The following is an 88,893-nucleotide window of genomic DNA, read 5'->3' on the forward strand; positions in this document are numbered from 1 at the left end:
TTCATCCTGAGCCAGGATCAAACTCTCCAATAAAGTTAGTTTGTCTAGCATCTAAAAATAAAAATTGACGTTTCACGTTGTTTGTTTCGTTTAGTTTTCAAAGTTCAACATCGCGTTTCAGCGACTTTTATAATATATCATAGTATATTATTTTCGTCAACAAGTTTTTTTCGATAACTTGTATCTCTCATTTGCTGACTCTGCCTATTATATAAGCTTTCTCTCCACTATGCAAGTATTATTATAAAAAAATAAAGAGGGGAGAAATTCCCCTCTTATTCTTCTGAAGAAACTTCTTCTGAAGACATCTCTTCACTAGTTTCTTCTTCATCATCTTTTTGTGCTTTTGCTACAGTCGCAACCTCTTGCTCATCCTCTAAGCGGATTAAACGAACACCTTGTGTATTACGTCCCATTTGAGAGATTTGATCAACTGGCATACGAATAATAACACCCGCTGCTGTAATTAACATAATATCTTCTTCACCTGTTACAGATTTAACTGCTACTAATTTACCGTTCTTATCTGTAATGTTACAAGTTTTTAGACCTTTACCACCGCGGCTTTGCAGACGGTACTCATCAATCGGTGTACGCTTTCCGTAACCATTTTTCGTTACAATTAAAACATTTACATTCTCTTCGACGATTTCCATGCCTACGACTTGGTCTTCCTCACCTAATGTAATAGCTTTAACGCCTGCTGCATTACGTCCCATAGAACGCACATCTTGCTCATTGAAACGAATTAGCATACCGTTACTTGTTCCGACAATAATATCCTTATCACCAGATGTTAAACGTACAGAGATTACTTCATCCTCTTCACGAAGAGAAATTGCAATTAAACCATTTGTACGGATATTCGCGAACGATGAAAGTGGTGTTCTCTTAGAGACACCTTGTTTCGTCGTAAAGAATAAGAACTGATCGTCACCAAATTCACGAATAGGAATAATGGCATTAATCCATTCGCCCTTATCTACGCCTAATAGGTTAATAATCGGTATACCTTTTGCTGTACGGCTATACTCTGGGATTTCATATCCCTTCGTACGGTATACTTTACCCTTATTAGTGAAGAATAAAATATGATCATGTGTAGAAGTAGTCAATAAATGCTCTACAAAATCATCATCATTTGTTCCCATCCCTTGCACGCCACGTCCACCACGGTTCTGTGTTTTGTACGTAGAAGCTGGTAACCTCTTAATATAACCATTATGAGTTAACGTAATAGCGATGTTTTGTTCTGGAATTAAATCTTCATCTTCAATAGCTTCCATACCACCGATTGTAATTTCCGTTCGTCTCTTATCATTAAAGCGCTCTTTTACTTCCGTTAATTCTTCACGAATAATCTCAAGAACTTTTTCTTCATCTGCTAAGATTGCTTTTAATTCAGCAATTAACTTCATTAAATCTTGATATTCTTGTTCGATTTTTTCACGTTCCAATCCTGTTAAACGTTGCAGACGCATATCTAAAATTGCTTGCGCTTGTTTCTCGCTTAAACCGAAACGTTCCATTAGGCCTTGCTTTGCAATATCCGCCGTTTTCGAACTACGAATTAACGTAATAACTTCATCCAAATGGTCTAAAGCAATTCGTAATCCTTCTAAAATATGAGCGCGTGCCTCTGCTTTTTCTAATTCATAAGCAGTACGTCGACGGATTACTACCTTTTGATGCTCTAAGTAATGATATAAATTTTGTTTTAAATTCAGTACTTGCGGCTCTCCATTTACAAGAGACAACATATTAATACCAAAACTTGTTTGAAGCGCTGTATGTTTATATAGATTATTTAATAGTACATTGGCATTAGCATCACGGCGTACTTCCATAACAATACGCATACCATTTCGATCTGATTCATCACGTAAATCTGTAATACCTTCAATTTTCTTATCACGAACTAATTCTGCAATTTTTTCAATTAATCGTGCCTTATTAACTTGATACGGTAGTTCAGTTACGATAATAGTTTGTTTACCATTTGGTTTTTCTTCAATTTCAACTTTAGCACGAAGTATAATAGAACCTCTTCCTGTTTCATAAGCTCTACGAATACCACTTCGTCCCAAAATTAAACCTGCTGTTGGGAAGTCCGGCCCTGGAATACACTCCATTAATTCAGCGATAGTAATGTCAGGATTATGACTTAATGCCAATACGCCATCAATTACTTCACCAAGTTGATGTGGTGGAATATTTGTTGCCATACCAACCGCAATACCTGTCGTACCATTTACTAATAAATTAGGGAAACGCGCTGGTAATACAATTGGCTCTCTTTCAGAACCATCATAGTTATCTTGGTAATCAATTGTATTTTTTGAAATATCGCGTATTAATTCCATAGAAATCTTAGACATTCTTGCTTCTGTATAACGCATTGCTGCCGCTGAATCTCCGTCAACAGAACCAAAGTTACCATGCCCATCAACAAGCATATAACGTTGACTGAAATCTTGCGCCATACGTACCATCGTTTCATAAACGGCTGAATCACCGTGAGGGTGATACTTACCGATTACTTCACCGACAATACGTGCTGATTTCTTATACGCTTTATCAGCTGTAATCCCTAAATCATTCATCGCATATAAGACCCTACGATGCACAGGCTTTAATCCATCACGAACATCTGGTAATGCACGAGATACGATAACACTCATTGCGTAATCTAAAAATGAGGTACGCATTTCATGACTAATATTAATTTCTCGAATTCGTGCTTGTTGTTGATTGTCTGACATTAACGAGCACCTCCTCTTACATTTCCGTTACACATACATTGATTTATATGTAGAAGACAGGAATACTTAGATTCCTGTCATTACTCATTTAAATATCAAGGTTTTTCACGTATTTTGCATTTTCTTGGATAAAGTTACGACGTGGCTCTACTTTATCTCCCATTAAGATTTCAAATGTTTCATCTGCTTCAATCGCATCTTGAAGAGAAACTTGAAGTAAAGAACGTACTTCTGGGTCCATCGTTGTCTCCCACAGCTGGGTTGGATTCATTTCCCCTAGACCTTTATAACGCTGAATTCCAGGCTTAGGTTGCGCTGGTAATTCAGCTAATATTGTTTCAAGTTCTTTATTATTGTAAGCATATTGAATTTTTTTACCTTGTTGTACTTTAAACAATGGTGGTTGCGCAATATATATATAGCCACATTCAATTATTTGACGCATATAACGATAGAAGAACGTTAATAATAGGGTACGAATATGTGCACCATCCACGTCGGCATCTGTCATAATAATAATTTTATGATAACGAGCCTTCTCGATATCGAAATCCCCACCAATATTTGTACCAATTGCTGTAATAATTGTACGCACTTCATCATTAGATAAAATTTTATCTAATCGTGCCTTTTCAACGTTAATGATTTTACCTTTAAGTGGTAAAATCGCTTGGAAGTGACGGTCACGCCCTTGTTTCGCCGATCCACCAGCAGAGTCACCCTCTACGATATAAATTTCACTAATTGCTGGATCCTTCGAAGAACAATCTGCTAATTTACCTGGTAAACTAGAAACTTCTAACGCACTCTTTCTACGTGTCAATTCACGGGCTTTTTTAGCAGCTACACGCGCGCGCGCTGCCATCGTCCCTTTATCTATAATTTTACGTGCAACGTTTGGGTCTTCTAGTAAGAACTTTTCAAAGGCTTCTGAGAATACAGATTCTGTAATCGTTCTCGCTTCACTATTCCCCAATTTTGTCTTCGTTTGTCCTTCAAATTGTGGATTCGGATGTTTAATTGATACGATTGCTGTTAAGCCTTCACGAACATCTTCGCCAGTTAAATTACTATCCGCATCTTTTAAAATATTATTTTTACGGCCATAATCGTTGATTACACGTGTTAGGGCGGTTTTAAATCCTACCTCATGTGTACCACCTTCATACGTATGAATATTATTTGTAAATGAGTAAATATGATTTGTATATCCTTCGTTATATTGAAGCGCAACTTCAACCTGAATTCCATCTTTTGAACCTTCAACATATACAGGTTCTTCATGGATTGGTTGCTTCGAGCGATTTAAATGCTCTACATATGATTTAATTCCACCTTCATAATGGAATTCTTTCTTTTGTTTATGTTCACGTTTATCTTCAATTACTAATTTAATATTACGATTTAAAAATGCTAATTCACGCATACGAGTTGCTAGTGTGTCAAAATCGTATACTGTTGTTTCTGTAAAAATTTCTGGATCTGGCTTAAATCGAGTTATTGTTCCTGTTTGGTCTGTGTCACCAATGACTTTCAAATCCGCAACCGGAATACCTCTTTCGTATTTTTGATAATGGATTTTACCTTCACGATGTACAAATACCTCTAGTTCTGTTGATAGAGCATTTACAACAGATGCCCCAACACCATGCAAACCACCAGAAACTTTATAACCGCCGCCGCCAAATTTACCACCGGCATGAAGAACGGTCATAATAACTTCTACAGCGGGACGTCCCATTTTTTCTTGTATACCAACTGGAATACCACGTCCATTATCCGTTACACGAATACTATTATCTTCTTCGATACTAACGTTAATTTCATCGCAATACCCTGCAAGTGCTTCATCAATACTATTATCGACAATTTCCCACACAAGATGGTGAAGTCCTTTTCCGCTTGTAGATCCAATATACATCCCAGGGCGTTTTCGAACTGCCTCTAGTCCTTCAAGTACCTGTATCTGACTTTCATCATATGAATTTTCTTGCATCTGCTTTTGTTCCATTGACACAAAGATCACCTACTTTTCCATTTAAACAGGGGATTATGCCCTATCTATTTCACAATCTACCGTGCCGTTCGTTACATGAATTGTTTTCGCTTCTTTTAATGTTTCGTGTTCAATTCCGTCGACACTCGTCGTTGTCACAAATGTTTGCACTTTTCCTTGAATTGTATTTAACAGGTGTGATTGACGATAATCATCTAATTCTGATAATACATCATCTAATAAAAGAATCGGATATTCCTTAACTTCCGAGTAAATCAATTCAATTTCAGCTAATTTTAGGGACAGTGCGGTCGTTCGTTGTTGTCCTTGCGAACCAAAGACTTGAACATTTTTACTATTAACGAAGAATTGTAAATCATCACGATGAGGACCAATTAAAGTCGTACCACGGAAAATTTCACGTTGTTTCACAGATTGAAAACTTTCATAGTATACTTCTTTTATTTTCGACAAATCCATTGATTCTGATACATCTACACTTGGTTTATAGATAATTTCTAATTCTTCTAATCCACGGCTTATGCCGCGATGGATTGGAGCTGCCCATTCTTGTAGTAAATGCAAAAATTCAAACCGTTTTTGCAATATTTTTGTACCATGCTCAATAAGTTGAAGTGTAAATACATCCAACATCGTTTCCTCATTCTTACTATTCCCTTGCATCTTTTTCAGCAAGTGGTTTCGTTGCGTGAGCACCTTTTGATATTGACTCAATTCATACAAATAGACAGGAGCTATTTGTCCTAATTCCATATCTAAAAAGCGTCTTCTTACTTGAGGGCTTCCTTTTACAAGATTTAAATCTTCTGGGGCAAACATGACAACGTTCATCATGCCAATATATTGACTTAATTTTTGTTGTTCAAGTTGATTTAATTTTGCCTTTTTACCTTTTTTCGAAATATTTAATTCCAAAGACAAAGAACTGTTTCTCTTTTGTAATTTCCCTTTAATTTGACCGAAATCTTCATCCCAACGGATAAGCTCACGATCATTAGCGGTTCTATGAGATTTCGCCATCGCTAAAACATAAATAGCTTCCATCAAATTCGTTTTCCCCTGTGCATTTTCGCCGATAATCACATTTACCTTATCTTCAAAGGAAAGCTCTAAATTTTCATAATTGCGATAGTTTTTTAATTGTATTTCTGAAATAAACAAGGGGCTCCCCCTTTATGCCTGAACTTGGAAACTTCCGCTTCCTGGAATTTCAATAATATCGTTCGCATATAATTTGCGACCTCTTCTATTTTCAAGTTCTTGATTCACGTACACTTCATATTCTTGTAAAAACCATTTTACAGCGCCACCTGTATCAATTACATCAGCTAACTTTAAAAATTGTCCTAGTGTAATATACTCTGTTGAAATTTTAATACGTTTCATAAAATCGCTCACTTTCTGAAAGTGTTCATTCTTTCATTGTACTAAATAAACTAACATTAGGAAAGTAATACCCCAAAATCAAATAAGGGCTACTAGCATCTTTAAACTAGCAACCCTTATTTCTTACTTAGTAAGTACGAACTGGTAAAATCAATTGGATAATGGACTCATCATTTACTGTACGAATTAAGAATGGTCTCATTGCCCCAGTAAAGCTAATCTTGATTTCTGTACTATCTAAGGCTTTTAGTGCATCCATCATATATTTTGCACTAAAAGATATTTTTAACTCTTCCCCATCTACTTTTTCACATTGAACTTCTTCTACTACTTTTCCGATTTCCGGTGAATTCGAAGAAATTTCTAGCATTTCTTGTTCTAAAGTTGATAATTTCACAACATTATTACGGCCGTCTCTTGCTAATAGAGAGGCACGATCAATTGCTTGTAAGAATTCTTTTGTATTTACAAAAATATCTGTTTTACTCTCTGCTGGAATTAAACGAGTTGTATCAGGGTAATTTCCTTCTAACAATCTTGAGAAGAATAATAAATGTTTTGTACGGAATAATACTTGATACTCCGTAATAACGATATCTACCATTTCTTCAGATTCATCTAGAATTTTACTTAATTCATTTAAGCTTTTACCCGGAATAACAACATTTGCTTGAAACTCATCTGCAATATTATGTCCTTCAACTTTTGCTTTTCGAAGTGCCAGCCTATGACTATCTGTTGCAATACAAGTTAATTCACTGTTATATATCTTCCAGTTTACACCTGTCAAGATCGGTCTTGTTTCAGAAGTCGAAACTGCAAAAACAGTTTGCCTGATCATATGTTTAAGTAAATCCGTTGGAATCTTAAAAACATGATGTTCTTCAATTTGTGGTAATAATGGATATTCCGCAGAATCTAAACCATTTAAATTAAACTCCGATTTTCCAGATTTTATTTTTGTCATAAAATGATTTTCTACAGAAATTTCGACAGTGTCTTTCGGTAACTTTTTTACAATCTCACTAAAATATTTTGCTTGTAAAACAATACTTCCTGATTGTGCTACTTCTACAATTTCTTTTCCATCTTCTTCAACGGGGATAAAAGATTCGATAGAAATATCAGCATCGCTTCCTGTTAATGTAACTCCTTCTTCAGTAGCGACAACTTTAATTCCTGTTAGGATCGGAATTGTTGTACGAGAAGAAACTGCCTTCATTACATCTTGTACACTTCTTACAAGATAGTCTTTTTGTATTGTAAAACGCATAACGAAAACCCTCCGGTAAGTATAAGATTTTATTTAATTAATAAAGATAAAAAAATAGTAGTAATAGTAGTAGGGCTTGTGGATATGTGGATAACCCCGTTGAAAGATGTAAAAACAGTCTATCTACATGTGGATAGACTGTGCGTAAAGCAAAGGAAGTTATTCACATTATTCAGCTACTACTTTAAAATATCGTTAATTTCTTCAACTTGCTTTTGTAATTGTGTATCCGTTTTTAGTAGCTTAGAAATTTTTTCATGGGCATGGATAACTGTTGTATGATCACGTCCACCGAATTCTTCACCTATTTTAGGTAAGGAGGAGTCTGTAAGTTCGCGTGATAAATACATTGCAATTTGGCGAGGGAACGCAACTGATTTTGTACGTTTTTTCGCTTTAAAATCTTCTAATTTTACTTGATAAACGCCCCCGACGGCCTTTTGAATATCATAAATAGAAATAATTTTTGGCTTAGAATTTGGAATAATATCTTTAAGTGCTTCAGCTGCTAAATCAGCATTAATATCTTTATTAATTAAAGATGAATAGGCTACAACACGGATTAGTGCACCTTCTAGTTCACGAATATTTGAATCAATTTGATTTGCGATATAAAGCATAACCTCATTTGGTATATCGAGTCCTTCAGCTTTTGCTTTTTTACGTAAAATTGCAATTCGCGTTTCTAAATCTGGTGGCGTAATATCCGTAATGAGTCCCCATTCAAAACGAGAACGAAGACGATCTTCTAAAGTTGGAATTTCTTTTGGCGGCCGATCACTTGAAATTACAATTTGTTTACTTTCTTCGTGTAATGCATTGAATGTATGGAAAAACTCTTCTTGAGTTTGTTCTTTTCCAGCTAGAAATTGAATATCATCTATTAATAAAACATCTACATTGCGGTATTTATTACGAAAATCGACCGCTTTATTATCACGAATAGAGTTAATGAATTCATTTGTAAATTTTTCTGATGATAAATATACAACTTTTGCGTTCGGGTTATGTTCAATTACATAATGACCAATTGCATGCATTAAATGGGTCTTTCCAAGCCCAACTCCTCCGTAAATAAAGAGAGGATTATACGCTTTAGCTGGTGCTTCGGCTACAGCTAACGAAGCAGCGTGAGCAAAACGGTTACCAGAGCCAATGACAAATGTATCAAACGTATATTTTGGATTTAGCATACTCTGTGGTAAATGATTAGAATCATCTTGTGATGCATTTGGTTTAGAAGGAGGAAGATCGATTTCCTCTTCAGCTTGACTTTGGGGAATGATAAAGCGAATAGCTAATTTTGCCCCTGTTAAATCATAAAGTGTTTCCGAAATTAGCTCTGAATAATGAGATTCTAACCAATCACGAGCAAATTCATTTGGAGCCGTAATTGTTAATACGTCCTTCTTTAAATTATGTGCGGTTGTTGATTTTAACCATGTTTCATAACTAGGTTTACTGACCTTTTTTTCTAGTTCCTTTAAGGCACTATTCCATAAATCAGAAATGTTTTCCAAAGGTGTCCCTCCTTTACTAAGATGGTAAAAGAATAAGGTTGCGCAATAAATGTACAACCTAATAAATATAAAATGTATATTTATACGAAACGTATTTTAAAACCTAAAAACGTCGTTTGTATATGAGATAGGGTTTTCGACAAAAAAAGCGAATGTGGATAATCATTTACCCACATGTGATTAAAACTGTCCACATGTTATGCACAATTTGTGGATAAGATAAAGATGCGGAAAACTTATTCAAAGTGAAAACACAACTATAATATCAAAAAAAAGTGGCTATAGCAATGAAATTAAGAAAGTTATCCACAAAATCAATACCTTGTGGAATAAACTTGTCCACAACACGATATACTGTGTAAAAGTTCAAAAAGAGTTTGTGGATATAAAAAACAAGAAAAAACATTTATCCACAAGAAAATATAGAGGTTGTGAAAAAGTATGTGAATAGGTTCAAAATGAATATTTGATGAAAATTTCGAGAACCATTGACATTTTCCTATTTGATTTACTATAATTTATTAGACTGTCTTTAACAGATATTCCTCAGGGAGGTGTCATATAATGAAAAGAACTTACCAACCAAATAAACGTAAGCGCAGCAAAGTACATGGTTTCCGCAGCCGTATGAGCACAGCGAACGGACGTAAAGTGCTAGCAGCTCGTCGTCGTAAAGGAAGAAAAGTATTATCTGCGTAGACCACTGATCGTTCAGTGGTCTTTTTTTCTAATAATAATGAGTTTCCGCTGATGAAATACAGGAGTGTCAATTGATATGAAGAAAAAAAATCGTATAAAAAAGAATGATGAATTCCAGACGGTTTTTCAAAAAGGAAAATCGAATGCTAATCGTCAGTTTGTTGTATATCAACTAGATAAAGAAGAACAACAAAACTTTCGCATTGGCCTTTCTGTGAGCAAGAAAATAGGAAATGCAGTAGTTCGTAATCGAATTAAGCGTATGATCCGCCAATCGATTATAGAATTAAAAGATGAGATAGATTCTGGAAAAGATTTTGTTATAATAGCAAGGAAGCCTTGTGCAGAGATGACATATGAAGAGTTAAAGAAAAGCTTAATTCATGTCTTTAAACGCTCTGGTATGAAAAGAATAAAAAAGTAGCGTAAGGAAATGAATTACACTATATACATACCGAAACAAGGAGGAGCAGGCTTTGAAAAAGAAAATAGGTTTACTAGTCATGGTTATTGCGTTAATGGCAATTGCTACTGGCTGTAGTGAAACGAATCAACCGATTACGCCGAAAAGCACTGGGATTTGGAATGAATATTTCGTATATCCGCTTTCACAGTTAATCACGTATTTTGCCAAATTATTTGGTAATAATTACGGTTTAGCAATCGTTGTTACGACTCTTATCATTCGTTTTGCATTATTACCATTAATGATCAAACAAACGAAGAGTACGAAAGCAATGCAGGCATTACAACCAGAAATGGTGAGATTAAAAGAGAAATATAGCTCGAAAGATCAAGCAACACAGCAAAAATTACAACAAGAAATGATGCAGTTATATCAAAAAAATGGTGTAAATCCATTAGCAGGATGTTTACCAATATTTGTTCAGATGCCTATTTTATTCGCATTTTATCATGCGATTATGAGAACATCAGAAATTAGTAAGCATACATTTTTATGGTTTGATTTAGGACAGGCAGATCCGTACTATATCTTACCGGTTGTTGCGGCAATTACGACATTTATTCAGCAAAAACTTGCAATGGCAGGAACAGCTGGACAAAATCCACAAATGGCAATGATGATTTGGCTTATGCCAATCATGATTTTAGTCTTTGCAATTAACTTCCCAGCTGCATTATCACTTTACTGGGTTGTTGGTAATATCTTTGGTATTGCTCAAATGTACTTTATCAAAGGGCCGGACATTAAGGCTAGTAAGGCTGGAGGATCAGGCAAGTGAGTGTAATTACTGCTAAAGGACAAACAGTCGAGCTGGCAGTAGAAGATGCTTTAAGACAATTAAACACTTCAAAAGATCGAGTTGATATAAATATTATCGATGAGGGTAAAAGAGGATTCTTAGGTTTGTTTGGGAATCGTCCTGCAGTAGTAGAAGTTGTATTGAGGAAAGATCCAATTCAAGAATGCGAAGAGTATTTAAAAAATGTTATTCGCGATATGGGTGTGGAAGTTGAGATTAGTAAAATTGTAAAAGGACGCGAAGTTGAATTTACAATTTTTGGTGATAATGTGGGTGTTTTAATTGGAAAAAGAGGAAATACATTAAACTCTTTACAGTATTTGACAAAACTTGTCGCAAATCGCAATACAAAGCAGTATATTGGTATTACATTGGATGCTGGAAATTATCGTGGCAAAAGAAAAAGTACGTTAGAATCACTTGCTTACCGATTAGCTAAACAAGTGTCTAATACGAAAAAAAGGGTTGTTTTAGAGCCAATGCTATCTTTTGAACGAAAAATTATTCATCAAGCATTATCTAATCATCAAGATATCAATACAACTTCTGAAGGAAACGAACCATATCGGCATGTTGTAATATCTTCCAGATGACCGGTTACTCAAATGAGTGCCGGTTTTTTTTGAGGGGAAAACAGATGTGGATAACTAAAAAACACTAAACTTATCCACTGTGAATAAGTTTAGTGTTTTTTACATGAGGACATAATAAAATGAGTTATTATTCTTTTGTAGATAGGTTCGTTATGGTATTCTAATAATTTAGTGAAGAAAATAATCATGTTGAAATAGAGATAAATAAGCAAGTGAGGTGAAGGACATGGAATTTGATACAATTGCCGCGATTTCCACAGCACTTGGAGAAGGTGCAATTGCTATTGTTCGAGTAAGTGGCGATGATGCGGTTGAGAAAGTGAATCGTATTTTTAAAGGGAAGGATTTAACAGAGGTTCCTTCTCATACGATTCATTATGGTCATATTGTTGATTTAGATACAAATCAGGTTATTGAAGAAGTTATGGTGTCAATTATGCGTGCGCCAAGGACTTTTACACGTGAAAATATAGTAGAAATTAACTGTCACGGTGGACTTGTTTCGGTAAATAAAGTATTACAACTTATTTTAGCACAAGGAGTACGATTAGCAGAGCCGGGTGAATTTACAAAACGCGCTTTTTTAAATGGACGTATCGATTTATCACAAGCAGAAGCTGTTATGGATTTAATACGTGCAAAAACAGATCGTGCGATGAATGTAGCAATTAATCAAATGGAAGGGCGATTATCTAAATTAATTGGTCGCCTGCGTCAAGAAATATTAGAAACTTTAGCTCATGTTGAAGTAAATATAGATTACCCAGAATACGACGATGTAGAAGAAATGACACATAATATTTTAGTTGAGAAATCGACACATGTTCGTTCTGAAATTGCAAAAATATTAGAAACATCGAAGCAAGGGAAGATTTTACGTGAAGGTATTGCTACCGCGATTATTGGTAGGCCTAACGTTGGGAAGTCATCACTATTAAATAGTCTCGTTCAGGAGAAGAAAGCAATTGTAACTGATATTGCAGGAACAACTCGTGATGTTATTGAAGAGTACGTTAATGTGCGTGGTGTACCACTTAAACTTATAGATACAGCCGGGATTCGTGAAACAGAAGATGTCGTTGAACGAATTGGTGTAGAGCGTTCAAAAGAAATGATGAGCCAAGCTGATTTAGTACTAGTTGTAGTCAATTATAGCGAAGCTTTAACGAATGAAGATGAAGATCTATTCCGTGCCGTGCAAGGAAAAGATTTCATCGTTATTGTAAATAAGACAGATTTACCACAAGCAATTGATATGGAACGTGTTACAGAGCTGGCTCTAGGGAATCGTGTTATTACAACGTCTTTAATTGAGGAGCAAGGAATAGATGAGCTTGAAAAGGCAATAGCTGACCTGTTCTTTGAAGGAACAATTGATTCTGCAGATATGACATATGTTTCTAACGCGAGACATATTGGATTATTAACACAAGCAGAAAAGACAATTGGAGATGCAATCGAGGCGATAGAAAATGGTGTTCCAATTGACATGGTACAAATTGATTTAACAAGAACGTGGGAAATACTTGGTGAAATTACTGGTGATACCGTCCATGAAAGCTTAATTGACCAGTTGTTCTCTCAATTTTGTTTAGGAAAATAATATAAAGATGTTTTAGAAAGATAGCGATTATTAGGAGGAATAAGTAATGGGATACAATGCCGGTTCATACGATGTCATAGTAATCGGTGCAGGTCATGCAGGATGTGAAGCTGGTCTTGCGGCAGCACGAATGGGCTCCAAAACATTAATGTTAACAATTAACTTAGATATGGTAGCGTTTATGCCATGTAACCCTTCTGTTGGTGGACCAGCAAAAGGGATTGTTGTTCGTGAAATTGATGCATTAGGCGGAGAAATGGGACGTAACATCGATAAAACGTATATTCAAATGCGTATGTTAAATACAGGTAAAGGACCAGCTGTACGTGCACTTCGAGCGCAAGCAGATAAATTCTCTTACCAGCATGAATTAAAGAAAACGATCGAAGAAACACCAAACTTAACGTTGTTCCAAGGAATGGTAGAGCGTTTAATCGTTGAAGATGGTGTATGTAAAGGTGTAATTACGCAAGCTGGTGCTGAATATACAGCAAAAACAGTTGTAATTACAACTGGAACATTTTTACGCGGTGAGATTATTATGGGGGATTTAAAATATTCCAGTGGTCCAAATAATCAGCAACCATCAATTACATTATCTAAACATTTAGAGGAACTTGGATTTGATTTAGTTAGATTTAAAACAGGTACACCTCCGCGTGTAAATAGTAATACAATTGACTACAGCAAAACAGAAATTCAACCAGGTGATGATAAACCACGTGCATTTTCTTTTGAAACGACAAAATTTATTATGGATCAAATTCCATGTTGGTTGACATATACAAGTACAGAAACACATCGTTTAATAGATGAAAATTTACATCGTTCAGCTATGTATTCTGGTATGATTAAAGGAACGGGGCCTAGATATTGTCCTTCTATTGAAGACAAAGTAGTAAGATTTAATGATAAACCACGTCATCAAATTTTCTTAGAGCCAGAGGGACGCAACACACAAGAAGTATATGTACAAGGGTTATCCACAAGCTTACCAGAAGATGTACAGCGTGACATGCTTAGAACAATTCCGGGTCTAGAAAATGTTGAAATGATGCGTACAGGTTATGCAATTGAATACGATGCGATGGTACCAACACAACTATGGCCAACACTTGAAACGAAAAAAATTAAAAATTTATATACGGCAGGACAAATTAACGGAACTTCTGGTTATGAAGAAGCGGCAGGACAAGGGCTTATGGCTGGGATTAATGCAGCATGTCGATCTTTAGGTAAAAAAGAAGTTATTTTAGGTCGTGGGGATGCGTATATTGGTGTCTTAATTGATGACCTTGTAACGAAAGGTACAAATGAACCATATCGTTTATTAACATCTCGTGCAGAATATCGTCTATTATTACGTCACGACAATGCAGACCTTCGCTTAACTGAAGTTGGTCGTGAAATTGGTTTAATTAAAGAAGATCGTTATGAGCGATTTACAAATAAAAAGTTACAAATTGAACAGGAAAAGGAACGTTTAGGGAGCATTATTATTAAACCACGTCCTGAAGTTCAAGAATTAATTCGCAGTATTGGCGGAAGTGAATTGAAAGATGGAATACGTGCAAGTGATTTATTACGCCGTCCAGAAATGACGTATGAGCATATTCATCTTTTAGTACCAAGTGAATTAGAATTAAGTGATGAAATTACAGAACAAGTTGAAATTCAGATTAAGTACGAAGGGTATATCGAAAAGTCTTTACAGCAAGTAGAGCGTATGAAGAAAATGGAAAATAAAAAAATCCCTGTGGATATTGATTATGATGCGATTTCTAGTCTTGCCTCAGAAGCTAGACAGAAATTGAAAGATGTTCGTCCACTTTCAATGGGGCAGGCTTCACGTATTTCTGGCGTAAATCCAGCTGATGTTTCCATTTTGCTTGTGTATATTGAACAAGGGAAAATCGCGCGAGTATCGAACCAATAAATAGTAAGGAGATATTGCTAGATGAACATAGAACAATTTCAATCTATGCTGGAAGAGAAGGGGATCACCCTCTCTTCTAGACAGTTAGAGCAGTTCAAAATCTACTTTGAAACATTAGTAGAGTGGAATGAAAAAATGAATTTAACGGCTATTACAGAGAAAGAAGAAGTATATTTAAAACACTTCTTTGATTCCATTACAGCTGCTTTTTATTATGATTTTTCAAAACCATTCTCAATTTGCGATGTTGGCGCAGGGGCTGGATTCCCAAGTATTCCTTTAAAAATCTGTTTCCCGCACTTAAAAGTAACAATTGTAGATTCATTACAAAAACGTATTAATTTCTTAAATCACTTAGCGCAAAAATTAGAATTAAGTGATGTTGCATTTTGTCATGATCGTGCTGAAACATTTGGTAAAAAAGAAGGTGTACGTGAGTCATACGATATTGTAATGGCACGTGCAGTTGCGCGTCTTTCTGTATTAAGTGAGCTATGTTTACCACTTGTAAAAGTTGGAGGAACATTTATTGCAATGAAAGGTGCAGCGGCGAACGAAGAAATTGAAAATGGTAAGTATGCTTTAGAGGTGCTTGGCGGGGAGTTAAAAGAAATGTCTACGTTCCAATTGCCATTCGAAGAAAGTGAACGTAATATTTTATTAATCGAGAAAAATCGCAAGACACCAAAGAAATATCCACGCAAACCGGGAACACCCAATAAATTACCTATTGAAAAATAAATCTTATTAGACGTAAGATTGAATTATATAAATGAAAACGTAAATGTTTCATAGGAAACATTTTATGGAGAACAGTCAATAGGCCTAAAAGGTGGTGGAATATGTATGAAAAATACGTTTTCTCGTTTATTTGGCTTTGGAGATAAAGAGAGCGAATTCGAATTACAAGACGAAAGCCATGAAGAAATAGATAAAAAGGTATATGAGGAAATACAAGAAATTCCGATAGTGAATATTACCCCTAACCGTTATCAACCACGAACAGTTTTTGATGATGCACGTATTGAGGAGCTAGCGTTAACGATTCGTACACACGGGCTTATTCAGCCAATTGTTGTGAGACAATATGAGGATGATAAGTACGAGATTATTGCTGGGGAAAGACGTTTCCGTGCGGCAACAAAGTTAGGTTGGGAAAAGGTTCCTGCAATTATAAAGAACTTAAATGATACAGAGACTGCTTCTGTAGCTTTAATCGAAAATTTGCAACGTGAGGAATTAACGGCAATCGAGGAAGCTGTGGCATATCAAAAGCTAATTGAGTTACATAATTTAACACAAGAAGCATTGGCGCAAAGACTTGGAAAAGGACAATCTACAATCGCAAATAAGTTGCGATTGTTAAAGTTGCCTGAAGAAATAAAAAGTGCATTATTAGAAAAAAATATTACAGAACGTCATGCTCGCGCTCTCATTCCTTTAAAAAATGAGGAATTACAACTGAAAGTTTTACAGGAAATTGTGGAGAAACAATTGAATGTAAAGCAAACAGAAGAACGAATTGCAAAATTGCTAGAGGAAGCAAAACCGAAGCGTAAGGCAAAACAAAAAGCAGTAAGTCGAGATACGAGAATCGCCATGAATACAATTAGGCAGTCATTACAAATGGTTGCTGACAGTGGTTTAAATGTTAATTCTGAGGAAGAAGAATTTGATGAGTACTATCAAATTACAATTAAAATTCCGAAGAAAAAATAATAATGGCTTGTTAGAGACCTTATCCTATCGGAAGGGTCTCTTTTACTATATTTTCTTGTTAAATGAAGAAGGAGTTTAGAAATAAATTTTGAAGTTTAATAAGGACGTAAAAGAAAAACTTTTATTTCATGTTACAATAAACGTAATTGTTACTAGAATAAGATAGAAAGGTTGAAAGTAGGTGACATCATGGGAAAAATCATTGCTATTGCTAATCAAAAAGGTGGTGTTGGCAAAACAACAACATCTGTTAATTTAGGGGCTGGATTGGCACAAGTAGGTAAAAAAGTCCTTCTCGTAGATATTGATGCTCAAGGAAATGCAACGACTGGTGTGGGAATTGAAAAATCCGAATTAGATCAATGTATTTACAACGTTCTTGTGGAAGATGCAGATGTTCAAGGAGTTATACGGAAAACCGCAACTGAAAACTTAGATGTTCTACCCGCTACAATTCAATTAGCAGGTGCTGAAATTGAATTGGTACCGACTATTTCCCGGGAAGTACGTTTGCAAAGGGCATTACAACCAGTTCGTGATGAATATGATTATATTATTATCGACTGTCCCCCTTCCTTAGGGTTATTAACGATTAATGCATTAACAGCAGCAGATTCTGTTATTATTCCTGTTCAGTGCGAATATTATGCACTAGAAGGATTAAGTCAGCTATTAAATACAGTTCGACTTGTGCAAAAGCACTTAAATAAAAATTTAGCAATTCAAGGTGTATTGTTAACGATGTTGGATGCCCGTACAAATTTAGGTATTCAAGTCATAGATGAAGTGAAAAAATACTTTAGGGATAAAGTATACCGTTCGATTATTCCTCGTAATGTTCGTTTAAGTGAAGCGCCAAGTCATGGAAAACCGATTATGCAGTATGACGCTAAATCAAGAGGGGCAGAAGTATATATAGATTTAGCAGAGGAAGTGATTGCAGGTGGCTAAGGGATTAGGAAGAGGAATCAATGTGTTTTTTCCCGATTTAGATGTAAAAGAAGAAGAAACAATTCAGGAGATTATAGTAACTGAGTTAAGGCCGAACCCATATCAACCACGTAAACACTTTAATAAAGAGGCAATTCAGGAATTAGCGACTTCTATTAAAGAACACGGCATATTACAACCGTTAATTGCTAGAAAGAGTATTAAAGGATATGAAATTGTTGCAGGTGAAAGAAGATATCGTGCGGCTAAAGAGGCTGGACTTGAAAAGGTACCCGCTGTTGTAAGGCAATTAAATGAGCAGCAAATGATGGAATTCGCGTTGCTTGAAAACTTGCAACGCGAAGATTTAAATCCTGTGGAAGAGGCAATGGCATATCAGATGTTAATGAATGAGCTAAATGTAACACAAGAACAATTAGCAAAACGTCTTGGTAAAAGCAGACCTTACATTGCAAATTATACTCGATTATTAAGCCTCCCTTCATTCGTACAAGATATGATTGCAAATGGTCAACTCTCAATGGCTCATGGGAGAACTTTACTTACGATAAAAGATGAAGAACAGTTGAAATCTTTATTGAAACGCATTGAAAAAGAAGGATTAAATGTTCGTCAATTAGAGAAAATCGTCCAAGAGATTAATCAACGCGTTTCACGTGAAACAAAACAAGTGAAACAAGAACGAAATATATTTTTCGTAGAACGTGAAACGTTCTTAAGAGAAAAGTTTGGCACAGATGTGAAAATTAAGGAAACAAAAAAAGAAAAAGGTAAAATCGAAATTGAATTTTTTAATAAAGAAGATTTAAATCGCATTTTAGAATTATTATCACAGAAAAATTAAAAAGCAAACCATCTTATTATTTATAGATGGTTTGCTTTTTTTAATGCAGATAATTTTTGGTCCGTTTCTTTTATACTTTGTGCGATTACATCGGCCATTTTCATAACTAAACTTAATCTCGTATTTTGAAGAACGAAAAACTCCATAAAACCGTTTAAATTGACGATACCGTGTATATGCAAATCACCAACTGCAGGTAATTTCTTATTCATCGCAGCTCCAGGTTTACTAGGGCCCTTTCCAGTAGTGATGGAACCAATGCTTTGTGATTTGCCTAAACATGCATCAACGGCGATAATAAAAGAAGTTGGGTTTTCTTTCTGTATATTCTGAATTTTTTCTTCTAAATTTAGCGCATGTATGGGTTCATCTAGTGTACCGAACACTTGGAAGTTTTTAATTTCTACTTGCTCCAGTTTAGTGCCAACTAATGGACCGAGTGCGTCACCGGTGGAACGATCTGTTCCGATACAAACAAGAATAAGTGGTACAGTAGTTCTAATAGGGATATGAGAAAGTAGGAAATTACTGATTGTCTCGGAGGCCTCTAAGTCTTGATGCATAACATTTTGAGTTTCTTTTTCAAAAAAAGGTAAGCGAAAACTTCTAATATTCATGAAGCACCCATCCTTTTAATAAATTTTCACAATATGTTATATGGTAAGTGAAATGGAAAATTATAAGTGCATGCTTTTGCAAACTGTGAATGAAAACGGAAATAATAGTACTAGTATATATATATTCGCTCCATTTTATACCTGGATGGAAGTTAACAAATGGAATTAAAGTCATAAATTTTTTTCAGCAATCAGAGAGACTTCTGATACAATAAGAAAGATAACTAAAAAGAAATTTTGGCTGGAGAGGTAGAGGTACATGGATTTAGCGTTGAAATGGTTTGAGTCCATTAATTGGACAAATATAGGTGTGAAATCATTAAAAATAGTCGTTATTTTAATACTTGGTGCAATCGTTGTGCGAGTTGCAAGAGCAATTGTACGAAATGCGTTTCGAATGGGAAGTCGTTCGCCGATTCAAATTTCAGAGCGTCGTACAGTTACAGTAGCGAAATTACTTGAAAATATTGTGGCATATGTTGTTATGTTTATCATGTTAATAGCAATTTTAGGTGTATTTGAAATAAATGCATCAGGCTTATTAGCAGGTGCTGGGGTAATTGGTTTAGCAGTCGGATTTGGTGCTCAAAGTTTAGTAAAAGATGTCATTACAGGACTATTTATCTTGCTAGAAGATCAATTTTCAGTTGGTGACTATGTAAGAATTGGCCAGTTTGAGGGAGTCGTTTTAGAAATTGGACTTCGTACAACGAAAATAAAGAGCTGGACAGGTGAAATTCACACTTTACCAAACGGAAGTATTATTCAAGTTACTAACTTTTCAGTGAGTAACAGTGTTGCATTTGTTGATGTATCTATTTCGTATGAGGCTGATATAGCGAAAGCAGAGCAAGTTATTGAAGATTTATTAGTCGAACTTCCTGAAAAGTATGAGAAAATGGTAGCAACTCCTCAGTTATTAGGTGTTCAAACGTTAGCTGCATCAGAAGTTGTATTACGTGTTATTGCTGAAGTGGAGCCAATGCAACATGCAGTTATTGCAAGAGCCCTTCGTAAAGAAATTAAAAACCGTCTAGATTTACATGGAATTGAAATTCCATACCCGCGTATGGTTTTATATAATCGTGAAGAGTTGGTTAGTGGAAAAGCAATTTAGTATGGAGAGGAGTTTGGAGAATGGAGCAAAAGCAATATAACTTGTACGATGTTGTGGAAATGAAGAAAGCCCACCCATGTGGTGAGAATCGATGGAAAATTATTCGTATGGGAATGGATATCCGCATTAAGTGCGAGGGATGTGACCATTCCGTAATGATTCCTCGAAGAGAGTTTGATCGTAAGGTGAAAAAAATACTTGTGAAGCATGAAGAATAGAGAAAAAGTAGCAGTTGCAGTGGGTAACTGTTACTTTTTTTCGTTTGGAGGAAACTTGTCATTTTTTTCGTTACTATCTATAATGATGAAAGATTGAGACATAGGAGTGAAAAATATGGGATTAACGGCTGGGATTGTTGGATTACCTAACGTAGGGAAGTCCACTTTATTTAATGCAATTACACAAGCAGGAGCAGAATCTGCGAACTATCCATTCTGTACAATTGATCCAAACGTAGGGATCGTAGAAGTACCAGATGAGCGTTTAAATAAATTAACGGAATTAGTAGAACCGAAAAAAACTGTTCCGACTGTATTTGAATTTACTGATATTGCAGGTATCGTAAAGGGTGCAAGCAAGGGTGAAGGATTAGGAAATAAATTCTTATCTCACATTCGCCAAGTAGATGCAATTTGCCAAGTTGTTCGTTGTTTTGAAGACGAAAACATCACACACGTTTCAGGAAAAGTAGATCCAATTGACGATATTGAGACAATCAATTTAGAGCTAATTTTAGCAGATTTAGAGTCGGTTGATAAACGTATCGAGCGTGTTGCGAAATTAGCAAGACAAAAAGATAAAGAAGCAGTATATGAGCATGAAATTTTAGTTCGTTTAAAAGAAGCTTTTGAAGAGGGAAAACCAGCTCGTACTGTTGAATTTACAGAAGAGCAAATGAAGATTGTTAAAGGCCTTCATTTACTTACAACGAAAGAAATGTTATACGTAGCAAACGTAAGTGAAGACGATATTATGGATCCTTCTGAAAATAAATATGTACAAATGGTAAAAGAATTTGCAGCAAATGAAAACTCACAAGTAATTGTTGTATGTGCAAAAATCGAATCAGAAATTGCTGAGCTAGATGAGGAAGAGAAAAAAGTATTCCTTGAAGAGCTAGGTATTGAAGAGTCTGGTTTAGATCAACTAATTCGTGCTGCATATGACTTATTAGGACTTGCTACTTACTTCACAGCTGGTGTGCAAGAAGTACGTGCATGGACGTTTAAACAAGGTATGAAAGCACCTCAATGTGCTGGTGTTATTCATACAGACTTTGAGCGTGGATTTATTCGTGCGGAAACAGTGTCTTACGATGACTTAATGACAAACGGTTCTATGACAGCTGCAAAAGAAGCTGGAAAAGTACGTTTAGAAGGAAAAGAGTACATCGTAAAAGACGGAGATGTTATGCACTTCCGCTTTAACGTTTAATTTAATATTTCCTAGGAAAAATAAAGATATGAACTTGGCAAATATATTATGTGTTTGCCAAGTTTTTTATGTATTGGTGAGTTGATTCATATAACTTACTATGATATAATCTAAACTCGTGAGTAATTACTATAAATTAATTGCTCCTTGCCCATTATGGGCCGTTTAGACCAAAAGGAGGTGAAAGTGTAATGAGAAAGTACGAAATTATGTACATCATTCGTCCTGGCGTTGAAGAAGAAGCTCAAAAAGCTTTAGTTGAACGTTTTGCAGGTGTTTTAACAAACAATGGTGCAGAAATCATTAACACGAAAGAGTGGGGTAAGCGTCGTTTAGCTTACGAAATCAACGACTTACGTGAAGGTTTCTACATGATCTTAAACGTGAACTCTAACGCAGAAGCGATTAACGAATTCGACCGTTTAGCTAAGATCAACGAAGATATCCTTCGTCATATCGTTGTTAAAGAAGAAGAAAAATAATTGATATATAAGGGAGAGTGGTTCGATTGATGAATCGTGTTATCCTCGTTGGTCGTTTAACTAAGGACCCTGACTTACGTTACACGCCCAATGGTGTTGCAGTAGCTACTTTTACGTTAGCTGTGAATCGCGCATTTGCGAATCAACAAGGTGAGCGTGAAGCTGACTTTATTAATTGTGTAATATGGCGTAAACAAGCAGAAAACGTAGCAAATTATTTGAAAAAAGGTAGCTTAGCAGGCGTAGACGGACGTCTTCAAACTCGTAATTACGATGGACAAGATGGTAAACGTGTATATGTAACAGAAGTTCTTGCGGAGAGCGTACAATTTTTAGAGCCGCGTAATGGCGGTGGGGAGCAACGTGGTTCATTCAATCAGCAACCATCAGGAGCTGGTTTCGGTAACCAAAGCTCTAACCCATTTGGTCAATCTAGTAATTCAGGTAACCAAGGTAACTCTGGATTTACGAAGAATGACGATCCATTTTCAAATGTAGGTCAACCGATCGACATTTCCGACGACGATTTACCGTTCTAATACAGTAAATTTGTTAGTTTTAACAAAGAATGGAGGGAATAGACATGGCAGGACGCAAAGGTGGACGTGCGAAACGTCGTAAGGTGTGTTTCTTCACAGCTAACGGCATCACTCGCATCGATTATAAAGATGTTGATTTATTAAAACGTTTCGTTTCTGAGCGTGGTAAAATTTTACCTCGTCGTGTAACAGGAACAAGCGCAAAATACCAACGCAAACTTACAGTTGCAATTAAACGTGCTCGTCAAATGGCACTTTTACCATATGTTGGTGAATAATAGCGTATGAAATGCACAGTAGAGTCGGACTCTACTGTGCATTTTGCTATGCTTTTCTTTTTTGAAAGAGAGGTTAAACAATGAAACAAACAAAGTTTATTACTGAAGGTGCAGCATTATTAGCTATATATGCAATTTTGTTGCTTATATCTATGTATGTTCCAATTTTAGGTACAGTTGTAACGTTTGCATTGCCGTTACCATTTATATTATTAACGCTAAGACATAGACTATCCAATGTACTCGTAATTTTTGTGGCGGCACTTTTAATTACAGTTATCGTGAGTCAGCCGCTTAGTCTTATAAAGACGGTCATGTTCGGATTAATAGGTGTTGTATTAGGATACATGTATAAAAAAGGGAAAAAACCAGTGGAGATATTGATAGCTGGAACACTTGCGTATTTAATTGGTATTTTGCTCATTTACGTTGCGAGTATAAAGTTTTTTAACATAGATTTAATGAAGCAAATGCAAAATATGTTTAGTGAAAGTATGGCGCAAAGTGAAAAGATAGTAAATGCTGCTGGTATGCCAGTTAGCAAGGAACAAAAAGAGTTATTTGCACAAATGAGTGATATATTACAAACGCTATTTCCAAGTATACTTGTTCTAGTTTCTGTATGTTTTTCTTGGATCACCTTGATACTATCAGGTAGTGTTTTGAGAAAATTAAAGTATGACGTTACACCTTGGCCTAAATTTAAGGATATACAATTGCCAAAGAGTATTGTCTGGTATTACGTTATATGTATTTTGTTAGCAACTTTTATAAAAGTAGAACCAACATCATATTTACATATGGTATTTTCTAATCTAAATGTCATATTTGCTCTGCTACTCGTACTGCAAGGTCTGACATTTATCACCTTCTTAGCGCATAGAAAAGGTTTTACTAAAGGGGTTCCTATTATTAGTTTTATTGCCTGTATGTTTATTCCGATGCTGTTTCCTCTTGTGACAATCTTAGGTATAATTGATTTAGGGATTTCATTACGTTCTAAAATAGGGGAATAAAATAATATTCCTTATACTATTTTAATCTGTTTAACTAACTGGAAGGTGAGTTAGTTTTACTTTATAGGAGTTGTATACATGCCTGAATTTTATAAGAAACAGTGGTTTTTATATCCTGTTTATGTATTGGCATTTTTTGTGTTTGTGCTGATTTCGATCCTCTGTTATTTTCATTTAATTATGGGAATATCCGCCTTTTTTATTTTTTGTATTTTGCTTTTTCTTGTTGTACGATTTGAACTTACCTTTCAAAGGAATTTTGAAAAACATACGACAGATATGATTACAAGGGTAAAGAAAGTGAGTAATGAAGCATTTAACCAAATGCCGATTGGTATTTTGTTATACAATAAGGATTATGGGATTGATTGGGCGAATCCTTATTTATCTTCATGTCTGGGGCAACATGCATTAGCTGGATGGCATCTTTATGATGTATCAGAAACATTGCTTCTTTTTATTAAGGGAGAAACTTCCGACGATATAGTCTCTTTAAATAATCGAAAGTTTCGTGTTTTTGTAAGGAAAGAAGAAAAGTTAATTTATTTCTTTGATGTAACGGAACAAACAGAAATCGAAAAGATGTATGAGGATCAGCGCACTGTTTTGGCTGTAATTTATTTAGATAATTATGATGAAGTTACACAAGGGTTAGATGATCAATTACGTACAAATATAACAAGTCTTGTGACATCACGTCTAAATGAATGGGCCGTTAAGTATGGTGCATATTTAAAACGTGCATCTTCAGAAAGATTCTTCGTTGTACTAAATGAAAGTATTTTAGCGCAAATGGAGAAAGGGAAATTTAGCATTTTAGATCAGGTGCGTGAAGAAACATCCAAAAGGAACATACCACTTACATTAAGTGTCGGTGTTGGATCAGGGGATTTACCTTTATCAGAACTTGGGGCAATGGCTCAATCTGGTTTAGACCTTGCGCTTGGCCGTGGTGGAGATCAAGTAGCTATTAAACAAGCGACAGGTAAAGTTAAGTTTTACGGTGGTAAGACGAATCCGGTCGAAAAGCGTACTCGTGTACGTGCTAGAGTTATTTCGCATGCATTAAAGGATTTAGTATTAGAAAGTAGTAATGTCATTATAATGGGACATAGAGCTCCTGATATGGATGCGATTGGCGCTGCGATTGGTATTTTAAAGGTAGCTCAATTAAATGAACGTAAAGGATATATTGTGTTAGATGAAAATGATTCCGATAAGGGAATTAAACGTTTGATGGATAAAGTGAAACAAAATGAAGAATTATGGTCTCACTTTATTACACCAGGGCAAGCGATGGAATTTGCAAATGATGATTCATTACTTGTTGTCGTTGATACACACAAACCTTCAATGGTGATGGAGGAGAAACTGTTACATCAAATTGAAAATGTAGTGGTTATTGACCATCATCGCCGAGGAGAAGACTTTATTGAAGATCCATTGCTTGTTTACATGGAACCGTATGCCTCTTCGACGGCAGAACTTGTTACAGAATTACTTGAGTATCAACCAAAAAATTTAAAGATGACAATGTTAGAAGCAACGGCATTGTTAGCTGGTATTATTGTTGATACGAAAAGTTTTACATTCCGGACGGGGGCTCGTACGTTTGATGCTGCTTCTTATTTACGTTCACATGGTGCAGACACTGTACTTGTACAAGAATTGTTAAAAGAGGATATGAACCAGTATTTACGGGTTGCAAAAGCTATTAAAAATGCGTACATTTATAAAAATGGAATTGCGATTGCGAAAGTTGATAGTGATGATTACTACGATCAAGTGCTTATTGCGCAATCAGCTGACACGTTATTAACAATGACGGGTATTATTGCATCATTTGTTATTGCGAAACGTGGAGAGAATTTCATTGGAATTAGCGGCAGGTCTTTAGGTGAAGTAAACGTGCAGCTAATTATGGAAAATTTAGGAGGTGGCGGGCATTTGACGAATGCAGCCACACAAATGAAAAATGTTACAGTAAATGAAGCTGAGGAGAAGCTTCGATTTGTTATTGATGACTATTTACAGGGAGGCACACAATCATGAAAGTAATTTTTCTAAAAGACGTAAAAGGTAAAGGGAAAAAGGGAGAAATAAAAAACGTACCAGATGGTTATGCAAATAACTTCTTACTAAAACAAGGGTTAGCTGCCGAAGCGACAAACAGCAGTATGAAAACTTTAGAAGCCCAAAAGCGTAAAGAAGAAAAAGATGCAGCAGCAGAGCTTGAGAATGCAAAAGAGCTGAAAGAAACTTTAGAGAAACTAACTGTGGAACTGAAGGCGAAATCTGGAGAAGGTGGCCGTTTATTTGGTTCTATCACAAGCAAACAAATCGTAGATGTAATGCAAAAATCACACAAAATCAAACTTGATAAACGTAAATTTGAAATGGACGATGCAATTCGCGCATTAGGTTATACAAATGTAACTGTGAAATTGCATCCGCAAGTAACGGCAACAGTAAAAGTTCATGTTAGTGAACAATAAAAATAAGTTAAGCGAGGAGGATTGCGTATGAGTGACGTACTTGCTGATCGTACCCCTCCGCATAATATAGAGGCTGAGCAGGCGGTTTTAGGGGCCATATTGATTGATCAAGATGCATTAACGTCAGCATCAGAGTTATTGGTACCTGATTCATTCTATCGAACGAAACATCAAAAGATTTTTGAAGTCATGCTTGGGCTATCTGATAAGGGAGAGCCAATTGATTTAGTAATGATGACATCGGCGATGGCTGATCAAGGGTTACTAGAAGAGGTTGGCGGGGTTTCTTACTTGGCAGAGTTAGCAGAAGTTGTTCCAACCGCTGCTAACGTAGAATATTATGCACGCATTATCGCTGAAAAGGCGCTTTTACGTCGTTTAATTCGAACGGCGACTCATATCGTATCTGATGGATATGAGAGAGAAGATGATGTGGACGGCCTTTTAAATGAGGCTGAGAAAAAAATATTAGAAGTATCTCATCAAACAAATGCGAAAGCATTCCAAAACATTAAAGATGTTCTTGTAGATGCTTATGATAAAATTGAACTTTTGCATAATCAAAAAGGTGAAGTTACAGGGATACCAACTGGTTTTACCGAATTAGACAAGATGACAGCGGGTTTCCAGCGAAATGATTTAATTATCGTGGCAGCGCGTCCATCGGTAGGTAAAACGGCATTTTCATTAAATATCGCACAAAACGTAGCGACGAAAACAGATGAAAATGTAGCGATTTTCAGTCTAGAGATGGGTGCTGATCAGCTTGTTATGCGTATGCTTTGTGCGGAAGGGAATATTGACGCGCAAAGACTTCGTACCGGTTCATTAACTTCTGATGATTGGGCGAAATTAACGATGGCAATGGGAAGTCTCTCTAATGCTGGTATATATATTGATGATACGCCAGGGATTAAAGTAAATGAGATTCGAGCAAAGTGTCGTAGATTAAAGCAAGAACAAGGTCTTGGGATGGTTTTGATTGACTACTTACAGCTTATTCAGGGAAGTGGAAAATCAGGCGAGAACCGTCAGCAGGAAGTATCTGAGATTTCGCGTACACTAAAAGGAATTGCACGTGAATTGCAAGTACCTGTTATTGCCTTATCGCAGTTATCTCGTGGTGTAGAATCTCGTCAAGATAAACGTCCGATGATGTCTGATATTCGTGAATCAGGAAGTATCGAGCAGGATGCTGATATTGTAGCTTTCCTATATCGCGAAGATTACTATGATCGTGAAACGGAAAACAAAAATACAATTGAGATTATCATTGCAAAGCAGCGTAACGGTCCGGTAGGTTCAGTAGAGCTTGCGTTTGTTAAGGAATTTAATAAATTCGTCAATTTAGAACGTCGCTTTGAAGATGGACATGCACCACCAGCATAAAGGCAGTATAAAAAAGAAACACATTTCTTATAATAAGATGTGTTTCTTTTTTTATAGAGTAAAGATAAGGCTTTCATAAGATAAAAATATAATTCTTACGAACGAAAATGAATTTTAATAAAAAAATGTTCGCTTTTTGGTTGACTTCTTTTTCGGTTTTGGTACAATTATATTGTTTGAATAGATCGTTTGAAAATTGCGGAGGTGCTTTAATAATGTCTTCAGTAGTAGTTGTAGGAACACAATGGGGCGACGAAGGAAAAGGTAAAATCACTGATTTTCTTTCTGAGCATGCGGAAGTAGTTGCAAGATATCAAGGTGGAAATAACGCGGGACATACAATTGTTTTCGGCGGAGTTAAATATAAGTTACACCTAATTCCATCTGGTATTTTCTATAAAGAGAAAATTTGTGTAATCGGAAACGGATTAGTAGTAGATCCGAAAGCATTACTTGAAGAGTTAAAATACTTACACGATCGTGGTGTAAGTACTGACAATTTACGTGTAAGTAACCGTGCACACGTTATTTTACCTTATCACTTAAAACAAGATGAGTTAGAAGAAGCAAGTAAAGGTGATAACAAAATCGGTACAACTAAAAAAGGTATCGGCCCTGCATATATGGATAAAGCTGCTCGTATTGGTATCCGTATGGCTGATCTTTTAGACCGTGAAGCATTTAAGGAAAAGCTTGAGCGCAATTTAGTAGAAAAAAATCGTTTATTTGAAAAGATGTACGATACAGAAGGTTTCAGTGTAGAAGAAATTTTCGAAGAGTACTTCGAATACGGTCAACAAATCGCACAATATGTATGTGATACATCTGTTGTATTAAATGATGCACTAGATAACAATCATCGTGTATTATTTGAAGGTGCACAAGGTGTTATGCTTGATATTGACCACGGTACGTACCCATTCGTTACATCTTCTAACCCAATTGCTGGTGGTGTAACAGTTGGAACTGGAGTTGGTCCTGCGAAAGTTACTCGCGTTGTAGGTGTGTGTAAAGCATATACAAGCCGCGTTGGTGATGGTCCGTTCCCTACTGAGCTTCATGATGAAATTGGTCATCAAATTCGTGAAGTTGGTCGTGAGTACGGAACAACAACTGGTCGTCCACGCCGCGTAGGTTGGTTCGATAGTGTTGTTGTAAGACATGCACGTCGTGTTAGTGGTTTAACGGATCTATCGTTAAATTCTATCGATGTTCTGACTGGAATTCCGACTCTTAAAATTTGTGTTGCTTACAAATGTAACGGAGAAGTTATTGATGAAGTTCCAGCAAACTTAAACATTTTAGCGAAATGTGAGCCTGTATACGAAGAGCTTCCAGGTTGGACAGAAGATATTACTGGTGTAAGATCATTAGATGAGCTTCCTGAAAATGCAAGAAAATACGTAGAGCGTGTTTCTGAATTAACAGGAATCCAATTATCTATGTTCTCAGTTGGACCAGATCGTAATCAAACAAATATCGTTCGTAATGTATACGAAGCTTAATTAATATAAGAAATTAATTTTTTTAAGAAAAAACTCATGTTCTCATGAGTTTTTTCTTATCTTTTATAAAAAAAATTAAAAAAGGTATTGCAAAAACAAAAGAAAACATGTTATGATACATCTTGTCGTCACGAAAATATGACGTTGGTGAGTATGAGCCATTAGCTCAGTTGGTAGAGCATCTGACTTTTAATCAGAGGGTCGAAGGTTCGAATCCTTCATGGCTCACCATTTTATTTTTCGTGGCCCGTTGGTCAAGTGGTTAAGACACCGCCCTTTCACGGCGGTAACACGGGTTCGAATCCCGTACGGGTCATGTTTTTTTTATGTTCATTTTTGGTCCCGTGGTGTAGTGGTTAACATGCCTGCCTGTCACGCAGGAGATCGCCGGTTCGACCCCGGTCGGGACCGCCACTTTTGTTTATACCACCATTAGTGGTTTTATATATAGTTTTGGCTCGGTAGCTCAGTCGGTAGAGCAGAGGACTGAAAATCCTCGTGTCGGCGGTTCGATTCCGTCCCGAGCCACTCTCAGGATATTAAGTGGGCCCACTTAATATCCTTTTTATTTTGTGTTGTTTTACAAATGTGGGTAGTTATTTTACAATAGGATGGGGAGCCTCTAGCATTTGAAGCTAGAGGTTTTTCTGTAGATCGTATAGGATTCCGTGTAAAGTTGGATCATACATGAGTCTATGAGAATAGAGGAGAGAACACTTAAATAAAGGTTGCTGTCATATAGGGATATACTATAGAAACATCAATATATTTAAGAATCATTGACCATATTTTTATGAGGAGGAAATAGACGATGATGGGAAAGAAAATTTTAGTAGTTGATGATGAAAAGCCGATTGCGGACATTTTGAAGTTCAACCTAGAAAAAGAGGGTTTTGAAATTGTAATGGCGCATGATGGTGATGAAGCAATTGAGAAAGCTAATGAAGAACAGCCAGATATGGTTTTATTAGATATTATGCTACCAGGTAAAGATGGCTTGGAGGTTTGCCGTGAAATACGTAAAAGCTCAGAAATGCCGATTATTATGCTTACAGCAAAGGACTCTGAAATTGATAAAGTATTAGGGCTTGAGCTTGGGGCAGATGATTATGTAACGAAGCCATTTAGTACGAGGGAATTACTTGCTCGCGTGAAGGCGAATTTACGCCGCCATCAACAAGGTGGTGCGGCAGAAAAAGAAGAAAATACTGAGATGGTTATTGGACCAATTGTTATCAATCCAAATGCCTATAGTGTAACGAAGCGTGAGGAAAATATTGAGCTAACACATCGTGAATTTGAGTTACTACATTATTTAGCAAAACATTTAGGACAAGTTATGACTCGTGAACATTTATTACAAACAGTTTGGGGTTATGACTATTTCGGAGATGTGCGTACAGTAGACGTAACAGTACGTCGTTTACGTGAAAAAATTGAAGATAATCCAAGTCATCCTACTTTAATTGTAACTAGACGTGGTGTAGGGTATTACTTGCGTGACCCAGAGCAGGAATAGTATATGAAGAAAGTTGGTTTTTTTCAGTCTATTCATTTAAAATTTGTACTTATATACATGCTATTAATATTGATAGCTATGCAAGTTATTGGGGTATATTTCGTAAGGGAGTTAGAAAAGAGCCTGGTACAAGGTTTTAGGGATTCTTTAACGCAGCAAACGAACTTATTAGCATATAACTTGAAAGAAGAGTTTAAGAAAAGTTATACAAAAGGAGAAACAGAATCAACAGACGAAACGATTAAAACTTCCATTCGAAAATTTGCCTCTGATCGAAAGAAAGATATTCAAGAGGTAAGTGTATTTGATAGGCATAGAAAGTTAATAGCTATTTCAGATGAGTCGAAGCAAAATAAGGTGAATAGAACATCAACTGATATAGCTGTTCAGCGAGTATTAGTACAAAAAAAGCCGGAAGTGAAAATTGAGAAGGATGGTCGTACAGGCCATCGTGTACAAGTTATGATTACGCCTATCCTAGATGATAACGGCAAGGATGCACTTGGTGTTATTTACGTTGTTGCATCTATGGAAGATGTTTATAAACAAATGAAGGATATTAATCAAATTTTTGCAACTGGAACAGTTATTGCATTACTCGTAACAGCTGTACTTGGAATTTTGTTAGCTCAAACTATTACGAGACCAATTTCAGATATGCGAAGACAAGCAATTGAAATGGCAAAAGGAAACTATTCGAGAAAAGTAAAAGTGCATAGCCATGATGAAATTGGACAATTAGCATTATCTTTCAATAATTTATCAAAAAAATTACAACAAGCTCGTTCTTCAACAGAAAGTGAAAGACGTAAATTATCATCCGTTTTATCACATATGACAGATGGAGTAATTGCTACTGATCGAAAAGGGGATATTATTTTATTAAATGACCCTGCGGAAAAGATGCTAAATGTTTCGCGTGAAACAGCGCTTGATCAATCTGTTTTAGAAGTATTAGGGATACAGGAAGAATTTACGCTTGATCATTTATACGAAGAGCCGGACTCTGTTTTATTAGATTTTAGTACGAGAAATGAACCATATATTTTACGTGCTAGTTTCTCTGTTATTCAAAAAGAGACGGGGAAGGCAAATGGTTTAATTGCTGTATTATATGATGTAACGGAGCAGGAGCGTATAGAACAGGAACGTCGTGAGTTTGTGGCGAACGTCTCTCACGAATTAAGAACGCCATTAACAACGATGCGTAGTTACTTAGAAGCGCTTACGGATGGGGCGTGGCAAGATCCAAATATTGCACCGCAATTTTTAACGGTTACACAAGAAGAAACGGAAAGAATGATCAGACTTGTAAATGCCTTGTTACAGCTATCTAAACTAGATAGTACAGAACATCGCCTAATGAAGGAATGGGTCGACTTTACTGATTTCTTTAATAACGTTATTGATCGCTTTGAAATGTCTAAAGAGCAAAACGTAAGCTTCAAACGATCTTTCTCTAAAAAATCTAGATTTATTGATATGGATGCAGACAAAATTACACAAGTTTTGTATAACATTATTTCTAATGCATTAAAGTATTCACCAGAAGGTGGTACAGTAACATATCGCTTACGTGATCGTGGGGATTTATTAGAGATTAGCGTAAGTGACCAAGGAATGGGTATTCCGAAAGAAAACGTTGATAAAATCTTTGAGCGCTTTTATCGCGTAGATAAAGCACGTTCAAGACAAATGGGTGGTACAGGACTGGGATTAGCAATTGCGAAAGAAATGATTGAGGCGCATGGTGGTTCAATTTGGGCGAAAAGTGAGGAAGGAAAAGGGACAACTATTTATTTCACATTGCCAATGGCAGCGGATGAAGAGGACGATTGGGAATGAGTATGGAAAACTTTAAAACAATAGTTTTAATTAATTTAGTTGTAATTAGCCTATTTCTTACTTTTAATTTATGGACGTATGTGCCAGATTCTACTTCCATGCAAAATGCAAAATTTGTGCAAGGTAATGAAGGAACGAATCAAACTAAAATTTCCGATGTTATCCGACCTACCTCTGTCATCGTGCATAAAGATAAAAATCATTATGGGAGCAGAAGAGAAGAAGATATAGAATCAATCTATAAACCTTTGGAAATAGGGGAGTTACATGATTTTAGAGAGATATCGATTGCGAAGAGTGATTTCCTTTCTTATGTGCATGGTGAAGGGAAAATTGAGCTGATTTTTCCTACCAACATCCCATTTGACGCTGTTAAATCTATGTTTAATATAAAAGAAAAAAGTATAGATAGGCCTAAACATTTTAATCGTATTATTATTGATCCTTCTAGAAGTAGGGATCAAGAAATTAAAATTAACTTTGTTTCTTATGATGATAACTTTAGAATATATGAAGCGAAATTAAGTGGTGTGTATTTAAAAGATATTGTCAATGCACAAAATCAATTTATAGTATCAGCAAAACCTTATTTTGAGTATCAAATTAATGATATGAAAAAGCTATTTTTACCAGATGGAACGACAGAATTAAATAATATAACATATATTTCATCTAATTTAGCAGTTGATACATTTAAGAATGCCCTGTTTAGTGATCCGCGTTATTTAAGTCCTATTATCGAAGAGTCGAAAGAAACATTTACAGATGGTATTAGGTCCATGGAAATCGACAAAAATCATCACATGTTAAAGTATAAAAACTCTTCTGTCTCAAGTGAGAAAACTATAGATAATTTAATGCTTTTACAAAAAAGTTTTGAATTTGTAAGTGGCCACAGTGGGAGTTTGGATTCATATCGTTTGGACTATGTGAATAAAGGACAGACAGTATTTCGTTTACATGAAGATGGATATTCCGTATTCAATACAGAAGGATTAGCTGAATTGAGACAAAGATGGGGATCAGAAGAAGTAATGGAATACGAAAGACCGTTGCTGTCTTTAAATACGAAGGGTATAGAACAAAAGGTCACTCTTCCATCGGGTCATGTCGTGATAGCATCCCTAGAAAATAATGCAGAGATAAATAAACAATTGATTAAGGATATTGGTATTGGATACAAGTTATTGCTAGATGGGCAAGTAGTTCGACTGCAGCCAATTTGGTATGTAAAGCTTGTTGAAGATGAAAATGGTAAACAAAAAATATATGAGTGGAGTGAGGGAGGACTAAATGGATTGGGATCGGATTAAAACCATATTTATTGTGACCTTTTTTGTTTTGGACCTCTTTCTCATTTTTCAATTCATTCAAAAGCAAGATAGTAATCAATTGGAGCTTATTGCAGAAACAAAAATAGATCAAGAATTAAAAGCAAACAAAATTACCATGGGTAATTTCCCTAAAGAACCGAAAAAAGAGTCATTTATTAGGGCAGAAAACAAGGCCTTTAAAGAAGAAGATATACAGTCTTTAAAAAATCAAACGGCGCATATACAAAATATGTACAAAATAGAAAGTAAGTTAAAAGAGCCTTTTTTAAATACAAAATCATTATCAAAAGATAAGTATAATGAATTTTTGAAGAACTATGTATTGGATGGACAAAAGTATGAGTTTGGAGCGATGAAAGACTCTAAAATTTACTTCTTCCAAAAATATAAAGATAAGCCTATTTTTTATAACGATCAGGCGATGATTGTTGGGGAATTAAATGAAAAAAATGAGCTTGTTTCGTATACACAGACGATGCTAACGGATTTAAAAGAAATGGGCGAGAGTGAAAAGACGAAACAGCAAGAAATTATTACTGCCCAAACGGCTTTAGAAAATTTATATTTAAAAAATAAAGTTCATGGGAATACGCATATAAAAGAAGCACAAATTGGTTATGCAACCCTTACCGCATCTACTTCTAATAACCAAGTACTCGCTCCAACATGGAATTTAAAAACGGAGCAGAAGCAGGACTTCTTTGTGAATGCAATTGAAGGACAAGTTATGGAATTAGGGGAAAAGGAAAATCAAGTGGTTGATGAACATACTGGAGTGAGAAAGAATGGGGTTGCATTTTAGCGTACTTGCAAGTGGAAGTACAGGGAATATGCTATATGTAGGAACAGATGAAAAAAAATTACTAGTCGATGCAGGTTTAAGTGGTAAAGCTACAGAGGCTTTATTTAAACAAGCTGAACTGAATATAAATGATATATCAGGCATTCTTGTAACGCATGAGCATAGTGATCATATTAAAGGATTAGGTGTATTGGCGCGTAAATATGATTTACCCGTTTATGCGAATGAGAAAACATGGAATGCAATGGAACATCTAATAGGAAATATCCCAACTGAGCAAAAGTTTATTTTCTCAGTTGGGGATGTGAAAACATTTGGTGATATTGAGGTAGAGTCATTTGGGGTCTCTCATGATGCGGCAGAGCCAATGTTTTATGCTTTTCATAACAATAATAGAAAGTTAGCCCTTATTACAGATACAGGATACGTCAGTGACCGTATGAAAGGTGTTATTAAGGGAGCGAATGCTTTCGTGTTTGAAAGTAATCATGATGTGGAAATGCTTCGTATGGGGCGTTACCCGTGGAGTATTAAACGACGTATTTTGAGCGACGTTGGACACGTTTGTAATGAGGATGCTGCATTGGCGATGGCAGATGTAATTACAGATGAAACCAAACATATTTATTTAGCCCATTTAAGCTTAGATAACAATATGAAAGAATTAGCACGTATGTCTGTATCACAAGTATTAGAGGAAAAGGGATTTGGAGTAGGAGAATCCTTTGAAATACATGATACAGATCCAAAAATGCCTACGAAAATTCAATACGTATAATTCTTCATTTTAGTAAACAATAAAGGTGAATATAGTTGTTTTCAGGAAGATAGGTGAACAAATATGTCCTTTATTGATGAAGAAAAATATCGTATTAAACGTGCAGGGAAAAAGAAACATAAAGGTATTGTTATTTCTAGTATAGCGGGAACAATTGTAGGGGCTTCATTGTTTGCATTTGGAGCTCCTTTATTTTCAAATGATGCAGGTAAGCTCCCGCAGGCTGAAGCAAGTGAAAAAAATATGGCTGAAGCTCAAAATGGAAATGTGCCTGTTAAACAAGTTAGCTTTGTAGACGCTGTTGATCGTGCTTCGGAGGCTGTTGTTGGTGTTATTAATATTCAACGAGACGATTTTTCAGAGGCTGATTCGGAAGCTGGTACAGGATCTGGTGTGATTTATAAGAAAACAGATGGACATGCGTATATTGTAACAAATAACCACGTTGTCGCTGGGGCGAATCGCATTGAAGTGAGCTTAAGTGACGGTAAGAAAGTTCCAGGTAAAGTATTAGGAACTGATGTAGTCACGGACTTAGCGGTACTAGAAATAGATGCGAAGTATGTGAAGAAAGTGATTGAAATTGGTGATTCCAATACCGTTCGTAGAGGAGAACCAGTTATTGCGATTGGAAATCCACTGGGGCTACAATTTTCCGGAACTGTCACACAAGGTATTATTTCGGCTAATGAGCGCATTGTTCCTGTCGATCTAGACCAAGATGGTCATTATGATTGGCAAGTAGAAGTGTTACAAACAGATGCGGCAATTAATCCAGGTAATAGTGGTGGGGCGCTTGTTAATGCAGCGGGTCAATTAATTGGTATTAATTCAATGAAAATTGCTGCAAAAGAAGTAGAAGGAATCGGACTAGCGATTCCGGTTACTAGAGCCGTTCCAATTATGAATGAACTGGAGAAGTACGGCCAAGTAAAAAGACCTTATGTTGGAATTGAACTTAGATCATTAAATGAGATCCCGAATTATTATTGGTCCAAAACATTACATTTACCAGGTAATGTAGCAGAGGGAGTTTGCATTTTAGATGTGAAAAGTCCTTCACCAGGCGCGGATGCTGGTTTACGAGAACATGATGTTATTGTGGCGGTAGATGGAAAACCGGTAAACGATATTATTGGATTCCGTACGGCATTATATAATAAAAAAATTAATGATAAAATGACTCTTACGTTTTATCGTGGTACAAAAAGAGCAACAACAACGATTAAATTAGGCATTCAAAAGTATTGAAAACAGGAGGGCCTACCTCCTGTTTTCTATTGTAGAAAAGTGAGGTGAAGAATATGAATTTACCTTGTTGTTTAGAACATGTTGAATTAGCGTTAGATATTATTGTGGATGAGTGTGAAGTTGCACCGGTTATTAACAATGTGGATAACTCTAAAGAAGAGAAAAAAACATGTGAATTTTGTCAAAATGAGGCGACATATGTTGTATCGAACACAGATTCTCACACAATATGTGGGTAATATCTGTGGATATGTGGATAAGTTTTGTGGATAACATGTTTGTAAGGTGGGGGATACGTGTGAATATCTCGATTATTTCAATTGGGAAATTAAAAGAAAAATATTTGAAACAAGGTATAGCAGAATACTTAAAACGATTATCTGCATACGCAAAAGTAGAAGTAATTGAATTGCCAGATGAAAAGGCACCAGAAAATTTAAGTGAAGCAGAAATGTTAATTGTAAAAGAAAAAGAAGGCATACGTATACTGGATAAAATTTCTGATGATACGCATGTCATTGCGTTAGCTATTGAAGGAAAACAAAAATCATCAGAAGAATTTGCGGTAAGCCTAGATCGTCTTGCTACATATGGAAAGAGTAAAGTTGCATTTGTAATTGGCGGATCACTTGGACTAAGTTCAGAAGTAATGAAGCGTTCAAACGAATCACTTTCTTTTTCGAAGATGACATTACCACATCAATTAATGCGATTAGTATTGCTTGAGCAGGTGTATAGAGCATTTCGGATTAATCGTGGGGAACCGTATCATAAGTAAGTGAGGTATTCTATGTAAAACAAGGGTAAGAAAAGAATACAGGAGAAAATCGAAAATGGCAGGTCGGTCTTGATTTTCACTGATATTATCATGTTTATTTTATTGTGCCTATAATTGGAGGCTATGTAAATGTTAAGTGATCAGACGAGATATTCTAGGCTCGCGAATATAACAAAAATAATAAATACAAAATTAGAACTACGTGAAGTATTGCAGCGTGTAACAATGGCGATATCAGAGGAGATTGTTAGGTACAACGCTGTTGGAATTTATTTACCCCAGGAAGATGGAACATTTAGAGGGTTTGCAGGAAAACCTGAGACTATAAATGGCGTAACGCTTGATACTCAGGTAATTGATCCTGAAATAGACTTACTGGCAAAAGAGGTTATTGAAACCAAAAAAACCATCTATATCCCTGATACTTCAAAGGATCATCGGCCGGATTCGAGACCAGTTGATGCGTTCAAAATTAAGTCCTTATTAGCCCTGCCTATCTCATTTGGGGAAGAGTTATTTGGTCTGGTTTTTTTATTTGATTATGGAGTTCCAATGAACTTAACAGATTCAGAAATTCAAAGTGTTGAAGCTTATGTAAATATGGCTGCGGTCGCAATTCAAAACGCAAATAATTTAACACAAAAGGAAAACCTTATTGCCGAGAAGCAGCTGTTACTAAATGTTACCCGCGATTTATCAATGTGTTCCTCGATACAGGAGAGTTTTGATAAATGTTTTTTTTACTTAGGACAGATTTTAGAGAGTAAAAACATGGCCGCCCACCTTTTAGACCCGCTAGACAAAACAACGATTAAAACAACGAAGTTAAGCAAGGACTGTGATTGGACAGAAGCGGATTGGATGGAGAAAAGCTATGAAGCCAAGATCCAAGAGGTTATTCAAACAAAAAATATAGATAGTAAGGGTTTACTGATGATTCCATTGGTTTCAATGGGAGAAGTATTAGGGGGAATCGTTGTTGGCAAAGAGGGGAAAGCTCTCAATTACGATAATTCCCAAATTCAACTGGCAAAATCTATCGTTGATGCCACAGCTCCTACGTTTTCAAACTTGTTATATATGGATCAACTTGAAAGCATGGTGGAAGAGCGAACGAGAGAACTAGCTGCTGCTAATGAAAAAGTTACAAGTGTGATTGAAAGTATTACGGATGGATTCTTTACTTTGAATAATAAATGGGAATTTACGTACGTAAATAAGCATCAATATTTTCCACAAAGAAAAACAGCAAAAGATGTATTAGGCAAGAATATATGGGAGGTTTTCCCGAGTAGCGTCGACGCAGTTATGTATAAGGAATTTCATCGTGCAATGTCAGAGAGAACTACAGTTCATTTTGAATTTCTTTCTATCTCTGATGAATATTGGCACGAAGTTATTGCATACCCGTATGATGATGGTATTTGTTGTATTTTTAAAAACATAACGGAAAAAAAGCAATATGAGCAGGAATTGAAAAGGTTATCCAACATAGATTTAATAGGGCAAATGGCAGCAGGTATTAGCCATGAGATTAGAAATCCAATGACAACAGTACGAGGATTTTTGCAGTTATTAAAAGAAGAGAACACCTATGAGAAACATAATAAGTACTTTAATTTAATGATTGAAGAACTTGACCGTTCCAATTCAATTATTACTGAATTTCTCTCAATGGGTAATACAAGGAAATCGGATTTGCAGATGTTAGATTTAAATTCAATTATCCACGATAGTATTCCTTTAATAAAGATTGATACGTATAATCAAAATAAATATATTCAAGTTGATACAAATGACATTCCGGAATTACTTTTAAATCGTCATGAGGTACGGCAATTATTAATAAACCTATACCGTAATGGTTTAGAAGCGATGAGCACAGGGAAAGTTCTAACCATTAGCACCTACAAGGAAGGGCAAAATTGTGTGGTGCTTGCAGTGCGGGATCAAGGAAAAGGTATCAGGCCTGAAGTATTAGAGAAACTGGGTACTCCATTTTACACGACCAAAGATAATGGAACTGGGTTGGGGTTAGGCGTATGTTATGCCATTGCTGCCCGTCATAATGCAAAAATAGAAATTCAAACAGGATCGGAAGGCACTACCTTTTTTGTTAAATTTAATTATAAAAATAATGAACAATAACCTCATTTAGATTAGTTGTGGTGAACCGTATCATAAATAGTGGTATAATAGCACATTAAAACGGCTACATATGTGGCCGTTTTTTCTATTTTATATAATAAATACGTATTTCCTAAAATAAGTATGTTTCTATTTCTAAAAAAGTATGCTGTAATATGAAGAGGAAAAAATTATAAGTAGTCAGAGAAGTGAGGAATTAAAGGTGAAGAAGTTTAAGAAGTTTTACTTGGAGATTACGAGCGTATGTAATCTTGCGTGTAGCTTTTGTCCGCCGACGGAAAGGCAGAAGCAATTCATTTCTGTGGAGGATTTTGCTAAAAGATTAGACCAAATTAAACCTCACACAGACTACATTTATTTGCACGTGAAGGGTGAGCCGTTGCTACATCCAAAAATAGATCAACTGTTAGATTTAAGCCATGAAAAAGGGTTTAAAGTTAATATTACGACGAACGGAACGTTAATTAATAAGAGAAGGCATAGATTGTTAAATAAACCTGCGTTAAGACAAATGAATTTTTCACTGCACAGTTTTGATGGACATCCAGGTTCAGAAGATAAAGAAGGCTATGTAAGGAGTATACTTTCCTTCATTAGGGAAGCGACAAGTCAATCAGATTTAATCGTCTCGCTAAGGTTATGGAATTTAACTCAGGATAATAAAACAAACGCTGAAATCCAGAAAAATAGAGAGTTATTATCCATAATTGAAAATGAGTTTGATCTATCTTATCAAATTGAAGAGAAGCTTACACCAGGAAAAGGTATAAAAATTGCGGAACGTGTATTTATTAATCAAGATTATGAATTCCAGTGGCCGGCATTGCATGAAGAAGAGGATGATGGAAAGGGGTTCTGTCACGGTCTTCGAAATCAAGCAGGTATTTTAGCAAATGGAACGGTTATTCCTTGTTGTTTAGATGGTGAAGGGATTATTAATCTTGGTAATATTAATAATGATTCATTTTCTAATATTATAGAAGGTGAAAGAGCGCAAAATATTGTAGAGGGATTTTCGAAAAGAGTTGCAGTTGAAGAACTTTGTAGAAAATGCGGATACCGTAAAAGATTTGGAAAGTAAATATAGGATAAGCCCTCATAAAGTGAGGGCTTATTTTTATTCTTGATAAGAACGTTCTAATTCATCAATTAAGGAACCAACGTAAGAAACAGCTTTACGGATTGCATCCGGTTTTGACATATCGACCCCGGCGTGTTTCATTAGTTCAAGTGGTTTCATTGTACCACCAGCGCGAAGTACATCTAACCAGCGATCAACGGCAGGTTGTCCTTCTTCTTTAATCATTTGGGCTACTGTGGTAGATGCAGTGAGACCCGCAGAATATGTGTAAGAATATAAGCCCATATAATAATGAGGTTGACGCATCCAAGTTAATCCGGCACCTTCATCAATTTCTACAGAATCTCCCCAGAATGTAGAAAGCACTTTTGTTTTGATTTCGGTTAAAGTGGTAGCTGTAAGTGCTTGTCCTTCTTCTGCTAAGGTATATACTCTTCTTTGATATTCACCCTCAAGTAAGTGAGTAACAAAGTTATGATAATATGTGCCGAGTAGTTGTAATATGACCCATCTGCGCATTCTCTTATCGTCAGTAGTCGCCAGTAAATGCTGGGCTAATAGTAATTCATTCATCGTTGATGGCGCTTCAACAAAGTACATAGATGGACGTACATTCATAATACGCTGGTTTTTATTTGCTAAATAAAAATGACCAGCATGTCCAAATTCATGAGCTAATGTGAAACATCCGCGCATTGTATTTTGCCATGTAATTAAAATGTAAGGATGAGAACCGTATGGGCTTGAACAAAATGCACCTGTTGATTTACCTACATTATCTGCAAGATCTACCCATCTTTCTTTGAAACCTTTTTCGATTATGGCACTATATTCATCACCTAATACTTTTAAAGAATCTTGAATGAGTTTGCCTGCTTCTTCGTAAGTAATCGTAGGATTAAATTCGGGATCTAAAGGTGCATGTAAGTCGCAGAAAAGCATTTGATCGAGTCCTAATACCTTCTTTTTTAAATCTGCAAAACGGCGCATATGAGGTGCTAATTCGTTATAAATAATATCTAGTTGGTTGTTATACATTTTAAGTGGCACTTTTTGGGGTTCTAAAAGCATATAGGTAACGGACTCGTACTTGCGTAAACGAGAAAGAGTCACCTGTTTTTTTACTTCAGTAGCATATGTTGTGGCAACTGTATTTTTATATCGTTTCAGTGTGGAAACGAATGATGAATATGCTTTTCTACGTATATATGTGCTTGGAGAAAATTCATATTTACTTTCAAATAATGCGAATGAAACAGGGAGTTCGTTTCCTTGTTCGTCTTGTATAGAAGTGAAATCCATATCGGCCAATTTAGTCATGCCGTAAATTTTGTATGGAGAACTATGAACTTCTCCAAGTGCAGCAAGTACTTCTTCTGTTTCAGGTGAAAGAGTGTGCGGTCTTTTGTCCAGCACTTCTAGTAATGATTTACGGAAAGGCTCGAGTTTTGTTTCCTCATTTAAATATTTTTCAATCAATCCCTCTTCAAATGAAAGAATTTCATTATAAATAAAGGATAGTGCGGTATGTACTTTCGTTCCTAGAGCAGAAATTTTGGAAGAGTTCGCTTGAATAACTGGATCTGTATGGTCAGCGGATTCTTTTAAATTTGCATATGAGCTCAGTTTTGTTAACTTCATTAAAAGCTCTTCCTCTAAAAGTAGGCAATTTAATAAAGCAGTGGAACTAGTATGTAAGCATCCTTTAAATGAATCGAGTTTTTGTATATTATTTTCCAATACGTGTAATGCAGTATGCCACTCATCATCAGACTTGTACAAATCGGAAAGATCCCATGTTAGTTCGGTAGGAATTTCTGTGCGAATAAGGCGTTCTTCGATTACATGTTTCATTTATTATAGCCCCCTTATTTTAACTATCTAAAAATATGATACTAGAAAATTCAGTAAAATAAAAACATTTAACATTTTTATACATAAAAAAGAAGGACAAGCATATAAAATGCTTGTCCTTCGAGTTAAATTTGAAAATTAATATACTTTGTCACCATTGAAAATAGAGTTTTTCACGACAACATAATCTACAGTACGAATAGCGTCTAATTTTGTTCCGCCAGCGTAAGAGATAGAAGATTGAAGATCTTGTTCCATTTCGATTAAAGTGTCTTCTAAAGAACCTTTATGCTCAACGAACATTTTCTTACCTTCAACGTTTTTCTTCTCACCTTTTTGGAATTCAGAAGCAGAGCCGAAGTACTCTTTATAAAGCTTGCCATCTTTTTCGATTGTTTCCCCTGGTGACTCTTCATGACCAGCGAATAGAGAACCGACCATAACCATAGTCGCTCCAAATCGAATTGATTTAGCTACGTCGCCGTGAGTACGAATACCACCGTCAGCGATAATTGGTTTACTTGCAGCTTTTGCACACCAGCGAAGTGCAGCTAGCTGCCAACCACCAGTTCCAAAGCCCGTTTTAATTTTTGTAATACAAACTTTACCAGGTCCAATACCAACTTTTGTTGCGTCAGCACCAGCATTTTCTAATTCTCTTACCGCTTCTGGAGTTCCAACGTTTCCAGCGATCACGAAGCTTTCTGGTAAATGTTTTTTAATATGTTGAATCATGTTGATCACAGCATTAGAATGACCGTGTGCAATATCAATCGTGATGTATTCAGGTGTAAGTTGCTCAGCAGCTAATTGTTGTACGAATTCATACTCGTCCTCTTTCACACCAACGCTGATAGAAGCGATTAATCCACGTGATTGCATATCTCTAATGAATGAGATTCGTTTCTCTGGTTGGAAACGATGCATGATATAGAAGTAATTGTTTTCAGCTAAATAAGTTGCAATTCTTTCATCAATAATCGTTTGCATATTTGCAGGTACGACAGGTAATTTAAATTTATGTTTTCCTAAAGTGACAGTTGTATCACATTCAGAGCGGCTATTTACAATACATTTTGCAGGAATTAATTGAATATCTTCATAGTCGAATACGTTTTCCATCATTTACACCCCTAAAATACGAATATTTCATTAAGTTTGTTCAAAAATGTTCGTCCAAAGGATAATTTACATGATTTTCACGTATAAGTCAAAGGTTTTCATGTTTATATTTAAAAATTAAAGTTTATCCCGCTATTTGCCGGGCAGTAAGACTCCCACCTCAAAAATTGGTGAGAGCAAAGAAGTTAGGTAGGAGCCCTGCTACCCGTAAACGCCCGATTGGTGAGGGCTAATAATCAGTGGGGATGAACCCCCCCACTGATTAAAGTTTCACTTTATATACGTATGTTGTAGGTTCATATGATGAAAATGTGTTTTAACATAGCATCATTTGATGTAAAATTATGTTTGGAAAAGAAAAGTTAAATAGGTAAATTTAGGAGGGTCGTTAATGAAACGTTTAGTATATATGGATTGGTTGCGTGTATTAGCAACAATAGCAGTTGTTACAATTCACGTTTCTGCTGGTTATGTTTCCATGTTAGATACAAATAACGTGTCGCGCTGGATGGCTGGTAACCTTTTTGAATCCATTTCACGTGCCAGTGTTCCAATCTTCGTGATGATTAGTGGAGCTTTATTGTTAAAGGGGACGAAAGATATTCCAATCGGGGAATTTTTACAGAAGCGTGCAAGTAAGGTGATTATACCGTTTATAGCTTGGAGCGCTATATTTTACGCATATGGAGCATATGCAGGATATTTTCCAGCTTCTTTCAAGCAAGGAATAAAGCACTTTTTAACGGATACGATTGGGGGACATTTATGGTTCCTATATATGATTGTAGGGATATACTTAATTACACCTCTACTGAAAATATTTGTGAAAAACGCTAAAAAAAGAGAGATAGAATACTTTTTAATTTTATGGCTATATGCATCTGTTGTAGTCAATTTAGCGAAATATTATTATCCAATTAACTTTAATATTGAATTATTTTATGTTACAAATTATGTAGGGTATTTCCTACTTGGTTATTATTTATCTAATTTTGATATTTCTAAAAAATGGAGAAATATTTCTTACATTGGAGGATTCGTAGGATTTATTAGTACATTCTTTATTACTTATTACTATACAGTAAAAGCAAATGGACAGTTAGAGCAGTTTTGGTATGGATATTTTGCGCCAGGTGTCGTACTGATGGCGATTGGATTATTTATATTTTTCAAATATGCATTCCAAAAGTCAGAACGAGAATTACCATTGTTATTCCGTTTTATAAATCAAGCAAGCCTTGGAATCTATATTCTTCACTTCTTCTTATTAAATAACTTGTTGTACATGGTTTTTCCTAAGGTAAATGAGCGTGTGCATGCAATATTGGCGATACCTATTAATGTAACGATTACAATTGTTCTTAGTATGGTAATCACTTTAGTATTGCAAAGAATACCGGTTGTGAAAAAACTAGTTCCGTAAAAAATGAATATGGTATAGATAGGGCAGACTTATTATTAAGGCTGCCCTTTACTATTTTAAAATTATACTTAGATAAATTTAGATTTAAATGAATTGAAAACAGTGGATTAATATAGTATCTTACTATAGTCTAAAGTGAGGTATGAAGAACATAATAGGTTAAATATAAAATCAAATGAGGTTAACATATGAGTAAAAAAAGTTTTAGTAATTATGCATTAAATAAAGAAATCATACGAGCACTTACTGGTTTAGGCTATGAGTATCCGACAGAAGTGCAAGGAGAGGTTATTCCAGTTGCACTGCAAAAGAAGGATCTTGTTGTAAAATCGCAGACTGGAAGTGGAAAAACAGCTTCGTTTGGTATACCACTTTGTGAAATGGTAGAGTGGGAAGAGAATAAGCCACAGGCATTGGTTTTAACACCAACGAGAGAACTTGCTGTTCAAGTAAAAGAAGATATTACGAATATAGGTCGATTCAAAAGAATTAAGGCTGCCGCAGTTTATGGTAAATCTCCATTTGCACGCCAAAAATTAGAGCTAAAGCAAAAGACACATATTGTAGTGGGGACTCCGGGTCGTGTGTTAGATCATATTGAAAAAGGTACTCTTTCTTTAGAGCGCCTAAAGTACTTAGTTATTGATGAAGCAGATGAAATGCTAAATATGGGGTTTATCGATCAAGTAGAAGCAATTATTGATGAATTACCTACAAAGCGAATGACAATGCTATTTTCAGCAACGCTTCCAGAGGATGTTGAAAAGTTGTCTCGTACATATATGAATTCACCAACTCATATTGAAATTAAAGCAGCTGGGATTACAACAGATAAAATTGAACATACACTTTTTGAAGTGATAGAAGAAGAAAAGCTTTCACTTCTTAAAGATATAACAACAATTGAAAACCCAGATAGCTGCATTATTTTTTGCCGCACACAAGAAAACGTAGATCATGTATATAGACAGTTAAAGCGCGTTAACTATCCTTGTGACAAAATACATGGTGGTATGGTACAAGAAGACCGTTTTGAAGTGATGGATGATTTTAGAAAAGGAAAGTTCCGTTATTTAGTAGCAACAGACGTAGCGGCTAGAGGAATTGATATTGATAATATTACACATGTTATTAATTACGATATTCCACTAGAAAAAGAAAGTTACGTACACCGCACAGGAAGAACAGGACGAGCTGGTAATAGTGGAAAAGCTATTACATTTATAACGCCTTATGAAAATAGGTTTTTAGAAGAGATTGAGGGATACATCGGATTTGAAATTCCAAAGGGACTTGCACCTTCAAAAGAAGAAGTTATAAAAGGGAAAGCAGTATTTGAAGAAAAGATACATGCTAAACCAATGATAAAGAAAGATAAAAATGCAGATCTAAACAAAGGAATTATGAAACTGTACTTTAATGGCGGGAAGAAAAAGAAAATTAGAGCGGTAGATTTCGTCGGTACAATTGCTAAAATTAAAGGTGTTACAGCAGAAGATATAGGCATTATTACAATACAAGACAATGTTTCTTACGTTGAAATATTAAATGGAAAAGGACCGCTTGTTTTAAAAATCATGAAAAACACAACGATTAAAGGGAAACAATTAAAGGTTCATGAAGCAATTAAGTAAACAAAAAACTATCCACCCTCTAACAGGTGGATAGTTTTTTGTTTAAGATTCTTTGAGATCATCAACTAGTTTCTCTGCTAAACGTCTATACATATTACTCATAGTCACGAAGGATGTTAGTAATAAAAACTTTTCTAGCTTGGGATCTTCTAAGGAAGAAACTTCATTTACTTCCGTAACACGTGTATTTACGTCTTGTTTAAAGCTTTCCACATTGGTTTCAGTAAGAGAAAGATAATCTTTATAGAGAGTATTTAATTCGAATGTTTCATCGTTTATTAATGGTGCATTTATATTTTCTAAGGAGCCTTTTATATCATTAATGGAAAGGGCTCCTTTTAATTGATAAATTAAGCTGATTAAAATCATATGCTCTTTTGAATACTTTTTATTTTTGATAGGGATAAATAATTTCCCCTTTGCGTAATTGTTAATCATCGTTTTTGTTAATACTTTTTCATCAGCAGTTCTCGTTGTATCTGCATAAGTATTCTCAAATAGCTGAACAACTTGGTCTACATATAAATCGACATTTGGGATATCCTCAAGTTTAATATTTTTTTCTAAATGTAATGATTCAAGTAATTTGTTTATATTTTCCACGTAGAACCCCTCACTTTTATAACTTAGTGGAGCTTAATGTTTAGTATATCTTTAAATATGGTATTACGAAACAAATGAAATGTAAATGTTGACCTGTACGAATAATGTATATATAATTACATGTAGTTATCAAAACTACATGTAATTATATGAGGGGTGTTTATATGAATGCTTATGTAAGAGAACCGGTTAATGCATTTACTCACTTAGGAGGAGCTGTATTATCATTTATTGCATTATTAGCTATGCTTGTGAAAGTTTCTGTTAAGATGCCATCTTTTGCTGCGATTACAGCTGTTATTTTATTTGGTATCGGTATGATGGTTCTGTATACAGCATCAGCTGTGTATCATAGTGTTGTAGCCAGTGAACGTGTTATTTATTTCTTTAGGAAGCTAGATCATTCTATGATTTTTATATTAATTGCAGGTACATATGCACCCTTTTGCTTAATTACATTAAATTCGGCAAATGGTTTACTATTATTTTGTTTAGTTTATGCAACTGCGATTTGTGGTATTGTTTTTAAAATGTTTTGGTTTAATTGTCCAAGATGGTTATCGACAGCAATTTATCTTCTGATGGGTTGGTTAATTGTTCTATTCTTTGCACCGCTAGCTGAGAATTTAAGTACAGGAGGTATTCTTTTCTTAGTAATTGGAGGCATTTTTTATACAATTGGTGGATTTATTTACGGTGCGAAGCCAAAATGGTTGGAGTTTAAATATATGGGACACCATGAAATTTTTCATGTTTTTGTATTGTTAGGTAGTCTTGCGCATTTTCTAAGTGTATATTGTTACGTAATTTAACAAATGAACCTTTCGAGTGCTTTTTAGTGGAACCGTTATTTTTCTTGATTAATAAGAAATGATATAGACAAATATGTAAGTTGAAGGCTATATAACTTAAAGGTTATGTAGCCTTTTTATATAAATGAAAATAAAAATTTAAATATTTAGAATTTTCACCCTCAAAATATGATAGGATAAATGTGTATTGAGATTTTATAATTGATGATAAGTGGGGGACTATATATATGGCGATACTTATAACGGGTGGAGCAGGGTATATTGGTAGTCATACATGTATAGAATTATTAAATAATAATTATAAAATAATAGTCGTAGATAATCTTTCAAATAGTTCAATAGAATCTTTAAACAGAGTAAAAGAAATAACAGGGAAACAATTTGAATTTTATAAAGAAAATGTTTTAAATCGTGAAAAAATGAATGATATTTTTTTGAGAAATAACATTGAAGCAGTTATTCATTTTGCAGGTTTCAAAGCAGTTGGGGAATCGGTTACAATTCCAATTACATATTATTATAATAATATAATGAGTACAGTCATACTATGTGATGTAATGCAAAAACATAATGTTAAAAAATTTATTTTTAGTTCATCTGCAACCGTATATGGAGTTCCAAAAACATCACCAATTACAGAAGACTTTCCATTAAGCGCGACGAATCCATATGGGCAAACCAAATTAATGATTGAGCAAATTATGCGTGATATAGCAAAAGCTGATAGTGAATGGAGTATTGCGTTACTTCGCTATTTCAATCCGTTTGGGGCGCATCAAAGTGGACGTATTGGAGAAGATCCGAATGGGATTCCGAATAATTTAATGCCATATGTAACACAAGTAGCGGTAGGGAAATTAAAGGAATTAAATATATTCGGAAATGACTATCCGACAATAGACGGGACAGGTGTCCGGGATTATATTCATGTTGTTGATCTTGCAAAGGGACATGTAAAGGCACTCGAGAAAGTACTTGTGACCAAGGGAATTGATGCATATAACCTTGGTACGGGGAAAGGGTATAGTGTATTGGAGATGGTTAAGGTTTTTGAGAAGGTTTCGGGCCAAAAAATACCTTATAAAATTATAGAGCGTCGTCCTGGTGATGTAGCAATATGTTTTGCTGACGTATCTAAAGCAAAGCGAGAATTAGGGTGGGAATCGAAACATGGATTAGAAGAGATGTGCGTAGATTCTTGGAGATGGCAAGTAAATAATAAAAATGGCTATCAAATGATTTAAGGTAGTTAATAAGGTATCCTTTTAATATTTTATAGGATACTTTATTTTTATTTATATAATAAATTCGATTCTTTATTATGTTGGTTGAAGTCAGTAATATGTTCATTTTACAATAGAAAAATCAATGAAATATTACTGACCGTAGCATTTCAATGGGAATTTGTTTTATTGAGGGTTTGTATAAATTGGTAATATAGATGAGAAATCTTCATGAATTTTAACAAGTTGTTTATGATAAACTGTATTGCCCTCTTGGATTGTATAGGGCAGAGCACTTCGCCCAAAACAGTTTGCAATAATATTAGCATGCTTCGGATAGGAAATGCGGATTTCATAAAAATTAACTGTCTCATCTAATTCTGCATAAAAAGAAGTTGAATGATTTCCAGATAAAGGATAAGGGAAACTTGCTTCTGAACTCTCGCCAATTAATACAGGTAATTTTACCGGATTAGAATAGCTAGACCAATCCCAAATTTCTATATTTATATGATGTTCGTATGCATTTAGATTTACAATGTTTACTACAGCTGAAGCAGTTGCAGCTTCTTTTGTTAAAACACCTGTGGAATAAATACCAATTTGATTTGGATAATAAAGAGGCATAAATATCAAACCTTTCCAAATTAATATGATTGTACAATATTCTATGCGGATAATTGATAGAACGAGATAGGGGAAATGCATCATTCTATTAATTTTTTATAGAAATAAAAAATGTAACATTGAAAAGTATTCCAGTACTTGTATCGTTGTTAGAGTACGTTTATAATCAAGTAATCTTAGCTATTTATTAGGCTTATTTATTATTGAAAGCGTTTTTAGTATATATGTATTTGGGGAATACCATCTCTATATAATTGTTATGTAATGGATTTTTCTGTCGTTTTTAAAGGTAGGAAGTCTGACTTATATAAAAAACTGTGTATGTAGTTTGAAGTAAGAAGGAAAATAAGAAATAATATTATCTTTTATATGGTGGGAGGTTGAAGTGTGGGAAGGGAAATTTTTCACACGAATATATATGGGTTATGTAGGATTATTACTTTCAGGTGCAGCTTTATTCTTAAATAGTCTTGTCATATTAGGCAAAGCAGAGATGAAAAGTGCAGGTGTCTTTAATTTATTTGTGGGGGCATTACAAATTATCATTCCGTTCTATTTGATCATGATTTCTGATCAAAGTAATTGGACGGTATATTCATATGCAGCTACTTTTTTATTTGGTTTAACATATTTGTATGTAGGAGTTACCTTTATTACGGGAATGAGTAGCACTGGGTTAGGTTGGTTTTGCCTATGGGTAGTTATTATTGCTTTATTTTATATGGTTGTATCTTTTGTTCAATTTCAAGATGTTCTTAACGCGTTAACATGGTTTATGTGGGCTTTACTTTGGTATTTATTCTTTGTGCTAAATGTGCAAAAGAAAAATATTAATCAATACCTAGGTAGAATAGCATTTGTACAATCATGGGTAACACTTACACTTCCATCTCTCTTTTATTTTATGGGAATATGGGGAGAGCCATTAGTATATGAAATATCAGTTTATGTATCGGTAGTTTCAATTTTATACTTTTGCTATTGTATTTTTAAATATCGGGTACGTTAATGTATCGTATGTAGGAAAGCATGGAATCTTTATTATGATTCCATGCTTTTTATTTATATTCAAGTTTATAATTTAGGTAGTAATTTACATTACCAAATTTACCTTACACGCATGATGAATGGCAGGCATCATCAATATATGGGTCTAGTTAACCATAACCTTATGAAATTACCCACTTTCCACTCAAAAATTTGGTTAAGGTAAAAATAATTTTCTTAAGTCAAAAATACACTTGTTTTTTCGGAAGTCAACAATAATTCTGGAAATCTTTTGACAAATATTACGATAAAAGTAACAATTTTGATTTCGTTTGTGACTCTTATCCTTTTTGCTTATACTGTAAAGTAGTAGCGTTTTGTTGAAATAGAAGGAGATTGTTTATGAGTAAAACGAAACAATTAATAGAGGAAGCAAGTAATTTTATTACGATTTGCTATAAAGAGCTTAATAAAGAGCAATTAATAGAAGAGCGTATGAAAGAAATTTTAATAGAGATAGAAAAGACTGGCACGTATGAGCATACATTTGAAGAGCTTGTTCATGGATCACGGATGGCATGGCGTAATAGTAATAGATGCATTGGGAGATTGTTTTGGAGTAAGATGCACATATTAGATGCACGTGAAGTGAATGATGAAGAGGGTGTATATAATGCATTAATTCATCATATTAAATATGCAACGAACGACGGGAAAGTGAAACCAACCATTACAATTTTTAAGCAATATCAAGGTGAAGAAAATAATATACGGATTTATAACCACCAGTTAATTCGATATGCAGGATATAAAACGGAAATGGGAGTGATTGGTGATTCTCATTCCGCTACATTTACAGATTTTTGTCAGGAGCTTGGTTGGCAAGGAGAAGGTACAAATTTTGATGTATTACCACTTGTATTTTCTGTGGATGGGAAAGCACCTATATATAAAGAAATTCCGAAAGAAGAGGTGAAAGAAGTACCAATTGAGCATCCGGAATACCCTGTATCTTCACTCGGAGTAAAATGGTATGGAGTACCGATGATTTCAGATATGCGTTTAGAGATTGGTGGTATTTCTTATACTGCTGCTCCGTTCAATGGATGGTATATGGGAACGGAGATTGGGGCTCGTAACTTAGCGGATTATGATCGTTATAATTTACTTCCAGCAGTTGCAGAAATGATGAATTTGGATACGTCAAGAAATAGTACGTTATGGAAAGATAAGGCATTAATTGAGTTGAATATCGCTGTGTTACATTCCTTTAAAAAACAAGGCGTGAGTATTGTCGATCATCATACTGCTGCACAACAATTTCAGCAATTTGAGAAGCAAGAGGTCGCTTGTGGCCGTGTTGTAACAGGTAATTGGGTATGGTTAATTCCGCCGTTGTCACCAGCTACCACTCATGTTTATCATAAACCGTATCCAAATGATATTTTGAAGCCGAATTTCTTTCATAAATAGTTTGTAGTATAGAGCGTTTCCTGCAAAATATAAATTTTTTTAATTACTGCTATATAGCAATTGGAAGCCTTTACTCCTAGTTATTTAGGGAAGGGGCTTTTTGAACCATGGAGTTCCGTATGTTATAATCAAATTTCTGTTTCGAAGACCTTATAGAAATATAAGGTCTTTTATTTTGCCCTTTTATGTAAGAGGAATAGATTGTTTCTTTAAAATAAGGGATTTAGCATATTTTTAGGGACAACGTAAGTGTGTGGATAATTGATGGAATATTATACTTATATAACTATTGTGTTTCGAATTTAAATAAGGAAACATAATAAAGTTGTTTTTTTAGATTGCTGAGGAAGGAGGAAGTGTAAATGAGGATGAAGAGTCAAAAAACGGATTGGCCTGTATTTCTTATTAGTGGTGGTTCGCTTTTATTATTTGTACTTGCAGTTTTTGTGAACAAGGAGTATGTAGAGAGAGTAATTAATAACAGTTTTTCCTTTTCAATTAAATATTTCGGTGCCTTTTGGCAAGTTTTATTGTTAGGTACATTTATTGTTGCGATGTGTATGGCATTCTCGAAATATGGGAGGGTCAAACTAGGTAACTTAGAAAAACCTGAGATTAGTACGGCAAAATGGCTTGCTATTATTATGTCTACATTACTTGCCGGAGGTGGCGTTTTTTGGGCAGCAGCAGAGCCAATGTACCATTTGATGACGGTGCCACCAATACATGAAGGTATATCTGCTGGAACGCAAGAAGCAGTCATGCCTGCTTTAGCACAAAGCTATATGCACTGGGGTTTCTTAGCCTGGACGATTTTAGGGACAATTAGTGCAGTAGTTATGATGTACGGTCACTATCATAAAGGAATGCCGTTAAAACCTCGAACGCTTTTATATCCTATTTTTGGGGAGAAATTGCGAAAGAGTTTGTTTGGAACGATGATTGATGCATTTGCAATTATTGCAGTAGCTGCAGGGACAATTGGCCCAATTGGATTTTTAGGTTTACAAGCAAGTTATGGCTTACAAGAATTATTTGGAATTTCTGATGTATTTACTACTCAATTGGCAATTATCGTTTGTGTAGTGGCTGTGTCTACTATATCTGCAGTAACAGGTATTGATAAAGGGATTCAAATTATAAGTAATTTAAATGTTAGATTAGCAATTTTGTTAATGGCATTCATATTACTGTTTGGGCCAGGTGAATTTATTATTGATTCGTTTGTTTCTTCATTTGGATTTTATATACATGAATTTATTCCAATAAGTACATATCGTGGCGATGCAAGTTGGTTAGGATCGTGGACAATTTTCTTCTGGGGATGGTTTATTGGATATGGACCGATGATGGCAATTTTAGTGAGCCGAATTTCAAGAGGAAGAACGATTCGAGAAATAATCGTTGCAATTGGAATTATCGCACCTATTATTACAACGTTTTGGTTTACTATATTGGGGGGATCTGGTGTCTTTTATGAGTTAATGAAACCAGGTTCTATCTCGGTGGCATTAAGTGAATCTGGTATGCCAGCTGCTATGATTGCAATTACAGAGCAATTGCCACTTTCCAATATTGTTGGACCAGCATTTCTTTTATTAACAATTTTATTTGTAGTAACCACAGGAGATTCAATGGCCTATTCCATTTCAATGGCAGTAACTGGAGATGGAAATCCTAGAATTACCTTGCGAGTTTTTTGGTCTCTTATTATGGGCGCTGTTGCCGCCATTCTTTTATATATGGGTGAGGGAAGTATTAATGCACTACAATCCTTCATTGTAGTGACAGCTGTTCCTGTATCATTTCTATTATTCCCAATGTTATGGTTAGCGCCTAAAGTTGCAGGGGAATTAGCATTAGAACAAGGTATTGTAAAAGAAGAAGATACAACGGCCTTCTTATTTCAAAAAGCTAGTAAATCAAAATAGATAATAAAAAGAGAGGAAGGTTCTTATTTTGGGGAGCTTTCTCTCTTTTTTATGTCTGTTAAAAGTTTAATTGTATTGGTGGGATTTTTCAAAATATATCCATTCCCCTTGACGGTTACCTTATTATTTTTCGATAATAAAGTGAAGCTATAATTGGTGAGGATTTTTCTGATCCACCACTGATTATTAGCCTACATCAACTGGGATAAAACTGACTAAACAAAAAGGAATGAACCACAGATGCTAAATTTAGTACTTATGATGATTGAACGTGTTGGACTGATTGTTATTTTAGGTTTTTTACTCTCTCATATTAAGACATTCAGGCGCCTACTTCATAGGCAGGATGGATATATAGATAAGTTTAAGCTTATTTGTATTTTTTCAGTGTTTACAATTGTAAGTAATTACACAGGAATTGAAATTGCAGGGAATATGATTATGAATGAAAATTGGATACAAGGTGTTTCTTCATCGAGTACAATCGCAAATACACGTATTATGGGTGTTGGAATTAGTGGATTTCTCGGTGGTCCTATCGTTGGAATTGGAGTAGGATCGATTGCTGGTATTCACCGTTATATGCTTGGCGGGACAACAGCGGCAAGCTGTGCAATCTCATCAATTTTAGCAGGAGTGATAGCGGGATATATTGGATACTTTTTCCAAAAACATAATCGTACAATTACACCTAAATTTTCAGCGATTTTAAGTGTGTTTATCGTTTCTTTAGAAATGATTATGATTCTATTAATTGTAGAGGATGGAATGAGTATTGTGAAAACAATCGCGATACCGATGATCCTTGTGAATAGTTTCGGGAGCTTTATTTTACTTTCTATGATCCAAGCTATTTTGCGTCAGGAAGAGAATGCGAAAGCATTGCAAACGCATAAAGTATTACGAATTGCTGATAAAACGTTACCTTATTTTCGCCGGGGTTTAACAGAAGAATCTTGCAAGTATGTGGCACAAATTATCCACCGCTTTACGGGAACAGATGCGGTATCCTTAACAGATACAGAGAAAATTTTAGCTCACGTTGGATTAGCATCGGATCATCATATTCCTTCACACAGTTTAATAACAGGTTTATCGAAAGAGGTCCTACATACAGGGAAAATAATGAAAGCGAAATCGCGTGAAATTATTAATTGCCAACATGATGGGTGTCCACTGCAAGCGGCAGTTGTTATTCCATTAACTTCACATGGGAATACGATAGGAACGTTAAAACTTTATTTTAAAAACGCTAGTCAATTAAGTCGTGTTGAGGAAGAGTTAGCGGAAGGATTAGCTAAAATATTTTCCACACAGCTTGAGTTAGGTGAAGCGGAGTTACAAAGTAAGTTATTACAAGATGCTGAAATAAAAGCGTTGCAAGCACAAATCAATCCGCATTTTTTATTTAATGCGATTAATACAGTATCAGCTTTATGCCGAACAGATGTAGAGAAAGCGAGAAAATTATTGCTGCAGCTTAGCGTTTATTTTCGTTGTAATTTGCAAGGTGCACGTCAATTACTTATTCCATTGGAACAAGAGTTGAATCATGTACAAGCATATTTATCGTTAGAGCAAGCCAGATTTCCAAATAAGTATGAAGTAAAGATGTACATTGAAGAAGAATTAAAGACAACTTTAGTTCCACCATTTGTGCTTCAGTTATTAGTTGAAAATGCATTGCGCCATGCTTTTCCGAAAAAGCAGCCATTGTGCCAAGTTGAGGTGCATGTGTTTGAAAAAGAGGGGATGGTTCATTTTGAAGTGAAAGATAATGGACAAGGGATTGAGAGTGAACGTCTAGAGCAATTAGGAAAAATGGTAGTTCCATCAAAGAAAGGGACTGGAACAGCTTTATATAATATTAATGAACGACTTATTGGGTTATTTGGGAAAGAGACAATGCTTCAAATTGAAAGTGAATTAAACAAGGGGACGGAGATTATCTTTGTAATTCCAAAAAAAATAGGGGAGGAAGAACCGAGTGTTAAAAGTATTGGTAGTTGATGATGAAATGTTAGCACGGGATGAATTGAAATATTTGTTAGAGCGAACGAAAGAAGTAGAGATAGTGGGCGAGGCAGATTGTGTAGAGGATGCATTAGAAGAATTAATGAAAAACAAACCAGAGATTGTTTTTCTGGACATCCAACTATCTGATGATAACGGATTTGAAATCGCAAATATATTAAAGAAGATGAAAAATCCACCTTCAATCGTGTTTGCAACTGCATATGATCAATATGCACTGCAAGCCTTTGAAGTAGATGCATTAGATTATATTTTAAAGCCATTTGATGAAGAGCGTATCGTACAGACATTAAAGAAATACAAGAAACAAAAGCAAACAAAAATAGAAACAAAGCAAGATGTAAAGAGTGTAGATGTAACGACCGAGATGCATAAATTAGCACTGCCAATTGAGGAGTCAATTGTACTTGTTAATATTGAAGATATTATTTATGTAGGACTTGAAGATGGGAAAGTAACTGTAAAAACGATGAAAGAAAAATATGTAACACATGATACGCTTGTTATTTTGGAAAAGAAATTACCACAAACAATTTTTATGCGTGTTCATCGTAGTTTTATTGCGAATATTAATCATATTACAGAAATACAGCCATGGTTCAATTCTACTTATAATTTAATCATGAAAGAGGGTTCAAAAGTACCTGTTAGTCGTACATATGCAAAAGAGCTCAAGAAGCTGCTTCGTATTTAAGAAGCAGCTTTTGTATTTCACTGTATAATTTTTGTAATTGGCTGTTTATATTTGACATTCTGTTATGTAAACGCTTTCTTTTGCATTTATATCTTATAAAATAAAGGTACCAAATCAAAAGAGGTGGCCAAAATGAGCACAAAAAAAGTATATGGTTTTCTATCACAAATATTCGTTTTTTCAGCTATTATGTTAGTTTCTAATATTATCTCAACCCATTTACCCATTCCGATGCCTTCATCAGTAATTGGGTTAGTCGTTTTATTTAGTCTATTATGTTTAAAGGTTATTAAATTGGAGCAAGTTGAATCATTTGGAACTGCTTTAACAGGTATTATCGGATTTCTTTTCGTCCCATCAGGTATTTCTGTTATTAATTCTCTTGATGTAATGAGCCAAAATTTTTTACAAATCCTAACTGTAATCGTTGTCGCAACAATTATTTTACTTGCTGTAACAGGTTTATTTGCACAATTAATGTTAGGTAAAGATGACAAAGAAACAAAAGATACAAAAGAATTGAAAGTTGTAAACAAAGGAAGCAAACATGGAAAAGTCGCGTAACTATTTTAGACCATACATGGTTAGGAGGTAATGAACATGACAAGCACAATGACTCCATATTTCGGAATCGTCGTTTCATTAATTGCATACGGAATCGGAACGTTTTTATTCAAACACTCAAAAGGATTCTTCTTATTTACACCACTATTCGTAGCAATGGTATTAGGGATCGTATTTTTAAAGGTAGGTAACTTTACTTTTGAGGAATATAATACTGGTGGGAAGATGATTAGTTTCTTCTTAGAGCCAGCAACAATCGCCTTTGCAATTCCATTATATAAACAAGTTGATAAGTTAAAAAAATATTGGTGGCAAATTTTGTCAGCTATCGTGGTTGGATCTATTTGTTCAGTGGTTGTCGTGTTCATTGTCGCAAAAGCGATTGGTTTAGATACAGCAGTAATGAACTCAATGTTACCGCAGGCAGCAACAACAGCCATCGCATTACCAATTTCTGAAAGCATTGGTGGTATTCCAGCAATTACATCATTTGCAGTTATCTTTAACGCAGTTATTGTATATGCATTAGGAGCATTATTCTTAAAAACATTTAGGGTGAAACATCCAATTGCAAAAGGTTTGGCACTTGGAACAGCGGGTCATGCATTAGGCGTTGCAGTAGGAATCGAAATGGGTGAAGTAGAAGCAGCTATGGCAAGTATCGCTGTGACAGTAGTTGGTGTCGTAACGGTGGTGGTTATCCCAATGTTCATGCCGTTTATTGGATAATAAAGTGAAACTTTAATCAGTGGTGGTTGTCTATCTCCCACTGATTATTAGCCTTCACCAATCGGGCTTTTACGAGCAGTTATCTGCCACCTAACTTCCTCATATTCGCCGAATTTTGAGGTAGGGATCTTACTGCCCGTTAATGCGGGATAAAACTTACTTAAAAAAATATAAAAGCAAGCTATTTGTAGGGCGGATTTCTACTGATAGCTTGCTTTTTATGTTACAGTAGTGGTAAGACCTATGTTTAGTAAAATATAAGTTTCTTTAAATCTTCATTAATACTACGGAGAATACGTTTTGAATTAGGTCATTGTATTGTAAAATGAGAAGTAAGCTACTATATGGTTTGATAAGGGCTTATAAGAATTTTAATATAAATAATTAAAGGTAGAAAAGAGAGAGAAATCTACTTATTAACGTTTTACTTTATAGGACAGGAGAGAGTACTCGTCGATTATGCAAATAAAAAACCTGTTTCAAAGCAAAGGATTTCAGCGGTTAATCGTATTAGTATTACTTGCTCTCATATTGTATGGGATGCAAAGTATGTTAAATTTAATTTTAATTACGTTTATGTTGACGTATTTAATGGATCGATTCCAAAAGTTTATTTCTCGTAAATTAGAACATTTCATGCCAATCAATCGAAAAATTATTATAGCGCTTTTATATGTAATGTTAGTGGCGGGAATTGCCATTACGCTATTTAAATATTTACCGGTATTAACAATACAAATTTCGCAATTGATTTATCAATTCAATGTATTTTTAAGGAATCCACCTGATAGTGAATTAATTAAGTATGCAGTTAATGCTGTCAATCATATGGAACTTTCTAAATATGTAGGACAAGGCGTAGACATTTTGTATAAATCCATTACGAATGTTGGGAAATTCGGTCTGCAAGTTTTACTTTCTGTAATTTTAAGCTTATTTTTCTTACTTGAAAAAGGGCGTATCGTTGCTTTTACTGCGAAGTTTAAAGAAAGCAGACTTGCAATTTTCTATACTGAAATTGAGTATTTTGGAAAGAAATTTGCACGTTCATTCGGAAAGGTAATTGAAGCACAATTTTTAATTGCAATTGTTAACTGTGTTTTATCTGTTATCGCATTATGGATATTAGACTTCCCGCAATTATTAGGTTTAGGGTTAATGATTTTCTTGCTTGGTTTAATTCCAGTGGCAGGTGTTATTATTTCGTTATTCCCGCTTTGTATGATTGCTTACAATATCGGCGGTATTATGTATGTCGTTTATATTGTAGTTATCGTAACAGTAATCCATGCGCTCGAAAGCTATGTGTTAAACCCGAAATTCATGTCACAAAAAACAAATTTACCGATCTTCTACACGTTTATGATACTAATTTTCTCTGAACACTTTTTAGGTGTGTGGGGACTAATTATCGGTATTCCAATCTTCATTTTCTTATTAGATGTTTTAGATGTGACAAGTGATGAAATGGATCAGGATGTTGGAAAACAATAGAGTAAAGAAAAAGCATCGATATTCGATGCTTTTTCTTTTATAACAAAGTGTTTCTTATGCCATACTGTAAGGAGAATATAGAATAGGGGTGAAATAATGACTGTAAATGAAAAGATAGAATTAGCTACATTTGCTGGAGGGTGTTTCTGGTGCATGGTTTCGCCATTTGAAGAGATGGAAGGGATTATACAAGTTGTTTCAGGCTATACAGGTGGCCATATAGAGAATCCAACGTATAAAGAAGTGTGCTCGGAAACAACTGGACATTATGAGGCAGTACAAATTACATTCGATGCAAATAAAATGTCGTATGAAGAGTTATTAAATATATATTGGAGACAAATTGATCCGACTGATATTGGAGGGCAATTCCATGACCGCGGGCAGTCTTACGAAACAGTGATTTTTTATCATAATGAAGAACAACATAAAAAGGCAGAAGCTTCAAAAGAAGAGCTTGAGCAGAGTGGGCGCTTTTCAAAACGAATTGCGACAAAAATATTGCCAGCTACTACATTTTATACAGCTGAAGAATATCATCAAGGATATCATAAGAAAAACACATTCCGCTATGAGTTATATCGTAAAGGTTCAGGGCGTGATGCTTTTATTAAACAACATTGGCCAAAGAATAATGCCCATTTAAAAGAAAAACTAAACGATATGCAGTTTTATGTAACGCAGGAAAATGGTACAGAACCACCATTTCGAAATGAGTATTGGAATCATCAAGAGGAAGGTCTTTATATAGACATCGTTTCAGGTGAACCGTTGTTTACTTCTATAGATAAATTTGATAGTGGATGTGGATGGCCGAGTTTTACGAAACCGGTTATGTCAGCTAGCGTGAAAGAAAAAATGGATGTTAGTCATAATATGACGCGTACAGAAGTGAGAAGTAAAGAAGGAGACTCACATCTTGGGCATGTATTTCCAGACGGTCCAGGACCAAATGGACTTCGTTATTGTATAAATTCAGCAGCTCTTCGATTTATCCCAAAAGAGGAGCTAGAGAAAGAAGGGTATGGTGATTTCCTAATCTTGTTTGGAGATAAAAAATAACCTCGCAGTTAGCGAGGTTATTTTTTTTTATTTTACTTTTTTCTTTTTAAATTTGCTTAGTGCTTCATAAACGATTGGAACAATAAGAAGTGTTAATAACGTTGAACTCGTTAATCCACCAATTACGGTTACACCAAGTCCTTTAGAAATTAAGCCACTACCTTCAAAGCCTAATGCAAGCGGGATAAGAGCCCCAATTGTTGCAATTGCAGTCATTAAAATAGGACGCAGGCGTGTTGCACCAGCTTCTAGTAATGCTTCACGTGTTGATACACCTTCATTTTCTTTATGGATAACACGATCGACAAGTACGATTGCGTTTGTTACAACGATACCGATTAACATAAGCGCACCAATCATTGCAGATACACTTAATGTTTCGCCAGAGATTAATAAGGAAACAAGTGCACCAATAATTGTGAATGGTAGCGAGAATAAAATTGCGAATGGCGCAAGTGCACCACCAAATGTAACGACAAGAACGAAGTATACAATAGCAATCGCAGCTAGCATCGCTAATCCAAGTTGCTTAAATGATTCTTGAATATCTTCTGTAACACCGCCCATAGAAACATCTACACCAGAAGGAAGATCCATTTTATCCACTTCTTTTTGGACTGCAGAAGATGCTTTTGAAACGTCATCAGATGTTAATTTCGCACTCACTTCTGCATAAACTCTGCCATCTCGATGTGTTACTGTGTTAGAAGTTTCACCTTCTTTTACAGTCATAACATCTTTAACCGCAACTTCATTACCAAGTGGTGTTGTAATTTTACGATTTGTTAAATCATCGATTGTTTCATAATTCTGTTTCTCAGTTTCTACATATACATTTACATCTTTACCGTCTTTTTTAATTGTTGTTAGAACAGGGCGATCATGTTGATTAGAAAGTCCCATTCCAATTTGGGCAGCAGTTAGCCCCATTTTACTTAACTTCTCTTGATCTGCGACTAAAGTGTACTCTGCATATGTTTTTGCAATACTAGAGTCTACATCTTTTAAGTCTTTATTTTTCTTCATGATATTTTGAATATCTTTTACGACAGGCTTAATTTCTTCCGAACTATCTCCGTAAACGTATAGTTTAATTTCGTTACTACCGCCACTTGCTCCGAAATCTTGGTTTTTCCATTCGCCTTTTCCAGACATTTTTTGTAAATCTTTAATGACTTGCTCTTTTTCTTTTTCGAAGTTTTTCGTGTCGTTATCATATTGAACGAAGAACATTGCTTGATTTGATTGGCCAGGACTCATTGGATTCTCTCCACCTAATGAGAACTGAATTGTTTTCACATCTTTTTTATCTTGGAAATGCTTTTCAGCTTTTGTTGCAATTTTTTCAACGTCTTCTAACGTTTGACCTGGTTCAGGGTTATATGTTGTGATAATCATTTTTTCTTCTTCAGATGGTAAGAAGCTTACACCGATAATTGGTACAAGTGCAAGACTACCAACTAGTAGAAGGACAGCAATACTTGATGTAATAATTTTATGATTTAAAGCCCATGCAAGTATACGCTTATAACCGTTTGCTAATTTACTTGGTTTTTCTTCATGATGTACTTCTCTTTCCCTCATGCTTTCTTTTCTAAATAAAGAATGAGCTAGCATTGGTACGATTGTAACTGCCACTAGTAAGGATGCTAATAGAGCAAAGACAATAGTTAAGGCGAATGGTAAGAACATTTCACCAATCATACCTTTTACAAGTCCAAGCGGCAAGAATACAGCAATTGTTACAATGGTAGAAGACATAATCGGAATAAACATTTCTTTCGTGGCTTCACGAATTAAATCTTTTCCGCGTAGTTTCTCTTCTGATAGCGACATGCGTCGGTAAATATTTTCAATAACAACAATTGAGTCATCGACAACGCGCCCGATAGCGACTGTCATGGCTCCCAGTGTCATAATGTTCAGCGTAATATCCATTTGCTTTATGACTGAAACTGCAATTAATAAAGAAAGTGGTATAGAAACGACAGAGATTAACGTTGTTCGAATGTTGCGTAGGAACAACATAATAATAACAATCGCAAAGATAGCACCGAAAATTGCTTTGCTAAGCATTGTCTCAACTGACTTCTCAATCGGTGCACCTTGGTCGAATGTTGAAATGATCTCTAAGTCTTTATATTTTTTCTCAAGATCTTTTACTTCATCTTTAACTGCATTTACAACATCAACTGTGTTTGCATCAGCAGCTTTCACAATTTGAATTCCAATTGCTTCTTTTCCATTTGTTCGAGAAATCGATTCTGCTTTCCCAACTTCTTTAATATCAGCAATTTCTTCTAATGTAACTGTTGGAATTCCGTTCATAGCTGCTGGATTCATTTGCGTAGTTTGCGCACTAGCGCCAGCGTTTTGACCACTTTGACCGTTCGGTGATGAAGGTACGGCTGGAATCTTTAATTCTTTTAATGCTTTAATCGTTGTGATATTACCATCTACAACAACTGATTTTTCCGTATCTTTAAATGTATATAAGCCAAGTGGTAAAGAAACATCCGATCCTTTAATCACATTTTTTACAGTATCTTCACTTAACCCTAATTCTTTCATCTTATCTTTCTTGAAGACAAGCTGAACTTCATCTACTTGTTGACCTGTAATTTGAACAGATGCAACACCATCAAGTCCTTTTAATCCTGGAACAATATTTTTCTCTACATTTTCTGTTAAGGTAGCCAAAGATTCATTTTTACTTGCTACGCTTAATGAAATAACAGGGAAGGCATTAAAGTTTACTCGAGAAACTTTCGGATCTTTAACACCGTCTGGCAGTTTCACATTTGTGAGAGCTTCTTTAATTTCTGTTTCGGCCTTTTCCATATTTTTATCAAAATCATATTCTACCTGAATAGAAGATGCGTTTTGAAAAGATGATGAACTAACAACGTTAACACCACTTAAATTTTGTAGTTGCTCTTCCATCGGTTTTGAAACTTTATCAGCTACTTCTTCTGGTGTAGCACCAGGATAAACCGTCGTTACTGTTACAATAGGCGTTGTAATATCAGGGATTGTTTCCAGCTTCATATTGAGTCCAGAATAGATCCCTGCAATAGTAACAATAATGGTTAATAGCCAAACCGCGAACTTATTTTTTAACGAGAAATTGATGATTTTGTTCATGTTTGCGCTCCCTTTTTATTGTATTGACCAATCGGTCAGTCTAATACATAATATAACTGACTGGTTGGTCAGTCGTCAATGAAAAGAGATGGTATAATAAAGTTTTAATAAGTGGGATTTTTACTGCCACAAGTAGCGAGATATATGTAGTATAAGATGCGAGATTAAATTTAGGAGAGAAGATATGAAAGAAAAAGAGCGCTTAATTATAGAGATGGCTATGAAGTTATTTGCGACCAAGGGTGTGAATGCGACATCAGTACAAGAAATCGTCACAGCCTGCGGTATATCAAAAGGGGCTTTTTACTTATATTTTAAATCGAAAGATGAGCTGTTATTAGCAACACTTCGATATTACTATGACAAGATTCAAAATAAAATGATGGATATTGATAAAGAATCATTATTACCACGTGAAAAATTCGCAAAACAATTGTATTGCCAGTTTACTGATATACAGAAGCATAAGGAATTTATTATTATGCATGCGAGAGAAAATGCTATTCCATTTAATAAAGAAGTGGAAGAATTTATGATGCGGATGAAATTAGAGTCTCACGCATTTTATCGGAATAGTTTATTGTCTATTTATGGTGACAAGGTTATGCCATATTTATTGGATTTAGTAATTATAGTGGAAGGGATATGTCGTGGATATTTAGAACTAATTATTTTACAAACACTAGAAATTGATTTGTCCTATGTATCGACGTTTATTTTAAAAAGGGTAGATCATTTAGTAGATGGACTCATAGAATCTTTGGAAGAACCCGTTTTACATGAAGAAAGGCTTGGAGAGTTTTTTTGTAAATCAGAGCTTATTAAGGAACAAGTGAAAGAACATTTTTTAAAAGAAATCATTGTGTTTAAGCGTACATTAGCGGATCAATTAGAAGATGATGAATTGCTTGTTACGCTAGATGTTTTGGAGGCAGAAATGAGATTACCAAATCCAAGGATTCCAGTTATTCAAGGGATGCTGTCTAATTTAGAGGCATATCCAAATTTAAAAGAATTTCGTTTGCGACTTATGGGGTATTACAATATAAAAAGGTAACAATGATAGTTTTCATTGTTACCTTTTTTATTATACATGCACTTTTTCTTTTTTCTGTGCAGTTTCTTCTAGTTCAATATTGATTGTTTCTTTTACGATATAAATCGGACGATTTTTACTTTCGTCATAAATACGAGCGATATACTGACCGACGATTCCAAGACCAAGTAATTGAATACCACTAAAGAATGTAATAGCAACCATAATGGATGCCCAACCAGTTTGAGTACCATCACCGATGATTTTCACAGTAATTGTATATAGTAAGACAATTATCGAAATGAGAACTGATAATAAACCTAAAGACATAACGATACGTAATGGTTTTGTAGAAAATGCAATAATGCCATCTGATGCAAATTTAATCATTTTCTTTAATGGATATTTTGTTTCACCAGCAAAGCGCTCATCACGTTCATATTCAACATACGTTTGGCGGAAGCCAACCCAAGACATCATGCCACGAATGAAGCGATTTCGCTCCGTCATTTGATTGAAAACATCGGCAACCTTGCGATCGATGATTCGGAAATCACCAGTATCTTTTGGGATATCGATATCAGACATATAGTTTAAGAATTTATAGAAATATTTCGCTGTTAAAAGTTTAAACCAAGTTTCACCTTTACGTTGTTTACGTTTTGCATAAACAACTTCATATCCCTCTTCCCATTTTGCAATAAGTTCAGGAATAACCTCTGGTGGATCTTGTAAGTCTGCATCGATAATTACAATAGCGTCGCCTTTTGCAGCGGCAATACCAGCTGTAACAGCTATTTGGTGTCCAAAGTTGCGTGCAAAATTAACAATTTTTGTACGGTAATCATTTGCAGCAATTTCTGATAGGATGTCCATTGTACGATCTGTACTACCGTCGTTTACAAAGACAAACTCGTAATTAATATTATTTTGAAGCATAACGGACTTTAAACGGGTGTAACATTCCTGTGCTACCTCTTCCTCGAAGTACATAGGAACTACAACCGAAATTAATTTTTCCATGTTGTATCCTCCATAGTTTTAAATAAGTTGTGCAAGTTTAATTAGAGGCCTTTTCAGTTTGGTTGAATGTCCAAATTTTATTAAGGACAAAATTTATAACCATTCCGACACCAATCGCGAAGATTTGCGCAATAGATGCATTAAAGGTAAGTTTATCTACTAATATAAATAAACATAATGTATTAAAAGCCAATACAATTAAATTTACAGTTAGAAATTTAAAGAACATTGACGTGCTTTTATTATTAGGTTTAAACACCCAATTTTTATTCCAATAGTAGCTATTGGCAACACCAATTAAATAGGCAATGGTATTCGCAACAAGATAGTTCATCTCGAACCTTAACAATATCCAAAAGCTAATAATTGTAATGAGTGTATTAAAGATTCCTACTAAACCGAACTTTAAGAGTTTCTCCATAATATTATCCTCATTTTTGTAAAATATATAAATACAATAGGCGATGTAGAATTGTTATTTATATTTAACAACTATCAATTATAACATAGTTTGTATTAAAATGTTATATGTTTTAAGTGAGTGTCACTTTCGAGATATAGAATAAGTTTGGCAATAATTATAGCAGTGTTATTTTTAATTTGTATAACGAGTAGTATGAAATCAAATATGGAAATTATGGCAATATTATTGTATAGTAGCTGGTAGTGTAATTCACATGTGTTTTCGAATTTTCGTCACTAATCAAAGGATGTAAGTTGAATATGATTAGAGACTAAGAGGTTATATTTTGTGAAAATATAATGTTTTTTTCGTATAAATATTTTTTAAGGAGTGAGTTTTTTGGAGCAGTTTTCCAAAGGTTTATCAACTTTTTCTACACGTTTTGTATATGGTATGTATAGTTTTTTCGTTGCAATATTAATTTTTGATTATTTTTCAGATACTCAAAAATATAATTATGTAATGATACTAGTTGGATTTTTATTTTTATGTACAATTGGAAACTTTATACTTAGAAGTGGATCGCTATATCTTGAAAGGCTAAATGAAAAAATGTGCTTTGTTGCACTATTAATTATTTGTGTAGCAGTGAAAACAGCATGGATTCTTACATATAAGATTGATCCGATTGGTGATTATGAAGCCTTTTTCAATACTGCAAAAGCATTAGGTGATAACTTTGTTATTCATGATAGATATGTTGCATTATTTCCACATATTTTTGGTTATGCTTCATTCTTAAGTATCTTCCTAAAAATATTTGGGGCAAACTTTATGGTTCCGCCAATTATTAATGTTGTTTTAACTACAATTTCGATGGGATTAATATATTTTATAGCCAGAAGAATTGGTGGAGTGAGAACAGCGATAACAGCAAGTGTTTTATGGATTCTCTTGCCATCACAAACGATGTATAACATGTTTGCACTTTCAGAACCGTTGTATTGTACAATACTGTTATTAGCCTGGGCAATTATGATAATTGTTTATGATAAACTTGAAAATATAACGATTGCAAAGGTTCTAATGTATTCAATTCTATTGGCTGCATTACTTGTATTAATAAATATGGCAAGACCAATTGCAGCAGTGCCAATTATAGCCTTAGCGATATGGATGTTTATTATAGATACAAAGCATATCGGGAATAAAAAGCTACTTATTAACAAGGTGGCATATGTAGGGGTTATAATTATAGGATACTTAATGATGTCTTCGGCGGTAAATCATTATATAACATTACGTTTAGGTGAAGAGATAGCAACAGTGCCGGGGTACAATATTCATGTAGGATTTAATAAGGGATCTTCAGGAACATGGAATCCAGGCGATTCAGCATTACTATATCATTATAGTGGTCAACCAGGATGGAGTGCTCAGGACACTCAAAAGCAAATGCTTGAAGAAGCGAAAAAGAGAATCAAAAACGATGATATAGATTTCGGGAAACTAATGTATGATAAATTTATTATCTTCTTAGGGAATGATGATCAAGCTGTTAAGTACGCAGATCCAGTGATGGATCATAAAGTACGATATACTATAATTTCTAATGTTTTCTATTACTTCTTATTGGCTACTTCACTGTTCGGGGCGTTAGTAGCTATGAAAAATAAAAATAAATCTTCACTTTTAATTATTTGTTTATATACGATTGGGCTAACAATGGCACAAATGATAGTAGAAGTAGCACCGAGATATCATTATTCGGCTACAATACCTATGATCTTTTTAGCTGCTTTTGGTATTAATCATATTTACAATAAAAAAAGTGACGGGGATATAGTAAAAAGATAAGTAAAAAAAGCAGTTGTTTCAAAAGGGTGTATAGGAATCCTTTTAGAGGCAACTGCTTTTTACTTTTAAAATTTGAAGGATATTTATTATCGGATTAAGAGTTTTGCTGAGACCATTCCTCTACATTCCAAACTTTCGTTATCCAATCTTTATAAAATTCTGGTTCGTGACATACAAGAAGAATAGTTCCTTTATATGCCTTCATTGCTTTTTGTAGTTCTTCTTTTGCTGTAACATCAAGGTGATTTGTTGGCTCATCAAAGAGTAACCAGTTACTCTCTTCACCCATTAGTTTACATAAACGAACTTTTGCCTGTTCGCCACCGCTTAATTGGTTCAGTGGACGAGAGATATGTTCGTTTTTTAAACCGCATTTCGCTAACATGGCACGTATTTGATGCTGGTCTAAGCTAGGGAATGTATTCCAAACATCATCAATTGGTGTTATATTATCAGCTTTCACTTCTTGTTCGAAGTATGATGGGTTTAAGAAATCACCAAGACTTGTTTTTCCGCTTAATGGTTTGATTTTACCTAGGATCGTCTTTAATAGTGTTGACTTACCTACGCCATTACATCCAACAATTGCAATTTTTTCACCGCGTTCAATTGTCATTGTTAATTTTGGTAATAGCGGGTGTGTATATCCAATTTCCACATTTTCTCCTTCAAAGACGAATCGACTACTTGCACGACTTTCTTTAAATGAGAACTCAGGTTTAATAGCTGTTTCAGGACGATCAATACGTTCCATACGATCAAGTTGTTTTTGACGACTTTTTGCACGGCCGGTCGTTGAGTAACGAGCCTTATTTTTTGCAATGAAATCTTCTTGTTTTTTAATAAACTCGCGTTGCTTTTCATAAGCGTTTATATGTTGGTTTTTATTGATCTCTGCTAATTCTAGAAATTTTTCATATGTCGCTGTATAACGCGTCATCTTTGTGAATTCTAGATGGAAAATAACATCAACGCATTTATTCATAAATTCCGTATCATGGGAAATTAATAGGAATGCGTGTGGATATTCTTTTAAATAAGTCGTTAACCAATAAATATGTTCAACATCTAAATAGTTGGTAGGCTCATCTAATAGTAATACTTCTGGTTGCTCAAGTAGTAACTTTGCAAGTAATACTTTTGTACGTTGTCCACCACTTAATGCAGCAACATCACGATCTAAACCAATTGCGTCAATTCCAAGACCACGCGCTGCTTCTTCAATTTTCATATCTAATAAATAGAAACCACCTGCTTCAAGAGCATCTTGAATTTCTGCCATTTGTTCAAGAAGTTCCTCTAATTCTTCCGGTGTAGCAGTTCCCATTTTTTCTGTAACTTCATTTAAAGCTTTTTCTTTTTCAAATAAAGGTAAAAATGCATCTGCTAATACGTCACGAATTGTGCGACCAGGTGTTAAAATTGTATGCTGGTCTAAGTAACCGTAATTTGTACCAGGTGTCCATTCAACACGGCCTTCATCATGGATAAGTTGACCAGTAATTATATTCATAAATGTTGATTTACCAACACCGTTTGCTCCAACTAATCCAACATGTTCTCCTGCGAGTAAACGCATGGATACATCTTTAAATAATGTACGATCACCAAATGTATGGCCTAATTTTTCAACAGTTAATAAGCTCATAATGTCCTCCGTTCAATTCTAAATAGTGTCTTGAATCATGATACTAAATTCTTTGATATAATGCTATCATTTCAAAAATGTATATTTTTGAAAATAAGAAGTTGCATTATTTTGGAAAAAATATATAATAATAATTGAACGGTGGTTAATTAAATCGTGAGGTATAAAATATGTCGCCAAGAAGAGCAGTCAAACAAGAGTTAACAAGAGAAATGATTATGAACGTAGCAAGAGATTTATTTGTACAACAAGGTTATCAACACACTTCAATGCGTAAAATTGCGATGGAACTAGGATATAGCCATGGTTCAATTTATTACCATTTTAAAAATAAAGCTGAACTTTTTTATGCGATGGTAGAACAAGACTTTCAATTGCTAAATAAAAAATTAGATGAAATTAGTAAAAGAAATTTATCTCAGGAGGAGCAATTAAAAGCTGTTTTATTTGGTTTTATAGAGTTTGGTTTGAAAAATCAAAGTCATTATGAAATTATGTTTTTAATTAAAGATGATGAGTTAAAGGAATGTTTAGCAGACGGTCCAAATGTTAGTTATGAAAAATTTGCAAAGGTTGTCTCTTCTTTATGTAATAAAAACATAAATGCAATGATAATATGGTCTGTCTTTTTATCATTACATGGGTTTGTAGCGCATTATTGCGGAAGTGGGCAAACATTTGACGAGTTAAAGGGGTTGGCCCAAGTACATGTAGAATTTATTTCAAAATCGCTTCTAGTATAAGTGGTTTTCTTTTTGTTATTAATTGAACGGTGGTTAATTAATTAAAGGGGGGAATTATGATGAGAAAAGCGTTAGTACTGGGAGCATCTGGATCAATGGGATATGCAATTACAAAAGAGCTATGTAATAGAGGAATTGATGTGGTGGCTTTTGCAAGGAACAAGGGGAAATTGGAAGATTTATTTCAAGGAGAAGAAAATATACAAACAGTAGCAGGAGATGTATTTGTAAAAGCAGACATCCTAGATGCAGCGAAAGGTGTAGATGCTATATTCCATGCTGTAAATATTCCATATTCAGATTGGGAAGAGAAACAACCTAAATTATTAAGAAATATATTAGAAGTAACAAAAGAGAACGATATTAAGTTAGGGATCGTTGATAATATTTATGCATATGGAAGGCAAAATCAAAGATTTGTTAAAGAAGATGCTGAAAAGAAGCCTCATACGAAGAAAGGAAAAATTAGATTGCAACTTGAAATGATGGCAGAGCAGAGTGGTGTCCAAATGTTTATCGCTCATTTCCCTGATTTTTACGGTCCAAAAGCAGAAAGCACACTCGTTCATCATACTTTAAATGGCGTGCTTGCAAATAAAATGTCTAGTTTTGTTGGAGATAAGGGAATTGCACGTGAGTATATTTTTACACCAGATGGTGCGAAGGCAATGGTGGAATTATCGTTACATGATGAGGCTTATGGGCAACATTGGAACATACCAGGGTGTGGCGTTATTACCGGAGAAGAGATGATTCAACATATACGTGAATTAACGGGATATACAAAGCGAGTAATGACCGTTAAAAGAGGTATGATAAAGTTAATTGGTTTATTTGATAAGCAGATGAAAGAATATGTAGAAATGCTATATTTGACAGAAAAACCAGTGGTGTTAAATGGAGAAAAATATGAAATGTTTATTGGGCAAGTACCGAAAACACCTTACTATGAAGGATTAAAGGAAACCATTTTATCGATGCAAGGGAAATAAAAAATAGGGTGTGACCATTTAATAAAAGTGGTTACACCCTATTCTTTATTTTAAATATCCACGAACAATCCCGCGTAAGCGATTCGCGTGGAATTTACGCTTATCGTTGGAAATGTTTTGTGTCATGCGGAATGTTGCCGCAGCGACAGCACGTAAGAAATAAGGGAATCCATAATGTAAGCGAATGACCCTGCCAAAACCACCAGCATAAGAAATAGCACGTTTTAATGATTGCTCATTGATAATTTCTTCTTTTACAGGATGGTATACGAACAAATCTTTTCTAAATAAACCAGTGTACTTTTTTTGCATACCGCGCAGTACAAAGTCAGTTTCTTCACCAGCTCCATAAATTGTGCCAGAACCAACGCCTAAATCTTCATCAAATGTACCTACATCTTGCACAAACTGTTTTGTGAAGAATAGCGTGAAAGAAGGTCCCATAAACCCATATTTATTATTTAGAATAATGTCTGTATTTGGTGCGTGTATTAAAGAACCTGTTCCTTCAACATTTGTAGTGTTTGTTGATATAAAATGAACATCTGTATTAGAGTTAAATGTTTCTAATATACTTTCTAAAACATTTGTTTCATAAATACAATCATCATCTGGAAAAGCGATGAAATCGCCATTTGCTACTTTTAAGCCAGCATTTCGAGCTCTCGATAATCCTTTAATAGGCGTATAAATGTAGTTAATAGAAAATTTATCTTTATATGCATCGAATAGATCAGAGATTGGAGTATCGTTTTGATCTACTACGATAAGTTCGAAGTTTTTGTAAGTTTGTTGCTCAAGTGATTTTAGTAAGTCAAGAATATCATCACGTCTGCCACAAGTAGCCATGATTAAAGAAAATTTCAAGTTTAACAGCTCCTTTTAGAGATTGTGTTTAAGCTTTTTTGAACCGTGCTAGTATCTTTTCGAGTAGTGAAAAGAGAATTTCATCCTTTGTTATAAAGAGGATAAGGGCATATGTTAACCCACATGTTATTATTACTAAGACAACTTGTAGTATTTGCCCAGATACAATCATATTAATAACGAATGCTATCGGTACAAATGTTAGTGAATAAAATAGATATTTAAGTTTGTGTATATCAAATAACGTATAGTTCACTTTTAATTTCTTTTTCACATAAATATATTCGAATGTGATTAAGAAACAATTCGCAATTGTTGTTGTGAAAATTGCCGTTGTTGGCGTAAGTATATGGAAGAATATTAGTGCAATATTAGACGCTAAGTTGATAAATCCGCAAATAAATAAAAATCGCACTAAAATACTTTCTTTCTTTTTCACATAGATAATTTGATTCGATAAAATGGACTCGATACCAACTGTAATCATATAAAAAGCAAAAACAATTAATGTATCACCAGCCTTAGCAAATTCTTGTCCACCATAAATAACAACGGCTCCATGAGCAATGAGCATTAGACCAATTGCGGCGGGAAATAGGGTAATGAAATATACTTTTGAAATTTTGTTTAATAACGATTCATACTCCATTTCAGATGCATTTCCTGATAAATAAGACAGTCTTGGAACGGTTACTTGTACAACGCTTAACATAAGTGTATTAATAATGGTCATAATTTGAAAAGCCATTACGTAGTATGCAACTTCTACCTTTCCAACATATACCCCTAGAACAAGACGATCTAATTGAGTATATAAAATATTAGCATTTGAAAAAATCAAGACTAATAGTAACGGTTTTAAATGAGGAATAATAGTTAAGTCCGAAAAATCAAATTTAACTTGGCGTTTCACATATACAAAACTAATGGAGTGATTTAAAAATGTCGATAATACTAATAAACCAGCAAATGTTTTATAATCGTCGACCCCATGAACGAAAGAGAAAAGAAGCACGACATAGATTAATCGAACGATAACTGTTTTTTTAGTGATGAAGTCATAATTTTCATATGCCTCATTGAACCATTCCACATAAAACATGTTAGAAATAAAATTGAAACCGAAAATAAGAAGAACAGGAAATAAACTTTCATGTCCGTATCCAATATAACTAAAAAGTAAAAAAGCTAATAAAGCCAAAATACTAGTTGTAAAATTAATTACATAGAGACTTGTAAATAACTTAGAAACTTTTCTTTTATCATTTTTAATTAAGCTAATTTCACGTAGACCATATTGATATACACCAAATACGGCGAACACGAAAAAGTAATTAAAAAAGGTTTCAGCAACGTTAACGGTTCCTATTGAATTTGCTCCTAACGTTCGATATGCGTAAGGACCAACTAAAATTGGAAGTATAATATTAAACGTGTTGAGCAGTATTTTATAAAAAATATTTGAAGCAATTGATTTCTGCATAATTTCACCTTTCCATTAAAATAATCCAGTTTAATTAAAATACTTGCTATGTCATATGGAGGTTTTTTAACTAGAGTTAATTCTTTCAATATAATGAAGTGTAAGGTGTTTTCTACACGATTTACAAATCGTTAAATTGTTTTGTTGACCACCCGTATAAGTGTACCCTACATAAACTTTGTAAAGCAACTATTGATGGGATAGAACCGTATTATAAATGAGGGGTATTAAATTAGAAAGGGTTAGTGGTGAATAGGTATGTATAAAAATATTACATAATATGTGTGAAAAGTGGTGACGGTTGTATGAAGGGCTAGAATTGTGTATAAAAAATGAGCGAATACATGATAGCTATTCGCTCAGGAGATGTTTTGATAGTGAAAAATTATACACTCCAAGGTTTACTTAAAGTTAGTACTTCGGCCATTTCCTTACTTTTTAACCGCCCTTTTTTCCTATTTTCGGCGCGTTCTGAACCAGTTGTGTGTAGCCAATGTTCCTCTTCAGTTTCAGGAAGTACTTGTGGAACAGATGAAGGTTTTCCATCTTTTAATGCAACGAATGTAATGAAGCATGTTGCAGCTATTCTACGTTCGCCTGTTAATAAGTTCTCTGCAATTACTTTTACGAAAACTTCCATTGAAGATTTCCCTGTATAACATACGAACGCTTCATAACAAACAGAATCTGCTTGGTGAATTGGAGTTAAAAAATCAACCGAATCGATAGATGCTGTTACGCAATGCTTACGGCTATGTCTTGCAGCCGCAATTGAGGCAATACTATCAATTTCTGCTAATAATTTTCCTCCGAAAAGTGTTTGATGATTATTTAAATCATTAGGAAAAACACGTGTTGTTTTAATTGCTTTTGATTCTCGCATGAATTTCTTTTCCATATATTCAGCCCCTATTTTCTGTTTTCAATCAGAATGACATGTATTGTAAGTGGCGTACAAAATTATTAAAAATCAATAGATATTTAATGAAATAAAGAATTCCAGAAGAGGATTATTAAAACTTCTGTATTTGTATGCATGTAACTGAAAGAACATTTATCCCGCTATTTGAGGGCAGTAAGACTCCCACCTCGAAATTCGGCGAATGCGAAGAAGTTAGGTGGGAGTCGGGCTGCCCGTAAAAGCCCGATTGGTTCAACTAATAATCAGTGGGGGGATGGACAAACTCCCCCACTGATTAAAGTTTCACTTTATCATATATAAAATGTAGTGTAAAAGAGGATTCGCTTACATTGCAAGTGAAAAAGTAATGACTATGTATTTGTCATAGAAATTCCCTATCAGCCTTGTACCTATTCATGATAGAATCGTTTTGTTATGAATGGAAATAGAGGTGCAATGGACATATGAATCATATACAAACAAATTTTTCATCTTTCTTCAATAAAACAATAACTGGTGCGATGCTCGTATTTTTTGTTTATAGTTGTTGGTCAGCATTTGAAACAAGTAAGCAATTTTTTGGAGGAAGTGCAACAAGTGTAACAATCGTATTGGCAATTTTCGTCATTCTCATTTTGTTAGTGGCATCAATTTTACAATATCGTTTTACGGATAAACAATTTCTTATTTTTCTTATGAGTATATCTATAGTTGTGAGACTTAGTACGGTTCTATTCGTAGATGTTCCGATAATTGGTGATATGAAAGTGATGTATGAGTCTGCAAAGCAAATTACACTTGGTAATAATATAGAGAATGTAATGCAGCTACCTTTTATTATTTATGAATCAGTTATTATTCGAATATTTGGTGATACGGTATTTGTTTTACAGTTATTTAATATTTTGTTTTGTACAGGAACCGCATTTTTCACTTATCGTATTGCGGCAATGATATTTGGGGAAGAATGTGGTCGTATTGCGTCTATATTTTACGCTTTATATATTCCAAATATATTCATGAGCTCCTTATTAACGCCGGAATCGCTTGCAATATTTTTATTTTATTTTGCTTGTTACATACTTTTATATAAAGGATTAGATCATCCTTATATGTGGGTGTTTTCAGCAGTATTATTTGCATTTAGCAATATGATCTTCCCGATGGGGGTATTTCTTCCTATTTTTATCGTTGTATATGTGTTACTAATTGAATTCTTTCAATCGGCAACGAAACAAAAAGTGCTATTAAAGATGATAGGGATACTTATTCTATTTTATAGCGTTCATTTTGGTGTGAGTTATGGGATTAATAAAATGGGAATGTCACAATATACATTTTCGAATGAGGCGTATGTTCAATCTGTTTTAATTGGAAAGACTCAACATGAAGAAAAAATACCAACAAATCAAAGTGTAACAGAGCACATTGATCAAAAGTTAAAAGAGATTGAAGGAGAAAGATTTAAACTTTTAAACCCAGTAATGAATCAGTTTTCAGAAGAGGGAATAAATTCTATTCTTTTCAAATGTGAAAAACTTATATATATAGCCGTGACGTTATTTATGGCTATAGCTTTATTACACTTCCTTATTAAGAAACAACAAAACGAAGGGTATATGTTGTTCCTATTTTTAATTAGTGGATACGTATTGTTAAGACTCTTCCAAGTAGATAGGGTATATTACAATATAATTATGCCAGCTTTGTTTATTTTGCAAAGCTTTGGTGTTTATATGAGTTATGTGTATTGTCAAAAAATATTTTTCCGAAAATAAAAAGAATCCATTTTGGATTCTTTTTTTGCTGGATGATGAAAATTAGTAGTCAGTGAAGATGAAGAATTGCCACTGATCCAAGTTTCACCTTATCGGTTTAGTTCTATTTGTAAACTATCGGCTGTTAGAGCCATTTTTGAAGAATCGTCTTGAATATCTTTCATTACTTGTGAAATAGTTTCTAACTCAGTTTCAATTTTTTTTATTTTGTTCTTTCGAGTTAGACATGTCGTTTACGATTTCTTGGAAGTATTGATCTGTCGCATACATACTATCCGTTCCTTCAGATACGAGAGAGCTAATTTGCTTTACAGAAGAAGAGACACGAATAATCTGTTCATTTGTTTTTTCAACAAGCTTTGTAACGTTAAATATAGATTCTTTCGTTTGCTCTGATAATTTTCGGATTTCCCCAGCTACAACAGAAAAACCTTTGCCAAATTCTCCGGCACGCGCAGATTCAATAGCAGCATTTAATGCGAATAAATTTGTTTGCTCCGCAATTGATTTTACGATATCTATAATTTCGTTAATTTTGTTAGAAATATCGAGAAGTTCATGAGTATCTGTAATGATAGTTTCCATATTTGTTTGAATGTATTCCATTCGTTTGTTTTACTGATTTAATTGTTCTTTACCTTTATTTGCTTTTCTTCCGATGTTGTAGCTAATGATGTACCTGTTTTGGCAATTTCTACAATAGTTTCAGATTTAACGGTTAATTTTTGAATAGAAGAGCTCGTTTTTTCAGATACAGATGCTAGTTCTGTTGCGATATGCGTAATTGTCATAGCTATTATTTCTTTTTCTTTTTCATGTTCTTTTTGTATTCTTTCATATTCAGATTCATAAGCCGCGAGAACAAGTTCTTGTTCAAGGGTGAATAATTTATTTATTACGTTTTTAGAATAAGAAAAATCATCGATTGTTGTAATTTTTGTTTGCAAGATCTTCATGATAGAGCGGAATAATTCTTGATAAGCAGCAGTATACCACTTTCTATGTAAACCAATTTGTACATGCCTTTTGGCAATTCTCACACGCTGTTCAATAAAATCTTCGTGCATATTTCCACTAAATAATTCTTTTATATGTGTTTTTAAAGTTTGTTTTAGTTTTGGAATAGAGCTGTAACGTTCAATAACGGTAATTAAATTAGGTTGTTTTGTAATATTGACATAGAATTTTTCCGTAATCCAATCTATTTCCGCATAAATAAAAGGCTGTAGTACTTTTACAATTTGTAAATCTTCTTTTGAAATATGTAGCATCTCCATTTGAATTTTTAGTTCAGAATTAGCAGGTACGTTAAAAATTATTTGTTGGTCCTTACTTAATTCAATTATACTGGCGTTTGTTTTATTATTATGTTTTTTAAAAACCCCAAGCATCGTTCTTTCACCTGTTTGTAAAGCGTTTTCATTTTCGGTTCTTGTATAATTATATATTTTTATATACAATTACTCTACGTTAGTGTGTAGAATAGTATATAAATTAAGAGAATCCTATGTAGAATTCTCTTAATGGCCTTTATTAATCTTAGCATGTGTTTTAAAGAAAACTGGAAAATGTACATTATATATTACAGTGACGACACGAATAACGAATGTTACTAATAAACAAACATAGAAAGCTAATACGTGCGCCCCCATTGCATATGTGATTAGGAAACTAATTGCTCCTAAGATAGAAGCGATTGCGTAAATCTCTTTTCGAAATACGTAAGGGATATCTTGAGCGCAAATATCACGCAAAATACCGCCTCCAATACCTGTGATGACTCCCATTGAAACTACTAAAAACGAGGCGTCAACGTGATGTGACATTGCCGCATTTGCACCAATAGCTGTAAAAACACCTAAGCCAACAGCATCGGAAAGCATAATAACGACTTGAAGTTTATTAATACGTTCAAAAAACATACAAGTAAATAATGCTGATAATACGCTTACGAAAAAGTAAATAGGTTTTACAAATGCGACAGGAGGCAGGTTACCGATCATAATATCACGAATAATACCGCCGCCGAGCGCAGTAGCTACAGCTAAACAAAGGACACCGAATAAATCTAAATCTTTTTTTAAACCAACTAATGTACCGGAAATAGCAGCGGCGATAATGCCAAGAAACGTAAATATATCGATTAATAACATAGCTGTAATCCCTTCCTCCTAAAGATGTTCCAGAGAAAAAATATACACTAAAGTTATGTAAATAACAATGCATTTTCGTTACATGTAGAAAAAAAGAAAAAATGAGGAAAGAAAGCGCTTGGAAATACAAATTTTCTTTTTTTTTATAAGGTAAGATTGGGTAGAAATGTGAGACGTTTAATTAAAAAATATATGTTATAATAAATATTTGAGATGAGAAAAAATATTAACTATATAGATTGAAATTAGGTAATAGTTATGGAGGTTCTAGATGTTAAGCGAAAATGGTAAAAGTAATAAATTTGAAAATTTTCTACTAATCTTTATTTTGTTGCAACCAATTTTAGATTTGCTCACAGCATTCTGTATCATGGTTTTAAAAATTGATACGACTATTGGAGTTATTACACGCTTATTCGTTATGGTTCTAGGTGGAATATATATTTTAATTCAAACAAAGAACAAGGGAAATATAAAATATATATCGTATATAATCCTAGTAGGAATAGTTTTCACCATCGGATTGATAAATAATAAATTCACAAAAGATCCTATGGTACTTACAGAAGAAATTAAATTTATAGCAAAAGCTTTATATCCGTTTGTTATGCTTACTTGCTATGTGTTTGTTTTTAAGTCTTTAAAAGAAAAAAGCCATTCAAAAATGCGAGATTATATTACGTATGCATCGCTAATTATAGGGGTAGTAATGGTAGCTTCAATTACTACTGGAACAGATTATAATAGTTACGAATGGGTGAAGCTCGGATCACGCGGTTGGTTTTATGCCGGTAACGAGCTAGGATCTATCTTAGCAATTATGTGTCCAATTGTTATTTTGTACTCAATTGAAAAAACAAAAAGTATAGGTAAAGTGTACTATTGGATTCCTTCAATTTTAGTTGTTTATTCATTATTTGCAATTGGGACAAAGGTTGGCGTAGGAGCAATCTTTGGATCAATGGCTATCGCAGTTGTTATGTGCTTTATTCAGGCATTTACACAACGCAAAGATGGAAAGAAAAATGTCTATTTATTAAATGGTTTTATTGCAATGACTGTATTTGTAGGCATATTGGCATATACACCTTTTTCACCATTTATGAAAAATATGGGATTCCACGTCCAATTAATTGAACAAGAACAGAGTGCGAAAAAGGAAGAGAAAAAGAAAGAGGAGGCTAAAGAGCACAAACCTCCTGTGACAGCGCAAGAAAAAGAAAAAGAGAAGGAAAAAGAAAAAGTAGCGGAGAAAAAAGAAGAAACGCAAGCTATTATTTTCAGTGGGCGTCAATTATTTGAACAGATGTATAAAGATTTTTATAACGAAGCCCCAATGTCTCAAAAATTATTAGGAATGGGTTATGCTGGTAACTATAAAGAACAGCCGAAATTAATTGAACGTGATTTCCACGATTGGTTCTATTCTTTCGGAATCATAGGGTTCATTTTACTTATAGTCCCATTCATATACTTTGGTATTAAATTTATTGTATGTGTATTTACTAAATTTAGACAAATATTCACAGTGAAATATGCAATGGTGATTGCAGCAATACTTCTCGGATTAGGTATTTCATTTATGGCTGGTCATATTTTAATGGCACCTGGAGTGAGTTTCTACTTAGTATTAATCATGGCATATTTAATAGTTGATTTGGAAATTGAATGATAGAAAAATAAAAGCTAGCATATGTTAGCTTTTATTTTGTTATAGTAAATAAAAAGAAAAATGGGGGATGTAAGAAATGAAAGTGTTGCATATGAATGCTGGTGCAGAAGAAGGTGGGGGAAAAACACATATTATTTCACTTTTATCTCAATTTTCAAAGGAAGAAGTGGAATTAATGGTATTTGAAGAAGGTGCGATTGCTAGGGAGGCGAGGGCCCTTGGTATTCAAGTACATGTTTTTACTCAATCATCTCGGTACGACCTATCAATTCTTTCAAAAATAAAGTCATTTATTAATGAGAATCAATTTGACATTGTGCATACACATGGCGCACGAGCAAATTTCTATCTCTCCCTCTTGAAAAAAGGTATAAAAGCGAAATGGATAATGACTGTCCACAGTGATCCAACTTTGGATTTTATGAAGAGGGGATTAAAAGGATGGGTATTTACGAAGTTAAATTTACGCTCTTTCAAAAAGGTAGATTTGTTCTTTGCAATTACGGAAAACTTTAAGGAAAATATAATAAAACTTGGTGTACCAGAAGAGAAGATTTGTACGGTTTATAATGGAATTGAGTATGATAATACTCCAGCAAAACCTTATGATAAGAGTGAATTTGGCATCGACGAAGGAGTATTTACAGCCATTCAAGTGGCGCGTCTTCATCCTGTTAAAGGTCATAACATTTTATTTGAAGCGTTACAAAAAACTAAAATTCCAAATATAAAGGTACTTCTACTTGGTGATGGGCCTATAGAAGCAGAATTAAAAGAGATGGTGAAACAACAAGGCTTAGAGGATAAGGTGATTTTTCTAGGTTTTCGTACAGATTCAAAAGAATTATATGCATCTGCACACATTAATTTGTTAACCTCTTATAGTGAAAGTTTCCCTCTCGTTTTATTAGAAGCGGCGAATCAACGCTTAACATCTATTGCAACAAATGTAGGTGACATGAGCAAGTTAATAGTTGATGATACGTATGGATGGATTGTACCAATTGGTGATGCAGATTCGTTAGCAAGCGTATTAGAAAATGCTTATGAAAAATGGTTGAATAATGAATTAGAAGCGATGGGAAATCGTTTATATAATCACGCATCTACTCATTTTTCGCTAAAGAATTTGTATGAAGATACTCGTAATGCATATAAAAAACTTTTACTGAAATAGAGAGGATAGTTAATTATGGAAGTACAAAAGGTTGATATTCTAGGTGTTCCTTTCTCTACAATGACGATGGATGAAACGGTCCAATATTTAACGAAACAACTAGAAGTGGAGCAAACTCATACTTTTCAGGTAGTAACAGCAAACCCTGAAATTGTTATGTGCGCCAAAAAGGATGAAAAGTTCCATGAAACATTATTAAATACAGATTTAATTACACCTGATGGCATTGGAGTTGTAAAAGCAAGTGGTATGCTTGGTATCCCTTTAAAAGAACGTGTAGCAGGTTTTGATTTAATGTGTAACTTATTTGCGAAGTTATCAGAAGAGAATAAACCAGTATCTGTTTTCTTATTAGGTGCAAAACCGCATGTTGTACAAGCTGCAGCTAATCATTTAACGAAGACGTATTCGGTGGTATCTATTGTGGGTACACAAGATGGGTATTTTAAACAACAAGAAGAAGAGAATATTGTTTCTCGTATTCGAGAAGCAAAACCAGATCTACTACTTGTTGCGCTTGGCTTCCCAAGACAAGAAAACTTTATCCAAACTAATAAGCATCGTTTAGAAACGAAAATGGCTGTTGGAGTAGGCGGTAGTTTAGATGTGTGGGCCGGAGAGGTAAAACGTGCGCCAAAATGGATTCAGGCTATTAACTTAGAATGGTTTTATAGATTATGTAGTAATCCAACACGCTGGCGTCGTCAGTTAGTATTAGCGGAATTTTTAAAAGAAGTAATGCGTTCAAAAAAGTAGCGAAACATCGCTACTTTTTTTATTTGTTCATTTTTAATAAAGTGAAACTTTAATCAGTGGGGGCGTTCATCCCCCGCTGATTATTAGCCCATACCAATCGGGATAAATAACTTACTTTTTGGGAATGATGAAGGAGAATTTTTTACACGAAAGTATTTTACTTATACAATTCACACATGTAAAATGATGTGTAAAGACACCTGTGTGAGGAGGACTTCTTGTGGGAAAGGTAAAAGAAATTTCGAAGCGAAAGCTACTTGGTATAGCGGGGCTTGGATGGTTATTTGATGCAATGGATGTTGGAATGCTTTCATTTGTAATGGTAGCACTGCAAAAAGATTGGGGATTAACAAGCCAAGAAATGGGCTGGATAGGTAGTGTTAATTCGATTGGTATGGCAGTAGGGGCACTTATTTTTGGGATACTATCAGATAAAATAGGGCGAAAATCGGTCTTTATTATTACATTATTATTATTTTCTATCGGTAGTGGTTTAACGGCTTTAACGACAACACTCGCGATGTTCCTCGTGTTACGATTTGTAATTGGTATGGGACTTGGCGGAGAGCTTCCGGTTGCCTCGACACTAGTATCAGAGAGTGTTGAAGCACATGAACGCGGCAAAATAGTTGTGCTATTAGAAAGTTTTTGGGCAGGTGGCTGGCTAATTGCAGCTCTTATTTCGTATTTTGTTATTCCGAAATATGGTTGGGAAGTTGCGATGATATTGAGTGCGGCTCCAGCACTGTACGCTTTATATTTAAGATGGAATTTACCGGATTCCCCGAGATTCCAAAAGGTTGAAAAAAGACCGTCTGTTATCGAAAATATAAAGTTAGTTTGGTCTGGCGAATATAGGAAAGCAACGGTTATGCTATGGATCCTATGGTTTTGTGTTGTCTTTTCTTATTATGGAATGTTCCTTTGGTTACCTAGTGTAATGGTATTAAAAGGGTTTAGTTTAATAAAAAGTTTCCAGTACGTACTTATTATGACATTAGCTCAGCTTCCAGGGTATTTTACAGCTGCTTGGTTTATTGAACGTCTTGGTCGTAAATTTGTTTTAGTTACGTATTTAATCGGTACAGCGTGCAGCGCTTACTTGTTTGGAGTTGCGGATTCATTAACAGTTTTAATCGTGGCGGGGATGTTACTATCATTCTTTAATTTAGGTGCTTGGGGTGCATTATACGCTTATACACCTGAACAGTACCCAACAATTATTCGTGGTACAGGTGCAGGGATGGCAGCCGCATTCGGCCGTATTGGTGGTATTCTTGGGCCATTATTAGTGGGATACTTAGTTGCTTCACAAGCTTCACTATCACTAATATTTACGATTTTTTGTGGATCAATTTTAATTGGAGCATTTGCTGTAATTGTACTTGGACAAGAAACGAAGCAACGGGAGTTAATATAAAAGGACAAAGGAAACCGTGGTGGTTTCCTTTTTTCTGTTTTTTTAGATAAATAATGGTATAGTAAGAAAAAGGGATTATTTCTTAGAAAAGCGAATGTATACAACAGGATATACGGACAAAAGAATTAGGTGGTTGAAGAAATGAAAATTTTACTGATCATGGAAAATGCAGAGGAACGAAGAATTTTAGCTGAAAAATTTACTGAAAATATACGAAATGTAGAATGTTTTGAAGCAAATACAGGAACAGAATCGTTATTTATGATGAAAAAACATACACCAGATTTTGTTTTTTTAAATTCAAAATTACTAGATGGTACTGGTTTTGAATATGCCAGTTTATTACGGGAAGTAAATTGTTATACGAAATTTATTTTTATAGGTGAAGATATAGAAGAATCCATTACAGCTTTTCGTTTCCAAGCATTTTATTATTTACTACGACCGTTTCGTGAAGAAGATCTACAATTTCTCTTATATAGAATGAGTAAAGAGCAAGGTGAGAGAGCAAAGAGTTATTTGCGAAAACTACCGATAGAAGGTCAAGAGGGAATTCGTTATATTTTTCCTGAAGATATTGTATACGTAAGTAAGAATAAGGAAAATAAAACAGTTTCAATTTATACAACAAATAATCAGTATATTTCAACGTACACACTTCAGGAGTTAGAAAATCGACTAAATGCATATGATTTTTTACGTGTGCATAAAAGCTATTTAATTAATATGTCATATGTGCAAGAATTGAAACCGTATTATAATGGCACGTATAATTTGTATTTAGCTAGATATGATGAGCAACCGATTCCAGTCAGCCGTAATTATGTAAAACGCCTTCGAAATAAAATTGAATTATAGCAGGTAGTGAGAGTATTTTGGCATGATAAACTAAAAATCCTTCATGATAAGGAGGATTCAAATTAAATATTCAGAAAATTTAGTACAATCTCCACTAAGAAGTAGTATTGGGGGGATTGTATGTGAAGACATTGAAGTCAATCTTACTTTGGGGGGTTATTGCGGCAATAGGAGCAGGTGCTTTTGGTGTAATAGCTTTATCACAAGGTGAAACTATTAATGCTGTGTGGCTCTTAGTAGCTGCAGTATGTGTGTATGCAGTTGCTTATCGATTTTATAGTAGATTTATAGCGAGAAAGGTTTTTGATTTAGATAATAATCGGCAAACGCCAGCCCATACATTAAATGATGGAAAAGATTATGTTCCGACAAATAAGTGGGTATTATTCGGGCATCACTTTGCAGCAATTGCTGGGGCAGGGCCTTTAGTTGGACCGATTCTGGCAGCACAAATGGGCTATTTACCAGGTACCATTTGGATTATTGTTGGGGTAGTTGTCGCCGGAGCTGTACAAGATTTTGTCATTCTATTTGCTTCGATGAGACGTAATGGTAAATCATTAGGTGAAATGATTAAAGATGAGATTGGTCCTGTTACAGGGCTAATTGCAATGATAGGTATTCTAGGCATTATGATTATTTTATTAGCCGTATTAGCTTTAGTAGTTGTGAAGGCGCTTGTTGGAAGTCCATGGGGAATGTTTACAATCGCAGCAACGATTCCTATCGCTATTTTAATGGGAGTATACATGCGCTACATTAGACCTGGACGTGTAGGGGAAGGATCAATAATTGGTATTATTCTACTTATTCTATCTCTTATTGGAGGGCAGTATGTAGCAGAAAACCCAACACTTGCAAGTATGTTCACGTTTAGTGGTGAAACGATTGCTATTATGCTTATCGTATATGGATTCATTGCATCAGCATTACCAGTTTGGATGCTTCTTGCACCACGCGATTATTTAAGTACATTTCTAAAAATAGGAACGATACTTGGATTAGCAATTGGTATTTTAATTGTAGCACCAGATTTAAAAATGCCAGCAGTTTCTCAGTTTATTGATGGAACAGGTCCCGTTTTCTCAGGGAACTTATTCCCATTCCTATTTATTACGATTGCCTGTGGTGCTGTGTCTGGATTCCATGCTCTCGTCTCATCAGGTACGACGCCAAAAATGATCGAACAAGAGGGACATGCAAGGCCGATTGGTTATGGTGCAATGTTAATGGAGTCGTTTGTAGCAGCTATGGCTATGATCGCAGCTTGTGTATTGACACCAGGAACTTATTTTGCGATTAATAGTCCGGCAGCACTTATCGGTACGGATGTAACGCAGGCAGCTCAAGTTATTTCTTCATGGGGATTTGCTATTACACCAAATGAATTAAAAGACCTTGCTGTAAACGTTGGAGAGCAAACAATTTTATCACGTACAGGTGGCGCACCAACGTTAGCGATAGGTATGGCATATATTTTCTCACAAGTATTAGGTGGAACAGCAATGATGGCATTTTGGTATCATTTTGCGATTCTCTTTGAAGCATTATTTATTTTAACAACAATTGATGCAGGAACGCGTGTAGGACGATTTATGATTCAAGATATTTTAGGACATGTATATAAGCCGTTTGCGAAAACGGATTCTACAATAGCGAATGTAATAGCTACAACGTTATGTGTATTAGGATGGGGTTATTTCTTATATCAAGGGGTAGTAGATCCGCTTGGTGGAATTAATACGTTATGGCCACTTTTTGGTATTGCAAACCAAATGTTAGCAGGCATTGCATTGTTACTTGGTACGACAATTTTATTCAAAATGGGGAAAAAGGCATATGTTTGGGTGACACTTATTCCAACTGTTGGCTTGCTTATTGTAACAATGACAGCTGGTTACCAAAAGCTATTTCATGAAAATCCCAAAATAGGATTTCTATCCCACGCAAAGGTGTTTCAGGGAGCATTAGACGAGGGGAAAGTGTTAGCTCCTGCTAAAAATGTCGCCCAAATGAAACAAATTATTTTTAATGATTATATTGATGCAGCACTTTGTGGGATTTTTATGATAGTTGTAATTGCTGTATTAATTTCTGCACTTCGAATTTGGATTCAAGTATTAAAAAATAAGCCGATGCCGTTAAAAGAGGCGCCATATATTCCTAGAGATGAAAGTGAGTCGAGGAACTATGCTTAAAAGAATGCGGCAAGTATGGGGAAAAAGGAAACAATTTATTAGTTTACTTGTTGGAGTACCAAGCTACGAAACATATGTAGCACATATGAAAAAGCATCATCCAGAAGAAGAGATTGTATGTCAAAAGCAATTTTTTGCTGAGGCGCAAGAAGCTAGATTTAACGCAAAAGGTGGAAAGATATCACGCTGTTGTTAATAAAAAAGGACGAATTTTCGTCCTTTTTTATTTTTTTGCTGTTTCACGTGGAACAGCAAAAAAATAAACAAAAACCTTTGGGAATTATAGGCATTTCGTATGCGATAAAATAAGGAAAGGGATAGATGGAAAAGTAGGGAGATTATTTTATGTTAAGAGATCTATTTGTAAACACAACAATTATTCTTTCCTTTATTTTTATTGGAGGTCAGCTTTTAAGAGATAAGCCATTAAAAGAAGGGTTCTCTTTTTGGCAGAAATGTGTGGTAGGTATTTTCACAGGAATATTGAGTGTACTGTTGATGCATTTTGGTGTACATATTGAAGCTATTATGTTGGATCTACGTTATTTAGCTGTTATTTTGGCAATTATAATTGGAGGTCCGATAGCTAGTAGTATAACAGTTACTGTTATTTTAATTACTCGGCTAGTATTTACTGAGCACTCTTTAGCTTCTGAATTGGCCTGTTATACTATTGTATTGATAGGTATTGGAATTATCTTTATTTGGAGGATGAAAGTTTCTATATTTACAAAATGGATATGGTTTAATGTATATAGTTTATCTATTTTAGTAGTACCACTTTCTATTTTATTTAAGGATATATCTATAGTGGCATTATATTTAGTTTGTGGTAGTGTTGCAGCATATATCACATTTATAAGCGCAAATTACGTATTGCAATCCAATAAATTATTCCAAACGATGAGATAATATGCAACGATAGATGCATTAGCAGGTTTAGGAAACGTAAGGCAGTTTGATTTAGAGATGAATCGTCATATTGTTAATAAGAACATGAAAAATAATTCACTTCGCTTACTACTTATAGATATTGATCATTTTAAGTATGTAAATGATACGTATGGGCATCCTGCAGGAGACGAAGTGTTAAAACAAATGGGGCGTATTTTACGAGAAATTTCAACATTTCTGGATTTGGTTTTTCGAAAAGGTGGAGAGGAGTTTGTGCTTTTGATACCGAAGAAGGGACTAGCTTATGGAAGTCGTCTTGGGGAACAAATTCGTAACGCTGTTGAAAAACATTCATTCCAATTGTTAAATGGAACAAAAATAAAAATTACAGTTTCAGTAGGGATTTCAGCGTATAAAGAATCCACGGAACAGTTTATTCAAGCAGCTGATGACGCGTTATATTACTCAAAAAGAAATGGTAGAAATCAGGTCAATTCTGCATCTTAAAGATAAGATGACCAGAAGATGTAAAGATTATTCAAAAACACCCACAGAGATGAAGTGAACCCCGAAACCGGGACACCTATCAAAACACCTAAACCATCTGTTCCCTATATTCTTTAGGGGATAGGTGGTTTAATTTTTCTT

General features: G+C 34.8%; 77 protein-coding genes, 4 tRNA genes and 1 pseudogene. 61 read left to right on the plus strand and 21 right to left on the minus strand.

All coding sequences use genetic code 11. The features are described from left to right. Positions 1-275: 275 nt before the first annotated feature. The 6 genes from gyrA to dnaA form a co-directional block, all read right to left on the minus strand. The gene (gene gyrA / locus MR065_RS17165) at positions 276-2,762 is read right to left on the minus strand and encodes a DNA gyrase subunit A (protein WP_242214525.1); all 2,487 of its coding nucleotides are present in this window, start codon (positions 2,760-2,762) and stop codon (positions 276-278) included. Positions 2,763-2,850: 88 nt separating this feature from the next. Continuing rightward, entirely contained in the window at positions 2,851-4,773 is a 1,923-nt protein-coding gene (gene gyrB, locus MR065_RS17170) for a DNA topoisomerase (ATP-hydrolyzing) subunit B (protein ID WP_242214526.1), read from the minus strand. Between the two features lie 39 nt (positions 4,774-4,812). Further along, positions 4,813-5,940 carry a DNA replication/repair protein RecF gene (gene recF / locus MR065_RS17175; protein WP_242214527.1) on the minus strand — a complete coding sequence of 376 codons (1,128 nt, stop codon included), beginning with the start codon at positions 5,938-5,940 and terminating at the stop codon, positions 4,813-4,815. 12 nt (positions 5,941-5,952) lie between these two features. After that, positions 5,953-6,165 carry a S4 domain-containing protein YaaA gene (yaaA, locus tag MR065_RS17180; RefSeq protein WP_000821366.1) on the minus strand — a complete coding sequence of 71 codons (213 nt, stop codon included), beginning with the start codon at positions 6,163-6,165 and terminating at the stop codon, positions 5,953-5,955. Between the two features lie 127 nt (positions 6,166-6,292). Beyond that, positions 6,293-7,438: a DNA polymerase III subunit beta gene (gene dnaN / locus MR065_RS17185; RefSeq protein WP_097902527.1), complete on the minus strand. Its 1,146-nt coding sequence runs from the start codon at positions 7,436-7,438 to the stop codon at positions 6,293-6,295. 179 nt (positions 7,439-7,617) lie between these two features. Continuing rightward, positions 7,618-8,958, minus strand: coding sequence for a chromosomal replication initiator protein DnaA (gene dnaA, locus MR065_RS17190; RefSeq protein ID WP_097902526.1), 1,341 nt, complete (start codon positions 8,956-8,958; stop codon positions 7,618-7,620). Positions 8,959-9,522: 564 nt separating this feature from the next. On the opposite strand from dnaA, the gene rpmH reads away from it, so the two are divergent. From rpmH to spo0J, 10 genes are all read left to right on the plus strand, one after another. Beyond that, on the plus strand, positions 9,523-9,657 hold the full coding sequence (gene rpmH, locus MR065_RS17195; RefSeq protein WP_000831901.1) for a 50S ribosomal protein L34: 135 nt from the start codon (positions 9,523-9,525) through the stop codon (positions 9,655-9,657). A gap of 76 nt (positions 9,658-9,733) precedes the next feature. After that, positions 9,734-10,081: a ribonuclease P protein component gene (gene rnpA, locus MR065_RS17200; protein WP_097902525.1), complete on the plus strand. Its 348-nt coding sequence runs from the start codon at positions 9,734-9,736 to the stop codon at positions 10,079-10,081. A gap of 52 nt (positions 10,082-10,133) precedes the next feature. Next, positions 10,134-10,901, plus strand: coding sequence for a YidC family membrane integrase SpoIIIJ (spoIIIJ, locus tag MR065_RS17205; protein WP_242214528.1), 768 nt, complete (start codon positions 10,134-10,136; stop codon positions 10,899-10,901). Further along, positions 10,898-11,515 carry an RNA-binding cell elongation regulator Jag/EloR gene (jag, locus tag MR065_RS17210; RefSeq protein ID WP_242214529.1) on the plus strand — a complete coding sequence of 206 codons (618 nt, stop codon included), beginning with the start codon at positions 10,898-10,900 and terminating at the stop codon, positions 11,513-11,515. The genes spoIIIJ and jag overlap by 4 nt, the downstream gene beginning before the upstream one ends. Positions 11,516-11,741: 226 nt before the next feature. Next, positions 11,742-13,118 carry a tRNA uridine-5-carboxymethylaminomethyl(34) synthesis GTPase MnmE gene (gene mnmE / locus MR065_RS17215; protein ID WP_242214530.1) on the plus strand — a complete coding sequence of 459 codons (1,377 nt, stop codon included), beginning with the start codon at positions 11,742-11,744 and terminating at the stop codon, positions 13,116-13,118. 46 nt (positions 13,119-13,164) lie between these two features. Beyond that, positions 13,165-15,054 (plus strand): tRNA uridine-5-carboxymethylaminomethyl(34) synthesis enzyme MnmG, encoded by a 1,890-nt coding sequence (gene mnmG, locus MR065_RS17220; protein ID WP_242214531.1) that lies wholly within the window; start codon positions 13,165-13,167, stop codon positions 15,052-15,054. Between the two features lie 21 nt (positions 15,055-15,075). Then, positions 15,076-15,795: a 16S rRNA (guanine(527)-N(7))-methyltransferase RsmG gene (gene rsmG / locus MR065_RS17225; protein ID WP_242214532.1), complete on the plus strand. Its 720-nt coding sequence runs from the start codon at positions 15,076-15,078 to the stop codon at positions 15,793-15,795. Positions 15,796-15,900: 105 nt separating this feature from the next. After that, positions 15,901-16,773: a nucleoid occlusion protein gene (noc, locus tag MR065_RS17230; protein ID WP_097902520.1), complete on the plus strand. Its 873-nt coding sequence runs from the start codon at positions 15,901-15,903 to the stop codon at positions 16,771-16,773. Positions 16,774-16,962: 189 nt separating this feature from the next. Beyond that, positions 16,963-17,724 carry a sporulation initiation inhibitor protein Soj gene (soj, locus tag MR065_RS17235; RefSeq protein WP_000516117.1) on the plus strand — a complete coding sequence of 254 codons (762 nt, stop codon included), beginning with the start codon at positions 16,963-16,965 and terminating at the stop codon, positions 17,722-17,724. Then, positions 17,717-18,568 (plus strand): stage 0 sporulation protein Spo0J, encoded by an 852-nt coding sequence (gene spo0J, locus MR065_RS17240; protein ID WP_242214533.1) that lies wholly within the window; start codon positions 17,717-17,719, stop codon positions 18,566-18,568. Before soj ends, spo0J begins: the two co-directional genes overlap by 8 nt. Positions 18,569-18,588: 20 nt before the next feature. Here the strand turns inward: spo0J and yyaC are convergent, their stop codons facing one another. Next, complete coding sequence (yyaC, locus tag MR065_RS17245; protein ID WP_242214534.1) at positions 18,589-19,185, minus strand: spore protease YyaC; 597 nt, start codon at positions 19,183-19,185, stop codon at positions 18,589-18,591. Between the two features lie 259 nt (positions 19,186-19,444). On the opposite strand from yyaC, the gene MR065_RS17250 reads away from it, so the two are divergent. The 25 genes from MR065_RS17250 to MR065_RS17370 all read left to right on the plus strand — a co-directional run bounded on the left by MR065_RS17250 (position 19,445) and on the right by MR065_RS17370 (position 40,976). Further along, positions 19,445-20,302: a mechanosensitive ion channel family protein gene (locus MR065_RS17250; RefSeq protein WP_242214535.1), complete on the plus strand. Its 858-nt coding sequence runs from the start codon at positions 19,445-19,447 to the stop codon at positions 20,300-20,302. 20 nt (positions 20,303-20,322) lie between these two features. Further along, entirely contained in the window at positions 20,323-20,520 is a 198-nt protein-coding gene (locus MR065_RS17255) for a DUF951 domain-containing protein (protein ID WP_000436051.1), read from the plus strand. A 115-nt stretch (positions 20,521-20,635) separates the two neighbouring features. Then, complete coding sequence (gene ychF / locus MR065_RS17260) at positions 20,636-21,736, plus strand: redox-regulated ATPase YchF (protein WP_000524664.1); 1,101 nt, start codon at positions 20,636-20,638, stop codon at positions 21,734-21,736. A 191-nt stretch (positions 21,737-21,927) separates the two neighbouring features. Beyond that, the gene (rpsF, locus tag MR065_RS17265; RefSeq protein WP_001233781.1) at positions 21,928-22,218 is read left to right on the plus strand and encodes a 30S ribosomal protein S6; all 291 of its coding nucleotides are present in this window, start codon (positions 21,928-21,930) and stop codon (positions 22,216-22,218) included. Between the two features lie 26 nt (positions 22,219-22,244). Further along, positions 22,245-22,757: a single-stranded DNA-binding protein gene (gene ssb / locus MR065_RS17270; RefSeq protein ID WP_016093691.1), complete on the plus strand. Its 513-nt coding sequence runs from the start codon at positions 22,245-22,247 to the stop codon at positions 22,755-22,757. 44 nt (positions 22,758-22,801) lie between these two features. Further along, positions 22,802-23,035, plus strand: coding sequence for a 30S ribosomal protein S18 (gene rpsR, locus MR065_RS17275; protein WP_000918873.1), 234 nt, complete (start codon positions 22,802-22,804; stop codon positions 23,033-23,035). Between the two features lie 80 nt (positions 23,036-23,115). Then, positions 23,116-24,051 carry a YybS family protein gene (locus MR065_RS17280; RefSeq protein WP_097902515.1) on the plus strand — a complete coding sequence of 312 codons (936 nt, stop codon included), beginning with the start codon at positions 23,116-23,118 and terminating at the stop codon, positions 24,049-24,051. A gap of 78 nt (positions 24,052-24,129) precedes the next feature. Next, a complete protein-coding gene (locus tag MR065_RS17285; protein ID WP_242214536.1) occupies positions 24,130-26,103 on the plus strand; it encodes a DHH family phosphoesterase in 1,974 nt (657 codons plus the stop codon). Beyond that, the gene (gene rplI, locus MR065_RS17290) at positions 26,100-26,546 is read left to right on the plus strand and encodes a 50S ribosomal protein L9 (protein WP_097902513.1); all 447 of its coding nucleotides are present in this window, start codon (positions 26,100-26,102) and stop codon (positions 26,544-26,546) included. The genes MR065_RS17285 and rplI overlap by 4 nt, the downstream gene beginning before the upstream one ends. Before the next feature lie 27 nt (positions 26,547-26,573). Next, positions 26,574-27,935 carry a replicative DNA helicase gene (gene dnaB / locus MR065_RS17295; protein WP_097902512.1) on the plus strand — a complete coding sequence of 454 codons (1,362 nt, stop codon included), beginning with the start codon at positions 26,574-26,576 and terminating at the stop codon, positions 27,933-27,935. Positions 27,936-28,150: 215 nt separating this feature from the next. After that, on the plus strand, positions 28,151-29,440 hold the full coding sequence (locus MR065_RS17300) for an adenylosuccinate synthase (RefSeq protein WP_098989889.1): 1,290 nt from the start codon (positions 28,151-28,153) through the stop codon (positions 29,438-29,440). 155 nt (positions 29,441-29,595) lie between these two features. Continuing rightward, positions 29,596-29,671 (plus strand) — tRNA-Lys (locus MR065_RS17305). A gap of 13 nt (positions 29,672-29,684) precedes the next feature. Further along, positions 29,685-29,756 (plus strand) — tRNA-Glu (locus tag MR065_RS17310). A gap of 22 nt (positions 29,757-29,778) precedes the next feature. Further along, positions 29,779-29,854: transfer RNA gene (locus MR065_RS17315), tRNA-Asp, on the plus strand. Between the two features lie 41 nt (positions 29,855-29,895). Beyond that, positions 29,896-29,968, plus strand: a tRNA-Phe gene (locus tag MR065_RS17320). Positions 29,969-30,251: 283 nt separating this feature from the next. After that, positions 30,252-30,959 (plus strand): cell wall metabolism DNA-binding response regulator WalR, encoded by a 708-nt coding sequence (gene walR / locus MR065_RS17325; protein WP_000971865.1) that lies wholly within the window; start codon positions 30,252-30,254, stop codon positions 30,957-30,959. A 3-nt stretch (positions 30,960-30,962) separates the two neighbouring features. Then, positions 30,963-32,804 carry a cell wall metabolism sensor histidine kinase WalK gene (gene walK / locus MR065_RS17330; RefSeq protein WP_097902509.1) on the plus strand — a complete coding sequence of 614 codons (1,842 nt, stop codon included), beginning with the start codon at positions 30,963-30,965 and terminating at the stop codon, positions 32,802-32,804. Beyond that, positions 32,801-34,117, plus strand: coding sequence for a YycH family regulatory protein (locus MR065_RS17335; RefSeq protein WP_097902508.1), 1,317 nt, complete (start codon positions 32,801-32,803; stop codon positions 34,115-34,117). Before walK ends, MR065_RS17335 begins: the two co-directional genes overlap by 4 nt. Then, entirely contained in the window at positions 34,098-34,940 is an 843-nt protein-coding gene (locus tag MR065_RS17340; RefSeq protein WP_097902507.1) for a two-component system regulatory protein YycI, read from the plus strand. Before MR065_RS17335 ends, MR065_RS17340 begins: the two co-directional genes overlap by 20 nt. Then, positions 34,924-35,718, plus strand: coding sequence for an MBL fold metallo-hydrolase (locus MR065_RS17345; protein WP_000522832.1), 795 nt, complete (start codon positions 34,924-34,926; stop codon positions 35,716-35,718). The genes MR065_RS17340 and MR065_RS17345 overlap by 17 nt, the downstream gene beginning before the upstream one ends. A 63-nt stretch (positions 35,719-35,781) precedes the next feature. Then, entirely contained in the window at positions 35,782-36,969 is a 1,188-nt protein-coding gene (locus MR065_RS17350) for a S1C family serine protease (RefSeq protein ID WP_242214537.1), read from the plus strand. Between the two features lie 53 nt (positions 36,970-37,022). Further along, positions 37,023-37,208 carry a CxxH/CxxC protein gene (locus MR065_RS17355; protein ID WP_002035001.1) on the plus strand — a complete coding sequence of 62 codons (186 nt, stop codon included), beginning with the start codon at positions 37,023-37,025 and terminating at the stop codon, positions 37,206-37,208. A 59-nt stretch (positions 37,209-37,267) separates the two neighbouring features. Continuing rightward, entirely contained in the window at positions 37,268-37,747 is a 480-nt protein-coding gene (gene rlmH / locus MR065_RS17360) for a 23S rRNA (pseudouridine(1915)-N(3))-methyltransferase RlmH (protein ID WP_001027003.1), read from the plus strand. Positions 37,748-37,876: 129 nt separating this feature from the next. Beyond that, positions 37,877-39,895, plus strand: a complete 2,019-nt coding sequence (locus tag MR065_RS17365) for a GAF domain-containing sensor histidine kinase (protein WP_242214538.1) — start codon at positions 37,877-37,879, stop codon at positions 39,893-39,895. A 202-nt stretch (positions 39,896-40,097) separates the two neighbouring features. Continuing rightward, positions 40,098-40,976, plus strand: coding sequence for a radical SAM/SPASM domain-containing protein (locus tag MR065_RS17370; protein ID WP_242214539.1), 879 nt, complete (start codon positions 40,098-40,100; stop codon positions 40,974-40,976). Between the two features lie 36 nt (positions 40,977-41,012). On the opposite strand, the gene pepF is transcribed toward MR065_RS17370, so the two are convergent. Continuing rightward, on the minus strand, positions 41,013-42,830 hold the full coding sequence (pepF, locus tag MR065_RS17375) for an oligoendopeptidase F (RefSeq protein WP_242214540.1): 1,818 nt from the start codon (positions 42,828-42,830) through the stop codon (positions 41,013-41,015). Between the two features lie 138 nt (positions 42,831-42,968). Then, positions 42,969-43,952 carry a GMP reductase gene (gene guaC / locus MR065_RS17380; protein WP_061690304.1) on the minus strand — a complete coding sequence of 328 codons (984 nt, stop codon included), beginning with the start codon at positions 43,950-43,952 and terminating at the stop codon, positions 42,969-42,971. A 391-nt stretch (positions 43,953-44,343) separates the two neighbouring features. Between guaC and MR065_RS17385 the strand changes: the two genes are divergently transcribed. Together MR065_RS17385 and dbpA are read left to right on the plus strand one after the other, a co-directional pair. Further along, positions 44,344-45,375 carry an acyltransferase gene (locus MR065_RS17385; protein WP_242214541.1) on the plus strand — a complete coding sequence of 344 codons (1,032 nt, stop codon included), beginning with the start codon at positions 44,344-44,346 and terminating at the stop codon, positions 45,373-45,375. A gap of 188 nt (positions 45,376-45,563) precedes the next feature. After that, a complete protein-coding gene (gene dbpA / locus MR065_RS17390) occupies positions 45,564-47,009 on the plus strand; it encodes an ATP-dependent RNA helicase DbpA (RefSeq protein WP_242214542.1) in 1,446 nt (481 codons plus the stop codon). 42 nt (positions 47,010-47,051) lie between these two features. Here the strand turns inward: dbpA and MR065_RS17395 are convergent, their stop codons facing one another. After that, positions 47,052-47,612, minus strand: a complete 561-nt coding sequence (locus MR065_RS17395; RefSeq protein WP_097902499.1) for a DUF1836 domain-containing protein — start codon at positions 47,610-47,612, stop codon at positions 47,052-47,054. 164 nt (positions 47,613-47,776) lie between these two features. Here MR065_RS17395 and trhA point away from each other — a divergent pair, with 164 nt between their 5' ends. Together trhA and galE are read left to right on the plus strand one after the other, a co-directional pair. Further along, positions 47,777-48,424, plus strand: coding sequence for a PAQR family membrane homeostasis protein TrhA (gene trhA / locus MR065_RS17400; RefSeq protein ID WP_242214543.1), 648 nt, complete (start codon positions 47,777-47,779; stop codon positions 48,422-48,424). 227 nt (positions 48,425-48,651) lie between these two features. Continuing rightward, the gene (gene galE, locus MR065_RS17405) at positions 48,652-49,668 is read left to right on the plus strand and encodes a UDP-glucose 4-epimerase GalE (protein WP_242214544.1); all 1,017 of its coding nucleotides are present in this window, start codon (positions 48,652-48,654) and stop codon (positions 49,666-49,668) included. Positions 49,669-49,833: 165 nt separating this feature from the next. On the opposite strand, the gene MR065_RS17410 is transcribed toward galE, so the two are convergent. Further along, on the minus strand, positions 49,834-50,274 hold the full coding sequence (locus tag MR065_RS17410) for a hypothetical protein (RefSeq protein ID WP_242214545.1): 441 nt from the start codon (positions 50,272-50,274) through the stop codon (positions 49,834-49,836). Positions 50,275-50,692: 418 nt separating this feature from the next. On the opposite strand from MR065_RS17410, the gene MR065_RS17415 reads away from it, so the two are divergent. The 9 genes from MR065_RS17415 (at position 50,693) to msrB (ending at position 61,242) form a co-directional block, all read left to right on the plus strand. Next, a complete protein-coding gene (locus MR065_RS17415) occupies positions 50,693-51,283 on the plus strand; it encodes an AmiS/UreI family transporter (protein ID WP_098268574.1) in 591 nt (196 codons plus the stop codon). A gap of 380 nt (positions 51,284-51,663) precedes the next feature. Continuing rightward, positions 51,664-52,734 carry a nitric oxide synthase oxygenase gene (locus MR065_RS17420; protein WP_242214546.1) on the plus strand — a complete coding sequence of 357 codons (1,071 nt, stop codon included), beginning with the start codon at positions 51,664-51,666 and terminating at the stop codon, positions 52,732-52,734. 362 nt (positions 52,735-53,096) lie between these two features. Beyond that, a complete protein-coding gene (locus tag MR065_RS17425) occupies positions 53,097-54,665 on the plus strand; it encodes a BCCT family transporter (RefSeq protein ID WP_242214547.1) in 1,569 nt (522 codons plus the stop codon). A gap of 240 nt (positions 54,666-54,905) precedes the next feature. Next, positions 54,906-56,675, plus strand: a complete 1,770-nt coding sequence (gene lytS / locus MR065_RS17430) for a two-component system sensor histidine kinase LytS (RefSeq protein WP_242214548.1) — start codon at positions 54,906-54,908, stop codon at positions 56,673-56,675. Beyond that, on the plus strand, positions 56,653-57,393 hold the full coding sequence (locus MR065_RS17435; RefSeq protein WP_242214549.1) for a LytR/AlgR family response regulator transcription factor: 741 nt from the start codon (positions 56,653-56,655) through the stop codon (positions 57,391-57,393). Before lytS ends, MR065_RS17435 begins: the two co-directional genes overlap by 23 nt. A gap of 132 nt (positions 57,394-57,525) precedes the next feature. Next, on the plus strand, positions 57,526-57,957 hold the full coding sequence (gene lrgA, locus MR065_RS17440) for an antiholin-like murein hydrolase modulator LrgA (protein ID WP_242214550.1): 432 nt from the start codon (positions 57,526-57,528) through the stop codon (positions 57,955-57,957). Between the two features lie 36 nt (positions 57,958-57,993). Further along, positions 57,994-58,686 (plus strand): antiholin-like protein LrgB, encoded by a 693-nt coding sequence (gene lrgB / locus MR065_RS17445; RefSeq protein WP_002113184.1) that lies wholly within the window; start codon positions 57,994-57,996, stop codon positions 58,684-58,686. Between the two features lie 459 nt (positions 58,687-59,145). Beyond that, positions 59,146-60,180 carry an AI-2E family transporter gene (locus tag MR065_RS17450; RefSeq protein ID WP_242214551.1) on the plus strand — a complete coding sequence of 345 codons (1,035 nt, stop codon included), beginning with the start codon at positions 59,146-59,148 and terminating at the stop codon, positions 60,178-60,180. A 96-nt stretch (positions 60,181-60,276) separates the two neighbouring features. Further along, a complete protein-coding gene (msrB, locus tag MR065_RS17455) occupies positions 60,277-61,242 on the plus strand; it encodes a peptide-methionine (R)-S-oxide reductase MsrB (RefSeq protein WP_242214552.1) in 966 nt (321 codons plus the stop codon). Between the two features lie 27 nt (positions 61,243-61,269). Here the strand turns inward: msrB and MR065_RS17460 are convergent, their stop codons facing one another. Then, on the minus strand, positions 61,270-64,386 hold the full coding sequence (locus MR065_RS17460) for an efflux RND transporter permease subunit (RefSeq protein WP_242214553.1): 3,117 nt from the start codon (positions 64,384-64,386) through the stop codon (positions 61,270-61,272). Between the two features lie 184 nt (positions 64,387-64,570). Here MR065_RS17460 and MR065_RS17465 point away from each other — a divergent pair, with 184 nt between their 5' ends. After that, the gene (locus MR065_RS17465; RefSeq protein ID WP_098268581.1) at positions 64,571-65,443 is read left to right on the plus strand and encodes a TetR/AcrR family transcriptional regulator; all 873 of its coding nucleotides are present in this window, start codon (positions 64,571-64,573) and stop codon (positions 65,441-65,443) included. Between the two features lie 30 nt (positions 65,444-65,473). On the opposite strand, the gene MR065_RS17470 is transcribed toward MR065_RS17465, so the two are convergent. After that, entirely contained in the window at positions 65,474-66,445 is a 972-nt protein-coding gene (locus MR065_RS17470) for a glycosyltransferase family 2 protein (protein ID WP_242214554.1), read from the minus strand. Positions 66,446-66,482: 37 nt separating this feature from the next. Next, positions 66,483-66,866 carry a GtrA family protein gene (locus MR065_RS17475; RefSeq protein WP_242214555.1) on the minus strand — a complete coding sequence of 128 codons (384 nt, stop codon included), beginning with the start codon at positions 66,864-66,866 and terminating at the stop codon, positions 66,483-66,485. Positions 66,867-67,247: 381 nt separating this feature from the next. On the opposite strand from MR065_RS17475, the gene MR065_RS17480 reads away from it, so the two are divergent. Next, entirely contained in the window at positions 67,248-68,705 is a 1,458-nt protein-coding gene (locus MR065_RS17480) for a glycosyltransferase family protein (RefSeq protein WP_242214556.1), read from the plus strand. Between the two features lie 94 nt (positions 68,706-68,799). Here the strand turns inward: MR065_RS17480 and MR065_RS17485 are convergent, their stop codons facing one another. Then, complete coding sequence (locus tag MR065_RS17485) at positions 68,800-70,353, minus strand: ABC-F family ATP-binding cassette domain-containing protein (protein WP_242214557.1); 1,554 nt, start codon at positions 70,351-70,353, stop codon at positions 68,800-68,802. A 170-nt stretch (positions 70,354-70,523) separates the two neighbouring features. Between MR065_RS17485 and MR065_RS17490 the strand changes: the two genes are divergently transcribed. Next, positions 70,524-71,096, plus strand: coding sequence for a TetR/AcrR family transcriptional regulator (locus MR065_RS17490; RefSeq protein ID WP_242214558.1), 573 nt, complete (start codon positions 70,524-70,526; stop codon positions 71,094-71,096). A gap of 59 nt (positions 71,097-71,155) precedes the next feature. Then, a complete protein-coding gene (locus MR065_RS17495) occupies positions 71,156-72,088 on the plus strand; it encodes an NAD(P)H-binding protein (protein WP_242214559.1) in 933 nt (310 codons plus the stop codon). A 45-nt stretch (positions 72,089-72,133) separates the two neighbouring features. Here the strand turns inward: MR065_RS17495 and MR065_RS17500 are convergent, their stop codons facing one another. The 3 genes from MR065_RS17500 to MR065_RS17510 form a co-directional block, all read right to left on the minus strand. Further along, positions 72,134-72,955 carry a glycosyltransferase family 2 protein gene (locus MR065_RS17500; RefSeq protein WP_098268588.1) on the minus strand — a complete coding sequence of 274 codons (822 nt, stop codon included), beginning with the start codon at positions 72,953-72,955 and terminating at the stop codon, positions 72,134-72,136. 28 nt (positions 72,956-72,983) lie between these two features. After that, positions 72,984-74,438 carry an oligosaccharide flippase family protein gene (locus tag MR065_RS17505; RefSeq protein WP_242214560.1) on the minus strand — a complete coding sequence of 485 codons (1,455 nt, stop codon included), beginning with the start codon at positions 74,436-74,438 and terminating at the stop codon, positions 72,984-72,986. Between the two features lie 385 nt (positions 74,439-74,823). Continuing rightward, complete coding sequence (locus MR065_RS17510; RefSeq protein WP_098268590.1) at positions 74,824-75,336, minus strand: acyl-CoA thioesterase; 513 nt, start codon at positions 75,334-75,336, stop codon at positions 74,824-74,826. A 467-nt stretch (positions 75,337-75,803) separates the two neighbouring features. On the opposite strand from MR065_RS17510, the gene MR065_RS17515 reads away from it, so the two are divergent. After that, positions 75,804-77,117: an ArnT family glycosyltransferase gene (locus MR065_RS17515; protein WP_242214561.1), complete on the plus strand. Its 1,314-nt coding sequence runs from the start codon at positions 75,804-75,806 to the stop codon at positions 77,115-77,117. Between the two features lie 192 nt (positions 77,118-77,309). Here the strand turns inward: MR065_RS17515 and MR065_RS27760 are convergent, their stop codons facing one another. From MR065_RS27760 to MR065_RS17525, 3 genes are all read right to left on the minus strand, one after another. Next, on the minus strand, positions 77,310-77,723 hold the full coding sequence (locus MR065_RS27760; RefSeq protein WP_396022379.1) for a methyl-accepting chemotaxis protein: 414 nt from the start codon (positions 77,721-77,723) through the stop codon (positions 77,310-77,312). A gap of 17 nt (positions 77,724-77,740) precedes the next feature. Next, complete coding sequence (locus MR065_RS27765) at positions 77,741-78,508, minus strand: protoglobin family protein (RefSeq protein WP_396022380.1); 768 nt, start codon at positions 78,506-78,508, stop codon at positions 77,741-77,743. Positions 78,509-78,637: 129 nt separating this feature from the next. After that, positions 78,638-79,270 (minus strand): trimeric intracellular cation channel family protein, encoded by a 633-nt coding sequence (locus MR065_RS17525; protein ID WP_000924377.1) that lies wholly within the window; start codon positions 79,268-79,270, stop codon positions 78,638-78,640. A 271-nt stretch (positions 79,271-79,541) separates the two neighbouring features. On the opposite strand from MR065_RS17525, the gene MR065_RS17530 reads away from it, so the two are divergent. The 8 genes and pseudogenes from MR065_RS17530 to MR065_RS17565 all read left to right on the plus strand — a co-directional run bounded on the left by MR065_RS17530 (position 79,542) and on the right by MR065_RS17565 (position 88,752). Then, entirely contained in the window at positions 79,542-80,942 is a 1,401-nt protein-coding gene (locus MR065_RS17530; RefSeq protein WP_242214562.1) for an O-antigen ligase family protein, read from the plus strand. A 76-nt stretch (positions 80,943-81,018) separates the two neighbouring features. Continuing rightward, a complete protein-coding gene (locus MR065_RS17535) occupies positions 81,019-82,119 on the plus strand; it encodes a glycosyltransferase family 4 protein (protein ID WP_242214563.1) in 1,101 nt (366 codons plus the stop codon). Between the two features lie 15 nt (positions 82,120-82,134). Next, positions 82,135-82,875 carry a WecB/TagA/CpsF family glycosyltransferase gene (locus MR065_RS17540; RefSeq protein ID WP_242214564.1) on the plus strand — a complete coding sequence of 247 codons (741 nt, stop codon included), beginning with the start codon at positions 82,135-82,137 and terminating at the stop codon, positions 82,873-82,875. Positions 82,876-83,095: 220 nt separating this feature from the next. Continuing rightward, the gene (locus MR065_RS17545; protein WP_098268596.1) at positions 83,096-84,295 is read left to right on the plus strand and encodes an MFS transporter; all 1,200 of its coding nucleotides are present in this window, start codon (positions 83,096-83,098) and stop codon (positions 84,293-84,295) included. Positions 84,296-84,436: 141 nt separating this feature from the next. Further along, positions 84,437-85,153, plus strand: a complete 717-nt coding sequence (locus tag MR065_RS17550) for a LytR/AlgR family response regulator transcription factor (protein ID WP_097902470.1) — start codon at positions 84,437-84,439, stop codon at positions 85,151-85,153. A gap of 122 nt (positions 85,154-85,275) precedes the next feature. Next, positions 85,276-87,351 carry a carbon starvation protein CstA gene (cstA, locus tag MR065_RS17555; protein ID WP_097902469.1) on the plus strand — a complete coding sequence of 692 codons (2,076 nt, stop codon included), beginning with the start codon at positions 85,276-85,278 and terminating at the stop codon, positions 87,349-87,351. After that, on the plus strand, positions 87,344-87,547 hold the full coding sequence (locus MR065_RS17560; protein WP_242214565.1) for a YbdD/YjiX family protein: 204 nt from the start codon (positions 87,344-87,346) through the stop codon (positions 87,545-87,547). Before cstA ends, MR065_RS17560 begins: the two co-directional genes overlap by 8 nt. A gap of 149 nt (positions 87,548-87,696) precedes the next feature. Then, a pseudogene (locus MR065_RS17565) lies at positions 87,697-88,752 on the plus strand (GGDEF domain-containing protein). Positions 88,753-88,893 lie beyond the last annotated feature (141 nt).

The sequence above is a fragment of the Bacillus cereus group sp. BfR-BA-01383 genome, from assembly GCF_022663495.1.
Classification (GTDB): domain Bacteria; phylum Bacillota; class Bacilli; order Bacillales; family Bacillaceae_G; genus Bacillus_A; species Bacillus_A cereus_AU.

Excerpts from the sequence above, each read along its gene's own strand:
- gyrA (WP_242214525.1), bottom strand. The coding sequence starts at position 2,762 with ATGTCAGACAATCAACAACAAGCACGAATTCGAGAAATTAATATTAGT.
- gyrB (WP_242214526.1), bottom strand. The coding sequence starts at position 4,773 with ATGGAACAAAAGCAGATGCAAGAAAATTCATATGATGAAAGTCAGATA.
- yaaA (WP_000821366.1), bottom strand. The coding sequence starts at position 6,165 with ATGAAACGTATTAAAATTTCAACAGAGTATATTACACTAGGACAATTT.
- dnaN (WP_097902527.1), bottom strand. The coding sequence starts at position 7,438 with ATGCGTTTTACAATACAAAAAGACTATCTTGTAAGAAGTGTACAAGAT.
- rpmH (WP_000831901.1), top strand. The coding sequence starts at position 9,523 with ATGAAAAGAACTTACCAACCAAATAAACGTAAGCGCAGCAAAGTACAT.
- rnpA (WP_097902525.1), top strand. The coding sequence starts at position 9,734 with ATGAAGAAAAAAAATCGTATAAAAAAGAATGATGAATTCCAGACGGTT.
- mnmE (WP_242214530.1), top strand. The coding sequence starts at position 11,742 with ATGGAATTTGATACAATTGCCGCGATTTCCACAGCACTTGGAGAAGGT.
- mnmG (WP_242214531.1), top strand. The coding sequence starts at position 13,165 with ATGGGATACAATGCCGGTTCATACGATGTCATAGTAATCGGTGCAGGT.
- rsmG (WP_242214532.1), top strand. The coding sequence starts at position 15,076 with ATGAACATAGAACAATTTCAATCTATGCTGGAAGAGAAGGGGATCACC.
- noc (WP_097902520.1), top strand. The coding sequence starts at position 15,901 with ATGAAAAATACGTTTTCTCGTTTATTTGGCTTTGGAGATAAAGAGAGC.
- soj (WP_000516117.1), top strand. The coding sequence starts at position 16,963 with ATGGGAAAAATCATTGCTATTGCTAATCAAAAAGGTGGTGTTGGCAAA.
- yyaC (WP_242214534.1), bottom strand. The coding sequence starts at position 19,185 with ATGAATATTAGAAGTTTTCGCTTACCTTTTTTTGAAAAAGAAACTCAA.
- MR065_RS17250 (WP_242214535.1), top strand. The coding sequence starts at position 19,445 with ATGGATTTAGCGTTGAAATGGTTTGAGTCCATTAATTGGACAAATATA.
- MR065_RS17255 (WP_000436051.1), top strand. The coding sequence starts at position 20,323 with ATGGAGCAAAAGCAATATAACTTGTACGATGTTGTGGAAATGAAGAAA.
- ychF (WP_000524664.1), top strand. The coding sequence starts at position 20,636 with ATGGGATTAACGGCTGGGATTGTTGGATTACCTAACGTAGGGAAGTCC.
- rpsF (WP_001233781.1), top strand. The coding sequence starts at position 21,928 with ATGAGAAAGTACGAAATTATGTACATCATTCGTCCTGGCGTTGAAGAA.
- rpsR (WP_000918873.1), top strand. The coding sequence starts at position 22,802 with ATGGCAGGACGCAAAGGTGGACGTGCGAAACGTCGTAAGGTGTGTTTC.
- MR065_RS17280 (WP_097902515.1), top strand. The coding sequence starts at position 23,116 with ATGAAACAAACAAAGTTTATTACTGAAGGTGCAGCATTATTAGCTATA.
- MR065_RS17285 (WP_242214536.1), top strand. The coding sequence starts at position 24,130 with ATGCCTGAATTTTATAAGAAACAGTGGTTTTTATATCCTGTTTATGTA.
- rplI (WP_097902513.1), top strand. The coding sequence starts at position 26,100 with ATGAAAGTAATTTTTCTAAAAGACGTAAAAGGTAAAGGGAAAAAGGGA.
- dnaB (WP_097902512.1), top strand. The coding sequence starts at position 26,574 with ATGAGTGACGTACTTGCTGATCGTACCCCTCCGCATAATATAGAGGCT.
- MR065_RS17300 (WP_098989889.1), top strand. The coding sequence starts at position 28,151 with ATGTCTTCAGTAGTAGTTGTAGGAACACAATGGGGCGACGAAGGAAAA.
- walR (WP_000971865.1), top strand. The coding sequence starts at position 30,252 with ATGATGGGAAAGAAAATTTTAGTAGTTGATGATGAAAAGCCGATTGCG.
- walK (WP_097902509.1), top strand. The coding sequence starts at position 30,963 with ATGAAGAAAGTTGGTTTTTTTCAGTCTATTCATTTAAAATTTGTACTT.
- MR065_RS17335 (WP_097902508.1), top strand. The coding sequence starts at position 32,801 with ATGAGTATGGAAAACTTTAAAACAATAGTTTTAATTAATTTAGTTGTA.
- MR065_RS17340 (WP_097902507.1), top strand. The coding sequence starts at position 34,098 with ATGGATTGGGATCGGATTAAAACCATATTTATTGTGACCTTTTTTGTT.
- MR065_RS17345 (WP_000522832.1), top strand. The coding sequence starts at position 34,924 with ATGGGGTTGCATTTTAGCGTACTTGCAAGTGGAAGTACAGGGAATATG.
- MR065_RS17350 (WP_242214537.1), top strand. The coding sequence starts at position 35,782 with ATGTCCTTTATTGATGAAGAAAAATATCGTATTAAACGTGCAGGGAAA.
- MR065_RS17355 (WP_002035001.1), top strand. The coding sequence starts at position 37,023 with ATGAATTTACCTTGTTGTTTAGAACATGTTGAATTAGCGTTAGATATT.
- MR065_RS17365 (WP_242214538.1), top strand. The coding sequence starts at position 37,877 with ATGTTAAGTGATCAGACGAGATATTCTAGGCTCGCGAATATAACAAAA.
- pepF (WP_242214540.1), bottom strand. The coding sequence starts at position 42,830 with ATGAAACATGTAATCGAAGAACGCCTTATTCGCACAGAAATTCCTACC.
- guaC (WP_061690304.1), bottom strand. The coding sequence starts at position 43,952 with ATGGAAAACGTATTCGACTATGAAGATATTCAATTAATTCCTGCAAAA.
- MR065_RS17385 (WP_242214541.1), top strand. The coding sequence starts at position 44,344 with ATGAAACGTTTAGTATATATGGATTGGTTGCGTGTATTAGCAACAATA.
- dbpA (WP_242214542.1), top strand. The coding sequence starts at position 45,564 with ATGAGTAAAAAAAGTTTTAGTAATTATGCATTAAATAAAGAAATCATA.
- trhA (WP_242214543.1), top strand. The coding sequence starts at position 47,777 with ATGAATGCTTATGTAAGAGAACCGGTTAATGCATTTACTCACTTAGGA.
- galE (WP_242214544.1), top strand. The coding sequence starts at position 48,652 with ATGGCGATACTTATAACGGGTGGAGCAGGGTATATTGGTAGTCATACA.
- MR065_RS17410 (WP_242214545.1), bottom strand. The coding sequence starts at position 50,274 with ATGCCTCTTTATTATCCAAATCAAATTGGTATTTATTCCACAGGTGTT.
- MR065_RS17415 (WP_098268574.1), top strand. The coding sequence starts at position 50,693 with ATGGGTTATGTAGGATTATTACTTTCAGGTGCAGCTTTATTCTTAAAT.
- MR065_RS17420 (WP_242214546.1), top strand. The coding sequence starts at position 51,664 with ATGAGTAAAACGAAACAATTAATAGAGGAAGCAAGTAATTTTATTACG.
- MR065_RS17425 (WP_242214547.1), top strand. The coding sequence starts at position 53,097 with ATGAGGATGAAGAGTCAAAAAACGGATTGGCCTGTATTTCTTATTAGT.
- lytS (WP_242214548.1), top strand. The coding sequence starts at position 54,906 with ATGCTAAATTTAGTACTTATGATGATTGAACGTGTTGGACTGATTGTT.
- lrgA (WP_242214550.1), top strand. The coding sequence starts at position 57,526 with ATGAGCACAAAAAAAGTATATGGTTTTCTATCACAAATATTCGTTTTT.
- lrgB (WP_002113184.1), top strand. The coding sequence starts at position 57,994 with ATGACAAGCACAATGACTCCATATTTCGGAATCGTCGTTTCATTAATT.
- MR065_RS17450 (WP_242214551.1), top strand. The coding sequence starts at position 59,146 with ATGCAAATAAAAAACCTGTTTCAAAGCAAAGGATTTCAGCGGTTAATC.
- msrB (WP_242214552.1), top strand. The coding sequence starts at position 60,277 with ATGACTGTAAATGAAAAGATAGAATTAGCTACATTTGCTGGAGGGTGT.
- MR065_RS17460 (WP_242214553.1), bottom strand. The coding sequence starts at position 64,386 with ATGAACAAAATCATCAATTTCTCGTTAAAAAATAAGTTCGCGGTTTGG.
- MR065_RS17465 (WP_098268581.1), top strand. The coding sequence starts at position 64,571 with ATGAAAGAAAAAGAGCGCTTAATTATAGAGATGGCTATGAAGTTATTT.
- MR065_RS17470 (WP_242214554.1), bottom strand. The coding sequence starts at position 66,445 with ATGGAAAAATTAATTTCGGTTGTAGTTCCTATGTACTTCGAGGAAGAG.
- MR065_RS17475 (WP_242214555.1), bottom strand. The coding sequence starts at position 66,866 with ATGGAGAAACTCTTAAAGTTCGGTTTAGTAGGAATCTTTAATACACTC.
- MR065_RS17485 (WP_242214557.1), bottom strand. The coding sequence starts at position 70,353 with ATGAGCTTATTAACTGTTGAAAAATTAGGCCATACATTTGGTGATCGT.
- MR065_RS17490 (WP_242214558.1), top strand. The coding sequence starts at position 70,524 with ATGTCGCCAAGAAGAGCAGTCAAACAAGAGTTAACAAGAGAAATGATT.
- MR065_RS17495 (WP_242214559.1), top strand. The coding sequence starts at position 71,156 with ATGAGAAAAGCGTTAGTACTGGGAGCATCTGGATCAATGGGATATGCA.
- MR065_RS17505 (WP_242214560.1), bottom strand. The coding sequence starts at position 74,438 with ATGCAGAAATCAATTGCTTCAAATATTTTTTATAAAATACTGCTCAAC.
- MR065_RS17510 (WP_098268590.1), bottom strand. The coding sequence starts at position 75,336 with ATGGAAAAGAAATTCATGCGAGAATCAAAAGCAATTAAAACAACACGT.
- MR065_RS17515 (WP_242214561.1), top strand. The coding sequence starts at position 75,804 with ATGAATCATATACAAACAAATTTTTCATCTTTCTTCAATAAAACAATA.
- MR065_RS27760 (WP_396022379.1), bottom strand. The coding sequence starts at position 77,723 with ATGGAATACATTCAAACAAATATGGAAACTATCATTACAGATACTCAT.
- MR065_RS27765 (WP_396022380.1), bottom strand. The coding sequence starts at position 78,508 with ATGCTTGGGGTTTTTAAAAAACATAATAATAAAACAAACGCCAGTATA.
- MR065_RS17525 (WP_000924377.1), bottom strand. The coding sequence starts at position 79,270 with ATGTTATTAATCGATATATTTACGTTTCTTGGCATTATCGCCGCTGCT.
- MR065_RS17530 (WP_242214562.1), top strand. The coding sequence starts at position 79,542 with ATGTTAAGCGAAAATGGTAAAAGTAATAAATTTGAAAATTTTCTACTA.
- MR065_RS17535 (WP_242214563.1), top strand. The coding sequence starts at position 81,019 with ATGAAAGTGTTGCATATGAATGCTGGTGCAGAAGAAGGTGGGGGAAAA.
- MR065_RS17540 (WP_242214564.1), top strand. The coding sequence starts at position 82,135 with ATGGAAGTACAAAAGGTTGATATTCTAGGTGTTCCTTTCTCTACAATG.
- MR065_RS17550 (WP_097902470.1), top strand. The coding sequence starts at position 84,437 with ATGAAAATTTTACTGATCATGGAAAATGCAGAGGAACGAAGAATTTTA.
- MR065_RS17560 (WP_242214565.1), top strand. The coding sequence starts at position 87,344 with ATGCTTAAAAGAATGCGGCAAGTATGGGGAAAAAGGAAACAATTTATT.